97 protein-coding genes (2 of these 97 cut by a window edge) are annotated in these 115,343 nt (G+C 49.8%); 54 read left to right on the forward strand and 43 right to left on the reverse strand.

All coding sequences use genetic code 11. From position 1 onward, the window contains the following. From AC6R10_RS05710 to AC6R10_RS05740, 7 genes are all read left to right on the forward strand, one after another. Positions 1-557, forward strand: the final stretch of a protein-coding gene (locus AC6R10_RS05710; RefSeq protein ID WP_500671733.1) for an anthranilate synthase component 1. It extends 1,006 nt beyond the left edge of the window; only the last 557 of its 1,563 coding nucleotides appear in the window; its start codon lies beyond the left edge, outside the window; its stop codon occupies positions 555-557. A 4-nt stretch (positions 558-561) separates the two neighbouring features. Beyond that, entirely contained in the window at positions 562-1,152 is a 591-nt protein-coding gene (locus tag AC6R10_RS05715; RefSeq protein WP_500671734.1) for an aminodeoxychorismate/anthranilate synthase component II, read from the forward strand. A 16-nt stretch (positions 1,153-1,168) separates the two neighbouring features. After that, positions 1,169-2,167, forward strand: a complete 999-nt coding sequence (trpD, locus tag AC6R10_RS05720) for an anthranilate phosphoribosyltransferase (protein ID WP_334552441.1) — start codon at positions 1,169-1,171, stop codon at positions 2,165-2,167. A gap of 12 nt (positions 2,168-2,179) precedes the next feature. Continuing rightward, a complete protein-coding gene (gene trpCF, locus AC6R10_RS05725; protein ID WP_500671735.1) occupies positions 2,180-3,619 on the forward strand; it encodes a bifunctional indole-3-glycerol-phosphate synthase TrpC/phosphoribosylanthranilate isomerase TrpF in 1,440 nt (479 codons plus the stop codon). Between the two features lie 40 nt (positions 3,620-3,659). Next, positions 3,660-4,850 carry a tryptophan synthase subunit beta gene (trpB, locus tag AC6R10_RS05730; RefSeq protein ID WP_334552443.1) on the forward strand — a complete coding sequence of 397 codons (1,191 nt, stop codon included), beginning with the start codon at positions 3,660-3,662 and terminating at the stop codon, positions 4,848-4,850. Further along, positions 4,850-5,656 (forward strand): tryptophan synthase subunit alpha, encoded by an 807-nt coding sequence (gene trpA, locus AC6R10_RS05735; RefSeq protein WP_500671736.1) that lies wholly within the window; start codon positions 4,850-4,852, stop codon positions 5,654-5,656. Before trpB ends, trpA begins: the two co-directional genes overlap by 1 nt. Before the next feature lie 338 nt (positions 5,657-5,994). After that, on the forward strand, positions 5,995-7,251 hold the full coding sequence (locus tag AC6R10_RS05740) for a dicarboxylate/amino acid:cation symporter (RefSeq protein ID WP_500633786.1): 1,257 nt from the start codon (positions 5,995-5,997) through the stop codon (positions 7,249-7,251). A gap of 53 nt (positions 7,252-7,304) precedes the next feature. Here the strand turns inward: AC6R10_RS05740 and AC6R10_RS05745 are convergent, their stop codons facing one another. The 5 genes from AC6R10_RS05745 to AC6R10_RS05765 all read right to left on the reverse strand — a co-directional run bounded on the left by AC6R10_RS05745 (position 7,305) and on the right by AC6R10_RS05765 (position 16,591). Beyond that, entirely contained in the window at positions 7,305-7,871 is a 567-nt protein-coding gene (locus AC6R10_RS05745; protein WP_500672015.1) for an isochorismatase family protein, read from the reverse strand. A gap of 195 nt (positions 7,872-8,066) precedes the next feature. Then, positions 8,067-10,241: a catalase/peroxidase HPI gene (gene katG, locus AC6R10_RS05750; RefSeq protein WP_500671737.1), complete on the reverse strand. Its 2,175-nt coding sequence runs from the start codon at positions 10,239-10,241 to the stop codon at positions 8,067-8,069. Between the two features lie 327 nt (positions 10,242-10,568). Continuing rightward, positions 10,569-11,051: an outer membrane beta-barrel protein gene (locus AC6R10_RS05755; protein ID WP_487901182.1), complete on the reverse strand. Its 483-nt coding sequence runs from the start codon at positions 11,049-11,051 to the stop codon at positions 10,569-10,571. Positions 11,052-11,198: 147 nt separating this feature from the next. Beyond that, positions 11,199-15,122 (reverse strand): ATP-dependent RNA helicase HrpA, encoded by a 3,924-nt coding sequence (hrpA, locus tag AC6R10_RS05760; protein ID WP_500671738.1) that lies wholly within the window; start codon positions 15,120-15,122, stop codon positions 11,199-11,201. A 125-nt stretch (positions 15,123-15,247) separates the two neighbouring features. Then, a complete protein-coding gene (locus tag AC6R10_RS05765; protein WP_500671739.1) occupies positions 15,248-16,591 on the reverse strand; it encodes a MipA/OmpV family protein in 1,344 nt (447 codons plus the stop codon). Between the two features lie 116 nt (positions 16,592-16,707). Here AC6R10_RS05765 and AC6R10_RS05770 point away from each other — a divergent pair, with 116 nt between their 5' ends. The 3 genes from AC6R10_RS05770 to AC6R10_RS05780 all read left to right on the forward strand — a co-directional run bounded on the left by AC6R10_RS05770 (position 16,708) and on the right by AC6R10_RS05780 (position 19,570). Continuing rightward, positions 16,708-17,091, forward strand: a complete 384-nt coding sequence (locus AC6R10_RS05770) for a VC1380 family protein (RefSeq protein WP_500671740.1) — start codon at positions 16,708-16,710, stop codon at positions 17,089-17,091. Further along, a complete protein-coding gene (locus AC6R10_RS05775; protein WP_500671741.1) occupies positions 17,084-18,988 on the forward strand; it encodes a metallophosphoesterase family protein in 1,905 nt (634 codons plus the stop codon). The genes AC6R10_RS05770 and AC6R10_RS05775 overlap by 8 nt, the downstream gene beginning before the upstream one ends. A gap of 123 nt (positions 18,989-19,111) precedes the next feature. Beyond that, positions 19,112-19,570: a tellurite resistance TerB family protein gene (locus AC6R10_RS05780; RefSeq protein ID WP_500671742.1), complete on the forward strand. Its 459-nt coding sequence runs from the start codon at positions 19,112-19,114 to the stop codon at positions 19,568-19,570. A gap of 15 nt (positions 19,571-19,585) precedes the next feature. Here AC6R10_RS05780 and AC6R10_RS05785 read toward each other — a convergent pair whose 3' ends face one another. Next, a complete protein-coding gene (locus AC6R10_RS05785) occupies positions 19,586-20,995 on the reverse strand; it encodes a sigma-54-dependent transcriptional regulator (RefSeq protein WP_500671743.1) in 1,410 nt (469 codons plus the stop codon). Then, the gene (locus AC6R10_RS05790) at positions 20,992-23,163 is read right to left on the reverse strand and encodes a sensor histidine kinase (RefSeq protein ID WP_500672016.1); all 2,172 of its coding nucleotides are present in this window, start codon (positions 23,161-23,163) and stop codon (positions 20,992-20,994) included. The genes AC6R10_RS05785 and AC6R10_RS05790 overlap by 4 nt, the downstream gene beginning before the upstream one ends. A gap of 175 nt (positions 23,164-23,338) precedes the next feature. Here AC6R10_RS05790 and dctP point away from each other — a divergent pair, with 175 nt between their 5' ends. The 3 genes from dctP to AC6R10_RS05805 all read left to right on the forward strand — a co-directional run bounded on the left by dctP (position 23,339) and on the right by AC6R10_RS05805 (position 26,497). After that, entirely contained in the window at positions 23,339-24,346 is a 1,008-nt protein-coding gene (gene dctP, locus AC6R10_RS05795; RefSeq protein WP_500671744.1) for a TRAP transporter substrate-binding protein DctP, read from the forward strand. Between the two features lie 116 nt (positions 24,347-24,462). After that, positions 24,463-25,077 carry a TRAP transporter small permease subunit gene (locus AC6R10_RS05800; RefSeq protein WP_500671745.1) on the forward strand — a complete coding sequence of 205 codons (615 nt, stop codon included), beginning with the start codon at positions 24,463-24,465 and terminating at the stop codon, positions 25,075-25,077. 10 nt (positions 25,078-25,087) lie between these two features. Next, complete coding sequence (locus tag AC6R10_RS05805; RefSeq protein WP_500671746.1) at positions 25,088-26,497, forward strand: TRAP transporter large permease; 1,410 nt, start codon at positions 25,088-25,090, stop codon at positions 26,495-26,497. Positions 26,498-26,577: 80 nt separating this feature from the next. On the opposite strand, the gene AC6R10_RS05810 is transcribed toward AC6R10_RS05805, so the two are convergent. Beyond that, positions 26,578-27,108 carry a 3'-5' exonuclease gene (locus tag AC6R10_RS05810; protein ID WP_500671747.1) on the reverse strand — a complete coding sequence of 177 codons (531 nt, stop codon included), beginning with the start codon at positions 27,106-27,108 and terminating at the stop codon, positions 26,578-26,580. 349 nt (positions 27,109-27,457) lie between these two features. On the opposite strand from AC6R10_RS05810, the gene AC6R10_RS05815 reads away from it, so the two are divergent. From AC6R10_RS05815 to AC6R10_RS05860, 10 genes are all read left to right on the forward strand, one after another. After that, positions 27,458-28,090, forward strand: a complete 633-nt coding sequence (locus tag AC6R10_RS05815; RefSeq protein ID WP_500671748.1) for a DUF2760 domain-containing protein — start codon at positions 27,458-27,460, stop codon at positions 28,088-28,090. Beyond that, complete coding sequence (locus AC6R10_RS05820) at positions 28,090-29,961, forward strand: Hsp70 family protein (RefSeq protein WP_500671749.1); 1,872 nt, start codon at positions 28,090-28,092, stop codon at positions 29,959-29,961. The genes AC6R10_RS05815 and AC6R10_RS05820 overlap by 1 nt, the downstream gene beginning before the upstream one ends. 74 nt (positions 29,962-30,035) lie before the next feature. Then, a complete protein-coding gene (locus tag AC6R10_RS05825) occupies positions 30,036-32,855 on the forward strand; it encodes an Hsp70 family protein (RefSeq protein WP_500671750.1) in 2,820 nt (939 codons plus the stop codon). 45 nt (positions 32,856-32,900) lie between these two features. Beyond that, positions 32,901-33,587, forward strand: coding sequence for a DNA-3-methyladenine glycosylase I (locus AC6R10_RS05830; protein WP_500671751.1), 687 nt, complete (start codon positions 32,901-32,903; stop codon positions 33,585-33,587). 188 nt (positions 33,588-33,775) lie between these two features. Beyond that, the gene (locus tag AC6R10_RS05835) at positions 33,776-34,003 is read left to right on the forward strand and encodes a hypothetical protein (RefSeq protein WP_334552463.1); all 228 of its coding nucleotides are present in this window, start codon (positions 33,776-33,778) and stop codon (positions 34,001-34,003) included. Positions 34,004-34,090: 87 nt separating this feature from the next. Then, positions 34,091-34,639, forward strand: coding sequence for a septation protein A (locus AC6R10_RS05840; RefSeq protein WP_500626151.1), 549 nt, complete (start codon positions 34,091-34,093; stop codon positions 34,637-34,639). Between the two features lie 95 nt (positions 34,640-34,734). Continuing rightward, positions 34,735-35,130: an acyl-CoA thioester hydrolase YciA gene (yciA, locus tag AC6R10_RS05845; RefSeq protein WP_334552465.1), complete on the forward strand. Its 396-nt coding sequence runs from the start codon at positions 34,735-34,737 to the stop codon at positions 35,128-35,130. A 90-nt stretch (positions 35,131-35,220) separates the two neighbouring features. Next, the gene (locus AC6R10_RS05850; protein WP_500626150.1) at positions 35,221-35,517 is read left to right on the forward strand and encodes a YciI family protein; all 297 of its coding nucleotides are present in this window, start codon (positions 35,221-35,223) and stop codon (positions 35,515-35,517) included. 5 nt (positions 35,518-35,522) lie between these two features. Next, complete coding sequence (locus tag AC6R10_RS05855) at positions 35,523-35,921, forward strand: GspS/AspS pilotin family protein (protein ID WP_500626166.1); 399 nt, start codon at positions 35,523-35,525, stop codon at positions 35,919-35,921. Positions 35,922-36,219: 298 nt separating this feature from the next. Further along, positions 36,220-36,441 (forward strand): hypothetical protein, encoded by a 222-nt coding sequence (locus AC6R10_RS05860; RefSeq protein ID WP_500671752.1) that lies wholly within the window; start codon positions 36,220-36,222, stop codon positions 36,439-36,441. Here the strand turns inward: AC6R10_RS05860 and AC6R10_RS05865 are convergent. Beyond that, positions 36,433-36,681: a DUF1289 domain-containing protein gene (locus tag AC6R10_RS05865; protein ID WP_334552469.1), complete on the reverse strand. Its 249-nt coding sequence runs from the start codon at positions 36,679-36,681 to the stop codon at positions 36,433-36,435. The genes AC6R10_RS05860 and AC6R10_RS05865 overlap by 9 nt on opposite strands. Before the next feature lie 171 nt (positions 36,682-36,852). Between AC6R10_RS05865 and AC6R10_RS05870 the strand changes: the two genes are divergently transcribed. Then, the gene (locus AC6R10_RS05870; protein ID WP_500671753.1) at positions 36,853-37,299 is read left to right on the forward strand and encodes an META domain-containing protein; all 447 of its coding nucleotides are present in this window, start codon (positions 36,853-36,855) and stop codon (positions 37,297-37,299) included. Positions 37,300-37,421: 122 nt separating this feature from the next. On the opposite strand, the gene AC6R10_RS05875 is transcribed toward AC6R10_RS05870, so the two are convergent. Continuing rightward, entirely contained in the window at positions 37,422-38,009 is a 588-nt protein-coding gene (locus tag AC6R10_RS05875; protein WP_487901165.1) for a TfoX/Sxy family DNA transformation protein, read from the reverse strand. Positions 38,010-38,383: 374 nt separating this feature from the next. On the opposite strand from AC6R10_RS05875, the gene AC6R10_RS05880 reads away from it, so the two are divergent. From AC6R10_RS05880 to AC6R10_RS05900, 5 genes are all read left to right on the forward strand, one after another. Next, positions 38,384-39,304 carry an HDOD domain-containing protein gene (locus tag AC6R10_RS05880; RefSeq protein ID WP_500671754.1) on the forward strand — a complete coding sequence of 307 codons (921 nt, stop codon included), beginning with the start codon at positions 38,384-38,386 and terminating at the stop codon, positions 39,302-39,304. A gap of 20 nt (positions 39,305-39,324) precedes the next feature. Further along, complete coding sequence (locus tag AC6R10_RS05885) at positions 39,325-40,230, forward strand: LysO family transporter (RefSeq protein ID WP_487901163.1); 906 nt, start codon at positions 39,325-39,327, stop codon at positions 40,228-40,230. A 153-nt stretch (positions 40,231-40,383) separates the two neighbouring features. Next, positions 40,384-40,896 (forward strand): hypothetical protein, encoded by a 513-nt coding sequence (locus AC6R10_RS05890; protein WP_500671755.1) that lies wholly within the window; start codon positions 40,384-40,386, stop codon positions 40,894-40,896. 160 nt (positions 40,897-41,056) lie between these two features. Beyond that, positions 41,057-42,703, forward strand: coding sequence for a pyridoxal-dependent aspartate 1-decarboxylase PanP (gene panP, locus AC6R10_RS05895; RefSeq protein ID WP_500626144.1), 1,647 nt, complete (start codon positions 41,057-41,059; stop codon positions 42,701-42,703). 282 nt (positions 42,704-42,985) lie between these two features. Next, complete coding sequence (locus AC6R10_RS05900) at positions 42,986-43,840, forward strand: MurR/RpiR family transcriptional regulator (protein WP_334552476.1); 855 nt, start codon at positions 42,986-42,988, stop codon at positions 43,838-43,840. A 52-nt stretch (positions 43,841-43,892) separates the two neighbouring features. On the opposite strand, the gene AC6R10_RS05905 is transcribed toward AC6R10_RS05900, so the two are convergent. Then, on the reverse strand, positions 43,893-45,143 hold the full coding sequence (locus AC6R10_RS05905; RefSeq protein WP_334552477.1) for an iron-containing alcohol dehydrogenase: 1,251 nt from the start codon (positions 45,141-45,143) through the stop codon (positions 43,893-43,895). 264 nt (positions 45,144-45,407) lie between these two features. On the opposite strand from AC6R10_RS05905, the gene AC6R10_RS05910 reads away from it, so the two are divergent. Together AC6R10_RS05910 and AC6R10_RS05915 are read left to right on the forward strand one after the other, a co-directional pair. Beyond that, a complete protein-coding gene (locus AC6R10_RS05910; RefSeq protein WP_334552478.1) occupies positions 45,408-45,674 on the forward strand; it encodes a GrxA family glutaredoxin in 267 nt (88 codons plus the stop codon). A 185-nt stretch (positions 45,675-45,859) separates the two neighbouring features. Further along, a complete protein-coding gene (locus tag AC6R10_RS05915; protein WP_334552479.1) occupies positions 45,860-47,542 on the forward strand; it encodes an aspartate:alanine antiporter in 1,683 nt (560 codons plus the stop codon). A gap of 75 nt (positions 47,543-47,617) precedes the next feature. Here the strand turns inward: AC6R10_RS05915 and AC6R10_RS05920 are convergent, their stop codons facing one another. From AC6R10_RS05920 to AC6R10_RS05935, 4 genes are all read right to left on the reverse strand, one after another. After that, positions 47,618-48,295: an ABC transporter permease gene (locus AC6R10_RS05920; protein ID WP_334552480.1), complete on the reverse strand. Its 678-nt coding sequence runs from the start codon at positions 48,293-48,295 to the stop codon at positions 47,618-47,620. Positions 48,296-48,298: 3 nt separating this feature from the next. Further along, a complete protein-coding gene (locus AC6R10_RS05925) occupies positions 48,299-49,039 on the reverse strand; it encodes an ABC transporter permease (RefSeq protein ID WP_500671756.1) in 741 nt (246 codons plus the stop codon). A 118-nt stretch (positions 49,040-49,157) separates the two neighbouring features. Further along, positions 49,158-49,928, reverse strand: a complete 771-nt coding sequence (locus tag AC6R10_RS05930; RefSeq protein WP_334552482.1) for an ABC transporter substrate-binding protein — start codon at positions 49,926-49,928, stop codon at positions 49,158-49,160. A gap of 77 nt (positions 49,929-50,005) precedes the next feature. After that, on the reverse strand, positions 50,006-50,776 hold the full coding sequence (locus AC6R10_RS05935; RefSeq protein ID WP_500626141.1) for an ABC transporter ATP-binding protein: 771 nt from the start codon (positions 50,774-50,776) through the stop codon (positions 50,006-50,008). A gap of 780 nt (positions 50,777-51,556) precedes the next feature. Here AC6R10_RS05935 and AC6R10_RS05940 point away from each other — a divergent pair. The 3 genes from AC6R10_RS05940 (at position 51,557) to AC6R10_RS05950 (ending at position 56,876) form a co-directional block, all read left to right on the forward strand. Then, the gene (locus AC6R10_RS05940; protein WP_334552484.1) at positions 51,557-53,104 is read left to right on the forward strand and encodes a DUF3360 family protein; all 1,548 of its coding nucleotides are present in this window, start codon (positions 51,557-51,559) and stop codon (positions 53,102-53,104) included. A 313-nt stretch (positions 53,105-53,417) separates the two neighbouring features. Beyond that, positions 53,418-55,694: a formate C-acetyltransferase gene (gene pflB / locus AC6R10_RS05945; RefSeq protein WP_500671757.1), complete on the forward strand. Its 2,277-nt coding sequence runs from the start codon at positions 53,418-53,420 to the stop codon at positions 55,692-55,694. Positions 55,695-55,874: 180 nt separating this feature from the next. Beyond that, entirely contained in the window at positions 55,875-56,876 is a 1,002-nt protein-coding gene (locus tag AC6R10_RS05950) for a lipid A deacylase LpxR family protein (RefSeq protein ID WP_500671758.1), read from the forward strand. A 2-nt stretch (positions 56,877-56,878) separates the two neighbouring features. Here AC6R10_RS05950 and AC6R10_RS05955 read toward each other — a convergent pair whose 3' ends face one another. Further along, on the reverse strand, positions 56,879-58,759 hold the full coding sequence (locus AC6R10_RS05955) for a methyl-accepting chemotaxis protein (protein ID WP_500671759.1): 1,881 nt from the start codon (positions 58,757-58,759) through the stop codon (positions 56,879-56,881). A gap of 225 nt (positions 58,760-58,984) precedes the next feature. On the opposite strand from AC6R10_RS05955, the gene pflA reads away from it, so the two are divergent. The 3 genes from pflA (at position 58,985) to AC6R10_RS05970 (ending at position 61,102) form a co-directional block, all read left to right on the forward strand. Continuing rightward, positions 58,985-59,725: a pyruvate formate lyase 1-activating protein gene (pflA, locus tag AC6R10_RS05960; protein ID WP_487901153.1), complete on the forward strand. Its 741-nt coding sequence runs from the start codon at positions 58,985-58,987 to the stop codon at positions 59,723-59,725. 73 nt (positions 59,726-59,798) lie between these two features. After that, positions 59,799-60,464 carry a hypothetical protein gene (locus AC6R10_RS05965; RefSeq protein ID WP_500671760.1) on the forward strand — a complete coding sequence of 222 codons (666 nt, stop codon included), beginning with the start codon at positions 59,799-59,801 and terminating at the stop codon, positions 60,462-60,464. A gap of 137 nt (positions 60,465-60,601) precedes the next feature. After that, complete coding sequence (locus tag AC6R10_RS05970) at positions 60,602-61,102, forward strand: YfbU family protein (protein WP_334552490.1); 501 nt, start codon at positions 60,602-60,604, stop codon at positions 61,100-61,102. A 110-nt stretch (positions 61,103-61,212) separates the two neighbouring features. Here AC6R10_RS05970 and AC6R10_RS05975 read toward each other — a convergent pair whose 3' ends face one another. Further along, positions 61,213-63,099 carry a methyl-accepting chemotaxis protein gene (locus AC6R10_RS05975; RefSeq protein ID WP_500671761.1) on the reverse strand — a complete coding sequence of 629 codons (1,887 nt, stop codon included), beginning with the start codon at positions 63,097-63,099 and terminating at the stop codon, positions 61,213-61,215. Between the two features lie 461 nt (positions 63,100-63,560). Between AC6R10_RS05975 and AC6R10_RS05980 the strand changes: the two genes are divergently transcribed. From AC6R10_RS05980 to AC6R10_RS05990, 3 genes are all read left to right on the forward strand, one after another. Beyond that, a complete protein-coding gene (locus AC6R10_RS05980) occupies positions 63,561-65,495 on the forward strand; it encodes a PrkA family serine protein kinase (RefSeq protein WP_334552492.1) in 1,935 nt (644 codons plus the stop codon). A 69-nt stretch (positions 65,496-65,564) separates the two neighbouring features. Beyond that, on the forward strand, positions 65,565-66,836 hold the full coding sequence (locus AC6R10_RS05985) for a YeaH/YhbH family protein (RefSeq protein ID WP_487901151.1): 1,272 nt from the start codon (positions 65,565-65,567) through the stop codon (positions 66,834-66,836). A gap of 9 nt (positions 66,837-66,845) precedes the next feature. After that, a complete protein-coding gene (locus AC6R10_RS05990) occupies positions 66,846-68,390 on the forward strand; it encodes a SpoVR family protein (RefSeq protein ID WP_334552494.1) in 1,545 nt (514 codons plus the stop codon). A gap of 119 nt (positions 68,391-68,509) precedes the next feature. On the opposite strand, the gene kdsB is transcribed toward AC6R10_RS05990, so the two are convergent. From kdsB to AC6R10_RS06015, 5 genes are read right to left on the reverse strand one after another with little or no spacing between them, the layout of a single operon-like run. Next, positions 68,510-69,259, reverse strand: a complete 750-nt coding sequence (gene kdsB, locus AC6R10_RS05995) for a 3-deoxy-manno-octulosonate cytidylyltransferase (RefSeq protein WP_500671762.1) — start codon at positions 69,257-69,259, stop codon at positions 68,510-68,512. Beyond that, the gene (locus tag AC6R10_RS06000) at positions 69,259-69,438 is read right to left on the reverse strand and encodes a Trm112 family protein (RefSeq protein ID WP_005474972.1); all 180 of its coding nucleotides are present in this window, start codon (positions 69,436-69,438) and stop codon (positions 69,259-69,261) included. Before AC6R10_RS06000 ends, kdsB begins: the two co-directional genes overlap by 1 nt. After that, positions 69,419-70,426 (reverse strand): tetraacyldisaccharide 4'-kinase, encoded by a 1,008-nt coding sequence (gene lpxK / locus AC6R10_RS06005; RefSeq protein ID WP_500671763.1) that lies wholly within the window; start codon positions 70,424-70,426, stop codon positions 69,419-69,421. Before lpxK ends, AC6R10_RS06000 begins: the two co-directional genes overlap by 20 nt. A gap of 3 nt (positions 70,427-70,429) precedes the next feature. After that, the gene (gene msbA / locus AC6R10_RS06010) at positions 70,430-72,178 is read right to left on the reverse strand and encodes a lipid A ABC transporter ATP-binding protein/permease MsbA (protein ID WP_500671764.1); all 1,749 of its coding nucleotides are present in this window, start codon (positions 72,176-72,178) and stop codon (positions 70,430-70,432) included. A 32-nt stretch (positions 72,179-72,210) separates the two neighbouring features. Next, positions 72,211-74,385, reverse strand: coding sequence for a DNA internalization-related competence protein ComEC/Rec2 (locus tag AC6R10_RS06015; RefSeq protein WP_500671765.1), 2,175 nt, complete (start codon positions 74,383-74,385; stop codon positions 72,211-72,213). A 62-nt stretch (positions 74,386-74,447) separates the two neighbouring features. Between AC6R10_RS06015 and AC6R10_RS06020 the strand changes: the two genes are divergently transcribed. Next, a complete protein-coding gene (locus tag AC6R10_RS06020) occupies positions 74,448-74,978 on the forward strand; it encodes a DUF2062 domain-containing protein (RefSeq protein WP_334552499.1) in 531 nt (176 codons plus the stop codon). A 135-nt stretch (positions 74,979-75,113) separates the two neighbouring features. Here the strand turns inward: AC6R10_RS06020 and lolE are convergent, their stop codons facing one another. Genes lolE through lolC form a run of 3 tightly spaced genes read right to left on the reverse strand, consistent with a single transcriptional unit; the run spans position 75,114 to position 78,246 of the window. Next, positions 75,114-76,358 (reverse strand): lipoprotein-releasing ABC transporter permease subunit LolE, encoded by a 1,245-nt coding sequence (lolE, locus tag AC6R10_RS06025; protein WP_500671766.1) that lies wholly within the window; start codon positions 76,356-76,358, stop codon positions 75,114-75,116. Continuing rightward, positions 76,359-77,045 (reverse strand): lipoprotein-releasing ABC transporter ATP-binding protein LolD, encoded by a 687-nt coding sequence (gene lolD / locus AC6R10_RS06030; protein WP_500671767.1) that lies wholly within the window; start codon positions 77,043-77,045, stop codon positions 76,359-76,361. Beyond that, the gene (lolC, locus tag AC6R10_RS06035; RefSeq protein WP_500671768.1) at positions 77,038-78,246 is read right to left on the reverse strand and encodes a lipoprotein-releasing ABC transporter permease subunit LolC; all 1,209 of its coding nucleotides are present in this window, start codon (positions 78,244-78,246) and stop codon (positions 77,038-77,040) included. The genes lolD and lolC overlap by 8 nt, the downstream gene beginning before the upstream one ends. A 163-nt stretch (positions 78,247-78,409) precedes the next feature. Between lolC and AC6R10_RS06040 the strand changes: the two genes are divergently transcribed. The 5 genes from AC6R10_RS06040 to AC6R10_RS06060 all read left to right on the forward strand — a co-directional run bounded on the left by AC6R10_RS06040 (position 78,410) and on the right by AC6R10_RS06060 (position 84,318). Then, on the forward strand, positions 78,410-78,976 hold the full coding sequence (locus AC6R10_RS06040) for a PilZ domain-containing protein (RefSeq protein WP_500671769.1): 567 nt from the start codon (positions 78,410-78,412) through the stop codon (positions 78,974-78,976). Positions 78,977-78,984: 8 nt separating this feature from the next. Further along, entirely contained in the window at positions 78,985-82,440 is a 3,456-nt protein-coding gene (gene mfd, locus AC6R10_RS06045) for a transcription-repair coupling factor (protein ID WP_500671770.1), read from the forward strand. Positions 82,441-82,539: 99 nt separating this feature from the next. After that, on the forward strand, positions 82,540-83,328 hold the full coding sequence (locus tag AC6R10_RS06050; protein ID WP_500671771.1) for a peptidoglycan binding protein CsiV: 789 nt from the start codon (positions 82,540-82,542) through the stop codon (positions 83,326-83,328). Between the two features lie 33 nt (positions 83,329-83,361). Then, complete coding sequence (locus AC6R10_RS06055; protein WP_500671772.1) at positions 83,362-83,901, forward strand: GNAT family N-acetyltransferase; 540 nt, start codon at positions 83,362-83,364, stop codon at positions 83,899-83,901. 144 nt (positions 83,902-84,045) lie between these two features. Then, positions 84,046-84,318, forward strand: a complete 273-nt coding sequence (locus AC6R10_RS06060) for a DUF4282 domain-containing protein (RefSeq protein WP_500671773.1) — start codon at positions 84,046-84,048, stop codon at positions 84,316-84,318. Positions 84,319-84,383: 65 nt separating this feature from the next. Here AC6R10_RS06060 and AC6R10_RS06065 read toward each other — a convergent pair whose 3' ends face one another. The 7 genes from AC6R10_RS06065 to hinT all read right to left on the reverse strand — a co-directional run bounded on the left by AC6R10_RS06065 (position 84,384) and on the right by hinT (position 90,480). After that, complete coding sequence (locus tag AC6R10_RS06065) at positions 84,384-85,673, reverse strand: NAD(P)/FAD-dependent oxidoreductase (RefSeq protein ID WP_500671774.1); 1,290 nt, start codon at positions 85,671-85,673, stop codon at positions 84,384-84,386. A 391-nt stretch (positions 85,674-86,064) separates the two neighbouring features. Then, positions 86,065-86,604, reverse strand: a complete 540-nt coding sequence (gene ycfP, locus AC6R10_RS06070; protein ID WP_334552509.1) for an alpha/beta hydrolase YcfP — start codon at positions 86,602-86,604, stop codon at positions 86,065-86,067. 106 nt (positions 86,605-86,710) lie between these two features. Next, positions 86,711-87,562: a phosphotransferase gene (locus AC6R10_RS06075; protein WP_500671775.1), complete on the reverse strand. Its 852-nt coding sequence runs from the start codon at positions 87,560-87,562 to the stop codon at positions 86,711-86,713. A gap of 21 nt (positions 87,563-87,583) precedes the next feature. Then, positions 87,584-88,174, reverse strand: a complete 591-nt coding sequence (lpoB, locus tag AC6R10_RS06080; protein ID WP_334552511.1) for a penicillin-binding protein activator LpoB — start codon at positions 88,172-88,174, stop codon at positions 87,584-87,586. 36 nt (positions 88,175-88,210) lie between these two features. Then, positions 88,211-88,600 (reverse strand): YcfL family putative periplasmic lipoprotein, encoded by a 390-nt coding sequence (locus AC6R10_RS06085; protein WP_500671776.1) that lies wholly within the window; start codon positions 88,598-88,600, stop codon positions 88,211-88,213. Then, positions 88,597-89,925, reverse strand: coding sequence for a COG3014 family protein (locus tag AC6R10_RS06090; RefSeq protein WP_500672017.1), 1,329 nt, complete (start codon positions 89,923-89,925; stop codon positions 88,597-88,599). Before AC6R10_RS06090 ends, AC6R10_RS06085 begins: the two co-directional genes overlap by 4 nt. A 204-nt stretch (positions 89,926-90,129) precedes the next feature. Next, positions 90,130-90,480, reverse strand: coding sequence for a purine nucleoside phosphoramidase (gene hinT, locus AC6R10_RS06095; RefSeq protein ID WP_334552513.1), 351 nt, complete (start codon positions 90,478-90,480; stop codon positions 90,130-90,132). Positions 90,481-90,712: 232 nt separating this feature from the next. On the opposite strand from hinT, the gene AC6R10_RS06100 reads away from it, so the two are divergent. Next, positions 90,713-92,704, forward strand: coding sequence for a HAMP domain-containing methyl-accepting chemotaxis protein (locus tag AC6R10_RS06100; protein ID WP_500671777.1), 1,992 nt, complete (start codon positions 90,713-90,715; stop codon positions 92,702-92,704). A gap of 139 nt (positions 92,705-92,843) precedes the next feature. Next, positions 92,844-94,040, forward strand: a complete 1,197-nt coding sequence (locus AC6R10_RS06105; protein WP_500671778.1) for a DUF1887 family protein — start codon at positions 92,844-92,846, stop codon at positions 94,038-94,040. Between the two features lie 78 nt (positions 94,041-94,118). Here the strand turns inward: AC6R10_RS06105 and fadR are convergent, their stop codons facing one another. Further along, positions 94,119-94,958, reverse strand: coding sequence for a fatty acid metabolism transcriptional regulator FadR (gene fadR, locus AC6R10_RS06110; protein WP_334552516.1), 840 nt, complete (start codon positions 94,956-94,958; stop codon positions 94,119-94,121). Positions 94,959-95,632: 674 nt separating this feature from the next. On the opposite strand from fadR, the gene nhaB reads away from it, so the two are divergent. Together nhaB and dsbB are read left to right on the forward strand one after the other, a co-directional pair. After that, entirely contained in the window at positions 95,633-97,222 is a 1,590-nt protein-coding gene (gene nhaB, locus AC6R10_RS06115; protein WP_500627961.1) for a Na(+)/H(+) antiporter NhaB, read from the forward strand. Positions 97,223-97,332: 110 nt separating this feature from the next. Further along, the gene (dsbB, locus tag AC6R10_RS06120) at positions 97,333-97,845 is read left to right on the forward strand and encodes a disulfide bond formation protein DsbB (protein WP_500671779.1); all 513 of its coding nucleotides are present in this window, start codon (positions 97,333-97,335) and stop codon (positions 97,843-97,845) included. Between the two features lie 200 nt (positions 97,846-98,045). Here the strand turns inward: dsbB and AC6R10_RS06125 are convergent, their stop codons facing one another. Together AC6R10_RS06125 and lrp are read right to left on the reverse strand one after the other, a co-directional pair. Continuing rightward, positions 98,046-100,928 carry a DNA translocase FtsK gene (locus AC6R10_RS06125; protein ID WP_500671780.1) on the reverse strand — a complete coding sequence of 961 codons (2,883 nt, stop codon included), beginning with the start codon at positions 100,926-100,928 and terminating at the stop codon, positions 98,046-98,048. A 170-nt stretch (positions 100,929-101,098) separates the two neighbouring features. Beyond that, positions 101,099-101,593, reverse strand: a complete 495-nt coding sequence (gene lrp / locus AC6R10_RS06130) for a leucine-responsive transcriptional regulator Lrp (RefSeq protein WP_284190498.1) — start codon at positions 101,591-101,593, stop codon at positions 101,099-101,101. A 156-nt stretch (positions 101,594-101,749) separates the two neighbouring features. Between lrp and ald the strand changes: the two genes are divergently transcribed. Next, complete coding sequence (gene ald, locus AC6R10_RS06135) at positions 101,750-102,874, forward strand: alanine dehydrogenase (RefSeq protein ID WP_500671781.1); 1,125 nt, start codon at positions 101,750-101,752, stop codon at positions 102,872-102,874. A gap of 114 nt (positions 102,875-102,988) precedes the next feature. On the opposite strand, the gene yfbV is transcribed toward ald, so the two are convergent. Then, positions 102,989-103,441, reverse strand: a complete 453-nt coding sequence (gene yfbV / locus AC6R10_RS06140; RefSeq protein ID WP_500626114.1) for a terminus macrodomain insulation protein YfbV — start codon at positions 103,439-103,441, stop codon at positions 102,989-102,991. 345 nt (positions 103,442-103,786) lie between these two features. Here yfbV and AC6R10_RS06145 point away from each other — a divergent pair, with 345 nt between their 5' ends. Both AC6R10_RS06145 and pta read left to right on the forward strand, forming a co-directional pair. Beyond that, the gene (locus tag AC6R10_RS06145) at positions 103,787-104,983 is read left to right on the forward strand and encodes an acetate kinase (protein ID WP_334552522.1); all 1,197 of its coding nucleotides are present in this window, start codon (positions 103,787-103,789) and stop codon (positions 104,981-104,983) included. Between the two features lie 157 nt (positions 104,984-105,140). Beyond that, positions 105,141-107,285, forward strand: a complete 2,145-nt coding sequence (gene pta, locus AC6R10_RS06150; RefSeq protein ID WP_334552523.1) for a phosphate acetyltransferase — start codon at positions 105,141-105,143, stop codon at positions 107,283-107,285. Positions 107,286-107,347: 62 nt separating this feature from the next. Here pta and AC6R10_RS06155 read toward each other — a convergent pair whose 3' ends face one another. Then, the gene (locus AC6R10_RS06155) at positions 107,348-108,619 is read right to left on the reverse strand and encodes an MgtC/SapB family protein (RefSeq protein WP_500671782.1); all 1,272 of its coding nucleotides are present in this window, start codon (positions 108,617-108,619) and stop codon (positions 107,348-107,350) included. A 101-nt stretch (positions 108,620-108,720) separates the two neighbouring features. Further along, on the reverse strand, positions 108,721-109,671 hold the full coding sequence (locus AC6R10_RS06160; RefSeq protein WP_500671783.1) for a glutathione S-transferase family protein: 951 nt from the start codon (positions 109,669-109,671) through the stop codon (positions 108,721-108,723). 409 nt (positions 109,672-110,080) lie between these two features. Between AC6R10_RS06160 and AC6R10_RS06165 the strand changes: the two genes are divergently transcribed. Then, the gene (locus tag AC6R10_RS06165; protein WP_487901121.1) at positions 110,081-110,866 is read left to right on the forward strand and encodes a hypothetical protein; all 786 of its coding nucleotides are present in this window, start codon (positions 110,081-110,083) and stop codon (positions 110,864-110,866) included. Positions 110,867-110,955: 89 nt separating this feature from the next. Here the strand turns inward: AC6R10_RS06165 and ptsG are convergent, their stop codons facing one another. The 5 genes from ptsG to mltG form a co-directional block, all read right to left on the reverse strand. Next, the gene (gene ptsG, locus AC6R10_RS06170) at positions 110,956-112,386 is read right to left on the reverse strand and encodes a PTS glucose transporter subunit IIBC (RefSeq protein WP_500671784.1); all 1,431 of its coding nucleotides are present in this window, start codon (positions 112,384-112,386) and stop codon (positions 110,956-110,958) included. Positions 112,387-112,830: 444 nt separating this feature from the next. Beyond that, complete coding sequence (locus tag AC6R10_RS06175; protein ID WP_500671785.1) at positions 112,831-113,598, reverse strand: TatD family hydrolase; 768 nt, start codon at positions 113,596-113,598, stop codon at positions 112,831-112,833. Then, a complete protein-coding gene (gene holB, locus AC6R10_RS06180; RefSeq protein WP_500671786.1) occupies positions 113,589-114,551 on the reverse strand; it encodes a DNA polymerase III subunit delta' in 963 nt (320 codons plus the stop codon). The genes AC6R10_RS06175 and holB overlap by 10 nt, the downstream gene beginning before the upstream one ends. A 1-nt stretch (position 114,552) precedes the next feature. Then, on the reverse strand, positions 114,553-115,203 hold the full coding sequence (tmk, locus tag AC6R10_RS06185) for a dTMP kinase (RefSeq protein WP_500671787.1): 651 nt from the start codon (positions 115,201-115,203) through the stop codon (positions 114,553-114,555). Further along, positions 115,200-115,343, reverse strand: partial view of an endolytic transglycosylase MltG gene (mltG, locus tag AC6R10_RS06190; RefSeq protein ID WP_500671788.1) — the 3' portion only. The gene runs 873 nt beyond the window's last position; only the last 144 of its 1,017 coding nucleotides appear in the window; its start codon lies off the right edge, out of view; the stop codon is at positions 115,200-115,202. Before mltG ends, tmk begins: the two co-directional genes overlap by 4 nt.

The following is a 115,343-nucleotide window of genomic DNA, read 5'->3' on the forward strand; positions in this document are numbered from 1 at the left end:
GCGGTAAACGCGCAAGCGGCGAGATTGATTTTGACCTCGATAGCCGAATTGAACTGGAGCTGCGCACAGACAAAAAAGAGAACGCCGAACACATGATGTTGGTGGATCTGGCGCGCAACGATGTCGCTCGCATCAGTGCAGCGGGGACACGCCACGTCGCCGATCTCCTCAAAGTGGACCGTTACAGCCACGTGATGCACCTCGTGTCACGCGTGGTCGGCCAACTGCGCAGCGACCTTGATGCGCTGCATGCCTACCAAGCGTGCATGAACATGGGCACCCTCACTGGCGCGCCTAAAATTCGCGCTATGCAATTGATTCGCGATGTCGAAGGCGCCAGGCGCGGCAGCTATGGCGGTGCCGTCGGCTACCTAACTGGCGAAGGGACGCTCGATACCTGTATCGTTATTCGCTCGGCCTACGTTGAGAATGGTATTGCACAAGTCCAAGCGGGGGCTGGTGTGGTGTTTGATTCTGACCCACAAGCTGAAGCCGACGAAACCCGTGGCAAAGCACAGGCGGTAATTGCCGCTATTCAAGCGGCTCATAAGGAGTAATCTCATGGCGAACATCGTATTTATTGATAACTTCGACTCCTTTACCTACAACTTGGTTGACCAATTTCGTTCACTAGGTCACTCCGTCAAAATTTATCGCAACCACATTGCGGCCGAGGTGATTGAGCAAGCCGTTCATCAACTCGACAACCCAGTGGTGTTGCTGTCACCAGGTCCGGGGGCGCCGTCCGAAGCTGGCTCAATGCCAGAACTGATTACACGCCTAAAAGGCCAAGTACCGATGATCGGCATTTGCCTTGGCCACCAAGCGATTGTTGAAGCCTATGGTGGCGTTGTGGAAGGTGCGGGAGACATCGTTCATGGCAAGGTCTCAATGATGTCACATCAAAAGCACGCGACCTACGCAAACTTACCGTCACCGCTTGCCATCGCTCGTTACCACTCTTTAGTGGCCACCAAGGTGCCTGAGACGTTGACGGTCACGGCAGAAGTGGATGACTTAGTGATGTCGGTGGTTCAAGAAGAGGATAAAGTGTGTGGATTCCAGTTCCACCCAGAGTCGATTATGACGACTTATGGCGCCACACTGCTCGCCAACGCGATTGACTGGGCACTTGAGAAACAACACGGATAAGAATGGGAGAAGCACAATGGAAGCCATCATCAACAAACTGTATGACCAAATCTCACTGACGCAAGCTGAAAGCCAACAACTGTTTGATGTCATTATCCGTGGCGAACTGGATCCGATCTTAATGGCCGCAGCGCTAACAGCGCTAAAAATCAAAGGGGAAACACCCGATGAGATTGCTGGTGCGGCCAAAGCTCTGCTGGCGAACGCCAATCCGTTCCCACGTCCAGACTACGATTTTGCCGACATTGTCGGCACCGGTGGCGACGGTCACGACACCATCAATATTTCGACCACCGCAGCATTCGTCGCCGCTGCGTGTGGACTAAAAGTGGCCAAACACGGCAACCGCAGCGTATCGAGCAAATCTGGCTCATCAGATTTACTCGACTCGTTTGGTATTAATCTCGCGATGAGCGCAGAAGAGACCCGTAAAGCGGTGGATGAACTCGGCGTCGCCTTCCTGTTCGCGCCGCAATATCACGGCGGCGTGCGTCATGCGATGCCGGTGCGCCAAACGATGAAAACTCGCACCATCTTTAATATTTTAGGCCCACTGATTAACCCAGCCCGCCCCAACATCGAATTGATGGGCGTGTACAGTGAAGAACTGGTTCGTCCTATTGCGGAAACCATGTTACAAATGGGAATGAAGCGCGCGGCCGTGGTGCACGGCAGTGGCTTGGATGAAGTGGCCATTCATGGCCCGACAACAGTGGCTGAGATCAAAGAGGGGCAAATCATTGAATACACTCTTACTCCTGCGGATTTTGGCTTAGGTGAACACCCGCTAGAGGCGATTAAAGGTGGCTCGCCACAGGAAAACCAAGCCATCATTACCGATATGCTCACCGGGAAAGGCACAGAGGCGCAACTCGGGGCGGTCGCGGCAAACGTTGCGTTGTTGATGCGCTTATTTGGCCACGACGATCTCAAAGCCAACACTCAACAAGCCATCGAGGCAATGAATTCCGGTAAAGCGTTTGAGCTTGTTCAACGTCTTGCCGCCCATGCTTAAGGAATAGAGACCATGACTGACGTCAACACACCTTCAACGGAGCAACTCTCCGAACACGTCTCACAGCAAGAAGCACAAATGGCGGAAGTGCTGGCTAAGATCGTACGTGATAAGTACCAGTGGGTCGCAGAGCGCAAAGTCGCCGAGCCTCTGAGCACATTTCAGTCAGCACTCGAGCCTTCTGACCGTAGCTTTTATGACGCGTTAAGCAGTGAACAGACGGTGTTCATTACCGAATGCAAAAAGGCATCACCATCGAAAGGGCTGATCCGCGATGATTTCAATCTGGACTACATCGCCTCTGTCTACGACAAGCATGCCAATGCTATCTCGGTACTGACCGATGAGAAATACTTCCAAGGCAGCTTCGATTTTCTGCCTCAAGTGCGCCGCCAAGTGAGACAACCCGTGTTGTGTAAAGACTTTATGGTCGACAGCTACCAAGTCTACTTAGCTCGCCATTACAGCGCAGATGCGGTTCTTCTGATGCTCTCGGTACTTAATGACGAGCAATACAAAACCTTGGAGTCGGCGGCTCATAGCCTCAACATGGGCGTGTTGACCGAGGTGAGCAACGAAGAAGAGTTGAGCCGTGCCGTTCACTTGGGTGCCCGCGTCATTGGCATCAACAACCGTAATTTGCGCGACCTGAGCACCGATCTTAGTCGCACGAAAGCACTGGCGCCGACGCTGCGCGAACTTGCGCCAGACGCCATTATCATCTCGGAATCAGGCATTTATACCCACCAGCAAGTCCGTGATCTGGCCCACTACGCCGATGGCTTTTTGATTGGCAGTTCTTTAATGGCTGAAGAAGATCTTGAGCTGGCGGTGCGCAAAGTCACCCTAGGTGAAAACAAGGTGTGTGGCCTCACTCACCCAGATGATGCCGCTAAAGCGTACCACGCTGGCGCCGTGTTTGGCGGGCTGATTTTTGTCGAAACGTCTCCACGTTATGTCGACCTTGAAACCGCACGCTTAACCATGAGCGGCGCGCCTTTACGCTATGTCGGCGTGTTTCAAAACCAGCCGCTTGATAGCGTTGCTGAGCGCGTACAATCACTCGGTTTAAGCGCGGTGCAGTTACACGGCGATGAAGATGAAGGCTACGTGAGCGAGCTGAAAGCCGCACTGCCAGAAGGGGTTGAGATTTGGAAAGCGTACGGCATTAAAGATTCGCTCCCGACGCTTATCGCACAGGGAGTGGATCGTCATCTGTTGGACACCAAAGTGGGCAGCCAGACAGGCGGCACCGGTCTGGTGTTCAACTGGTCACTGATTAACAACCCTGAGCGCATCATGCTCGCCGGTGGAATCACCCCATTTAACGCCCAAAAAGCGGCCTCACAGGGCTGCCTCGGATTGGATCTCAATTCAGGGGTAGAAAGCGAGCCGGGTAAAAAAGATCAAGAGAAGCTGCAACAAGCGTTTGCAGCCATTAGACATTACTGATTGCGCGAGCAATCGCGACAACATAGATAGGAATTACATCATGGCAAAACTCGACGCCTACTTTGGTGAATATGGCGGTCAATATGTCCCTCAAATCCTAGTCCCTGCACTTGAACAACTTGAGCAAGCCTTTATTGACGCGCAGCAGGATGATGACTTTCGCAGTGAGTTTATGTCTCTGCTGCAAGAGTATGCAGGACGCCCAACCGCACTCACCTTAACGCGCAACCTCACCAAAGGTACCAAGACAAAGCTGTACCTGAAACGTGAAGATTTACTTCACGGCGGCGCGCATAAAACCAACCAAGTGTTGGGTCAAGCTCTGCTCGCCAAACGCATGGGTAAGGACGAGATCATCGCCGAAACAGGCGCGGGTCAACATGGGGTTGCCACCGCGTTAGCTTGCGCACTACTTGGTCTTAAGTGTCGCGTCTACATGGGGGCCAAAGATGTCGAACGTCAAAGCCCGAACGTGTTTCGCATGAAATTGATGGGCGCAGAGGTGATTCCCGTCCATTCTGGTTCATCGACCCTGAAAGATGCGTGTAATGAAGCGCTGCGTGACTGGTCTGGCTCCTACGAAACCGCGCATTACCTCTTGGGTACGGCGGCAGGCCCGCACCCCTTCCCGACCATTGTACGTGAATTCCAGCGCATGATCGGCGAAGAGACCAAAAACCAGATTCTTGCCCGCGAAGGGCGCTTGCCTGATGCCGTGATTGCCTGTGTAGGCGGCGGTTCAAACGCTATCGGCATGTTTGCAGACTTTATTGAAGAAGAGAGCGTTCGCCTTATCGGTGTGGAACCTGCAGGCAAAGGCATCGATACGGACCAACACGGCGCACCGCTCAAACACGGTAAAACCGGCATTTTCTTTGGCATGAAAGCGCCTCTGATGCAAGACGAGCACGGACAAGTCGAAGAGTCCTACTCAGTATCGGCTGGCTTGGATTTCCCATCGGTTGGTCCTCAGCACGCGCACCTCAATGCGATTGGCCGAGCGGAGTACGACAACGTCACTGACGACGAAGCCCTTGACGCTTTCCAAGAACTCGCTCGCCATGAAGGTATCATTCCTGCGCTCGAGTCCTCGCATGCCCTCGCTCATGCGCTGCGAATGGCGCGAGAAAATCCAGAAAAAGAACAGTTGTTGGTCGTCAACCTATCCGGTCGTGGGGATAAAGACATTTTCACTGTGCACGCCCTATTAGAAGAAAAAGGAGTGATCTAATGAGCCGTTATCAAAACATGTTTGCGCGACTCGCTGAACGTAACCAAGGCGCATTTGTCCCCTTCGTCACAGTCTGTGATCCAAACCCTGAGCAATCCCTGCGCATTATGCAGACCCTTGTCGAATCAGGTGCGGATGCGCTAGAGCTTGGCTTTCCGTTTTCAGATCCGCTGGCCGATGGCCCGACCATTCAAGGGGCCAACATTCGTGCCCTTGATGCCGGTGCGACACCCGATCTCTGTTTTGAGCAAATCGGCAAAATTCGCGCGCAATACCCTGAGCTACCGATCGGTCTGTTGATGTATGCCAACCTCGTCTACGCACGCGGTATTGAGCATTTTTACCAACGCTGTGCCCAAGTAGGCATTGATTCGGTATTGATCGCCGACGTTCCCACCAATGAAAGTGCCGAGTTTGTCGCCGCCGCGGAGAAATTTGGTGTACACCCGATTTTCATCGCCCCGCCGACCGCCAGTGACGAAACGTTGAAGCAGGTGGCTAGCCTAGGGGGTGGTTATACCTATTTGCTCTCACGTGCCGGGGTCACCGGTGCAGAAACCAAAGCGAACATGCCCGTTGATCATATGCTGGATAAACTGCGCCAGTTCGATGCGCCACCGGCGTTACTCGGTTTCGGTATTTCGCAGCCTAGTCAGGTCAAACAAGCGCTCGATGCCGGTGCAGCAGGCGCGATCTCAGGGTCGGCCGTGGTAAAAATCATCGAAACAAACCGCGAAGATTGTGAAAAAATGTTAACGGAACTCGCCACTTTCACTCGCGAGATGAAAGCGGCCACACAGCGCTAACCCCTTTCCGTTTTACTTTCTATGAAGTCGGTTTCTCATTTTTGTGAGAAACCGAACATTTCATTAACAAAACAAACAACCCCTCCAATCAATCATTCCAGACCAAGTTATTCGCCAAGTCATTATATTTACCATTAAACCGAAACAAGCAAACGTTTGCTTTGTTGTGAAAACTTGTCGTTTATCAATAAATTTGTATTTTATTCCTCCGATCACTCCCTCCGACTATTGCCAATTGTAAAAATTACGTGTAAAAAACCTCACGATATTATTATCCAAAGATAAGTTTTCACTTAGAGGGTAATTCTAGGATTTTATAATTTATTAGCACAGAGGTTATGGAAGTGTTAAAAGAAAAGAGTTTGCTAAGCAACATCGGCGTGCAAGTCGTGATTGCAATGATCGTTGGTACTGCCGTTGGTGCCATGATGGGTGATGGTGCGACAGTATTTGCGCCTCTTGGTGCCATCTTTATCAACCTAATCAAGATGCTCGTGATCCCATTGGTCGCTGTGGCATTGATCTCAGGGGCTGCGGGTCTGGGCAACAGTTCAAATGCAGGTAAAGTGGGCATCACCACACTGGCCTACTTCGGCCTGACCTCTGCCGCTGCCGTTGCGCTTGCTTTGGTAATGGGTGAAGTCTTCAAACCGGGTTTAGGCATTGATGTCTCTGGTGTTGAAGGCATGTTCTCAGCTGAGTACGCTTCAAAGGGTGAACTTCCAACTTTCTGGGCAACCGTCACTGGTATGATCCCAACCAACGTTTTCCAATCACTCAATGACGCGAACATCCTTCAGATCCTTGTGTTCTGTCTGTTCTTTGGTATTGCGATTTCGAAGCAAGCGAAAGAGCGCCGCGAACCTATCATCAATGGCGTAAACTGCATTGTTGATGCAATGGTTTGGATGATCAACAAAGTGATGATCATCGCTCCTATTGGTGTATTTGGTCTGATGGCTGAAGCGGTCGGTACGTTTGGATTTGGCGCGCTCATGGTGGTATTCAAGCTATTCGTTGTCTACGTTGCCGCGATTCTTATCTTCGGTTTCATTGCCTACCCGCTGATGGTTCACATCTTCACGAAGACATCTGCGAAGAAGTTCCTAGTTGCAATGAAGAAGCCACAAGCGGTAGCACTGTCAACTGCCTCTTCAATGGCGACACTACCCGTCACCATGGACACCGTGGAGCACGAGCTGGGTGTGAAAAACTCAACGGCATCATTCGTACTGCCGCTGGGTGCGACCATCAACATGTCTGGTAACGCCATTTACTACGGCTTGGTGGCCATCTTCTTCGCACAACTGTTCAATATTGACCTATCGATGGGTGCATACATTGCGATCATCGTCACGTCAACCTTAGGTGCAGTGGGCCAAGCGGGCGTACCGGGTCCATCATTCCTTGTGGTTGCTGTTCTGCTTGCGGCGGGTATTCCAATCGAAGGTCTACCACTGCTGTTCGCTTTAGACCGTATTTTTGACATGATTCGTACTGCGCTTAACATCACAGGTGATGCCGCGTGTGCGGTTATCGTTGATGCATTGGTTGAAGAAGAGAAACAGCAAGAGCTGCAAAAGCAAGAAGCTTAATCGCAAGCCACTCGCTATTCATTGTCCAACGGCCTCATTACGAGGCCGTTTTGTTATCTTGAAGATTGCCGGTTGGAGAGCGATTTCACCAGGTTTAATAGCGCTTTAAAGTCAGGATCTCGGCAATCTTTCACCAGTTCATAGAGCGCCATTTCCACACTAGTCAGCGCTATACCGCTTCGCGCTATCTTCTCTACCGCCAACTGCTTGTTGCTCATCGTTCGCGATGATGTGGCGTCCACCACAAGATGAGGTTCCCACCCCAAGCGCTTAAGCCCAAGCACTGTTTGATAGACGCAAATGTGCGTCTCTATGCCACACACTAACCACTGGGTTCGAGCGCTTTGATTGAGAGCCTCCACCACCGCTGGCTCAGCATTGGCGTCAAATGTCCATTTTACCAATGGTTGATGCGGGGTTAAGGCGGCTTGAAGCTCAGGCGTGGTCTTACCCAATTTATCTGGGTGTTGCTCGACCCAGACAATAGGCAGCGCTAGCGTTTTCGCCGCTTCCACTAACGCAAGACAATGCGCTATCAGCGAATCACTCTCTTGTACAAGACGCGCTAACTCACCTTGCACATCGATGATCAGCAACCCCGTGGTCGCCTTGTTCAACATCAGCGGTGGTTGGTTAGTCATGCCTGTTCCTTATCGGTTCGAGTCACTCACATGGCACCACTGTGACCCATTTTGCTCATGATTGGAAACCTCTTTGATCACACTTTTCACTACCCCTCAACCTCTCACAAAAAATCCGCCACAAAAAAACCGCTCCGAAGAGCGGTTTGTGAAACCTAGATTAGATAACAAGAGTTACGCTAAATCAAAACGATCCGCGTTCATAACTTTGGTCCACGCCGCGACGAAATCCTTAACCAATTTCTCTTGGTTATCGTCTTGTGCGTACACCTCAGCGTAAGCGCGCAGGATAGAGTTAGAACCAAAGACTAAGTCAACGCGTGTGGCTGTCCACTTAGTTTCGCCTGTCTTACGGTCATTGATGTGGTACAGGTTGCGACCTTTCGGCTCCCAACTGTAGGCCATATCCGTTAGATTAACGAAGAAGTCGTTGGTCAGTGCTCCGACACGGTCAGTAAACACACCATGCTCAGTACCAGCGTGATTAGTGCCAATAACGCGCAGACCGCCAAGCAGTACTGTCATTTCTGGCGCGGTTAGGCCCATCAACTGAGCTCGGTCGAGCAGCATTTCTTCTGGGTTCACCACGTAGTGTTTCTTCTGCCAGTTACGGAAACCATCCGCCAAAGGCTCCAGCACGTCGAAAGACTCCACATCCGTCATCGCATCAGTCGCATCACCTCGACCCGGTGCAAACGGAACAGGCACATTGAACCCAGCCGCTTTAATCGCTTTTTCTACACCGACATTACCGGCAAGTACGATGGTATCCGCAACACTAGCGCCAAACTGCGCAGCAAGCGGTTCTAGCACCGCCAGTACCTTGGCTAAACGCTCAGGCTCGTTGCCTTCCCAGTTATTTTGTGGAGCAAGGCGGATACGCGCACCGTTTGCACCGCCACGGTTATCCGAACCACGGAAAGTACGAGCGCTATCCCAAGCCGTTGTCACCAATTCACTGACGCTCAGGTTGCTTGCTTCGATCGCCGCTTTCAAACCCGCAACATCGTAGTCGGATTTCCCTGCTGGGATTGGGTCTTGCCAAATTAAATCTTCCGCTGGAACATCAGGGCCAAAGTAACGTGCTTTCGGGCCAAGATCGCGGTGGGTTAACTTGAACCATGCTCTAGCAAATACTTCATCGAAATAGGCAGGATCTTTGTGGAAACGCTCAGAAATCTTACGGTACTCAGGATCCACTTTCAGCGCCATATCAGCGTCTGTCATCATTGGATTGTAACGTTTTGATGAGTCTTCCACATCGACAGGCTTATCTTCTTCTGCGATATCCACCGGCTCCCACTGCCACGCGCCAGCTGGGCTCTTGGTGAGCTGCCACTCGTACTTAAACAGCAAATCAAAGTAGCCGTCGTCCCATTGGGTTGGGTTGGTTGTCCAGGCGCCTTCGATACCACTGGTCACTGTGTTGCGACCGATGCCCCGCGACTTGTGGTTCATCCAGCCCATGCCTTGCTCTTCAAGACCTGCTGCTTCTGGATCTGGACCAAGCTCGCCAGCGTCGCCGTTACCATGCGCTTTACCGACGGTGTGTCCACCTGCCGTCAGTGCCACTGTCTCTTCATCATTCATCGCCATACGAGCAAACGTCACGCGCATATCTTGAGCGGTTTTCAGTGGATCTGGGTTGCCATCGACCCCTTCTGGGTTAACGTAAATAAGGCCCATCATTACCGCAGCCAATGGGTTTTCAAGATCACGCTCACCGGAGTAACGGCTATTCTCTGAGCCAGATGGCGCTAGCCACTCTTGCTCGCTACCCCAATAGATGTCTTTTTCTGGGTGCCAAATGTCTTCACGACCAAAGGCAAAACCAAAGGTCTTAAAGCCCATTGATTCATACGCCATATTACCGGCAAGAATCATCAAATCCGCCCAGCTGATTTTGTTGCCGTATTTGCGTTTGATTGGCCAAAGTAAGCGACGTGCTTTGTCTAGGTTGGCGTTATCTGGCCAAGAGTTGAGTGGTGCAAAGCGCTGGTTACCGGTCGAACCGCCCCCGCGACCGTCCTCGGTACGGTAGCTACCTGCTGAGTGCCACGCCATACGAATCATCAAGCCACCATAGTGTCCCCAGTCTGCAGGCCACCACTCTTGGCTGTTGGTCATCAAAGCTTTTAAATCTTGTTTAAGCGCGTCTACGTCGAGTTTTTTGAGCTCTTCTCGATAGTTGAAATCCGCGCCGAGAGGATTCGTTTTGCTGTCATGTTGATGCAAGATGTCTAGGTTCAACGCCTTTGGCCACCACGCGACATTGGATGAACTGGCATCGGTATGGCTACCGTGCATGACCGGACATTGACCAGCCCCTTGAGTGCTTTGATCTTTCATTGCTTATCCCTTTCTTGCTTTTATGTATTTGTTCCTAAACCACATCTATGTTGGCAGGGGCACTAAAAACCCTATTTGATCTAAATCAAAAACACAGCCTGACGTTGTGTAGGAATTGCTTGAATTGACACAGGAAGCATAGAAAAGATTTGTCTATTTCACGAGGTTATTTCGCCTATATATTCAATCGTCAAAACCTATGGTTTTAAGTTATGCCGTTTTAAGAGTGCGACAAGTCCAAAAGAAAACAGAAAGTATAACAACAAAAAAAAGCGGCCAATTTGGCCGCCTCGATCATTGGGTCATTAAAGACTGGATAAACAAAGATTATAGGAAGTTCAACGACGCCGTTAGAGAGAACACGCCCATGTCTTCTTTATCCATTTTGTAGTTCTCATATTTGGCACCGACAGTGAGCGGGCCAAAGATTTGGTAGTCTGCACCCACACCAAGCATGATGTCGTAGCCATCATCTTCTAGTGCTGCGTTGCTTGAAGATTGCTCCCAAGAGTGCACGCCGGCTTTACCATACACTTGAAGGGGACCAAGATTGATGCTTGGTTTTGCCGCAAAGTAAACGTTGTCTAGTTTGACCTTTGAAGTACCCGTCTCAAACTCACCAAGATTGTTATAGCCCGCCTCAAGGCCAATAAAAGGCAAAATACCCGTACCGACATGAACATTGTACGCCGTTGAACTATCTCCTAAGAAATCCGAGTTACCGACTGAAGCGCCGCCGTAAATCCATGAGTCTGCTGACGCGGTCGCTGATGCCCCAATCAAAGCGAGCGCTAGTAGTGTTTTTTTCATAATTAACCTTCTCTCGTTTAAAAAGGTAATGGAGAGTAGCAAGCGGCAATCCATTACCTGTCAATCGTCAAAATACCGTACCGTGATTAAATCTAAGCAAGTATTATGCCTACCTATTCACTGCTTAATCGTACTCGGTAAGTAACCTTAGATATCATCTATCGCATTCTTCACCCGTTTGTCTGACACCGGGTAAGGCGTACCCAATTGCTGAGCAAAGTAACTGACACGCAGCTCCTCTATCATCCAGCGGATCTCTTTAACGGACTCAGGAATAGCCATCCCTTTAGGGATCTTATTGAGCAGCTCCTTGTAATCATTGGTCACTGACTCAATTTTCAGCATATGCAGCCTATCTTTGTTCGGGTCGATGGGCAGTTTTTCCATCCGTCGTTCAATCGCTTTCATGTAACGCAAGATGTCTGGTAATCGCTTCCAGCCGCATTCGGTCGCAAACCCTTTGAAGATCAACCCCTCGATTTGCGCTTTGATGTCTGATAAGGCGAACGCCATCGTAAAGTCGATTTTGCCTTTGAGCTTTTTGTTGATGCTAAACGCGGTCGTTAATATTGTTTCGACTTGCTTGGCGATATCCACGACCGTGTCGCCAAGCTCGCCGCGTACATGCTCTTTCAGCTGCTCAAACTTCTCGGGCTGCCACACCAAACCGCCCTGCTCTTCAATGAGCTTATCGACGCCACACGCGATGCAGTCGTCAATCAAATCCATCACTTTACCATACGGGTTAAAGTAGAGACCGAGTTTCGATTTGTTGGGCAGATTGGCGTGCAGATACTTAATCGGCGATGGCACATTGAGCAATATCAAACGGCGCTGACCCGCTTGCATTGCTTGAATCTGCTCTTGCTCGGTTTCAAATAGCTTGATTTCTACGCTGTCTTTGCCATCAATGATGGCAGGGTAAGCTTTGACATCATACCCACCCCGCTTCTGCTGGTAGACTTTTGGCAGTTCACCAAAACTCCACGTTTGCAGACCTTGCTGTTCGATATCATCATCGGCCACTTTCGATAACGTCTCTTGCACCTGCTCTTTCAGGCTCTCTTTGAGCGCGTGCAAATCGCTGTTCTCTTTCAGTTTACGGTTGCGATGATCAACCGCGCGGAACGTCACTTTCAAATGATCAGGGAGCTGAGCAAGATTCCAATCTTCACGTAACACTTCCACACCCGTCATGCGACGTAGCTCCTTTTCCAATGCATCGAGCAGTGGCAGCTCCATCGGCGTGACACGGGCAAGAAAGGCATCCGCGTAGTTGGGCGCGGGGACAAAGTTTTTCCGTACCGTTTTGGGCAAGGATTTAATCAGGCTGACAACCAACTCATGGCGCAGGCCAGGAATTTGCCAGTCAAACCCCACGGGTTCCACTTGGTTCAAAATCGGCAGTGGAATGTGCACAGTGACACCGTCACTATTCTCACCGGGCTCGAACTGATAGCTCAATTTGAGTTTGAGACCATTTTGATACCAGAAATTTGGGTAATCGAGCTCAGTCACATGGCTCGCATCACCTTTGAACAGCATCTCTTTTTCGAAATTGAGCAGCTCAGAGTTCTCTTTTGCCGCCGCTTTCCACCAAGTATCGAAATGGCGCCCAGAAACGACGTCCGTCCCCACACGCTGATCGTAAAAATCAAACAGCTCATCATCATCGACCAAAATATCTCGTCGACGAGACTTGTGCTCGAGCTCTTCCACTTCTTGGAGTAGCTTACGGTTTTGCTTGAAGAAAGCGTGTTTGGTTTCCCACTCTCCCTCAACCAATGCGCTGCGAATGAAGATTTCGCGGCTGACCGCAGCATCAATCGTTCCGTAGTTGACTAAGCGCTTGGGTACAATAGGGATGCCATACAGCATCACTTTTTCATACGCCATGACCGCTGCGCGTTTCTTCGACCAATGAGGCTCACTGTGGCTTCGTTTGATTAGGTGCTTCGCTAGAGGTTCCACCCACTCAGGCTGAATCTTGGCAATAATGCGGCCCCAAAGTTTGGATGTTTCCACCAGCTCGGCAGAGACAATCCACTTAGGTTGCTTTTTGAATAGGCCAGAGGCAGGGAAGATATGAAAACGCGCATTACGTGCCCCTTGGTACTCATTCTTCTCCTGATCCTTCATACCGATATGAGACAATAAACCCACTAGCAGTGCACTGTGCACCCCTTGGTAACTCGCAGGCTCATCATTGAGTTTGGCATCCATCTCTCGCATTGACTGATGCAGTTGGAAATAGACATCTTGCCACTCACGAATTCGCAAGTAGTTGAGATAGTCCTCTTTACACTGCTTACGGAACTGGTTGCCCGTCAATTTTTTCTGCTGCTTTTGGATGTAATCCCATAGGTTAACGAAGGTCAGAAAGTCCGACTCTTCATGGAAAAAGCGGCGATGTTTATCATCGGACGATTGCTGTTTGTCGCTTGGGCGCTCCCTCGGATCTTGAATGGAGAGCGCAGAGGCAATCACCATCACCTCTTTGAGTGCGCCATACTTCGGCGCTTCCAACACCATACGCGCCAAACGTGGGTCAATCGGCAAACGGGCCAATTGACGCCCAGTCGGAGTAAGACGTTTTTTCGGATCTTTGGCTTTTTCGTTGATCGCCCCGAGCTCTTCGAGCAAACGCACACCGTCTTGGATGTTGCGCTTATCAGGCGCTTCAACAAATGGGAAAGCTTCGATGTCACCCAGGCCCAGAGCGGTCATCTGCAAAATGACCGACGCTAAGTTGGTGCGTAAGATCTCAGGATCGGTAAACTCCGGGCGAGAGTTAAAATCCTCTTCTGAGTAGAGGCGAATACAGATCCCCTCTTCCACACGTCCACAACGACCCTTACGCTGATTGGCGCTGGCTTGTGAAATGGGCTCAATCGGTAAGCGCTGAACTTTGGTGCGGTAACTATAACGACTGATGCGCGCCGTACCAGGATCAATCACGTATTTGATTCCCGGTACCGTTAGCGAGGTTTCCGCGACGTTGGTCGCGAGCACAATTCGACGCCCTGCGTGAGGTTGGAAAATTTTGTTCTGCTCACCTGCAGACAATCGCGCGTACAAAGGCACAATTTCGGTACTTTTCAGGTTGCGCTTAGCGAGTGCGTCCGCGGTGTCGCGAATTTCACGCTCACCGTTCATGAAGATCAAAATGTCGCCGAGCCCTTCATCGCACAGCTCATCCACCGCATCAAAAATACCTTCAAGCTGATCACGATCGCTTTCGTCTTCACCGCTCAGTGGGCGATAGCGCGTCTCCACTGGGTAGGTTCTACCAGAAACTTCAATGATCGGAGCCTGGTTGAAGTGCTTTGAAAAACGCTCTGGATCGATGGTCGCCGAGGTAATGATGATTTTCAGATCTGGGCGCTTTGGCAACAGCTCTTTCAGATAGCCGAGGATGAAATCAATGTTCAGACTGCGCTCGTGCGCTTCATCGATAATGATGGTGTCGTATTGATTGAGAAAACGATCGTGTTGAATTTCAGCCAGCAAAATACCGTCTGTCATCAACTTGATCTGGGTGTTGTCAGAAATCTGATCGTTAAAACGCACTTTGTAGCCGACAAACTCGCCGAGCGGCGTTCCCATCTCTTCAGCAATACGGTTCGCTACTGAGCGCGCTGCAAGACGACGGGGCTGGGTATGGCCAATCAAGCCATACTGACCACGGCCAAGCTCGGCACAAATTTTAGGCAACTGAGTCGTTTTACCTGAGCCGGTTTCACCGGCCACAATCACGACCTGATGCTCAGCAATCGCCTTCGCGATGTCGTCTTTCTTTTGACTGACCGGCAGCTGCGCTGGGTAGTCGATAGTCGGCGTGTGTTGCCCTCGCAGCTCGGCCTGCATGATAGACTTGGCCATATCGAGTGCGATGTCATCAAACGCGGCATGACGCGCCGCGTCCTTTTTGATTTTACTTGCCCCGCTGATGCGTTTACTGAAACGAAAGCGATCGCGAAGCATACACTGCTCCAGCGCCTTACGTAATTGAGCGGGTGAATTCACTTGCGCGGCTGGCGCGCTCTTTTTATCTGGCTGTGACGAGGTCAAAGCATGTCCTATTTTGTTACTGTCGATAAAACTGCGCGGATTGTATCACAACTGTGTGGCGACGCGCCCGTCGCAAACATGCTGGGCGCGTGATAGGGAAAAGGAGGCGCCAATACGCCGACTTATTAGAACTCGTATTGCAGATACACGGTATTGTAGTTGCTGCCACCTTTAATGCGACCATACTGAGAGGCTTTTTCGAAAATGGCGCTGCGATGATGCAGTGAGTAGCCAAACCAGAGACGTTTCAGGTCGGTATTGCCGAGCAACGACCCCACATTGACATCAAATGAGAAATCAAGATAGTTGAGAAGCTTGCTGGGTTCTCTATCTTTACGCTCCATTTCTGTCCCCTCAATATGGGTGATGCTGTCAATGTACGACATCCCCTCCGCGACGCCAAAGCGCCATTGCGTTGGCCAGTTGAATGTGTAGTAGGCTTTGATCGCCGCGACGTATTCGGTTGACGCTGATTGTACGTCCGATGACCAGTGGTGAACGATCCCTGGTGTCAAATAAATATCCAGCGGTAAGCCAAACAACTCATCCGTTAAGGGATGGCCATAAAACAGCGACGTCAACTGGTTGTTATCAGGATCTTTTTCCGCATCAAATCGGAAAATTTCACCGATATTCGATGGTGTCGCCCAGCCGTGTGCGACGCGAAGATAACGATGGTTATTCAGCTCAGACTTTGGCGCGCGTGCTTGATCATTAAAAAAGCCAAAGCCGAGAAACAGCTCGCCTTGATAGCGGTCTTGGACCATGTTGGCCTGATAGGCATTGTCATCAAGGCGCGTTACACTGGTCTCACCCAAAAGATAGAGATTCGAGATCACATGATAACGGGCACTCATTCCCACATTCACATCAACGCCTGCCCCGACCGTCTCGCCACTAAACTCGGACATCGCGTAGTAGTAGCTGTTGAAGTCAGCGTCTTTGTAGCGCACTTTGGCATACGGTGACCATTGCCAATCCCCCGACTGATACTCCCCTTTAAACGTCAGGTTGGCGTGAAAGCGAAAATCGGAATCCGCCATTAACTCGGTATTCATTCGCCATTCATCATTGATCGTATATTGTGCTTGTAATCCGGCGTCTAGCGTGTCGGTAATTAGCTGGTTTTGCTTTGAGGCAGGGACGTCAACAAATCGCAAGCGCATCAACGCATTAAGTTGCCATTGTTCGCTGTCGTCACGCCAAAGATGCGCCCCGCCTTCAGTGCCATCGATGTAAAAGGTGTCGCCGCTAAAAAACAGCATAGGAATGAAGGTGTTGACCGATTGATCGCCAGTCGTCGTATCAAATGGGATGGACGCAGTACGCACCATGGCTGCAATGCCCCACTGCTGCTCACTTTGCGTAGCCGGTTGAGAGACGTCTGCGTGAGCAGTACTGACGCCGGCTAAAGTGAGCGCTGCGGTGCAGGAAAACGAGCGCCAATGAAGAGATGAGATTGTTGCCATTTTGTATCCAATATTGATTGAACCACACAATTTGTCGCCAATCAGTGTGCTTAGTACTTATGTTTGAGCGCGGTTAGCCGCTAGAATAGCTATATGATCTCTTAAATCGAACCATTGTGAAAGCATCTGAACTAAAGAAACTTCTAAGTGCGTTACCTCAAGGTGACGACCCAGACATCGTCACCGGCGATGAGTGGTTACCCGAGCAACTCCTCGACACTCACGTTGACGGTGATCTGCTGTTTATGCATTTTGATACTGCACCTGATGAATCCTCCGGAGAGGAAGAAGGGCGAGGCTTTGTCGAGCACGAAATTGATCTCATTCGACAACGCTTAGGCTCGTTGCTTAATGAGCCTAGCGATAGCGAAAGCAAAATCGATGCACTGCTGGCTTTGGTCTTGATGGCGCATGAGCAATCCAGTTCAGAAGTGATAGAGCGACTCGAAGGCCCCGAGCTGGCACCCGAGCCATCAAACCCCAAAGAGAGTGATGAGTAAAGAAACGACACTACCCTACCTCATTGCAGGCCCAATCCTGCGCAAAGCGACGCCTGAACATCTAGTGTTTTGGTTGGTCACCTCTGCCCCTTTGCACGGCTCTTTTGAGCTCTACCAGCAAGGGCAACCGCTATTGAAGGATTCACTCAGTCAGTGTTCATCGATTCAGATAGGCGAATACGCGTACGTGACCTTGGCACATTTTCGCGGCCATTTCCCAGCCAACGAAACACTGAGTTACGACTTTGTCACCCCTCACGGTGGCCTGGCTGAACTGGCGCCTTATTTGCTCTATCCCGGTGAGACCCGCTTACACTTTCACCTGTCGACCCAAGCAAACTACGTTGTGCATGGGTCGTGCCGCAACCCACATCACCCCAGCGGTGATGCACTGGTGGCAATGGAAGCGAAAGTGTCTGCCAAATCACCTCAAGAGCGGCCAGATTTGCTGATGATGGCCGGTGACCAAATCTACGCCGATCATGTTGCAGGGCCGACATTAGATGCCATTGATCAAGTTATCGATCTGCTCGGTCTGAGAGGAGAGATGTTTGAAGGGGCCTGTGTTGACAATGACAAAGCGCTGCGCCGACACACTCATCACCTTTATGGCCGAGAGCACATTTTGCCCACCTACCACCCAGACAAGCGCTGGTGGCACGCCTTTTTTAAGCCCTCTGAGCAGCCTGTTTTCAGCGCCACGGGCGCAGAGAACCACCTGATTGCCTGCGCGGAATTTATCGCGATGTATCTATTGGTGTGGTCGCCCGTCTTATGGCGACATGTGGATCGAGAACGCCTCAACAAGCCTAACACTGAGACGGATCTACCGACCATTCCCGAGCAATGGCAAACCACGTTTGAGCAGGAAGCCCACGTCATGGAGGCGTTTGTGGAGGGCTTGCCCAAGGTAGCACGGTTGTTGGCTCATATTCCCACTTACATGATTTTCGACGACCACGATGTCACCGATGATTGGAATTTAACCGTCGGCTGGGAATATCAGGTCTATCAGCACCCCTTTTCCAAACGGATTATTGGCAACGCGCTGATCGGCTACTGGTTGTGTCAGGGGTGGGGCAATGAGCCCGACCATTTTGACGCCGAGTTTATCAGTCTAGCGCAGCGCTATTTTGAAGACCCCGTCCCCCAGCATCACGATGCTTTTATCGCGCATTTGCTCAGTTTTGAGCAGTGGCATTACACCATTGACACCTCGCCTAAGGTGGTGGTGCTCGATACCCGTACCCGCCGCTGGCGCTCGGAATCTAGGATGAACAAACCATCAGGTTTGATGGATTGGGAAGCGTTGATGGAACTGCAACAAGCCTTGCTCCATCAAGAAAAAGTGATCATCGTTTCTCCTGCACCTATGTTTGGCGTTAAATTTATCGAAACGCTGCAACGCATTGTTACCCTATTAGGTAAACCTTTGATGGTGGATGCGGAAAACTGGATGGCGCACCCGGGCAGTGCCAACACCTTACTGAGTATTTTCACTCATACCCAGACGCCGACCAACTTTGTTATTCTCTCTGGCGATGTGCACTACTCTTTCGCTTATGACATAGAGTTGCGCTTTCGTAAAAATAGCCCACACCTTTATCAGTTCACCTGCAGTGGCTTTAAGAGCCAGTTCCCAGAGCCCTTATTGGCGATCTGCGATCACGCGGACAGACTGCTCTATTCACCGCGCTCGCCACTCAACTGGTTTACCAAACGTAAGCGTTTGAAGGTTCGTAAACGTGATCCTGATTGCCAGGGACTGCGCAGACTGATTAATGCCAGCGCGATTGGCGAGCTCCACCTCGATGAAAAAGGTGCCCCCAAATCGATCGAAATTTTGACGTCTGAAGGCAAGCGCATCGCTTTTCCACCCATAAAGCCATCCCGCTAATGACCCGACTTCATCCACTAGGTGCTCTTAGGTGGCGTTAAGTAAGGATTGTGTAAAGAGGCTTGTGATCGCCGTCAATCATCACTATGTATATATCATATCGAATGTATTGAGGTCACAACGATGATGAATGCGCTATCTAAACTCTTTAAGCAATTGGTGGAAGGCAAAGACTTAGGAGAGCAATCAAGCCAAGATCCGCATCTGGCGATCGCCTGTTTGCTGTCCGAAGTGGCCGGTGCCGATCACCAAGTGAGCGAGGAAGAGGCCCAAGCCAAACAGCAATTGCTGTCGCGCCTAGTCGGGGTTGATCACCAACAAGCAACCCACCTCCTCGCCCGAGCAAAAGAGACGACTCAGCACTCTGCCTCGCTGTATGATTTTACTTCCCAACTTCGTTCACTCACCCAAGAGACGCGTTTTGAGTTGATTCAAGCCATGTGGCAAGTCGCACACGCCGATGGCAACATCGACCCACTTGAAGACGCCGTGATCAGAAAAACCGCTGAACTCTTGTATGTGGATCACAGCGAGTTTATCCGCGCCAAATTATCGGTCATCGAGGACAATGACGGCAAATAACCTAGCGGCTCGTTTTTAATCCACAAAGTCACGGCGCTGGATATCGTATTGCGTCATTTTGTTGTTAAGTGTGCGTCGTGGCAGTTCCAATTCGTCCATCACTGCTTGCACGTTACCTTTATGGCGTTTAAACGCTTGAACAATCACCTGCCGTTCAAAGCTGTGCACGCGATCCGCGAGGTTGTTTGAGCTCGGGCTCGGCGTTAGCGGCTCCGTCCCCAGTACGCTGGCCAAATTTACGCCCTGGCCGATACCCAATACATACCGCTCGGCACTGTTTTTCAACTGGCGCACATTGCCGGGCCACTCTTGTTCACACAGTAGCAAACTCTCCTGGTCGCTGAGCGGCTGATAGTCACGTTGGTATTGCATCGCGGCTTTGCGTGCAAAAAATTCGAACAAGAGCGGAATGTCTTCACGGCGATCGGCCAAATCTGGCAAATGCAGTTCCATGACATTGAATCGGTAATAGAGGTCCTCACGAAACTCGCCCCGTTCAGACGCCTGTTTGAGATCGACTTTAGTCGCCGCGATCACCCACAAATCCAATGCGATCTCTTGGTTAGAACCGACTCTTTCCACTTTCCTCTCTTGCAACACACGCAGCAGCTTAATTTGAAAACTGATCGGCATACTCTCTATTTCATCAAGAAACAGCGTCCCTTTGTTCGAGTGCTCAATTTTCCCGATGCGCTTAGACTGAGCGCCGGTAAACGCGCCCTTCTCATGGCCAAACAGCTCACTTTCAAACAAATTGTCCGGTATGGCGCCGCAGTTGACCGCCACAAAGGGATGATCACGCCGTGCGCTCACCTCATGTAAACATCGCGCCACCAGCTCTTTACCGGTCCCGGTCGAGCCATTGATCACTGTATCCACGGGAGTTTGGCCGAGCATTAAGATCTGCTGACGAAGGGCATTCATTACTGGCGACTCGCCAATCATTCTGCTTTCAAGCGTGGGGCGCTGACTGAGTAAGCGCTGCAAGTTCCGGTTTTCCAACACAAGCCGCCGCTTCTCGCCTGCGCGCTGAATTCTGTCAATCAACAAATCTGGCTCTACCGGTTTTTCAATGAAGTCATACACACCACCGCGCATCGCGTCGACCGCCATTTTGACATCCCCATGCGCCGTCACCAGCAGCACCGGAATATCACTGTCGATGGTTTGTACTGCCTTGGCAAACGCTAGGCCATCCATTTTTGGCATTCGGATGTCAGACACCACCACACAATGGCTTTGAGCATCAATGGTGGCCAAGGCGCTCTGCGCATCGGCGAAATCTCGCACGCTCAATCCGGCCAGCTGCAACCACTGTTTGGTCGCTCGGCGGATTGCACTTTCATCATCAACCAAGATGACTTCGGGCGGCAAAGAGTGACCAAGCGCCGCCAACTCGTCTGACGGGGGAAAAGGGTGTGTCATGAGGAACTCCTTAATTCTTCTTCAGGCGATTCGGCGCACTGGAGTTTCAACTGAAATTCGCAGCCCTTATCAGCGGCAATCACCTCCAACTGCCCACCAAACTCTTCGACAATCGTGCGTGAGACGGAGAGCCCTAAACCCACCCCCTTCCCTTCCGGTTTGGTGGTAAAAAATGGCTCAAACAGACTCGCCAAGTGTTCCGCCGCGATGCCGGCGCCATTGTCGGTCACCGAGAGCAACACCTCGCTGCCCTGCTGCCAAGCGCAAATCTGAATCTTACCGAGATCTCGATGCCCGTTTGCGTCGCCTTCTTTTGCGTTGTTGGCGTCTTCAGCAATTGCATCGGCGGCATTGCGCAGCAGATTCACTAACACTTGCTCTAACTTGATCTCCTCCGCGCGCACAAGCAGCGGTGATTCCGGCGGCTGCCAATCGAGTACAATGTGATGTTTGTCTAACCTAGGTTGAACCACCACCAGCGCGTTGCGCACTGACTGCGCGAGATCAACGGGCGATAGCGCGCTGACCGACTTGCTGGCAAAGTGCTTCAAGCGTGAGATGATTTTCGTCACGCGACGTATAAGGTGGTCGATTTCGTCGAGATTCTCTTGCGCCATCTCATAGCCACCGCGCTCAACCAATAATTGGGTACTGGCTAAATAGGTCAACGTGGCTTGCAATGGCTGACTGATTTCGTGCACCAACTCCGCAGACAGTTGACCCAACGCGGCCAATTTTTCTGCCTGAATCAACTCTTCGTTGGTTTGCCGCAAGATGTTTTCCGTACGGATACGCTCTTCGATCTCTCGTTTGAGTTGCGAGTTACTCTGCCTGAGGGCGTTGGTACGCTGCGCCACCCGCCATTCGAGCTGCTGCTGATGGCGAAAGCGGCTCATCAAATAGAGCGCCACCAGCGCTAACACCGTCGTTAGCAAGGCGGAGACGATCATCGCGTTGTATTTGCTTTGGGTAAGGTCTTGCAGATCACTGAGGTAGACCAATCGCCAACCGAGCGCACGAATATCGCGTTGATGGAGAACGTAGCGTGTCGCGACGCCATCCTCGCCGCGAAGATCCAACACCGTTTTTCCTTGTGGTGAGCTGGGCAAAGCCGTATAGCTCAGCGGTTCAATCGGGTGATTGGCGTACTTTTGTGCTTGGCGTAATGCCTCTCGGATTTGGTCAGAAATCGCGCCCAAGGTGCGGTATCGCCAATGCGGCTGACTGGCCAAAAAGATCACACCGTCAGCATCACTGACCCAAACCCCTTCGCCACCTGCGTGCCAACTCGCTTCTAATTGAGACATGTCCACTTTGAGGACAGTGACACCAACAATCTGGTTTTCGACGCGAACAGGACGAGAGAGAAACAGACCCGGTTCACCTGTGGTCACGCCAATGGCAAAAAATCGACCATTGCGGCCCGCCATCGCCTCGGTAAAGTAAGGGCGAAAGTGGTAATCATGGCCGACAAAGCTGCCCTCTTGGTTCCAGTTGCTACTGGCAAGGACTTGCCCTGATTTGTCCATTAGATACAGTGCATCCGCACCCGATTCGCTTTGCCACTGAGCCAGTTTTTGGTTCACTTCGTCAATCAGCCGCGTTTTCTCTGGCGTTGCCAGTAGCTGCTGCACTTCATCATCTTGCGCGGCAATAAACGGAAGATAGTGAAAGCGTTGATACTCAGCCTCAACGGTCGAGGCGTAGAGATTCAGCCTCTCTTCACCGACGGTATCAAGCTGCGCAAAATGTCGTGTCTCGATACTCTCGATCCATAACCGAGCCATAACAATAGCCAGTACCGTTGCAATCACCACGATCCAGACCGTGACTTTTCTACTGCTCTCGAGGTGCAGCGCCCACCACGCCGGTTTACTGACCATGATTTCCCTTATCTGTTGTACGACGACGATTGTGCCTTTCACTGAGCTTGAGCAATTCAAAAAACGCGCCAGCCTGCGCCCTGTGCCGCTTAGCAATAAGCCTGATGGACGCGCGACGGCGCGACTCTTAATAGGTACACAAATAGCACTCGCTGGAATCGGCCAAATTTGGCGCATCCAATCACTCAGCTCCCACAAGGATGAGCCAATTTTGGCCGATTTTCTTGTTGCTGCGTCTAAATTGCGCCGTTCATCACGCCAAGTCGGCTCGCTCAGCCCTTTCATCACCGGGCGGGGCGCAAACAGTTAACATTATCACAACAAGTTGGCAAACCCCTTGCTATACCCAATGGGTCACAACAAAAAACGGAGCGCCATGTTAAGCAGGCTAAACCTGTCGCGCCCACCTTAACCCTACACGACTGGTGACCAGTCAAATCAATACAACAAGGATGAAAGAATGAAAACTCTCAACGCCACGTTAATCACCGCCCTCGCATTAAGTGGGTTTGTCGCAACGGAAGTCAGAGCCGCTACCGAGTGGAACGTCTCTCTGTGGGGCAAACGCCGCGCTTTTACCGAAAACGTCGAAAAGCTGGCTGAGCTGGTCGAGGCGAAAACCAATGGCGAGTTCAAACTTAATATTTCTTACGGTGGATTATCTAAAGCAAGAGAAAATCTCGATGGCATCTCTTTTGGCGCGTTTGAAATGGCGCAGTTTTGTGCCTTCTACCACGCAGACAAAAACCCCACCATCACGGTGGCAGAACTCCCCTTCTCTCAAGATGTATCGCTTGGCCGCGTGAGCGAAATCTACATGGAACTGTTCAAGCATCCGGCCGTGGTTAAGGACCTCGCTCGCTGGAATGCCACGCTCCTTATGCCTACACCAATGCCGCAATACAACATCGTCAGTAAAGGGGATCCGCTAACGTCACTGGAAGACTTTGACGGTCTGCGTGTCCGCGGCCCGGGCGGTATTATGGGTGTGTTGAGTAAACTGGGCGCGATCAAAACCGGTGTTCCGTTTGCCGAAGTTCGTCAGTCCATGGACTCCAATGTTATCGATGCGGCTTCATTTGCGCCGCACGCGCATCTCGCCACCAACTCCTACAAAGTGGCGACGTGGGGCACCACCAACCTCAACTTAGGTTCTGCTAACTGTCCGGTGGTAGTCAACACCGAAGCGCTAGAGATGCTCAAACCCAGTCACCGTGAAGCGCTGCTTGGTTCTGTGGATGAAGCGCTCGATTTCTACGTTCAAAACTACGAACAGAACACCACCGCAAAATACGAAGCCGCGGTTAAAGCGCAAGGTTTGACCATGGTGACGTTCAATGCCGAACAAACCGAGCAGTTGAACACGCTCTCTGAGTCCGTACGTCAAGAGTGGGTGGCGCAGTACAAAGATCAGTTTGACTCTCAAGCGGTCCTTGATTTCACCGCCGGGTTATTCGCACAAAAGTAACTGAACACTAAGCTCGTTGGGCTCAATCTGAGCCCAACGTTTCCTGCTTCACCTTGATTTTATTTTGATGACGTTAATCGCTATTCGATGAATGTCTGAGACAAAAGGAGGCCGAAATGTCGGCTGCTGCGTCCGTACGAGAAGATCACTCTCTGCTTAGTCGAGTGGATCGCTGGTTCTTCCGTTTTGAATCGCTACTGAACTTACTCGGTGGCATCACCATATTTTTATTGGTTTTTCTTGCCACCGTGAACATCTTGGGCCGTTGGCTGTTTAGTGCCCCTATCAGCGGTTATGTGGATTGGGTGGAACAAGCGATGGCGTTTATCGCCTTTCTTGGCATTGCCTACACTCAGCGAATGGGTGGCCACATTCGCATGGACATTGTTGTCGGCCAGTTTCGCGGTCGATGGCTGTGGTTTACTGAACTGCTGACGACCGCGCTGATGCTGTTGGTGACTTTCGTACTGATCTACGGCTCTTACCTGCATTTCTGGCGTGCTTACTCGATTGGCGACTCCTCACTCGACATCAATCTCCCCACGTGGCCAGCCAAATTAGTCGTCACTGTGGCGCTGTCGATTCTCGCCTTGCGTCTCTGTTTACAACTCTGGGGTTATGCACGTGCACTAAGGCAAGGCGGCGACTCGCCAGTAGCCGTGCCTTTGATTGAGTCCGCTGCGGAAGTGGCGGCAAAAGAAGCTGAAAGTGTCAGCGGTCACGACAACTAGGAGCCTTATCTTGTCTGATTTATTTACTACGATGGGCAACATGGACAGTATCGAAATCGGTCTGTGGGTGTCCGGAGCCATGCTCCTGTTTGTTCTTCTCGGTGTGCGCGTCGCCTTTGCCGCTGCGATTGCGGGGTTTTTAGGTCTGGTTTGGATCTTCAGTGCCAAACTGGGTTTTGAGCGCGGTGTTATGGTTGCAATCAAAATGGCTGGCACCATCCCTCACTCTAAAGTGTCATCTCTGGCGCTCTCATTGATCCCAACCTTTATTCTGATCGGTTTTCTCGCGTATCACGCAGGACTCACCAAATCATTGTTTGAGGCGGCGAAGCGCTGGGTGGGGTGGCTCCCCGGCGGTATGGGGGTGGCGACGGTTTTCTCTACCGCAGGTTTTGCCGCGGTGTCGGGAGCGTCTGTAGCCACCTCTGCGGTATTTGCGCGTATCGCGGTCCCTGAAATGCTCAAACTCGGCTACGACAAGCGCTTTGCCGCAGGCGTGGTCGCTGCAGGTGGCACACTCGCTTCCTTGATCCCCCCTTCGGCTATTTTGGTGATTTACGCCATCATTGTTGAGCAAGATGTCGGCGCGCTGCTGATGGCAGGCTTTATTCCCGGATTGGTCTCGGCACTCATCTATGGCGGCTTAGTCATCTTCCTTGCGATGACGCGCAAAAACTTCGGTCCACCAGTGCGCGGCTACACTTGGAAACAGCGCATGGAGTCACTGCCTGCGGCTGCTCCGATCTTCTTTGTCGTCGCCATCATCATGATCTGTATCTATGGTGGTGTCGGAACGCCCACCGAAGCAGGCGCGCTTGGCGCGACCGCCATTCTGTTTGTCGCACTCTATCACGGCAGTCGCTGGCAAGAGCTGAAAAGCTCAATGATGGAGACCGCCAAACTGTCGGCGATGATCTTCGCCATCATTTGGGGCGTGTTGATTTACGTGCGTTTTCTTGGCTTTGCCGATTTACCGAGCGCCTTCTCAGACTGGATTGTCAGCCTTGAACAAAGCCCGATGCTGACACTGCTGCTTATCCTCTGCGCCTACGCCGTCCTTGGCATGTTTATGGACGCCATCGGCATGCTTTTGCTGACGTTACCTGTGGTCTATCCTGCCATTATAGCCTTAAACGGCGGAATGGATGTCGCCGCAGCAGACTCCGCCTTCGGTGTGTCTGGCATTGGCTGCGCAATCTGGTTTGGCATTATCGTGGTGAAAATGGCAGAGCTGTGTCTCATTACTCCACCGATTGGCTTGAACTGCTTTGTGGTGGCTGGCGTGCGCCCCGAGTGCTCAGTACAAGATGTCTTTCGCGGATGTACGCCATTTTTTGTCGCCGATGTCATTACCATCGCGGTCTTGATCGCCTTCCCGAGCATCGTTCTTTGGTTACCGGAGTTGATTGGCTACGCGTAATCAACGCAAACAGGGAGCCTCGGCTCCCTGTTTGTTTCTCTCTATCGAATTGAATCTCGACACACGCTCAATCTCGCTATCTAGAGCATGGTCAACGCCAATTTGGCAAGGTTGTAGGCATCGACATAGCCTGAGTGCTGGCGCCCTTCCCAGTCAATGCCTTGACTTTCTTGCGCCGCGCGATGCCCAATACGTTTGTCTTTCAGGCGATGCTGAATTCGATACAGGGTCGCAAGGTTAATGAACTCTCTGAACGGCATCTCAATGCCTTTCTCTGCGCACTCTTTCTCAAGGATCTGGTCATCTCGCCCCCATGAGGCATAAATCTTATTACTACCGCCAAAGTTTTTAATCATCGACTTGATCACCTCGGCTAACGGACGGCCTTGCTTATCAATTTTGCGCGGTGTAATGCCTGTCAGTTCCGCGCAAAACAGTGAAACTTCATCACGCTCGGGTTTGACATAGTATTGCGCTCGCTTAACCACCTCGCCTTTGGCCAAATCGATTTCCGCCAGACCAATTTCAATGATCTCGCCCGTGGTGCCGACACCATTCTCATTCCAGCAACACATTTCTAAATCGAAACAGACTACTCGGTTGTGGTTCATGACTCGCCTTTAGGTTCGCTATTGTGACAGTAACAAAGCGCCGAATTTTACCCTAACTAGGCGCAAAACTCGACCTCGCGCTGACTAGCATTGCATCGCTTAAACCGATTTGGCGCGATTTTATTTGCCGTTTCTGCGCCCGTTTTCACCATTCATTACGTTGGCATGGTTAAAAAGAGAGCAAATACATCGCCAAATCTGGTGCGAGTTTGCTTTGACACAAGCGGTTTCACTTGAATGTGTTATATTTGCCCCAATTTCATGTCAAATGATTGTGCCGCTGCCAAGGCAGCCAACACAGGCAGCCGTGTTTAGCTCGGCGCAAAATTTAGTTTCCAAGAGAATGATTATGACTTTCGATTTACAAATGATTCCTCAAACCTTCGACATGCTTCATGCCGGATTAACCGCCTCAAGCGTTCTACTGTTACTTGTTGCGGTCTCGCGCAAATCTAAGGTGATTGAGAAAGTGGTTGAAAAACCCGTTGAGAAAATTGTCGAGGTAGAAAAGCCGGTCGAGAAAATCGTCGAAGTTGAAAAAGTCGTTGAAGTTGAAAAGATCGTTGAGAAAGTGGTGGAAGTGGAGTCAAAACTGGCCACGGCGTCAACCGATTCCGCGATGCAGTTGCTTTCATTGTTACAACAAGAAGCGCGTTTAATTGACTTCCTCAAAGAAGACGTCAGTGCGTTTTCTGATGAAGAAGTGGGCGCTGCTGCGCGCGTCATTCACAGCGGCGGGCAAAAAGTACTCGCAGAGTACGTGACCCTTGAGCCGATTCGTCAAGAAGAGGAAGAGAGCCGCATTACTGTGGAAGACGGCTTTGATCCGCAAAAGGTTCGTCTAACGGGCAACGTGACCGGCCAAGCGCCGTTCCATGGCACTTTGGTCCACAAAGGCTGGAAAGCCAGCGCGATGAAGCTGCCTAAATTGGCGGATCACTATGATGCGTCGATCATTGCACCAGCAGAGGTGGAGCTGTAATGGAACAGACAACAAACGCACCAACCTTCAGTGTCGGTATTGACTTAGGCACGACTCACTGTGTCATGTCGTTTGTTGATACGCGCATCGAAGACGCGCGTGTCGAGGTGATGGCCATTCCACAATTGACTGCCCCGGGCACGGTAGAGTCCCATACTCAACTGGGTTCGTTTCTCTATCAGCCCCATGAGCATGAGATGAACCCTGCTGCGCGCGTTCTTCCTTGGTCTTCAGAGCCTAAAGCCTTGGTTGGCGCCATTGCTCGTAATCTCGGTGCCAAAACCCCGATTCGCTTAGTGGCCAGTGCCAAATCTTGGCTTTGTCACGGCGGTGTAAACCGTCGCGACGCGTTTTTGCCCGCAGGTAGCCCGGAAGAGGTCGAGAAAGTCTCGCCTTTGCGTGCGACTGAGCTCTACCTTGAGCACCTCAAAGCGGCGTGGAATCATCGTCATCCTCAGCACCCGCTAGAAGAGCAAGACGTAACCTTAACGGTGCCCGCCTCGTTTGATCCTGCCGCGCGCGATTTAACGGCGGAAGCGGCACGTCATGTGGGCCTCACGCACCTCACACTGCTTGAGGAGCCTCAAGCGGCGCTCTACAACTGGATAGACAACAGCCAAGACGCGTGGCGTGATGAAGTTGAAGTCGGTGATGTGGTTCTGGTGGTCGATATTGGCGGCGGTACCACGGATTTGTCTCTGGTTGAAGTGACCGAAGAAGAGGGTAACCTCGCGCTAAACCGCATCGCGGTGGGCGAGCATATCCTACTGGGCGGTGACAACATGGATCTGGCTCTAGCTTATCGATTAAAGATGAAACTTGCCCAAGAAGGCAAAGAGCTGCAACCTTGGCAAGTTCAAGCCATGACTCACGCCTGTCGTGATGCGAAAGAAGCGTTGCTCAACGATGCGGATCTGGCGAGCGTGCCGATTGTCGTGCCGAGCCGAGGCTCGAAACTATTGGGCGCGACACTCAAAACAGAACTCACTCAACAAGAAGTGCAACAAACACTGGTGGATGGCTTCTTCCCGCAAGTAGGGATTGATGAACACCCGGTTCAACGTGCGCGCGGCGCATTGACCCAAATGGGTCTGCCGTACGCCCAAGATGCGGGTATCACTCGTCACATTGCGGCTTTTCTCGTCAAACAAGCAGGCGCACAAAGTGGCCAACATGAGTCAGAGAGTGCCATGCCATTTGCTGGTATTCCGGGTATGGCCCCTGCTCAGCTCAGCTTTATCAAACCTACGGCGCTGCTGTTCAACGGTGGCGTATTGAAATCGCCTCTTTTGGCTGAACGTCTTGAGAGCACACTCAATACTTGGCTCACTGAGGCCAATGCCCCTGAGGCCAAGCGATTAACGGGTGTTGACCTTGATCTGGCGGTTGCCAGCGGCGCAGCCTACTATGGCGCGGTGCGTCGTGGTCAAGGCGTGCGTATTCGCGGTGGTATCGCCTCAAGCTTTTATGTCGGTATCGAAAGTGCCATGCCTGCTATACCAGGGATGGCGCCGCCGATGGAAGCACTGTGTGTGGCACCTTTTGGTATGGAAGAAGGCTCAAGCGTGGATGTACCTAGCCAAGCCTTTGGTTTGATCATTGGCCAGCCGGTCAACTTCCAGTTCTTCGGTTCGACCGTGCGTCGAGACGATCTGGCCGGTACTCACCTTGACCATTGGGGACCAGATGAGCTCGAAGAGCTGCCGGAGATTCAGGTCACGCTGCCCGTCTCTGAAGGTCGTAGAGAAGGCGAAGTGGTGCCCGTCACCCTCTCTTCACGCGTCACTGAGCTCGGTACTTTGTACCTTGAAGCCATTGCCAATGATAACGGCCAAAAATGGCACGTTGAATTTGACGTACGCGAAGAATAATCCCATAACGGCATCCCTTGGATGCCGTTTTTACTCTGATTTCAACCTATCTGCACATTGAAAAGGTTTTCAACATGACCACGGCTCGTTATTTAGTGGGTATCGATCTTGGCACCACCAATACTGTGGTGGCATATTGTGAGATCACCGCGGATCTTAACGCCTCCCCAGTGGCGCTGTTCGATATAGACCAGTTGATTGGTCCCGGTGAGGTGGTGCGTAAACCGTTGCTGCCCTCTTTTCGCTATCATCCTGCGAAGGGTCAGATTGGCGAGCGCGATTTGACGTTACCATGGGAACATCAGCCCGTCTCTGGCGATATGGATCAGGTCATTATTGGCGAATGGGCGCGTGAGCTTGGCGCGAAAGTGGAAGGTCGCCAAGTGGCCAGCGCTAAAAGCTGGCTCTCTCATCAAGGCGTCGACCGCCGCTCTGACATATTGCCTTGGGCGGGCGCCAGTGACGTCACCAAAGTGTCACCCTTAATTGCCAGCGCCAGTTACCTCAATCATATACGTCAAGCTTGGAATCACCGTCATCCGAGTAACCCGCTTGAAGCGCAAGATGTGGTGATCACCGTACCGGCCTCCTTTGATGAAACTGCGCGGAAATTGACTCTCGAAGCCGCCGAACTCGCAGGGTTAGACAAGGTGGTACTCCTCGAAGAGCCGCAAGCGGTCTGCTATGACTGGTATGCACGTCATCAAGAAAACGCCGCCGATGCGCTATCGAACGTACCTTTGATTCTCGTCTGTGATGTCGGTGGTGGCACCACGGATTTGAGTTTAATCTCCGCACAAGTCAGTGACGACCATGCGCTGACATTAAACCGCATTGGTGTGGGCGAGCACTTGATGCTCGGCGGAGATAACCTCGATCTCGCCCTGGCCCATTTGGCGGAGCAGCGTCTAAACAGCGGTAAAAAACTCAATGCGGCGTCCCTGTCCAAATTAATTCAGCAGACGCGCAGCGCCAAAGAGCAGTTGCTGAGTCGCCAAGCGCCCAACGATGTCAAAATCACCATGCTAGGCAGTGGTTCTAAGCTGCTTGGCGGCACTAAAAGTGTGGCGCTTGGCAAAGATGAAGTACACCAAATTGCGCTGGAAGGTTTTTTCCCACTCAGTGACATCAACGAGGGCCCAGACAAACGCCGCAGCGCTGTCGTCGAGTTCGGTCTGCCCTATGTTTCCGATCCTGCAGTGAGTAAACATATCGCCTCTTTCTTGCAGCAACATCAAAGTGTCGCTCTTGACGCACTCAAACACACATTAAGCACAGCACCAGACAACACGCCGGCCGTCCCGGTTGGCTTGCTACTCAATGGCGGTGTTTTTAACAGTGAACTTATCAGCGAACGATTAGAGACGCTGCTTAGCCAATGGCGAGGCGAGCCTGTCCGACTGCTGGGCAACCCACACCCCGATTGGGCAGTGGCGCTGGGCGCCGTGGCATTTGGTAAAGCGCGCCGCGGTGCACAACTCAAGATCGGTGGCGGAGTCGCACGCTCCTATTTCCTCCATTTACCAGACAAACAACGTTTGGGCCATGCACTGTGTTTATTGGCCAAGGGCTCAGAGGAAGGCCAAGAAATCCGACTCACAGGACGTCGCTTTTCCCTCACTCTCGGCGAGCCGGTACGCTTCAATCTTCTGACCTCAACCCATGATCGCATTCGCGACGATCAAGCGTTGCAAAATGGTGTGATGGTTGACGTTGACCCTGACAAGCTTTCGCCTTTGCCTCCTTATGTCGTGACACTCGACAGTCAAGGGGCGCAGTTGCACGCCAATCAAAAAGAGCGGGTCGAAGTTCAATTGGCGTGCCAACTGACCGAAGTCGGTACATTGAAGATGGAGTGTGTGAGCGTCGCAGACGAGCAGCAACGGTGGGCAGTGGAATTTGAAGTTCGTCATCAAAAAGAAGAACAGAAATCACACAGCCTGCACCCGAACTTACCGCACTGCCAAGCACTGATCAGCAAACTCTACAGCGCGAACAAAAAAAGTGCGGAGGAGGCGGACATTCGCACCTTGAGTAAATCCCTTGAACGTCAACTGGGCAAACGCGATGAGTGGGACTTCACCACGCTTCGGCAACTGTTTGACACTTTGGCTCAAGGAAGAAAGCGTCGCCGCCGCTCCGAAGCACACGAGAAACAGTGGTTACGTTTGGCTGGCTATACGCTACGCCCCGGCTTTGGCGATGTCACCGATGATTGGCGGATCGAGCAAGTGTGGGGGCTCTATTCGCAAGCGATTCAATTTAAAAATCACCAAGGCTGGACGGATTGGTGGGTGTTCTGGCGCCGAGTGGCTGGCGGACTCAATCAAGAGCAGCAAGAGCAACTGCTCGCCGATATTGCTAAGTACCTGCATCCCGGTGCGATGAAAAATTCGCAATCGGCCAAAGCCGCGCAAGAGATGGGGTATGAGTCGATGGTGAGACTGGCCGCCTCTTTGGAACATTTAGAGGTGGAAGATAAGACGCTGCTGGCCAACTGGTTTTTAAGCAAGGCGCTCAATCAAAACCAGTTCAACGATGCCCACTGGTGGGCGCTAGGCCGCCTTGCTTCCCGCACTCCGCTCTATGGCAGTGCGCACAACGTGATTGCTCGGGAGCAGATTCAGCAATGGCTGCCCACCTTGCTTGACCAGCCTTGGCAACAAGACCGAATGGTGGCCTTTGCGGCCGTAATGATGTGCCGTAAAACCGGCGATCGCCAGCTCGATATCTCAGACGAATTTCGCGCCGAGGTCGTCGCGAAACTCAAACAAAGCAAGTTGCCTGAAGCTTGGATAACCCTGGTTGAGCACGTTAGCGAACTGTCAGACACGGAGTCAAAACGCGTGTTTGGTGACGCACTGCCGCACGGGTTAACGCTGATTAAATCGTGATCGCCGAGCGTCATTGGCTCAGCGCTAAACACAAGGAATCATGGTATGACGATTGAAAAATTTACCCAGATTGAGGCGCGAGCAGCAGCGCGAAAAGGCGGCATCGCGCAGTTGGAATCTCTGCTCTCTCACCCGCTTTCTCGTGACGAAATCGCCGCGATACCCAACGATCGCTGGCTTTCCGCCTTTAGCATGAAGGTGTTTCAAAGTGGCATCAGTTGGAAAGTCGTGCGCAATAAGTGGCCAAACTTTGAAGAGGTCTTCTTTGGGTTCAACATCGAACGGCTATTGATGCTAAGTGATGAACATTGGGATGCCAAGTCTGAGGATGCGCGTATCATTCGCCATCACGCGAAAGTCAAATCGATACAAGCCAACGCACAAATGATCTACGAGGCTTCATTGCAACACGGCTCGTTTGGTCAGATGGTCGCGCAGTGGCCAAGTGAGCGTATCACCGAGCTTTGGGGGTACTTAAAAACTCATGGGCAGCGTCTAGGCGGCAACACTGGACCTTACACTCTGCGCCAAATGGGGGTCGACACCTTCATTCTCTCCAGCGATGTAGAAGCCTATTTGCGCCAATGCAAAATCATTGAAGGCGGCAAAGACACTAAGCGCTCGTTACAGGCCGCCAGTGATGCATTCACTCAATGGCAGCAAGAGAGCGGACGTAGCCTCACACAAATCAGTCAGATCATCGCATTCAGCACCGGCGATAACCGAATTTAATCTCAATTTGGTTCGCAATTTGAGACGTGCCAGTTTTATGACATATGCACCCTGGCACTCATCTTATAATTCAAAGAGATAGACCTCATCGACAAGTTGGCACTCTCTATGCTTCGTCTCTACTAGTTCTAGACAAGGTTGAGTGAGGCATGGCCACACTGCGACCACAGTGAAAAACGAGGTCTGTTATGGAACATCATCGCCACACCTATTATCGCTTAATCCACCACGGTATTAAGACCCTAGTTCAAGACCGATTCGGCCACTACAGCGAACTCGAATATCACGAGTACCTTAATGTAATGACCGGTAAATCGAGCTGCTTTGCCATGAGTGACGAGGAGTTGCTGTTTACGGTTGAGAGCCTGCGCGAAGAGGGCTATTTAGAGGACTTCAAACGTCAGCTACCCCACTGAGTTGTTTCAGATTGTCACTAAGCCCTATGTCCGACGCTGGAATTTGGTTAGACTTAGGGCAATTTTATCCAATCATAGAATTTAGATATGAAACAATTGCTCGACTTCATTCCGCTGATTATCTTTTTTGCGCTGTATAAAATGGTCGACATTTACGCCGCCACCGGCGCTTTGATTGTCGCGACCGCTATCCAGATTGCCATTACTTATTTCGTCTACAAAAAAGTCGAGAAAATGCAGTTGATCACCTTTGTGATGGTTGCAGTATTCGGCGGCATGACCATCTTCCTGCACGATGACAATTTTATTAAGTGGAAGGTGACGATTGTCTACGCTGTTTTCGCGATTGGACTCGCGGTGAGCCACGCCATGGGCAAATCAGCGATCAAAGGCATGCTTGGTAAAGAGATCACTCTGCCCGACAGCGTGTGGGCTAAAGTCACATGGGCTTGGGTCGGCTTCTTTGCTTTCTGCGCCGCACTCAATATCTACGTCGCCTATGAGCTGCCGCTTGACGTCTGGGTTAACTTCAAGGTGTTCGGCCTTTTGGCGGCTACCTTTGGCTTTACGCTGCTTACAGGCGTCTACATCTACAAACAAATGCCTAAAGATGAGTCAAACACCAGCAACTCATAAGCTGACTTCACAGCGCAAAGTTTGCTAAACTGTTGACTTTCCAATTTAACAGCGGCCTCCCCGGTCGCTGTTTTGTTTGTCGATGTCCGCAAAATATGAACAATACCTACAATGCCCCAAAGGGCCAACTACTCCTTAGAACGTTAGCTATGCCAGCCGACACCAACGCCAACGGTGATATTTTTGGCGGTTGGATCATGTCTCAACTCGACCTTGCAGGTGGGATCCTCGCAAAAGAGATTTCCAGTGGCCGAATTGTGACTGTCTCGGTCTCTAGCATCACCTTTAAAAAGCCCGTCCGCGTCGGTGACGTGGTCTGCTGCTACGGCGAATGTAAGAAGATTGGCCGCAGTTCGATGAGCATTGATTTGCAAGTGTGGGTCAAACCCGTCAAAGAGCACGGCGTTGAAGACAGATACATGGTCTGTGATGCCACATTCAACTATGTAGCGATTGATAGCGAAGGGCGACCTCGTGCAATAGAGCGATGATTCGCTTCACAAATTGTTAGTGTCGGCGCGTCGTTTTCGCCACACTTAAGGTACATTAATTCCCTATTCCACACGATAAGGATTTTGACTATGTGGTACGTCATTTTTTCTCAAGACGTTGAAGATTCACTCGAAAAACGCTTAAGTGTCCGTCCTGCGCATTTAGAACGTTTGCAAGCGCTGCAAGACGAAGGCCGACTGTTAACCGCCGGTCCTATGCCTGCCATCGATTCAGAGAACCCAGGCGAAGCTGGCTTTACAGGTTCAACCGTCATCGCCGAATTTGACAGTTTAGAGCAAGCGCAATCCTGGGCGGATGCCGACCCTTACGTTGCCGCTGGGGTCTATCAGTCCGTTATCGTTAAACCCTTTAAGAAAGTGTTTTAGTGGTCATGGCGATCCTGCGCCGCTCGGCGGCTTTGCTCGGGCTAGTGGTAATGACGCTCGCGGGCTGTTCATCCAATGCGGAAAAGCAACGTAACCTCGAATTGCTTGCAGAGAACCGCGCGAGCGTGCTTTCTGCCGAACTGCCACTTGAGGCGGGGCCACTCTCCATCTTGCGAGCAAGCGCAAGTGGGACGACGATTGAAATCATGATGGTCTACAATACGGATGCTCGAGGCGCAAAACCCGCTTCACAACTGCTCAACCAAAGTATCAATGTCTACTGCACTAACCCAGACACCAAAGCCAATATGGAAGTCGGACTGAGTTATCGCATCAAGATTCGTAATACTCGCGGTCAGTTAATGATCGATGAATTGATTACATCGCAACGTTGCCAATCCTAACAACAACGCCTATCCAACGCCTTGCTTATCGCAAGGCGTTTTTGATTGCCCCTCACCCAAAAGTTGATTGCGTTAAGCAAAATAAATTATGAACTTTTTATTTCAATCACGGAGACTCAAGCGAGAAACAGAAGGCTAACTATTCCCGATGGTTACCTCATGATGTCTCTCTTTTGACCCACTCTAAAACACATTTTTTTTGAGAAATTTCCTCGATTCATCCCTTCGGCGCATTGACGTTTTTTTAACCAGTAACTAATTTTTCATATTAGTGTCATAACCGTGGAGGATCGCCCAAATGAAACGTGCTAGTAACTCATACCGTCTGCAACTGATTAAAGAAGTCGCAACTCGGCAAGAACGCTTACACAGCGGCGATCCCATGGTGAACCATATTCAGCACATGTTGGATGCAAAACCCAGAGCCGACGCCTCACCTGAGACAAATCGACGCTTTATCGGCTGTCATTTTGACGAACATGCAGGTGGTTGGGTGAGTGACCAGTGGGGATTAAAATAACGGTTGTTGCGGATCGATAGGAGGCTCAGGTGGTGATGCGTCTGAGCCCTGTTTTTTGATTTTTCGCAGGTAGCGCTGACGGCAGAGCTTGATCACATGCAACTGCTGAGCCGGCGACATCGACAACCAGTTGAAACGTTCCTCACGCTTTCTCATGCACCCCTGACAATAGCCACGTTCGTCCACGGTGCACACACCGACGCAAGGACTGGGGACTTGAAAAAACTCGAGCTGCTCCATGGTACGCCTTATTTCACTCTGTCCGCTGCAACTTGGCTTGTTGATCGCAAAGATAGTGAACAACCGCCGCTAAACTATGACTCACTTCTGACATTAACCGCTTGGTTTGCATTATACTTTCGCCAAGCACCGTCGCGTTTTGCGACACGTTTGATTTTTGGAGTTGATATCATGAAGCTTAGTCTAAAAACGCTATTTGCCGCAACCGCACTGCCCTTCGTCGTGACAGCGTGTGCAAGCAGTCAAGACGCCCCTACCCCAATCACAACGCAAGATCTTCAGCACCACAACTGGGAACTGCTCGCTATCGACGGTCAAGCCATCAGCCTTGAAGAAGGTGAATCTACACCGCGTCTTGAAATCGGTGAGAAAATGACAGCGAACGGCCATGCTGGATGTAACAACTTCTTTGGTCAAGGTGAGTTAAAAGACAACCAGTTCCGCATTGAAAAAATGGGGATGACAATGAAGATGTGTGGTGATGACGCCATGCAAGTTGAGCAAGCCTTTTCACAAACACTGTCGGATTGGAGTGAAATGACTCTCACCAACCAAGAACTGGAGTTAAAAGGGGCTGCGCATACGCTCACATTCAAGCTCAATGACTGGAAAAACTGACCGAGTGTCTGTATAGACGCCGTTTGAACACCAGAGACATGAACGCCCCTCCAATTAGGAGGGGCGTTTTGTTTGGCTAATGTCTAAAACTGACTGCTATCCGCTCTTCAAGGCGTCATGCGCTAACGGCAACTCTCCAACAGTTGCTGTTTGCGCGGCTCTTGAATGAGTTTCCAATGAATGCCGTCGATAGCGCCAGCAAACTTCCACAGCAGTTTCACATCCACATCGCTGCCGTACGCTTTCTTCACTTTGGCGTAGACCGTCGGCGCGCCGAGCTTGACGAAAGTATCCACATCATCGATGCCGGCTTTTTTCACCATTCGCTCCAACGTCAATTGCATGTTGGGCAAATCACGCAAGCGTTTATTGGTGGGAGACAATCTCAATTTTCTTGCCGCCAGCGCACCGTCGAGTGAACGATGAATTAATCGGTCAAGCTGAGGGTGCTCGCTCTCGAATAATCCAGTGATGTCGTAATAATTGACCGTCGCGGTGGTTTGCTTTTTCACATGAACGTATTTTTCACAGCCCAATGACATGAGACGTTGGTCAAGTGATGAACCACCACGCAAATAGATGGTGTTATCGCTGATCAGCACGAACATGGCGTCATCTTTAAACAGCCCAACGCCGCCAAACATTGCACGCTTATAGTAGTCGCCAAACTTAGCGATATATTGAATGAACAATTGCTCTGTCATATCCATTGATCCTTAATCTAAAAACCCCGATTAGTAGTGATCACCAGATAGCAGCAGAAGAAAGCGAAAAAAGGAGTGTCAATCAAACGTTAGAGCTATATTTGTATTTGTTCGACTCACGACACTGAATCAAATGATAGTTAACGACGCAAAATAAGTCCGTGCCCAGTTCACATTTTTTAAATGTAACTAGGCGCATAAGCAGTTTTTGAGTGGTCAAAAACTATTCAGAGTGAGGGCAACATCGCTTTTTGTGCAAAATTACTGCGCAGCGAAAACAAACCGCGCTCCCAGTTCAATAGAAAAACGCAGTTCAGTAATTGCTAATCCAGACGCATCAACGGTAAACTGTGACCAGCGAACAAAAATAATGACAACGTATGAACCACTTATCTTTCTATTGGCTTCCAGAAAATAAAGAGCTCCTCATTCAAGGGATTGAGTCTGAGTTTTCTGAGATGATCGAAAAAGCGATCAAATCGCGCAAAATTGCTCTGCCTCCGATCCCAGACGTTGTGCTCAAAATTCAGAAGCTCTGTACGTCAGACACCACAACGGTACTCAATATCGCCGATGCACTACTCGAAGACCCAGGCCTTGCCGCTGTAGTTATCCGCGTGGCGAACTCAGTGATCTTTAATCGGCGTAACATCACGTGCACCGATATTGTTACCGCCGTGTCGCGTTTAGGGATATTCCGCGTTCGCGATATTGTCACAGCACAAGCCATTGAGCAGCTCAAGCACAACGTCAATCTCAGCAAAAACTGCAAGCGCATGTTGGTCAATAGTGCCGCCAACTCCCGTGAGTTAGCCGCGACTATGGTCATGGTCGTCAAAGGCTTTCAGGAATCGGGCGAAAACTACTACGCCCACTTAGAGAGCGACAAAGCGCTTCTGGCCGGTTTGCTTGCAGACATTGGCCTGTTCTGCATCGTGAATGAGTACCATCACTACCTTGAGCAAGGCAACTACCTTGACGAGCAGATCGCATTTCAGATTTTCGACAACCAGTGCGCGAATGCCAGTAAATTGGTGCTCGAGACTTGGGGGTTTGACCACGACTTCCTCGAAGTCTCAGCGAATCATAAAATCGCTCAAGTGACTCATGCCGTGAGTTATCTCGATGTAGCGAGAATGGCCAATCATATATTAATGTTCCGCAGGCAAGATGAAAACCTAGATGAACATGTGGTCGAATTTGATATTACCGGTGCAGATATACTGTACAAGTTGACTAATATGAGTGATAGTGAGTTCAATACTCAAATAGGCGAATTGATGAACGCCAGCGGCTTATAAAGTTCAACACAGGAAGTACCATGTTCTCAGGGATGTTATTTATTTTTACCCCACTTGTTGTGGGGTATTTCATTTCTATTTCTAATCCTGCTCGACTGCAAACCATTAATACCACTACGTCCAATCTGATTTACGTCATATTAAGTCTGATGGGGCTGAGCTTAGCAGCGCTGGATAATTTGGGAACCAATCTACAAATTATCCTGAAATTCACTGCGGTCTTTTTTTGTAGCCTGAGCGCCGCTAATCTTTGCGTGTTGCCATTGATCGATAAACTGATGCCACTAAAAACAGACAGCGCATCGCATAAGGTGCCGCTGCTGCAAATGGCGCTCGAATCCGCAAAGTTGATCCTTGTCGTTGGGGGGGGACTATTAGTTGGATTAGTGGTGTCGATGGATCTCAGCTGGGTGGATACCGCAAGCGAGTGGATCCTCTTTTTGCTGCTGTTTTTCATTGGCATTCAACTGCGCAATAGCGGCTTGACCCTGCGCCAAATCCTGTTGAACAAACACGGCATGTTGATCGCTTGTGCCATCATCTCTAGCTCTATGGTGGGCGGTCTGATTGCCGCTTGGATTCTCGAGATTGATTGGTATCGAGGTCTCGCTATGGCGTCCGGCTTTGGCTGGTACTCTTTAGCCGGCATCTTGATGGGCGACGCCTTTGGCCCCATCTACGGCGGCGCGTCCTTTATGATTGAGTTGCTACGAGAATTGATTGCATTGGTTCTGATCCCCCTCTTTATTCGTACTAAACCTTGTACGGCAATCGGCTATGCGGGTGCAACGGCGATGGACTTCACCTTGCCAGTCATCCAAACCACCGGCGGCGTGCGCTGCGTGCCTGTAGCTATTGTCAGTGGCTTTATTCTTAGCCTATTGGTCCCAGTTATGATGCTGTTCTTTGTCTCACTTGCAGGTTAGATCGCAGGAATGCCAGAAACAATCCACTATATTGTCCCTTTGCTTCGTCCATCCGAGTGAAGGAAATCCGTTCGGCACCTAATGATGACGATGCCGACATGAAAGGCCAATCAAAGAAGTTGGCCCAAAGAATACGTCTTTAAAGGAATGCTTATGAAACGCACCATTGTCGCCCTCGCACTCGCTGCTACCTCCCATTTCGCGCTGGCAGCGGATAATGCTTGCCTAGAAAAAAAATACGACGCTTATATCGATGCGTCTTTGCATTGGTATGAAGATTTGTCTCAACTTACCTCAGAGCAATACCCAGAGTTGACCGGAGTCAGTGAGTGGTTCCTACAAGGGCGCCAGCATCACTTTGAGCTTAATCGCGCTGCGGTGAAATACTATCTAGAGCATGACGCCTCAAAAGTGGCGACTGCGCAGCCAGTAGAAGCGTGGTTGCAGCTTGATCAAAAAGACATCAAGGTACTGACCTCGCGCAGTGACGAGCTAGGCCAATTAGCGAGCGTGACGTTTAATGATCGCCAAGCCAAGCCGCACGAGAAAAACTACGAGCTACGCTCTGCGTTTGCCGATTTACTGAGCCACCCAACCAAAATTGATGCAGCGCTCAAGCGCTACAATCAATCGATTCAAGCGCTTGAATCGATTGATTGTCAGTAAACCGAATCTCGTCTGTACTCACTCGTTAACATTCACGCTATTACCGGCGCCTGTGACTGAGTGATGCAAACTGAGATCCATCAATTAAAACGGGACTTTGTGCCCGTTTTCGTTTAGATTGTCGCGCTTGCAACAAAAAATATTAGAGCAATGTAGCTGTATGGTATCGGAACACAAAACGGCAGATGTGAGTTTCGAAAGCTTACTTCGAATCTTTACAGTACCTGAAGGGCCAGACTCAACACTCACCAAGATAGAAGAGGAACTATCGCGAAACTTGAACAAGTTTTTGCGAGAGCACATCGTTGCGGAAGAAAAACCTCTACTCGACATAGAGAAAGACTTCTCCAACGCCTCTATCCCAGAGCAACCTGAGTTTGTCTCAGACCACACACAGCATTTGCTCGACACGCTCGTCTCTCAATCTGTTCATACATCAGCACCGAGCTTTATTGGTCATATGACCTCTGCTCTGCCCTATTTCCTGATGCCACTCTCCAAGATCATGATTGCGCTCAATCAGAACTTGGTCAAAATCGAGACGTCCAAAGCATTTACGCCCCTTGAGAGGCAAGTGCTCGGCATGCTCCATCGCCTGATTTACCATCGCAGTGACGACTTTTATTCGACTTGGATGCACAGCGCAAACCACTCTCTAGGTGCGTTTTGCTCGGGCGGCACCGTCGCGAACATCACCGCGCTGTGGGTGGCGAGAAACAATGCGCTACGCCCTGACGGTGCCTTCACTGGCGTCGAAAAAGAAGGCCTATTTAAAGCCATGAAGCACTATGGCTATGAAGGGCTCGCAATTTTGGTCTCTGAACGAGGCCACTACTCGTTGAAAAAAGCGGCGGATGTCCTCGGGATTGGTCAAGATGGTTTGGTCTCGGTGAAGACTGGGCCGGATAACAAGATCTGCCCACAAGATTTGAAACATCAAATTGCTGAGCTCAAAGCTAAACGCATCAAGCCATTTGCCGTTGTCGGCGTTGCAGGCACCACAGAAACGGGCAATATCGATCCTCTACGTGAAGTGGCGCTGATCTGCCAAGAAGAAGGCTGTCATTTCCATGTCGATGCCGCTTGGGGCGGTGCGACATTAATGTCGAACAACCATCGTCACCTACTCGATGGTATTGAGTTGGCCGACTCAGTCACCATAGATGCGCATAAACAGCTCTACATTCCAATGGGCGCGGGCATGGTGCTGTTTAAGCAGCCAGATGCGATGAAATCCATCGAGCACCACGCACAGTACATATTGCGTAAGGGATCCAAAGATCTCGGTAGCCATACATTAGAGGGTTCACGCTCAGGTATGGCCATGCTCGTTTATGCGGCTATGCATATTATCAGCCGTCCCGGTTATGAACTGCTGATCGATCAAAGCATCGAAAAAGCGAAATTCTTTGCGGATTTAATTCAGCAGCAACGTGATTTCGAATTAGTCTCTGAACCTGAGCTATGCTTACTCACCTACCGTTATCTACCTGAGAAGGTGCGCGCGGCGCTAGAACAAGCCAATGACGCTCAAACCCATGAGCTGAATAATTTGCTTAACGAGCTCACTAAGTTTATCCAAAAGCGCCAGCGTGAAACCGGCAAATCCTTCGTTTCACGAACACGACTCAATCCTGAGCGTTGGAATCGTGAGCACACCATCGTATTTCGTGTTGTTCTGGCGAACCCGCTCACGCATTGTGATATTCTGAAATCCGTGTTGGAAGAGCAGCGTCATATCGCAACACAAGCGCCAAACTTAATGGCGCAAATCGATGCCCTTGCCGAAAACATTCTCACCAAATGAAATTTTCTTTCTGAAAAGCTGTAATTCATTTATCAACACTCGACCGAAAATGCGATTTTTGGTCGGGGTTTAAGCGTATTTCCGTAGTTTAAACAAAATTTAGTTTGAGGCTTGTCATATTCTCATCATTTGTATGACGGAAACACTGCCTTAAACGTTCGGCTTAGGTTTATACTGAGCTTATGGCGCTGGATTGTCATTACCTTTAGCGAACAAGTTGTTCTCTACACTACAAAAATCAGGTATATCCAGTTAGATGTTCTACATACCCTCGTGAACACTATGAACACATTAGAAAAAATTCAGAAGAACCTGGAAAATTTTAGCAAGTCTGAACGCAAAGTCGCCGAAGTCATCATGGCTTCCCCTCAGACAGCGATTCATTCCAGCATCGCGACGTTGGCCAAAATGGCCGATGTCAGTGAGCCGACCGTCAACCGCTTCTGCCGCCGCCTGGACACCAAAGGTTTCCCCGACTTTAAACTGCACTTGGCTCAGAGCCTTGCGAACGGTACACCTTATGTCAATCGCAACGTCGAAGAAGACGACGGCCCAGATGCCTACACGCACAAAATTTTTGAGTCCACGATGGCCTGTTTGGATGTCGCTAAAAACAGCCTTGACGCTATGCAGGTCAATCGTGCCGTCGACCTTCTGACACAAGCGAAGCGCATCTCTTTCTTTGGTTTAGGGGCATCCTCTGCTGTGGCGAAAGATGCTCAAAACAAATTCATCCGTTTCAACATCCCGATCACCTGCTTTGAAGATATCGTGATGCAACGCATGAGCTGCATCAACTGTACAGACAACGACGTCATCGTGTTGATTTCACACACTGGCCGTACAAAGAGTCAGGTAGAGATCGCCAACCTAGCGCGCGAAAACGGTGCGACGGTCATCGCGATTACCGCGAAAGACTCCCCGCTTGATAAAGCCAGCTCACTCTCTATCACGCTCGACATCCCTGAAGACACCGACGTGTACATGCCAATGGCTAGCCGCGTGGTTCAAATGACTGTGATTGACGTCCTTGCGACTGGCTTTACGCTGCGCCGCGGTACCGGATTTAGAGAAAACCTACGTCGCGTCAAAGACGTATTGAAAGACTCTCGCTACGACAAGCTTTCTCAGTTCTAGAGATCTTCCACTGGCAAGAATCCATAACGGCGCTCAATGAGCGCCGTTATTATTAGGATTTTTGTAGCCGCGATGGTTCTATATCATGACTGGTAAAGACGATAGAAGCCCGCGCGTCCTCGCCCACCGAACTGTGCTCGGTACACTCGCCTTGGCATTGGCACACTTGGCCTAAAATCGCCATCAGTCGCTCTTTGGTCAGTGGTAGCGGATTGCCTTTGATTGACGTTGATTTCAGCGCATCCGCCGCAACCACATCAAACGCTGTCGAGCAAACCCCAAATTGACTCAACTCTGGGATGTTCAATTTTTCGAGCATCATATTGACCCATAAGATCGCGTCTTCTCGATGCGCATTCACTCGTCCCGTCAGCAATTGCGCGACTTTGGTGAACCTTTCGAGTACGTCTGTACGCTGGGATTCCATCGCGGCTTGAATGTTTTCCGCCATCACATAAGGAGCCAAGCGCGCGGTGATCACGCTGTGTGGCGCATCCAGTTTGCCTCCAAGCGCTGACGCCAATCCGTGCGCTGCACCGAGCTTGGCATTGGTACTGGCCATACCGCCGAGCATAGCGGCAAACGAGATGTCGGCCCGCGCTTTATGGTCGTCCTCCAAGCACGCTGGCAGCACAGAGTGGCTCAACCGTCTTAACCCCTCTTCACAGATCATATCGGTGAGCGGGTTAGGCATGCCACAAACATAAGCTTCCATCAGATGCGTGAACGCATCCATTGCACCTCGCCCAGAGCGGTAAGGGTCCATCCCATAGGTTAAAGTCGGATCGACAATCGCGACATCCGCCAGCATGTCGGGGCTGCGTAGACTCACCTTCACTTGTTCTTGACCTGAGCGCAGTACGGCATTACGCGTCACTTCAGAGCCGGTACTCGCTGTGGTTGGGATCGCAATAAAAGGTAAAGGCTTGGTTTTGAGCGGAACGTTTCGGCCCACCACCTCGACATAATCATACACATCGCCTTGATTTGGAATCACCGCCGCCAGCGCTTTGCCGACATCAATCACACTGCCACCGCCCATCGCCACCACCAAGTCAGGTTTAAAACGGCGGCCGACCGTCGCGGTTTCTTCAATCATGGTGATGTTGGGTTCGCCGCTCACAGCAACGTGTTGGTAGCGAAGTTTTTGACTTTTGAGGTGATGCAGTAGCGGCCCGCACCGATTGAGGTTTTTACCGGTGACCAGAAGCACGCTGTAGCCAAACTGGTTGATAAGCGAAAGCGACGACTCAAACGCCCCTTCACCAAACACGATCCGTGTTGAAGTCATAAACTGAAACATTGGCCGACTCCTTGATTCATTCCATTACTGGATACAGAGTGCACCGTCTCCCCAGAAATAACGTTGAGCTAGTGCAAACTTGCTTATTTAACCTTAAATTAACCATGGTTTTCTCGATAAAGACCACACCTTGTACGTCGCAAAAAAGTAAAATGTTTAAAACACAATCAATAGGTCTGCCCTATTAACCCAAGAGGTAAATGCCACTTTATTTCCTATAACGATTCGGGCATAGTGGCACTATTAAAATCAAAGGAGAAAGATATGTTCGTCGTTATTTTTGGTCGCCCAGCTTGCCCATACTGTGTTCGTGCAAAAGAACACGCAGAAACGCTAAAAGCAAAGCGTGACGACTTCAACTACCGCTACGTGGATATTCACGCAGAAGGCATTTCCAAAGCTGACCTAGAGAAAACCGTCGGCAAGCCAGTGGAAACTGTGCCACAGATCTTTATCGATCAAGAGCACATCGGTGGTTGCGATGATTTCGAAGCATACGCAAAAGAGCACTTGGGTTTGTTTGACGCTTAAACGTCACCCACTCACACTGTTGTACGAAAACCGCGAATATCGCGGTTTTTTTGTGCGTGCGTTTTACATTACTTTGTCTAATGTCAACGATGAGTAAACTCTCAAAAAATTCACTTATCTTTTTGAAATATTTCGCTACAATTCGCACACTTAACTTACTCCTCGGTAGCGCACAGATATAGCCCGTGAACATTGACGTCGTACTCTTGTTAGAACAAAACCCTATCTTATTGATTTTCGTCGTATTAGCGATCGGTTTAGCGATTGGTAAAATTCGATTTGGCAACTTCCACCTTGGTAACTCGATTGGCGTTTTGATTACCTCTTTGATCATGGGTCATTTAGGTTTCATGTTTAATGCTGACGCACTGACCATCGGCTTTATGTTGTTTATCTACTGTGTCGGTATTGAGGCAGGCCCCAACTTCTTCGGCATATTCTTTCGCGACGGCAAACACTACTTCATCTTGAGTATGGTGGTGTTGTCAGCCGCGCTCAGTATTACCTATTTTGCTAGCCACTATATGGGCCTCAACTATGGCTTGGCCGCCGGCATGATGGCAGGTGCGTTGACCTCAACACCCGTATTGGTCGGTGCGCAAGATGCGCTCAATTCAGGATTGGCGGAATTGCCCAAAAATATGGATTTCGCCTTGGTGCTAGAAAACCTCTCCGTCGGTTATGCGATGGCCTATTTGATTGGCCTTATCAGCATGATCTTCTTCGCCAAACTCCTGCCGAAACTGCAAAAACAGAACCTATCTGACTCTGCCCAGCAAATCGCACAAGAGCGCGGATTGGGCGGTTCTGGGCAACGAAAAGTTTACCTGCCGATTATTCGCGCCTACCGAGTCGGCCCGGAGCTGATTGATTGGACCGATGGCAAAAACTTGCGTGAGTTGGGTATCTATCGCCAAACGGGTTGTTACATCGAGCGCATTCGTCGCAATGGCATCCTTGCCCACCCTGATGGGGATGCGATTTTGCAAGAGGGCGATGAGATTGCACTGGTTGGCTTTCCCGATAGTCACGCACGTCTTGATCCTAGTTTCCGCCACGGTAAAGAAGTGTTTGATCGTAACTTGCTCGATCTGCGCATCGTTGAAGAGGAGATCGTAGTCAAAAGCGATGCGATTGCGGGGAAACGTCTCTCCGACCTCAATCTTTCTGAGTATGGCTGTTTCCTAAACCGAGTGGTTCGCGCTCAAATTGAGATGCCGATGGATTTGGATATTGTGCTTGCTAAAGGTGACATTATCCAAGTCAGTGGTGAGCGCAGCCGCGTCCAAGGGCTGGCGGAAAAAATCGGCTTTATCTCTATTCATAGCCAAATGGCGGATTTGCTCGCGTTTTGTAGCTTCTTCATTCTTGGCATTATGTTTGGTTTGGTTACCATGACCTTTGGCCAAGTGTCGTTCGGCTTGGGTAATGCCGTTGGCTTGCTGCTTTCGGGGATCACTCTCGGCTTTTTGCGTGCCAACCACCCAACGTTTGGCTACGTTCCGCAAGGCGCACTCAACATGGTCAAAGACTTGGGACTGATGATCTTTATGGTGGGGATTGGCCTCAGTGCCGGTAGTAAAATGTTTGATCACCTCACGCAAGTGGGTCCTCAAGTGCTCGGTTTGGCGTTTTTAGTCAGCGTAGTGCCAGTGGCTCTGGCGTATCTGGTTGGCGCCTATATCTTGAAAATGAACCGTGCGCTGCTGTTTGGCGCCATCATCGGCGCGCGTACCTGTGCGCCAGCGATGGACATCGTGAATGACTACGCCAAATCAACCATCCCTGCATTGGGCTACGCAGGTACCTACGCCATCGCCAATATCTTGATGACGCTGGCCGGTACGGTGCTCATCATTTTGTCTTAGTGCCCAGAGTTCGATTTTGCGTTGAATAGAAAAATGGCTTCCCGATGGAAGCCATTTTTTCTTTCACAAGATAGGTTAACTCAGCGGTCTCAGGTACGCTAAGAAACGTTTTTCTGCCCCTTTGAAAACCCAGAGAATCACGAACGTCAGCGCCATGTAGAACAGGCCAGCCGTGAGGAAGGATTCAAACGGCGCGTAGTAGCGAGAATTCACCAGACGCGCAGCGCCCGTCAAATCTAAGATGGTGACAATACCGGCCACCGCGCTTCCATGCAGCATAAAGATCACTTCGTTACTGTAGGCTGGCAGAGCTCGGCGCAATGCGCTCGGCAGAATGATACGACGGTAAGTCAAAAAGGTGCCCATACCATACGCTTTAGCCGCTTCCACCTCGCCTTTCGGCAGCCCGTTAATTGCACCGCGAATGATTTCAGCGGTGTACGCCGAAGTATTGAGCACAAAGGCAACCAACGCACAAAACCAAGCATTTTCCCATAGAGTATCTTTCACTGGGAAAAACTGATCCATACCGTAATAAATTAGGTAGAGCTGAACCAACAGCGGCGTGCCACGGAAGAAATAAATAAACGCCCAACTTGGCCCTACCAACCAATAATGTTGGCTATTTCGCGCAATACCCAGCGGGATAGCGACACACAAACCAATCACGAGAGCGAGTCCCACCAACCACGTTGTCGTCCACAAACCATCTAGGTAGATAGGCAAGCTATCAATAATCAATGAAAAATCCATGCCCTACCTCGTATGAATACTGAATTTTCGCTCGACGACTTTAAGTAGCCCAGTCGACACACTGGTGAAAAAGAGAAAAATCACCGCGACCGCCATATAAAAAGTGAACGGCATTTTGGTTGAGCCTGCGGCGAGTGAGCTCACGCGCACCATATCTTCCAAGCCGATAATAGAAACCAAGGCTGTGGTTTTAAGTAATACCAGCCAGTTGTTACCAAAGCCCGGTAAAGCGTGGCGTATCATCTGAGGGAGTAAGATCCGGCGAAAGGCGAGCACCGAGCTCATGCCGTATGCTTTTGCCGCTTCCATCTCGCCCTTATCTACCGCCATGATGGCGCCACGAAATGTCTCCGCCATGTAAGCACCGAAGATGAAGCCTATGGTCATCACGCCAGCGATAAACGGGCTCACGTCGATGTAATCAGGTAAGTAAGACGTCCACACGTGGTTTGGATCACTCGCTGCAAACCAACCATTCAAGGTTTCATTGATCGAGTAGAGACTGTTGTTTAATAGAATCTGTCCGCCGAAGAAAATCAGCATCATTAAGACTAAATCGGGAATACCACGGATAACCGTTGTATAGAGAGTGGCGATAGCTCTTGCCCAGCGATAAGGGGCGAGTTTCGCCAAAGCACCCAGCATGCCTAAAATCATGGCAAGAAGCAGTGACAATAAGGCGACCTCAATGGTCACCACGGCCCCTTTCAATATAGAGGCTTCGTATCCTTGTAAATCCAGCATAGGTGAGTTCCTGATCCCTAAACTCAATCTCCTACATCAATAGAATCATTGAGCTGGCTATAGAAAGAGATCGACCGCTGGCTACATCAAGGAACGAGCACCAGCGGTCGAAGGAGAATTACTGACCGTAAACGTCGTAGTTAAAGTACTTAGCCGCAATCTCTTGGTACACACCTTTCTCACGTAGAGACAGGATAGCTGCGTCGAGTTTTTGCGTTAGATCTTTATCTTGTTTACGAACGGCAATGCCCATGCCGTCACCAAACCATTTTGGATCAGTCAAAGAAGGACCAACGAATTCGTAGCCTTCGCCACCCGCTTTGTTCAGAACGCCTTCTTCCAATGCTGAAGCATCACCTAGTACTGCAACGATACGGCCGTTGGCAAGATCAAGGTACGCTTCATCAAATGAACCATAACGCACGATTTCGACTTGGTCACCGTAGTTGTCTGTCAGGTACTTGTCGTGCGTTGTTGCACGCTGAACACCGATTTTAGCGCCGCTTAGGCTATCGAAATCAAGACCTGCGCCTTTCTTAGCGATAAATTTGTTTGGGATTTGTGCGTATTTGCCAGTGAAGTCCACTTTCTTTTTACGCTCTTCTGTAATCGACATCGCAGCGATGATCGCATCGTATTTACGTGCTAGCAGAGATGGGATAATGCCGTCCCAGTCTTGCGGTACGATCTTACACTCAACTTTCATCTCTTCACACAGCGCGTTGGCCATATCAACGTCGAAGCCTTTGAGAGAACCATCAGATTCTGTCCAGCTAAACGGAGGATACGCACCCTCAATACCAAAACGAACGGTTTTCCATTCTTTTGCCTGAGCCACACCAGTTGCTGCTGTCGCAGCCAATGCTGCAACGACTAACCACTTTTTCATTTCCATACTCCTGTGATTTTGTATGTTGTGTTTATTGTTGTGTCCTTATAATAAAGACTGTTTTGATTAAAGAAGCCTTAATAGATAGACGAGATAAACTGCTTTAGACGTTTTGAGTCTGGGTTGGTAAACAGTTTAGCTGGGTCTCCTTGTTCTTCCACCAATCCTTGATGCAAAAACATGACATGATTTGAGACATCGCGAGCAAACGCCATTTCGTGAGTGACAACTAACATGGTGCGCCCTTCTTCTGCCAAATCTCTCATAACCCCGAGAACTTCACCGACAAGCTCAGGATCGAGTGCTGACGTCGGTTCGTCAAATAGCATCACTTCCGGGTCAACGGCCAACGCACGGGCAATCGCCGCACGTTGCTGCTGGCCACCCGACAAGTGACCTGGGTAATAGTCCTTTCGCTCGTAAAGGCCCACTTTCTTTAGCAGCATTTCTGCGTTTTCAATCGCTTGCGCTTTAGGGACGCCTAGGACGTGCACTGGCGCTTCAATCACGTTTTCCAGTACCGTCATATGAGACCACAGATTGAACCCTTGGAAGACCATGGCGAGACGAGATCGAATACGTTGCACTTGCTTTTCGTTGGCGGGAACGGCTTCCCCCTGACGATTGTGCTTCATCTGAATCAGTTCACCATTTACCCATATCTCGCCAGCGGTAGGCGTTTCTAACAGGTTGATACAACGTAGGAAGGTACTCTTTCCTGAACCGGAAGAGCCAATGATGGAAATCACATCCCCTTTGTGTGCCTCAAGCGAAATGCCTTTTAGGACCTCATTTTGTCCAAATGTTTTGTGCAGTTCTTTAATATCCAGCGCGGGTACATCTTTCATGCGCGCAAACTCCCTGTATTCTTTTTCTTGTCCGAATGACGATTCCGAGTCGGCGCTCGCGCAGCTATGGCTCATCTGTGTTGATAAAAACCATTCAGCGACGAAATTGAGAACGACACTTGCCTCTGTGAAAGCAAAAACTGTGCCCCCTAAACGAAAACGTTCACGTCAATCCGGTTGACTGCTCGGGCTATGGCCCACATTCGCTACAAACTAGCACTAGTCCGGACAACATGCAACAAATTATTAACCTGACATTGTGGGATATTAAGTTACAAAATATGACTTTTTATTCAACTTTTAGATTATTCACCTTGTTTATACGCATAAATGAAATATCTCGCCATCGCTATATCCAACCCGACCCTTTAACAATTTTATAAAAAGAAGATCCACTTCAAGTAATTGATAATTTTATCTGAAACATACACGCCGCAAATGGTTGTATATCTAGTAAAAATAGCAATGTGAAATTAATTTTCAGGCGTATGAACAGTAACTTACGTGCATATGCGGCGTTGTGTAGTTTTCTTTCACATTCTTTCTTAAAGTGATCTAAATCAATCACTCTAAAGGGTTAGCACGTTAAACTCGCCTCATCCATAAAAGCCTAATTTGACTGACTTACTGCCTTTTCTTTTGTCTATGCTTAGGCACATAATGTTCGAGCTACAAGGTAAGAGCAGCGCAGCAAGCCAAATTGCAAGATTATGAGCTATCGACAATCATCACTATCGAGTAGCTTTTGGAATTATCAACATTTTGAAATATGAGGAATCTATGTCAGACGCAGTGAACAAACCGCACTCTGATTCGGATATCGAAAACAAGAGCTACCAGGAGCTGCACCGCCCTGCCTCTGAGTTTGCAACCCGTTCAGATTATCTAGACCACGAGCTTCAAATTATGAAGCCTCGTCGTTTTGGTCTTAACCTTCCGGGTCGCGACTTCCGTTTCGAGCTGGAGGACTTAGTCCCTGCACTTGCAGGTACCATCGGCATTATCGCAATGTACTCAGCGGTAATGATGTCATGGGCAGACGGCCTATCCGCCGCATGGGAGCACGTGAATCTCGGTAAAGAGTTCGCCATCGAAGTGGCTCGTGTGGAAATGCTCATCCCAGCCCTGCTGTTCTGTATTATTTCATCCGGTTTCTTAAACCCACGAGCAAACCTTGCGGGTAACCACGGTCCGATGATTCCATTGATCGGCTCAATTGCCCTTGCCGGTGCTCACCCTCTTGCACTTGCGATTCTTTTAGGTGTATTCGGCTTGCTACTCAGCTACTTTAAAGGTGGCTCCAAGCTCGTCAACCTCACTTCAGAAGGCACCGCCGGCGGCTTGCTTATCTTCTTGGGCTTTACCGGTACCATGAGCCAGATCGGTTCCATTCAGTCGTGGGCAACAGGGCTCCAATCTGCTGATGTTGCGGCAGGTAGCATGGGCTATGTGGGTCTGATTGTATTGGGTATCACCATCGGTATTTACGCTTTCCTAGCAAAAATCAACATGCGCTGGTTGGCGATTCCCGTGTGTGCCTTTACCGGGCTTTTGATTGCCCTAGGTCTGGGTGCGGGCTTCGACTTAACCTTCGAAACCGAGATGGGTCTGCCAAACCTTAACCCTGTTTACTGGTGGGGCAGCACTGAGCAAGGTTGGATGCTAGGTCTACCAAATCTTGAACACTTTATCGCGTCTCTACCTTTTGCGATTTTGGCTGTCGCGATGTGGTCGCCTGACTTCCTTGGTCACCGTATCTTCCAAGAGCTGAACTACCCTCGCAAGACAGAAAAAGTCTTAATGGATGTGGACGACACCATGACCATGTGTTCAGTACGCCAAATGGTCGGTACTGCCGTTGGTGGTGGTAACATTACCTCTTCTTGGGGTACCTACATGATCCCAGCAGCGATCGCTAAGCGTCCTATCCCTGCGGGTGCCATCTTGCTTGGTTCACTGTGTATCATCGTTGCGATTCTTGGTTTCCCAATGGACGTCGCGGTGTGGCCACCGGTGATGCGTGTTGCACTATTAGTGGGCGTATTCTTGCCACTTCTTGAAGCAGGCATGCAGATGGTTAAGGACACTAAAGATTCACAAGCAGCCGGTATCTGTATCTTTGCCTCTGTTGTCGCTAACCCTGTGTTGGCATGGGCACTGACTATGTTCCTAGATAACAACGGTCTCATTGGTGATAAAGAGCGCGCGTCTCGTTTGTCGTTCGCAGACAAAATTATTATCCCAGTAGGCGTGTTTGTTATCTGTCTTGTTGCTATGCTAGCAGTAGGTATGTTGGAAGCTCAGTACGGCATCCCAGCCTGGCTATAAAGATTCAACATTTGTGTGGGTGGCTTAAATAGCCACCCCATTTTTATCAACTTTTTTTAGCATTTATTGATTTAGTTTAAGGTTTGTAAGATTTTTTTAAGTTAACCTTGAAACTACAGTAAGAAATAACCATATTAATTTTAGTGACAATAGATATAGTTTTTCCTGTCCTTTGCGTTCCTTTGGTTTAAGACTATACCTATTGTTATTCATTAGAGTGTACTGCCTCAGTAATGAGGATGCTAAATGGTCAACACGTTGACTATAAATTCAGCACAGTACGTGTTTTTACTACTAAAAAGGTAGGTATGTCATGGCAGAGCAATTTGCTAAAGCTTGGGAAGGTTTTGCAGCGGGTGACTGGCAAAACGAAGTAAACGTTCGTGATTTCATTCAGAAAAACTATGCCCCATACGAAGGCGACGAATCTTTCCTAGTTTCTGAAGGTACTGAAGCGACAAACAAGCTTTGGGCTAAAGTAATGGAAGGTATCAAGATCGAAAACTCAACGCACGCTCCTGTTGATTTCGATACTGACGTTATCTCTACCATCACTGCTCACGACGCAGGCTACATCGAAAAAGATCTTGAAACTATCGTTGGTCTTCAAACTGACGCTCCTCTTAAGCGCGCTATCATCCCTAACGGTGGTATCCGCATGGTTGAAGGTTCTTGTAAAGTTTACGGTCGTGAACTCGATCCAGCAATCTCAAAAATCTACACTGAATACCGTAAAACACACAACGCAGGTGTTTTCGATATCTACACGCCTGACATCCTAAAATGTCGTAAATCAGGTGTTCTGACTGGTCTTCCAGACGCATACGGCCGTGGTCGTATCATCGGTGACTACCGCCGCGTTGCGCTATACGGTATCGACTTCCTAATGAAAGACAAGCTAGCTCAATTTGCTTCTCTACAAGAGAAGTTCGAGAATGGCGAAGATCTTCAAATGACAATGCAGCTTCGCGAAGAGATCGCAGAGCAACACCGTGCACTTGGCCAAATGAAAGAAATGGCTGCTAAGTACGGTTACGATATCTCTCGCCCAGCAGAAACTGCACAAGAAGCGGTACAGTGGACTTACTTCGGCTACCTAGCAGCAGTTAAGTCTCAAAACGGCGCAGCGATGTCTCTAGGTCGTACTTCGACGTTCCTAGACATCTTCATCGAGCGTGATATTGCTGCAGGTAAGATCACTGAAGAACAAGCTCAGGAAATGATCGACCACTTCGTAATGAAACTACGTATGGTTCGTTTCCTACGTACTCCTGAGTACGATGACCTATTCTCTGGCGACCCAATCTGGGCAACAGAATCTATGGGTGGTATGGGTCTTGACGGCCGTACGCTAGTAACACGTACGAACTTCCGTTTCCTTAACTCTCTATACACTATGGGTCCTTCTCCAGAGCCAAACATCACGGTTCTTTGGTCTGAGCAGCTACCTGAAGGCTTCAAGAAGTTCTGTGCGAAAGTGTCTATCGATACGTCTTCAATCCAGTACGAAAACGACGACCTAATGCGTCCAGACATGGAATCAGATGACTACGCAATCGCATGTTGTGTATCTCCAATGGTTGTTGGTAAGCAAATGCAGTTCTTCGGCGCTCGTGCAAACCTTGCAAAAACCATGCTTTACGCAATCAACGGTGGTGTTGATGAGAAGCTGAAAATGCAAGTTGGCCCAGTTATGCCTAAGATCACTTCAGAAGTCCTAAGCTTCGACGAAGTGTGGAACAGCCTAGACCACTTCATGGATTGGCTAGCTAAGCAGTACGTAGCTGCACTTAACGCAATCCACTTCATGCACGACAAGTACTCTTACGAGTCTGCACTGATGGCTCTACACGATCGTGACGTGTACCGTACTATGGCTTGTGGTATCGCGGGTCTATCTATCGCGGCTGACTCACTATCTGCAATCAAGTACGCGAAAGTGAAACCAATCCGTGACGAAGATGGCGTAGCGATCGACTTCGAAATCGAAGGCGACTACCCTAAATTCGGTAACAACGATTCACGCGTTGATGACATCGCTTGTGAGCTTGTTGAAGTATTCATGAACAAGATCCGTAAGCTTAAGACTTACCGTGATGCCGTTCCTACTCAGTCTATCCTTACTATCACTTCTAACGTTGTGTACGGTAAGAAGACAGGTAACACACCAGATGGTCGTCGCGCAGGTGCTCCGTTTGCTCCAGGTGCAAACCCAATGCACGGTCGTGATGAGAAAGGTGCGGTTGCATCTCTAACATCTGTAGGTAAACTGCCGTTTGCTCACGCGAAAGATGGTATCTCTTACACCTTCTCTATCGTGCCTAACGCATTAGGTAAAGACGAAGGTTCACAGCGCGCTAACCTTGCAGGCCTAATGGATGGTTACTTCCACCATGAAGCGGGCATCGAGGGTGGTCAGCACTTGAACGTGAACGTTCTTAACCGTGAAACTCTAGAAGATGCGGTTAAGCACCCTGAGAAATACCCTCAGCTAACTATCCGTGTTTCTGGTTACGCAGTACGCTTTAACTCTCTAACTGCAGAGCAACAAGCTGACGTAATCGCACGTACATTTACAGAATCTCTATAAGAGACACTGTTGAATGATTGATGCAGCCCCGCCTAGTGCGGGGCTGCATTTTTTGTGCTTATCGTTCCTCGGTAAGCTTTAGAGTTTGCGCACATTTCGCCACATCAATCCGTGAATTCCTATAGTGACCTTAGCGAATTGCGGTACTATCATCCGCACTATTCGTCAAAACAGAACACTATGGCTCGCTCTTCCTATCTCCCTTTTTCGTTGCTTCTTCTCTCCACCACTGCTCTGGCTTCAGAGCAGTCAACCCTCGCCTTTTCACTCGACAACGACGGGGTATTTGGTGTTGATCAAGACTATACCAATGGCATTTTCCTCACTTACACCTCCGCAGGGATTCGCCCACTTTCGTGGGTTGGGCCGCTAAGTTTGTCTTTTTGGGGCGCCGCCTCTTTGGACAAATGGGAAGTTACCCTGGCTCACAAAATGTATACGCCATCGGATATTGAAGCCGTGGAGCCCCTGCAAAACGATCGCCCTTATGCGGGTTATCTTCACACTGAGTTCAATTACATCAGTCTCCATCCAATGCAAGCTCAGCGCTTTAACCTGACCTTGGGCACCGTGGGTGAAAACTCACTGTCGGAAGAGGCACAAAAATTCGTCCACAGCATCACGGGCTCTGATGATCCTAATGGTTGGGCAAACCAAGTGGATGAAGGGTTTGCTGGGAGTGTCGGTTACCTAACCCACATCAACCTATGGCGCGAGCCGATGTTGGCGAATACCGAGTGGGAAGTGTCGAGCGTTTCAGAAGCCAACGTCGGTAATTTTCGTAGTGATGTGTCAACCGGTGTCATGCTGCGTTGGGGACAAGATCTATCGGGCAGCTTAGGGGCTGCCAATATTGACAATGAGAATCCATTTCGCGCTGGTATGCTGGGTGGGTCAAAGCAGGGCTGGTTTGTTTTTGCCGGCATTGAAGCTCGCTACCGCTTCAATGACATCACCATTGAAGGGGATAGACCAGGCATCCGTAATAATCCCGATGTTAGCGATCCATCGGTATACGATGTCACCTTAGACAAGGTGCAAGCGACCGCCGTTGCTGGCGTTGCCTGGTATAATCAGAGCTTTGGCGCGACCTTAGCGACCACCGTCAAAACCCCCGATTATAAAGAAGCCCCCGATTCCATCTACGGCGCCGGGGGCATCAATCTCTACGCGTTTTTCTAGCGTCAGACGGTAAAGCGTTGGCAGTCTTGGTTTAGGCTGCTGGCGCGCTCTTCTACCACCTGACTGACGGATTTGAGCTGGGCGTTATTTTCTTCTAACTCTTTCATCGCCGAAGAGATTTGCGTCATGCTGTCGGCCATCGATTGACTGGTGGTTGCCAACTCTTTGATGGATGAGAAAATCACCTCTGTTTGATGCGATGCTTCGTCGGCTTTTTCGGTAATAGTACGTAGTGCTGTCATCGCTTCATGACCTCGCTGCTGGCCCGACTGCATCGTCACTTCCGATTTCCCTATGTATTGAATCACCTCTGCGCTCTCTTTTTTCATCGTATCGATGGTTTCCGAGATCTCACCCACCGCGTCCACGGTGCGCACAGCTAAGCTCCGTACTTCATCGGCAACCACCGCAAAGCCGCGACCTTGCTCGCCCGCTCGAGCCGCCTCTATCGCTGCATTAAGCGCCAAGAGGTTAGTTTGCTCCGCGATACCGTTAATGATCACCATTACAGAGTCAACTTTCGAGGAGGCTTCCTCAAGTTGTTTAATATGGCTGGCCGCCGAGGTCAAAATGCCGCCGACTTCCTCTAGGGACCCAATCGCGGCTCGAATGACCTGCGCCCCCTCTTCGGCCGCTTGATTGGACTGACGACTTAAATCCGAGACAAACTCCAATGAATTGGACACTTCGTGGGTCGTCACGCTCACTTCTTCCGTCGCAGAGGCGAGCAGCTGCGTCTGGCCCAATACTTCGCTTTGGTGGTGAGCGAGTAAATCCAAGCCCTGGTTCAACTCAGCAGCGTTACCGGATAACGCATCGCTGTTACTTTGCACTGCCTTCACCAACGAGCCGAGATTTTCACAACTTTCATTGATACTGCTCGCCAGTTGGTTGAATTCATCTTTTGGGTTATTCGTGAGTGCCATTCGACTCGACAAATCCCCTTTAGAAAGCTTGCGCAAAATCTTCTGTGTCGTATTCACCAAGCGAGATTGCGACGAGCTCTGCAAGACAAAGATAAGAATGGTAAATAACGCCAATACCACGCACGCCGCCATAATCGACCACAGGGTTTGGTCAGAGGTTTTTTCCGCGCTGCTTTGATACCTCATACTCACTCCGCCAAGTTGCGAGGTAATGGCGGCAATCAAGTCAGCGAGGCGTTCTTTTGTGGTCAGCAACTGCTGCTCAATTGCACCGGCTTGCTGGGATAGCTCGGCGACACGAATAAAGGTCTCTTTATATTGGTCAATCTCTTTTTCATACAAGTCCAACATCGCATAAACGTTCGACATACTTTCAAAGCTGCCCATCGCGCGATTGAACAGCTTTAAGTTCTCTTCATTGGGTTGCAGCAAATAGTTCTGCTGCGATTTGATCATCGCCTGAAAGTCCGAGTTGAGCGTCACCATACCTGTCTCGGCGATTTTTTGTTCTATGATGGTGGCCAATTGCCCAAGCTCACCCAATTTGCCTTCATCAATAGTGAAGCCCAGCTCTTGTTTGATGGTCAACCAAGGCGTGACGGCCGCTTCAAAATCGGCAATGTCCTGCTCAAGCTGTTGGCTCTCTTGGCGAAAACCGAGGGATTGAAGAAAGCCAATGTTGGCCTCCACATCCTGAACGATGGTCTGAATATCCCCTTTCACGCTGTCGACTTGAGCACCGCTCAAATTGTCTAAGTTGCTACTCAGCGTCAATATTTTTGCTTGAGTTTGATAAATCGAAAGCGAGCCAACCGCAATATCCCCACTGGAGTGGTATTGGCGGCTCATTTCGCTCAACCTGGAAGAAGTAAAGAGTGCCAGTGCAACAAATCCAATCGTCAACACCGCAAGAAAGAGAACCCCTTTCTGTTTTTGTGATAGTGCAAGCCTGTCCATAAAAAGTCCTTTAACATCAGGTGAATGTGTAGAGCACTGACCTGTTGAATTCCACTACTTATTTTGATTTTATTATCATTATTTACTTTTTTATAACATACATTTTAGACGAAAAAAGCACAATTTCGCTATTTATAAAAACTCTCTATTAAATGGCTAATTCACTATATAAACCCTACCATTTGTAATAAAATAACGAACAAATCACTTATAAGAGATGAGCTCATGTCTACAACTGGTCGAATTCATTCTTTCGAATCATGTGGTACTGTTGATGGTCCCGGTATTCGTTTCATTGTGTTTATGCAAGGCTGCCTAATGCGCTGCATGTATTGCCACAACCGAGATACTTGGGATACCCATGATGGGAAAGAAGTGACCGTTGAAGAGATCATCAAAGAAGCGAAAAGTTATCGTCACTTTATGAATGCATCGGGTGGTGGCGTCACCTGTTCAGGTGGTGAAGCCATGCTTCAGCCTGAGTTTGTGCGCGATTTCTTCCGTGCCGCACAAGCCGAAGGCATTCATACCTGCCTGGATACCAATGGTTACATCCGCAAGCACACTGAGGTGGTTGATGAGGTGCTCGAAGCGACCGATTTGGTGATGCTCGATCTAAAACACATGAAAGATGAAATTCACCATGATTTCATCGGTGTCTCCAACAAGCGTACCCTCGACTTTGCTCGTTACCTACACCAAATCGGCCAGAAAACTTGGATTCGTTACGTGATTGTCCCGGGTTATACCGATGATGAAGAAGCCGCACACATGCTCGGTGACTTTATCAAGGATATGGACAACATCGAGAAGGTCGAACTACTGCCATACCACAAACTTGGCGCGCACAAATGGGAAGCGCTCGGTCTTGATTACCCCCTTGAAGGCGTCAACCCGCCATCAAAGGAAACCATGGATAAGATTGTTGGCATCCTTGAGCAATATCACTCAAATGTAAAATATTAGTTTTATTTGTTTCCCAATTCAGAAAAAATACCAACCATAGCGCAGGCATGGTTGGTATTTTTTTGGGGATAATGTGGCACTCAGTGAACTCTATCTTTGGTTTATCGCTCTCGCCAGTTTCGGGCTGATATGGCGAGATGTTCGCACTGTACTGCTGCCCAAACTGCGCAATGAATCAGGCTTCCAACACTTTACCTTTGCGGTGGTCGCCGCGCTGGCCTTGCTGTGGTCTGCGCAAGCAGGCGTTAAAGCAGGTCTCTCCATTCACTTTCTGGGCTTAACCACATTATCGCTACTCTACGGATGGCGAAGTGCTTACGCCATCGGCCTGTTCGCCGCCCTTGCCGTGACTCTGTTTGGCGAATTACCCCTCACGATGCTCCCTAGCTATTTGCTCTTCTCGGTATTGTGTCCAATCGTGATAAGCCACGGGGTGTTTTTAGTCAGTTATCGCTTTTTGCCACGTAATATCTTTGTCTTTATTTTCGTTGCTGGCTTTCTAAACGGCGCCGTCACAGGCAGCGCTCACCTACTCATCAACGCCGTACATCATTGGTGGCTTGGCCCTCACGATTGGCCTACCATCGTCGAACACTATTTGGTCTTCCTACCTCTCCTCGCTTTTCCAGAAGGGCTATTAAACGGTATGGCCGCGGCAATGTTCGCGGTATTCAAACCTGAGTGGCTACGTGTGTTCTCCGATAGAGACTACATTTATAACCACTACCACAAAAAGTAATCGGTAAAAAAGCCCCGTTTTTGTTTAAATCTGATCATTTTTCATCACAAACCTGTGTTGAGATCATGTTTCATCCTGTAATGAACGGATAACCTAAGCACATTAAAAATGTATTAGATTCTTTAAGTGAGGCCAGCATGGAAATGACAAACGCTCAACGTTTGATTCTTTCAAACCAATACTACTTGATGTCACAAATGGACCCAGAAAACGCCGCGAAATACCAGCGTTTGCAGGTGATCGTTGAACGTGGCTACGAGCTACAAATGAACGAGCTGAACAAGAACTTTGGCTGTTTGAGCGAAGCACACTGTCGTGAGATTATCGACATCATGGAAATGTACCATGCCATGCAGGAATCCTACCGCATGCTAGAGACGCAAGAGCAAAAAGATGTCGACCAACGCCGTCTTACATTCCTAGGCTTTGACATCGCTTCAGAAGCGCAGCTCGTCAACTATGTGCGTTTCCTAACGGACTCTGAAGGTCTCTACCCACAGTTTGATAAAGGTGATCACTACTTTAATGCGCAGATGCCGATGCTAGAGAAATATCGCCGCATGTTGACCACTTGGCGCAACTGTCCTCGTCAGTACCATCTCTGCGCTAACGAGCTAAAACAGATCTTCCGCGCGTAAGACAAACGCGATACTGCTCTCGCGCAGCTTGCGACTAGAGCATAGCGAGACATAGAGACATAGAGAAACAGAAAAGGGGCGTGTACGCCCCTTTTTAGTTGGTTAGCCGATTAGCTCAGCTTAAACATGGCCACTTTCGAGGTGAGCGCTTCCGCATTGGCTTTCACCTGATACGCCTCTTTCGAGCTGGTATCCGCACCTGCCACTAACTGATCCGCCACGTTCTTGATGGAGGTGATATTTTGCGTAATCTCACTCGTCACATGCGTTTGCTCTTCTGCCGCTGTGGCGATTTGCGTCGCCATATCACTGATGAGTGCACCCGCGGTTTTGATTTCTTCCAACGCACTCGCAGCGCGATCCGCGTCTTGTACCGAGTGAGCGGCGAGCGCTGCGCTGCTCTTCATAATCGAAACCGCTTTATTCGTTGTACCTTGCAGTACATCGATGGTGTGTTTGATCTCTTCAGTCGAGGAGTGTGTGCGTTGAGACAACACACGTACTTCATCGGCAACAACGGCAAACCCGCGACCTTGTTCACCTGCACGCGCCGCTTCAATCGCCGCGTTCAACGCAAGTAAGTTGGTCTGCTCAGCGATGCCCTGAATGGTTTGCAACACAGTGGAAATCTCTTGTGCGTGTCTATCCAATTCACTGACAACCAATCCTGCACTATCGAGCTCCGCCGCCAGTTTGTTGATTGAACCTTTGGTATCCGCCACCAGCGCATAACCGTTATCGGTACTTTGCGTCGATTCATGAGCTGCCTGAGCGGTTTGCTCTGCATGAGACGCAATTTCATGGGTCGCACTGGCGAGCTGGGTGACCGCAGTGGCCACCATGGTGATCTCTTGCTGTTGCAGGTGAATGTCTTTCACTGCATCTTGACCACGTAACGCACTCTGCTCTGATTGATCTTTGAGCTGGTGTGACTGTTCACGGATGTGGCCAATAAGCGACTGCAAGCTACCAACAAAGGTATTAAAGTTATGTGCTAAGCGACCCACCTCGTCTTGTGACTCAACCTTGATACGCTGGGTGAGGTCACCACTCCCGTTCGCAATTTGCTCGAGTGCGTTTGAAACATTATTAAGAGGGCGGAATAAGATGTTGCACAACCAGTTAAACAACGCAATACAGACAATCACGACCACTAAGGTCACCAATAGCTGCCCCCAGACTGCGCTAGTCAGTGGCGCAACAAGGGAATCATAATTGAGCACGACTACCGTCGACAACTCAGTGCCTTGAATATTGCGCGCAAACAAGACCGATTCTTGACCGTTGATGACTTGTATCGAGACTTGGCTACGTTGCGCTGCTTGCTTAACCGCATCGATATTAAGGCCTAGCTGAGAAATAGGTTTATTGAGCAGTTTGGTATCGGCGTGGACAAAGACGTTGCCTTGCGCGTTGGCAATAAACATGTAGCCTTCACCCGGCAAAATGACATGCTCCATACTGGTGAGGATATCGGTGATTTCAACATCCGCGCCCAACACCACTTGTTCGCCATGCAGCGTCAACGCTTTACCTAGCGACACCACGTTAGCGCCCGTTGCCGCAGCGACGGTAGGATTATCCATAAACACTTTCGATGGCTGCTTTACTGCGTTCTGGTACCAGCCCCATTTGCGCGGGTCATTGTTACCCGGCGGCAGTACCACCCCATTGGCGTTGTCTTGCGAGCCATCGGCGTAGGCGAGAAAAACGTTGTCAAACGCCGCTGAGTCACGCAACTGCTTGAGATGGGTCACAATGGCGCCCTTCTCCGACTCTTGAGATAAAGACGTCAGGGCTCGCCCCTTCGACCCTATCCAGTCTGTCACGTACTGATTGTAAGATGAGACGGTACTCTCTAGGCGCTGCTCAACCTCAAAATCCAACCGTTCCAATGAGGAACGAAAAGAGATCGCTTCCACCAAGAGCCCCCCGACTACAATGGCAACACTCGCTGAAATCGCGAGTTTATTTTTTAACGAAATTTTATTGAACATATAGCAGTTACTTTCATTCTAATGTGATTGCGATGGGATCATCGCAATCATTATATTTTGTGCATAGAAATAAATCATGACGCACGTCGAAAGCCTTGAAAAAAGTGTTTTGTTTGTGGAAGCGAGCGCACTCTTTTTTGTTTTAATTTGCCGTCTTCATCACAAGGGTGACACTCAAGAGCGGCTAACGCTCTGTTTAGATGGTGAGTTTTACCACCGCTTTTCCTAATGCATTCTTCTCATAGATAGGTCGTAAATATTATTGATTCACGCCTTGATTATTTCACTACTTTGGACTTGTCGGAAAAGAGCGCGGCTGAATCTGCCCAAAATCACAATTTGCAATTAAACACATATTTTTTAAGCAGAATTCCAAATACGGGCTAGTCTTATAGGAAGAGAGGAAACGCTTTTCAATGCGGGTTTAATGTCATTTTGACAGGTTCAGAGGGGATTTCATTATGAGTATTTTCGACCATTTCCAAGCACGCTACGAAGCCTCCAAGGATGAGGAGTTATCACTGCAAGAATTCCTTAGCCTGTGTAAGGACGACAAAAGTGCTTACGCAAACGCGGCTGAACGTCTATTGATGGCCATTGGTGAGCCACAAGTAATCGATACAGCGAAAGACCCCCGTCTCAGCCGTATCTTCTCCAACCGGATGATTTCTCGTTACGAAACATTCAAAGATTTTTACGGTATGGAGGAAGCCATCGAGCAAATCGTCTCCTACCTTAAGCATGCGGCGCAAGGTCTAGAAGAGCGCAAACAAATTCTTTACCTACTCGGCCCTGTGGGCGGTGGTAAATCGTCACTCGCGGAAAAACTTAAAGCCTTGATGCAACAGATGCCCATTTACGTGCTCTCTGCCAACGGTGTCCGTAGCCCAGTCAACGACCATCCATTCTGTCTGTTTGACGTCAATGAAGATGGTGAGCTTCTGAAAAAAGAGTATGGCATCGAAAACCGCTACCTACGCTCCATCATGTCGCCTTGGGCAGCCAAGCGCCTACATGAATTCGGCGGTGACATCTCCAAATTTAAAGTTGTGAAAGTGCGCCCATCCATTTTGGACCAACGTGCGATTGCCAAAACTGAGCCCGGCGATGAAAACAACCAAGACATTTCATCACTGGTCGGTAAAGTCGATATTCGTCAGTTAGAACACTTCTCCCAAGACGATCCCGATGCATATAGCTATTCCGGTGCCTTGTGTCGTGCAAACCAAGGCTTAATGGAATTCGTTGAGATGTTTAAAGCGCCAATCAAAGTGCTTCACCCGCTGCTTACCGCAACGCAAGAAGGCAACTATAACGGTACTGAGGGGCTCTCTGCGCTGCCGTTTGATGGCATGATTCTCGCTCACTCCAACGAATCCGAGTGGCAGACCTTCCGCAATAACAAAAACAATGAGGCGTTCCTAGACCGTGTGTACATTGTCAAAGTCCCTTACTGTCTGCGCGTGTCTGAAGAAGTGAAAATTTACCAGAAACTGCTTGATCACTCCGAGCTTGCCAAAGCGCCGTGCTCACCCAGCACGCTCGAATTGCTGTCACAGTTCAGTATTCTATCTCGCCTCAAAGAGCCAGAGAACTCGTCTATTTTCTCAAAAATGCGCGTCTACGACGGGGAAACCCTTAAAGACACCGATCCGAAAGCAAAAAGCTATCAGGAATACCGTGACTTCGCCGGTGTTGATGAGGGGATGTCTGGTCTCTCGACCCGTTTTGCGTTCAAGATCCTCTCGCGCGTGTTCAACTTCGACAGCGCGGAAGTCGCTGCGAACCCTGTTCACCTCTTCTATGTGATTGAGCAGCAAATTGAGCGTGAGCAGTTCCCTCAAGAGACCGCTGAGCGATACCTTGAGTTCTTGAAAGGTTACTTAGTACCACGCTACGTCGAGTTTATCGGCAAAGAGATCCAGACCGCCTATCTCGAGTCTTACTCGGAGTACGGTCAAAACATCTTTGATCGCTACGTGACCTATGCTGATTTCTGGATTCAAGACCAAGAGTACCGCGACCCTGAAACCGGCCAATTGTTTGACCGCTCAGCGCTCAATAACGAACTGGAGAAAATTGAGAAGACGGCAGGTATTAGCAATCCGAAAGACTTCCGTAATGAGATCGTGAACTTCGTGCTCCGCGCTCGCGCCAACAACGAAGGTAAAAATCCGGTCTGGACAAGCTATGAGAAACTTCGCACCGTTATCGAGAAGAAAATGTTCTCTAACACCGAAGAGTTGCTCCCGGTCATTTCGTTTAACGCTAAAACCTCTTCTGAAGATCAGAAGAAACACGACGACTTTGTCGCTCGTATGATGGAAAAAGGCTATACCGAACGCCAAGTTCGTTTGCTTTCTGAGTGGTATCTACGCGTACGTAAATCGTCTTAAACACATCGCCCCTTGCTTATTCAATCCAAGGGGCGTATTGACGACGTTAACGCAATTGAGGGGGAACTCATGGCGCAATTTATTGACCGACGACTGAACGGTAAGAATAAAAGCGCGGTAAACCGCCAGCGCTTTATTCGCCGTCATAAAGAGCAGATCAAAGAGTCCGTAGCAGATGCCGTGAATCGACGTTCTATTACGAATACGGACTCTGGTGAAGACGTCTCTATTCCACACAAAGACATCAGCGAACCTGTTTTTCATCAAGGTAAAGGGGGATTGAAAGAACGCGTTCACCCAGGTAACGATCAATTTATCACCGGCGATAAAATCGAGCGCCCGAAAGGGGGGGGTCAAGGCGGTGGTTCAGGAGAAGGTGAAGCCAGTCCCGACGGCGAAGGCCAAGACGATTTTGTGTTTCAAATCTCCAAAGATGAGTATCTTGATATTCTGTTTGAGGATTTGGAACTACCAAACCTTGAAAAAAACCAAATCAACAAAATCACCGAATGGAAAACCCATCGCGCAGGCTACCAAACCGCTGGTGTTCCCGCCAACATCGCGATTGTGAAATCTTTGCAGCAATCCCTTGCTCGCCGCACAGCCATGACCGCGGGCAAACGTCGCATGCTAAGAGAGCTCGAAGCGGCGCTCGATGAAGTCAAGATGAGTGAGCCTGCCCAACTGCTTGAAGAGAAGCGCCTGCAGGACGAAATCGCGGCACTGCGTAAAAAAATCGACACCGTGCCCTTTATCGATACCTTTGATCTTCGCTTCAAAAATTACGAACGACGCCCGATTCCATCTAGCCAAGCGGTGATGTTCTGTTTGATGGATGTGTCAGGCTCTATGGACCAAGCCACCAAAGACATTGCCAAACGCTTTTATGTGCTGCTCTACCTGTTCTTGACTCGCACCTATGAAAACGTCGAAGTGGTCTTTATCCGTCACCACACCCAAGCCAAAGAAGTGGATGAACACGAGTTTTTCTATTCGCAAGAGACCGGCGGCACCATCGTGTCTAGTGCGTTGAAACTGATGGACGAGATCATCAAAGACAGATTTCCAACCGCTGAATGGAACATTTATGCCGCGCAAGCATCGGATGGCGATAACTGGGCAGACGACTCACCTCGCTGTCGAGAATTGCTCACCAAACAGTTATTACCTGAGTGTCAGTACTATTCGTACATTGAAATAACTCGCCGTTCACACCAAACGCTTTGGCACGAATATGAGAAGCTGGAAAACAGCTTTGACAACTTTGCGATGAAGAACATTCGCAGCGTCGAAGATATCTTCCCGGTGTTTAGAGAGTTGTTTCGCAAAGAGCATGCATAGGGAGGCGCTATGACGACGAAAACAAAAAAGTCTGCCAAATCAAACGCAAATAGACTGCCCGATGGTCCTGATTGGACATTCGATCTCATTGAACGTTATCACATGGAGATCAAACGCGTCGCCGAGCATTATCGACTCGACACCTACCCCAATCAGATTGAAGTGATCACCTCCGAGCAGATGATGGACGCCTATTCGAGTATTGGTATGCCCATCAATTACAACCACTGGTCGTTTGGTAAAAAGTTCATTCAAACCGAGCAAGGCTATAAACACGGTCAAATGGGGCTGGCGTACGAAATCGTGATCAACTCTGACCCATGTATCGCCTACCTGATGGAGGAAAATACCGTTACCATGCAAGCCCTAGTGATGGCGCACGCCTGCTACGGACACAACTCCTTTTTTAAAGGCAACTATCTGTTCCAAACTTGGACCGATGCCAGTTCAATCATTGACTATTTGCTGTTTGCGAAAAACTACATTGCCGAATGCGAACAAAAGTATGGCGTCAAAGAAGTCGAAGAGTTGCTCGACTCGTGCCACGCCTTGATGAATTTTGGCGTAGATCGTTACAAGCGTCCGGAAAAGATCTCGATTGCCGAAGAAAAAATGCGCCAAGAGGAGCGTGAAGCGTATCTGCAATCTCAAGTCAATGACCTGTGGCGCACAGTACCCAAAAACAAGGTGGAGCAAGAGAAAAGCAAACTGCTCTTCCCGTCGGAGCCACAAGAGAACATTCTCTATTTCATTGAAAAGCACGCCCCGCTGCTAGAGCCATGGCAACGTGAGATCGTCCGCATCGTGCGTAAAATTAGCCAATACTTCTACCCGCAAAAGCAAACCCAAGTGATGAACGAAGGCTGGGCAACCTTCTGGCACTACACCATTCTCAACCACATGTACGATGAAGGTTTGGTCAGCGAACGCTTTATCTTAGAGTTTCTTCATAGCCACACCAGTGTGGTGGCTCAGCCGCCCTATAACAGCCCCTATTTTAGTGGTATCAATCCCTACGCACTCGGCTTTGCGATGTTTAGGGATATACGTCGCATTTGTGAAGAGCCTACGGATGAGGACAAAGAGTGGTTCCCAGAGTTAGCGGGCAGCGATTGGCTAGAAGCGGTGCACTTTGCGATGCACAACTTTAAAGACGAAAGTTTCATCAGCCAGTACCTATCACCGAAAGTGATCCGCGACTTTAAGCTGTTCTCCATCACCGATGACGATAGAAAAAACTTTATTGAAGTCACCGCGATTCACAACGACATTGGCTACCGTGCCATTCGTGAAAAGCTCGCGGCGCAATACAACTTGAGCAACCTTGAACCCAACATCCAAGTGTATAACGTTGACGTACGTGGGGACCGCTCATTAACCCTGCAATACGTGCCTCATGACCGTATTCCACTCGATGAGAGCTACGAGGAAGTGCTCAAACATGTCTACCGTCTATGGGGATTCGATGTGGTACTTGAAGAGGTGAAGGAGACTGGGCGACGTGAGATTCTCGGCACCTGCCCTAAGCGCAACGACTACGACACGAAAATCTAAACGCTGTGCGCTGACATCCTGTTACGTATAAAAGCAACCCGCCACGCATAAAAACAAAAGGCCCAGAAACCTGTCCGTTTCTGGGCCTTTATATTCTATGACTTTAGGGGTTTGCGCACTTAAGCACTAAAATGACGTCTGACGACATCAAGATCGTGTGGTGTATCCACTCCAGCGGCCGGCGCTTCTTTGGCAACATCGACATGGATTTTTTCTCCATACCAGAGCACACGAAGCTGCTCTAAGCACTCAATACGCTCTAGTGGCGTAGGCTGCCAATTGACATAGGTATTGATGAATCCCGCACGATAGGCATAAATACCGATATGACGCAGTAGAGGCTGTTTGGCATCGGCATTACCGCTAGCAAAGTGGTCACGATCCCAAGGAATCGTCGCCCGGCTAAAGTAAAGGGCAAAACCTTGCTGGTCTACCACCACTTTCACCGCATTGGGATTGAACACTTCCTCTTCATCACGGATCTCTACCGCCAACGTGGCCATTGGCGCGTTGCAACGGGCAAGGTTATCGGCCACTTGAGAAATGATCGATGGCGGTATCAAAGGCTCATCACCTTGAACATTGACGATAATGTGATCGTCAGCAATGCCCATCTGTTCAACCACTTCCGCTAAGCGCTCGGTGCCTGATTCGTGCTTGTCTGACGTCATGCACACTTCACCACCAAAGGCTCGCACGGCTTGCTCAACCCGTTCATCATCGGTCGCAACGATCACTCGCTCGGCACCCGCTTGAATGGCTTGCTCGTAAACGCGTTGCACCATTGGCTTACCAGCGATATCGGCAAGAGGCTTACCCGGTAAGCGGCTCGATTGATAGCGCGCAGGTATAACGACAGTAAAAGCCATTAGCGCCCCTCATCCATGCTCATTTGGCGAGCTTCAGGTTCGAGCAAGACAGGGATGCCCTCTTTAATTGGGTAAGCAAGTCGATCCAATTTACAAATCAGCTCTTGTTTATCTTTGTCGAATGTCAGCTTTCCCTTGCACACTGGGCAAGCAACGATTTCAAGAAGACGATGGTCCATACTGCTCTTTCACCTCTTTAATTTTATTGATGATGTACGCGGCATCCTGTGGCTCAAATTTGGCAGACACGGGCAAATACCACCAGTTGTCCTGCGCAAATTGCGTACATTTTACGGCATCTTTTTCTGTCATGATCAAAACGTCGCCTTTTGCAGCCAACGCGATTAATTCATCGGCGGAGAAATCTTTGTGATCGGCAAAGCCTTGGCTCATGGTCACTTGCGCACCGAGCTGGGCTAAGGTATTGAAAAATCTTGGTGGATGACCAATTCCGGCCATCGCGATTAAGCGCCCAAGCTCGCCGACTGCGCGACGCTCTCCGGTTGTTAGGTTGACGGCAAGGTCTGGCACCAATTGCATCGATGCTTCACCCGGGTGAGCATTGCCCCCGTTGGTAATGATGGCATCAACACTTTGCAATCGAGCGGTCGATTCGCGCAGCGGCCCTAACGGCAACAGTTGTTCGTTACCAAAACGGCGAGCACCATCCACAACCACCAACTCTATGTCTCTTTGCAAGGCGTAATGCTGTAACCCATCGTCGGTAATGATGATATCCACGCCTTGTGGTAATAAGGCTTGTACTGCCTCAGACCGTACCGGTGACACGGCAACCGGCGCTCCGGTGCGCTGATAAATAAGCTTAGGTTCATCACCACAATGCTGAGTTAGCGTTGAAGCGTCCACCATCAACGGATAAGACGGCGCTTTCGCGCCGTAGCCCCGTGACACCACACCCGGCGTGTAACCGAGCGCTTGTAAGGTCTCAACCAGCCAGATCACGACCGGTGTTTTGCCATTGCCACCGGCGGTGATATTACCCACCACCACTACAGGCACTGGCGCTCGATAGCTCTGTTTAACGCCAGACTCGAACTGCTGACGTCGGCGCTGACTGATAAACGCAAACAAACGACTTAGCGGCCATAGAAGCGGCCAGGCTAACCAACGAAGGGGGTGTTGACCAAACCAAATCTGCTCAATCACCGATTAGGCACCAAATTGAATACGGTGAAGCTGCGCATACGCACCGTCTTGGGACAACAGCTCAGCGTGTGAGCCACGCTCAACAATTTCACCCTCATCAACAACCAGGATTTCATCCGCATTTTCAATGGTCGACAGTCGGTGCGCAATCACCAACACCGTTTTGTTTTTCTGCAGTTCATCGAGTGCGGACTGGATTGCCTTCTCAGACTCAGTATCTAGCGCCGATGTGGCCTCATCCAAGATCAGTACAGGGGCATCACGCAGTAACGCTCGCGCAATCGCGATACGTTGACGTTGACCGCCTGACAAGCTCGTTCCGTTTTCACCAATCACAGTATCTAATCCGTCATCCATGCCTTCAATGAAATCCATCGCGTACGCCAAACGCGCGGCTTCTTCGATTTGCTCGCGGCTGTATTTGTCTTTCGCCGCATAAGCAATGTTGTTGGCAATGGTGTCATTGAACAAGTGCACATTTTGCGACACAAGGGCAAAGTGACTGCGCAGATTGCTTAGGCTGTAATCGCGGATGTCGTGTTCATCAAGCAAGATGGTACCTGAATCAACGTCGTAAAAACGGGTAAAGAGATTGGCAATGGTACTTTTGCCTGAACCCGAGCGACCCACCAGCGCCACCGTCTTACCCTGCGGGATAGAAAAGCTCACTTGGCTGAGTGCCGGTTTCTCTTTGCCACCGTAGGTGAAGGTGACGTCTTTCACTTCAATATCACCACGGACTTTGTCCATGCTGTATTGACCGGTATCTTTCTCAGTCTCAAGATCCATCAGGCCAAACAAGGTTTGGCTTGCCGCCATACCGCGCTGAAACTCTGAGGTGACGTTAGTGAGAGATTTCAGAGGGCGCATCAAGCCAAACATGGCAGAGAAGATGACCGTAAAGGTGCCCGGCGTCAGGTCTGCACGAATCGAATCGACGCTGGCCAAAAACAGCACCACCACCAATGCCATCGACGCGATCACTTGAATCACCGGGTTGGCGATCGCTTGAGCAGCGACAAGCTTCATCGTCTGTTGGCGCATGCGATTACTCACTTCGTCAAAACGCTTGGTTTCCACATCCTGACCGCCGTAACTCAATACGACTTTGTGGCCTTTCAGCATCTGCTCCGCCGAAGAGGTAACGTTGCCCATCGCATCTTGCATATTTTTTGAAATACGGCGAAAACGTTTGGAGACCACGCCAATCCCCCATGCCACAACGGGAGCGACGACAAACAAGACTAAAGATAACTGCCAACTGTTCCAAAACATTAGGACAAGTAAGCCAATAATACTCGCGCCTTCACGCACGATACTGACTAACGCACGGCTGGTTGCACCTGCCACCTGCTCGGAGTCATAGGTAATACGAGACAGTAAACCACCGGTCGACTCTTTATCAAAAAACGACACCGGCATATGCATAAACTGAGCAAAGATACGGCGACGCATCAACATCACAACATTGCCCGATACCCAACTCAAACAGTAGGTTGAGACGAATCCACTCAAGCCCCTAAGCACCATCATCCCCAAAATGATAAACGGTAGCGTGCGCAAAAAGTTGGAGTCTGCATCACCAAACCCTTCATCGAGCAAAGGCTTGAGCAAGGAGATCATGTAGGTGTCCGCAAAGGCGTTAATGACAAGCGCAATGATCGCGACCACGAGACCCGCTTTGTACAGGCGAATGTATGTCCACAATCGTTTAAATGTGGTCCAGGTGGTTTCATCTTGGTGTTGTGACATAGAAAGGCTTTATTTTTCTTACAATATTGCGGTCATTCTACTCCGTTACGCAGCATCTGCCTATACCATGCCCGGCCTTTGACCTCTCGAATCCCACGGACAAACCACTCGTTTGGATAAAATTTCACCGTCAACTGGCCAAAGGTACCGGTATCACGCCAATCAATACCACGAATTTGATAGCGCTCCACCACCAATGGGTGTGGCAGTGTCCAGCGCCCTCGATACGCTGACGACGCTAAAGCCAACCTCGGTGAAACGGCGTCGATAAACGCTGGCAAAGACGAGGTCCGGCTGCCATGATGAGGCACTAAGAGGATGTCGGCCTTCAGATGTTGCGGCTCTCGGAGCAATAGCCATTCAGCAATGGCATCAATGTCTCCGGTCAGTAATACCGACGCCTCTGGCGAGCTCACTCGAACAACACAAGAGTGCGGATTGAACGCTCGAGAGACCTTTGTTGGCGGCCATAAGACCTCAAGCGTCAAACGCTGCCACTGTAGGGCTTGACCTTGACGACAGGGCACATCGCCTACGCCATGTTGACTGCTGATGAGTGTCGGTTGCCACTCTGCCACTAATGGCTGCCAACCGCCGGCATGATCCCAGTCCATATGGCTGAGAATAAGATAGTCAACACGACGAATCCCCCGCTTGTACAGCAGTGGCGTGATGATCTGCTCCGTATAGCTCGAGTCTTGCCAAGCGCTGCCCGTGTCATAAACCAGCGCGCTATCGCCTTGTCGAATCACAACAGCGAGACCGTGCCCGACATCGAGCATCCACATTTCCCATAAGGGCTTGGGATCAAATTCTATCCGCCCCATCGCCGTCACAGCAAAAATCAGCAACAACACCCGCTTGCGCACCCAGACAGAAGCCAGCGCTAGCAGAGCGCTCACTCCGAACAGCATTGCCCAATCATCTGCGACCCACCACCACGAGTCCCAATGACCCAAAGCATCCGACACCCATTGTAACGCCCCATTGATTAACGGCCAAAGTAACGAAAAGTCGAATAGCAACTGGGCCAGCAACGCGATCAGAGTGAGAGGAATGATAATGAACGAAAACAGCGGCACACAGACCAGATTAGTGAGAAACGCGATGCGACTGACGCCATCGAAAAACAGTATCGTCAGCGGTGTCATGAAAAGCAGAAAGAAAACCTGTAAGCGCAGCATACTGCTAAGCGCGCCGGTTTGTGCGTAGCGGCTGGAAACAAACACGAAGATGATCGCCACCGCCAGAATCGACATCCAAAAGCTGAGAGACAAAGGCGCGAAAGGGTCAAAGAGTAACAAGATCGCAGTCACCAAACACCACTTGAGTCGCAGCGGCCAATAGCGCTTGACCAGCAGCAACCCCACGGTCAACAAGCACGCCAGTAACGCGCGCTGAGTGGGTAGCGTTAAACCTGCAAGCCAAGCATAGCAAGTGGCGACGATAAGCCCCAAAATGAGCGGTGCCACGTTTGCCCGAGGCCATAGCATGAACACACCCCACCCCAACCACCACCCTAGTCCAAACGCGATGCCGATATGCAGACCAGAAATGGCAATCAGATGCCCAAGTCCACTGCGCGCCAACTGAGCAGAATGCACCGTACTTAAATGATGCCGAGCGCCAAAGGTTAACGCTTCAATCAAGCCGCGCTGCGAGTATGGCGCTATGGCACGCTCGAGAAGAAGATAGTAATGCGCACGAAGAGTGGGCAGGCTGCGCACGATAAAATGCGCCTTCGAAGGCGCTACCGCGGTGGCTAACCATCGGCGTGACAACGCCTGCTTTTCAGCATCGAATCCCACCTCATTGAGTAAGCCGACGACAGGCTCTAAGCGCACTTTAACGTCGATTTCATCGCCCGGCAGCAGAGCAATTGGCGATATAAACTGAACTTTCAGTGACATCAAACTGCGCAATGTTTGGCCATTGATTGATCTAACTACAATTTCGCCTCTAAAGCCGTGACTTATTTGTTTAAAAAAGCTGTCAGCTTTCGCGTTTATGGTAATATCTGGCCCTGCACGGAAGAGCGTTTCTATTTGCTGGTGAATTAAGTGACCATGAAGCATCACTAACAACAGACCGGCATTGATTCCCCACCCGATTCGAAGCACACGAATCCAAATAGAGACCACGAGGAGGCCGACATTAAGGCCACCCCAAATCCAATCTGGCATAGCTGGCCAAATTGCGGCGCTCATGACGGTCGCCGAAAAAGAAGCAAGAGTCCAACAACTGATTAGATAGTGAGCCATAGTCCCCTATGCCAAGAAAATTCATCAAACGCTTTATGCCTGACCATGAGTTAATCAAGCGTCAAAAGGCACTAAAGGTTTTTGGCAACGTGTTGTACAACCCGAATTTGTGGTGTTTGAATCGCCGTTCAGCGGCAGGTGCTTTCGCCGTGGGATTGTTTATGGCTTTTGTCCCACTGCCTAGTCAGATGATCATGTCTGCTGGGTTAGCGATTGCTTGCGGCGTTAACCTGCCACTCTCCGTTGCGCTTGTCTGGATCAGCAACCCAATCACCATGCCGGTGATGTTTTACTTCGCTTACAAAGTGGGCACTTGGGTCATGCATACCCCACCGCAGCGCTTTCACTTTGAACTCTCTTGGGAGTTCATCTTGCAACAGATGAGCACCATTGGCCCACCATTCCTGCTCGGCTGCTTGATCTGCGGGATTGTCTCCGCCATGTTGGGCTATTTTGGCATCAAAGCGCTGTGGCGCTACTCGGTTGTCCGTAGTTGGCAAAAACGAAAGTTCAGAATACCGAGAATGCTGAAAAAATAGCAGATAGAGACCAACGCCTACCCACCCTATTCACACATTTTGATGCAAGGCGTGTTGAATCAAGATGAAAAAAGGACCCGCGGGTCCTTTTTCTGTTCTCACTGTTCGCTGTGCACGACAAACGCAACACCATCGCTACTTCGCACTGAGAACGCTCGCAGGGTGCAGTTTGACCGCCCGAGAAGCGGGATACCAAGTGGCGAGCAAGCTTAGGGTAATAGCGGTCAAAGAGACCAAAGCCACATCAAAGCCATGAAGTTCAGAGGGAAGGAAATCGACAAAGTAAATGTCGCCAGAAAGAAATTGGTGCCCCGTCAGTGACTCCAGCCCCTGGATCAGAGAGGTCAAATTCCACGCCACGAGTACGCCAAAAATACTGCCAATCACACTGCCAAGCACGCCTGAGAAGACACCTTGCCAGACAAAGATCCGACGAACCAATCCATCGGTGGCTCCCATGGTACGTAAAATCGCGATCTCGGCTGCGCGATCTTTAACGGCCATCATCAGGGTCGAGACGATATTAAAGCTCGCCACACCAATCACCAGCACCATCACCAAATACATAATGGTGCGCACCAATTGAATATCTCGGTACAAAAAGCCGTATTTTTGCTGCCAACTGCGCAAGTAAACATACACATCTAGCGTATTTCCCACTTCACGCACAATCGCCGTTGCGTCTAGGACATCGCTCACTTTGAGCGCTACCCCAGTCACGGCATTATCTAAACGGCCATATTCCTGCGCATCCTGAAGCGGAACTAAAATCAGACTGTGGTCAATTTGACCATTCAGTTGCAGCATCCCTGTGATACTCACTCGTACTCGACGTGGGGTCTGTACCTGTCGACTCGCACCGCCCGTAGGAATCATCAGTGTGATGGCATCACCCGTCTTTGCGCCAAGCGCATCCGCCACACCTTGACCAATAATGGCTTGCTGTTGCCCAGGTTTAAACTCTGCCCAGACTTGCGGGTCAATAAATTCCGCCAAACTGGAAATCCGCGCTTCCGCTTCGGGATCGATGCCTCGCACCTCGAGAGCTTTTAATGCACTGCCGTTTTCCGCCAGCGCTGTCATTTTGACAAACGGCGCAGCCGCTTCCACTTTCGGGTGTCGTTGAGCGCGTTCAATCACCTTTGGCCACTCGTTGAGTGGGCCGCGCACGCCTTCGAACTCGCCGTGAGAAATCACCGACAAGACGCGATTTTTTAGCTCGCGTTCAAAACCATTCATTGCAGACAAACCAATGATGATCACCGCAACGCCAACGGCAATACCAATGGTCGAGGAGATGGAAATAAACGACACCATTTTGTTGCGCTGTTTTGCGCGACTGAATCGACCACCGATAAACAGTGACAAAGAAGACAACACTTACGACTCCTTAATATCGATCAGCAGACCATCTTGCATATGCAGTTGACGATCCATTTTTGCCGCCAGCTCACCATCGTGGGTCACGACCAGAAAAGCGGTGCCCGATTCACGATTGAGCTCGCGCATTAAATCGTAAATCGCCAGCGCCGTTTTATGGTCAAGGTTACCCGTCGGTTCATCCGCCAAGACCAAATCGGGGCTATTGACCAAGGCGCGCGCAATCGCCACCCGCTGGCGTTCACCACCGGATAACTCCGATGGACGATGGTCAATGCGATGGGTCAAACCCACTTTGTCCAGCAACGCGGCCGCTTTCTGTTTGGCTTCTGACACGGGCATGCCGCCAATCAGCAGTGGCATAGCGACATTTTCTAATGCGCTGAAATCGGCCAAAAGATGATGAAATTGGTAAACAAACCCTAAATGCTGGTTGCGTAATTTCGCTTGCTTGTTAGAGCTCAGCTCAGCGAGCGGCTGATCCAAAAATGTCACATGGCCTTCGCTAGCATCATCGAGCGCGCCCAAAATGTGCAGCAAAGTACTTTTCCCCGAGCCCGATGTGCCAATGATTGACACCAATTCACCGCGCTCAATATCGAAGCTGACCCCGTTTAACACCTGCGTACTTAACTCGCCCTCTTGGTAAGTTTTACACACATGTTCACAACGTAAGAGATTACTCATATCTTAATGCCTCAGCAGGTTTGACCGAGGATGCTCGGTAAGAAGGATACAAGGTCGCCGTTAGGCTAAGCGCAATCGCAAGCAGAACCACTAAGAGAATTTGCGGCCAGGAGATAACGATCGGCAGCTCGCCGCCGACCGCAAATAACGCGATACCCGCTGCATCAAGCAACGCATTTAAATTCGTCGCCAGCAGCACACCAAGGCCACCACCAATGAATGCGCCAATGATGCCGCTGCTTGCACCTTGCACCATGAAAACAGCCAAAATGTGATGATTTTGCATGCCTTGCGTTTTTAAGATGGCCACTTCCGACTGTTTTTCCATCACCACCATGATAAGGGCGGAAATAATGTTAAATGCTGCTACACCAACGATTAGGCCCAGCATCAGCCCCATCATGTTTTTTTCCATTCGTACCGCTTGGAACAGTTCCCCACGCTGATCACGCCAATCTTGCCACTGCCACGGCTCTGGCAGAGACTTTTGCCCAAGTTCACTGACGATAAATGGGTCATCGAAATAGAGTCGCCAGCCTGACATCTCATCACTTTTCATGCGCAGCAGTTTGGCGGCATCGTCAATGTGCACCATCATCAGTTGGCCATCGATATCTGATCCTGTGTTAAAGATCCCTGCCACCGTAAATAGACGCTGGCTAGGAATACGGCCAAGCGGCGTAAACTGACTGGCGCCAGTGACCATCAGACGCACTTTGTCACCCACCGAGACATCCAACCCTCGCGCCAAGGTTTGACCAATCAGGATGCGGTAAGTCCCGGTTTGCAGCTCCCCTGCCGAACCCGCATACAAATGCGTGGCAATCGAGCGGTCAAGATTCGGGTCGATGCCTACCATCAAGCCCGCACTCAAACTTTCTGCACTTTGAATCACCGCCTCACTCTGAACGATCGGCGTCGGCGTAGAAGACGTAGAAAGCGCACGAACAAACTCAGGCGGAGTATCAGAACGAACAGTATGACCATCACTATTCGAGACGATGGCTTGCGGCAGAACACCAAGGATGCGACTTTTAAGCTGCGACTCAAAACCGTTCATCACCGACAACACCGTCACCAGCGACATCACGCCAATAGTGATGCCCGCGGTCGACATATAAGAGACGAAGCGACTGAACCGGTCACCCGATCGTCCACGTAAATAACGAAGCCCAATAAAGGTCGAGACTGGATGAAACATAAAACCAACCATCAATGTTTGATGGCGTTTACTCTACCCATTAATCTACGTGGGTTGTAGTGTTTAATTGCAAAATGGCGGTGAAAATGTGGAATAAACAAAGGCATACCTTGATAAACGCTCTGGTATGACGATAATCAGAAAAAACTCGCAAGGAAAACGCATGTCAGAACAAGAATATTTCACCGTCAATCACGCGCTCGCCATCAATGTCGAGGCTCTAGAGGCAGGTGCTGACTTTCCTTGCTTTGACCAGTTTGAGCGCGAAATTCCCGCCCCCTTTTTAGTGGCGAGTGAATTTAGCCATCTGGATTTACTCAACGATCACGCGCGCAGTGAGCTAAAAAACAGCGATTTCAAACATGTCATTGAACTGCTCGACACGCAGAACTCAAAGCTCAACCTACTGTTGACCTTTATGCTCTCTCAGCAAGATGAGCAAGCCCTGCGTTTTCACACCAGCGCATTTGGTGCCAGCCAGTTGACCTATCAAGCCCAAACCGCGCTTGCGCTCAACAGCAAGTTACGCCTGAAACTCTTTTTAGATAGCCCAGCGGCGGCCATCTACTGCTATGGGCACGTCACTCAATGCGAGGCAGACAATGATGGCTACCTCATTACGGTCAAATACGACTTATTGCGTGATAGCGACCAAGACCTGCTGATTAAAGCCGCCTTGTTGCAGCAACAAAAGCTGCTGCGCCAACGCTCCATCAATCGAGAAAAATAACGACTGCTATGCCACAACTATCTTTATTGAACTTAGCATCAGCACAAGGTGCTGGGGACAAGAAACGGATTGGTAACCTCAAGGGCGCCAGCTTACCACTTGCGATTGCTGAGTTGGCGAATCAACACTCAGGCCATACACTGTTAGCCGTGCCTGATCCACAAACGGCGCTGAGACTGCTGCAAGAAATCGAGCAGTTTACTCGCGAGTCGGTCGCCCTCTTCCCCGATTGGGAAACCTTGCCTTACGACAGCTTCTCGCCCCATCAAGAAATCATCTCGGACCGCATAGCGCACCTGTATCAAATGCCAACGCTGAACGCGGGCATCACCATAGTGCCGGTGAACACCTTGCTGCAGCGCCAATCGCCGCGTGAGTTTTTGCTTGCCCACACCTTGATGGTCAAAACTGGAGACTTGTACTCACTCGACAAGCTGCGCCTGCAACTCGAGAAGTCCGGCTATCGCCACGTTGAGCAAGTGTTTGGCCCCGGCGAATACGCCAGTCGTGGTTCGATTTTAGACCTCTTCCCAATGGGCTCAAGCGATCCTTACCGAATTGATTTCTTTGATGATGAAATCGACACCATCCGCACCTTCGATCCAGAGAACCAACGCTCGATTGAAGAGCGCAAAGAGATCCGCCTGCTACCAGCACATGAGTTCCCCACTACCGAAGCCGCGATTGAAGATTTTCGCATCCGATGGCGTCAGCGCTTTGAAGCGCGCCGCGAGCCCGAGTCTGTCTACATGCAAGTCTCTAAAGGTACTTGGCCAGCGGGGATAGAGTATTGGCAGCCACTCTTTTTCGATCACACCGAAACCCTGTTTGACTACCTACCAGAGGGTAGCCAACTGTTGACGGTGGGCAATATTGAGCAAGCCATCGATACCTTCTTAACCGATGTCGACTACCGCTATGATCAGCGCAAAGTCGATCCTTTGCGCCCGTTATTGCCACCACAAGAGTTGTGGCTGAAAAAAGACGAACTGTTTAGCCAATTTAAGCCCCTTGCCCAAGTCGAGCTTTCTGTCGAGCCCATCACCGCCAAGCAAGGCCGAGCCAATGTTGACATTGAACCTTTACCCGATCTCTTTGTGCAGCATCAGCACAAAGAACCTTTAGCCGCATTGAGGCATTTCGTCGAACACTATCGCGGTAAGATTGTCTTTTCGGTGGAGTCAGAAGGTCGCCGCGAGGCACTGCTTGAGTTATTGCAACGTATCAAGTTGCGCCCTGAACTTAAGCACAGTTTTTCCGACGCGCTAGAGAGTAAGGACAAACACACCTTAGTCATCGGCGCCTCTGAACATGGCTTTTTGTTTGGCGATGAGCAAGTCGCTCTCGTCTGTGAAAGCGACTTATTGGGCGATCGCGTCATACAGCGCCGCCGCAAAGATCGCAAAGCCACCAACAGCGATGCGGTCATTCGCAACCTAGCCGAATTGAAAGAGGGTCAACCTGTGGTACACATCGACCACGGGATCGGCCGCTACATCGGTCTGCAAACCCTTGAAGCAGGTGGGATGGTCACTGAATACGTGACGCTTGAGTACCAAAACGAAGCCAAACTTTACGTCCCTGTTGCCTCGCTTAACCTTATCAGCCGCTACTCTGGCGGTGCCGAGGATGGGGCGCCTCTGCATAAACTCGGTGGCGATGCTTGGAGCAAAGCACGGCGTAAAGCCGCAGAGAAAGTGCGTGATGTTGCCGCCGAATTGCTGGATGTTTATGCCAAGCGCGAGCTCAAACCCGGGCATAAATTTGCCCTTGACCGTGAACAATATGCAACGTTTAAAGCGGGCTTCCCATTTGAGGAAACCGACGATCAAGCGATGGCGATTAACGCGGTACTGTCTGACATGTGCCAAGCCAAAGCGATGGATCGTTTGGTCTGTGGTGACGTTGGCTTTGGTAAAACCGAAGTCGCCATGCGTGCGGCGTTTGTTGCCACGGACAACGCCAAGCAAGTTGCGGTGCTCGTACCCACCACCCTACTGGCGCAGCAGCATTTTGAAAACTTCCGTGACCGCTTTGCCAACCTGCCGATTCGCGTTGAAGTGCTGTCGCGCTTTAAAACCGCCAAAGAGCAAAAGCAAGTGCTACAAGATGTCAAAGATGGCAAAGTGGACATTGTGGTCGGCACGCACAAATTGCTCTCAAATGATATTGTCTTCAACGATTTAGGCCTATTGATTGTCGATGAAGAGCACCGCTTTGGTGTGCGTCAAAAAGAGAAAATGAAAGCGATGCGTGCGGATGTCGACATCCTAACGCTGACCGCAACGCCTATCCCTCGAACTTTGAACATGGCGATGAGTGGCATGCGCGATCTGTCAATCATTGCCACGCCACCCGCTAGACGCTTAGCCATTAAAACCTTCGTCCGTCAAAGCGACGATGCGACGATTCGAGAGGCTGTGCTGCGTGAAATCATGCGTGGTGGTCAGGTGTACTTCTTGCACAACCAAGTCGAGACCATCGACAAAGTGGCGGCGGATCTTGAAAAGCTCATCCCAGAAGCGCGTATTACTACAGCACACGGTCAAATGCGTGAGCGCGAGCTTGAGCGCATCATGAATGACTTCTACCATCAGCGCTTCAACGTCTTAGTCTGTACCACCATCATTGAAACTGGTATCGACGTGCCGACAGCCAACACCATCATCATGGACCGCGCGGACAACCTAGGTCTTGCGCAGTTGCACCAATTACGCGGCCGCGTCGGACGTTCGCATCACCAAGCGTACGCCTACTTGCTGACCCCTCATCCAAAAGCCATGACCAAGGACGCCGTCAAACGTCTTGAAGCCATCGCCTCGCTGGAGGATTTGGGCGCAGGCTTCACCCTTGCCACCCATGACTTAGAGATCCGCGGTGCAGGTGAATTGCTGGGTGATGAGCAAAGTGGCCAAATTCAATCGGTTGGCTTTACTCTCTACATGGAAATGCTCGAACAAGCGGTCGAGGCACTCAAGGAGGGCAAAGAGCCTTCGTTGGATGATCTACTGCGCGAGCAAACCGAAGTGGAAATGCGTCTACCCGCCTTGCTGCCGGATGACTACTTGCCTGACGTTAATACGCGCCTGTCGATGTACAAACAGATCGCCAGCGTCAGCAGTCAAGATGAATTGGATGAGCTAAAAGTCGAGCTAATAGATCGTTTTGGTCCACTGCCCGATGCCACCAAAAACCTGCTTTCGGTAGCCGCGTTAAAAATTGAAGCAGCGCAGCTCAAAGTGAAGAAGATCGAAGCGCATGAAAAAGGCGGTTTTATCGAGTTCTATCCGGATGCTGACATTAACCCCATCTATCTGGTTAAACTACTGCAATCACAACCGCAAAAATTCGCAATGGATGGCCCAACCAAATTCAAGTTTACGCTACCATTAGTCGACAGACGCAAGCGAATTCAGTTTGTTAGTGATATGCTAGGCGAATTCAAGCAAAATCGACTGCCCTAAGCATTCGGCATCAGGGCTTGAATTAAGAAACAGCAATGCGCGCCGCTTGCGGACTATGAACAATTTTGAGGTACACGCTACCTCTTCAATGGAGTTGGAATGAAAAAGCTGATTACCCTGCTGCTTTTTTTCGTCGCGATGCCTTCTTGGGCCGAGCGTCAATTTGATATTGAAGTGATCATCTTTAAACGTGCCGTCAACCCAGAAATGACTGCGGAATCTTGGCCGAATAACCCGCCAGAGATCAGTCTTGAGCGCGCGGGCAAATTTTCTGATGCCAGTTTCAGAGCCAGTAAGCAGGTCACTTTACTGCCTTACTCACAGTATGAACTTGGTGAGCAAGTGCAAAAGCTGAAACGTCACGCGGGCTTTGATGTGCTGATGCACACCGCTTGGCGTCAAGGCGACCAAGGCCGTTTCGGTGCGCCGGTGTTTCATATTCAAGCAGGAAAAGATTATTCCAATCAGTTTAATGTTGATGGTTCACCTGCGGGCAGTAATGCTACCTCCAGTGTCATTGATGGGGTAACCGAAGAGAGTATTCCAGCGCCGCTGTTTGAACTCGACGGTACGTTTCAAGTGTATGTTGAGCATTACCTTTACGCCGATGTCGAGCTGGATTTAAAAGCGCCAAGCGTACGTGAAGTGGTTCTCGATGCACCGATCCGAGCCAACGTTGGCACACAAGACGCCACACAAGATAGTATGCAAGATAATGCTGTGGTCCAAGCGGGCTTGATGGAAGACATCACGCCAACCGTCGAAACCCAGTCTTTCTTGAAGTCTTACCGTTTCGACCAAAAGCGCCGCATGCGCAGTACCGAAACACACTACTTAGATCACCCTCTCATGGGCGTGATTATCCAAGTTCGCCGCGTCGCGCAGTAATCTTGTCAGCCCTCCTCGTGAGGGCTGTTGTTTATGTCACCCGATTACCAAATCATCACCCCGAACCTGCGACTTGGCTTGATTGATGCTGAGCATGCTGAGATTTTTCAGCGTCTGATTGTGCACTCTGCAAGCCTGCACCAATGGATTGACTGGTGCCACCCCGAGTTCTCCCTTGAGGACGCAGAAGCTTTCTTGTTGCAAACTCGACTCAACTGGGTGAAATCTCAAGCCTACGGTTTTGGCGTATTCCAACGCGCAACCGGCGCTTTGGTGGGCATGGTCGCCATCAATGAGCTCTACCACACCTTCAACATGGCGAGTATCGGTTATTGGATAGCCGATGAGTTCCAAGGCAAGGGCACCGGCCAAGAAGCGCTCAATGCGCTGGTGGAGTTCTGCTTCGCCCAACTCAAACTGACCCGTGTCGAAATCGTCTGCGACCCAGACAACCTCCCCAGTCAACACCTCGCCATTAAATGCGGCGCAACACTGGAAGCTCGGGCGAAGAATCGCTTTGTCTTTCAAGGCCAGCCTAAAGAGGGGTTGGTGTTTTCAATGATTCCAGATTGAGTTTAACCTCACCATAAAAGCAGTTAATTACTGATTAGCCAATAACTTACGCCAAATTCGTGTTAGGCGTCAGACTCTTTGTCCTAGGTTGAGCCATAAACTGTGGCATGATTATTTCCTTTATCTATGAAAGGAAATCTAAGAATGGAATCGATATTTTCGTTTAAATCTATGCTCACTCCAAAGCTAGTCACCGGACTTTACTGGTTGCTGCTTCTCATTGCGATCATCTCTGGCATTGGAACCATGTTTAGTGGATACGGCGGTGTGACGTTTCAAACCTTTATGCTGGGATTGCTAACGATGATTGGCGGTGCGATTGGGGCTCGTATTTGGTGTGAATTGATGATTGTTATCTTCAAGATCAACGAAAATTTGCAGGCACTAAAAGAGGCAAAAGAAAAATCAAACGTCTAACACTGATTCGTTGAGTTCAAAACCGTATAAGAGAAGAGCGCCAATCGGCGCTCTTCTTGTTTTGATCAATGAAGCTTAAGGTTGGGTCTCAACACGCGGTTGATGCCGCCCATGAGGATGATGAGCGCGGTTTTGAACATCCCGTGTAGTGCCATTTGGTGTAGGCGGTAGAGCGAAATGTAAACTACGCGAGCGATACGGCCTTCCACCATCATTGAGCCTTTGGTGAGGTTGCCCATTAGGCTACCAACGGTCGAGAAGCGGCTGAGAGAGACCAGTGAACCTTTGTCTTTGTAGACATAAGGCTTGAGTTCTCGGCCGTTCATCTTCGCTACAATATTGGAAAACGCGCAGCTTGCCATTTGGTGTGCAGCCTGGGCACGAGGTGGCACAAACGAGCCGTCTTCTTGCGTGCATTGCGCGAGATCGCCAATCACGAAAATGTCATCGTCACGCGTCGTTTGCAAGGTGCTTTTCACCACCAATTGGTTGATGCGGTTAGTCTCTAAGCCTGCAATGTCTTTAATGAAATCTGGCGCTTTGATGCCCGCAGCCCAAACCATGATTTGCGCTGGGATTTTGTCGCCCTCTTTGGTCACTAGGCCATCTTTTTCCGCTTTGGTCACCATAGTCGCGGTGCGCACGTTGACGCCAAGCTTGGTCAACTCTTGATGGGCAGCACTTGAAATGCGTGGCGGCAGAGCTGGAAGAATACGCTCACCCGCTTCAACAAGGTTGACGTTGAGCTTGCTTGAGTCCAAGTCACCAAAACCATAAGTGCGCAACTCTTTCACTGCATTGTGCAGCTCCGCAGAAAGTTCAACACCGGTTGCACCCGCGCCTACGATCGCGATATCCACGGTGCCTTGACCATTTTTCGCGTGCAGCTTTAAGAATTCATTGTTCATTTCGGTGCGGAAACGGTGCGCTTGCTCTGGGCTATCGAGGAAGATGCAGTTGTCACGCACGCCCGGCGTGTTGAAGTCATTGGAGGTAGAACCAATGGCCATCACCAGAAGATCGTACTCAAGCTCACGCGTTGGCATCAGCAGTTCGCCATGCTCATCTTTCAGCTCGTGCAGTGTGATCACTTTACGCTCACGGTCAATGTGTTTGAGCGCACCCATTTGGAAATCAAAGTGGTGATTTTTGGCGTGCGCACGGTAGCTTAGCGCGTCCACACCTTCATCCAGTGAACCTGTCGCAACTTCATGCAGCAAGGGTTTCCACAAGTGGCTTGCCTTACGGTCAACCAAGGTGACTTGCGCACGGCCTTTACGGCCCAATGTACGACCCAGTTTGGTAGCAAGCTCCAGGCCGCCTGCACCACCGCCTACAACGATAATTCGTGTCACAATAACGTTCCTCTAAATATAAATAATCATGATTCGAGCCGATTACTCAGCTCGAGAAAATTCTCTTTTGCCATGCGGTTACTCACCCTAACCGGTGCGTGATTCGCACTCTGGCATGACGTTTTCGGATATGAGGCTTGTTATTGGCGTTCAATAGCGGGCATTTTTGCCGCTCAACTCGTTTTTTTGGGGCAAGTTTTTTACTTGCTCTCAATTTTTTTTGATATTTATCAAAAAATTTATAGTGAAGTCATTATATAGGGCAAAATCCGCCACGCAACAGGAGAATGTGATTATCTCACTTAACTTTGTAGGGATTAATGACAAGTGGTGACAAAAAGAGCGACAGGCATAAACCCTGTCGCTCTTGATGGTTAAGTGTTCGCGATGATTAGCGTTGTTTGAACGCTTTCATCGTCTGAAGGTGTTGAGAGATCTTTTTGAATTTGTGGCTCTGGGTGTCGTCCCAAATGATTTCGTAATACGGCGCTAACGCCTCGGCGGTTTGACTGTTGTCGTGAATTTCATCCTCTTTAGAGAGGATCACCAAACACTGGCCCGCATTTTTACTGCGAAACTCTGACACACATTTGGTCGCAATGTCTTCATACTCTTCAGGGCGGTCGATCCGGCCCTGCATGGTGCGCTCAGGATGAAGATTAGGATTAAACATCACCTGCTTGATGCCACACAAAAATCCAATACGCTCTGACCAATAGGCACCTAGACCCACACCGCAGATCAGTGGAGAGGTATCCCCCGACTGTTCAATCACTTTGTGCACTTCTTTAAGTAGATGCTGCATATCGTGTTTCGGGTGCAATGTGCTGTAGTTAATGAAACGAACATCGTCATCAATAAACTGCAACTGTAAGACTTTTTCGTGGTTACCTGGGCTTGTGGAGTCAAAGCCATGCAAATAAATAATCATTCTAATTCCCTCGAACCTAATACTTCCAACTCTACCACGACCAAATCTACCAGAAATAGTAGGGTTAACTTTTACTTTATCGTTGCAAAACCACTAAACAGTGATCTTAGCTACAAAATAGGCCTTCAAGCCGAGTCGCCTCGGTCAAATATTGCTCTTCCCCCCACAACTGGTATGCGAGAAGATACCAAAGCATCGCCATCATTTTTGCTCTGGGTTGCCAAGCCATGACGCCTTCGACCCAATCATCAATACCGTCTACCCCTCGTTTTTGACAGTATCGAAAAACCGCGTCTTGAGGGTCGTGCTGACACACGTCGATACTGAGTGTCAGATCCAGCCTAGGATCAGCGATGCATGCGTATTCCCAATCGATCACCGTGATGCCTTGTGTGGTGCGTACCATGTTGTACCCAGCCAAATCAAAATGACACAGCACGTGGCCGACATCCGCCAAACTGGGCGCACCGCGCCACGTTTCGTACACACCACGAATCGAGTCCGATTTGAGCGTGTCGTCAATCAATATCCAGTAATGATCAACTCGTGCCGTATAGTTAAACGGCGCGACGGGAATACGTTGTGTGTTGGCTTGATGAACACTCACCATGGTATCGAGCAGATCATCAAACGGCAGGCCGTCTCTCAGCGGAATGCCCTCGATCCAATCCACCAACAGCCCTTGTTCACAAATGTAATGCGGCTTAGGCGCGATGGGATTGTGTTCGAGTGCAGAGAGGATTTGATACTCTTGAAAGCGCGAGATGGAAAACGCTTTGGTGATGGGCGTACTTGGGCGCCATACGTAGGCGCCGCGATGAGTGACCACTTTCCAACAACGGTTGGTCAACCCGCCTGTCAACGTTTGAGCGTATTGGGCGGGCTCAGGGAAGAACGGATTGAGCGCAGTCAAAGAGCGATCAAGTTGACACGCTTCATGCCAAGACATCCTGGCCATAGATCACCTCTTCCCTTGTCATTACATACCTAGAAAGCTTTTTGACTCTTGTTTGCGGATCTCAGTCTCGTCTGCCCACTCGATCAAACCCGTTTCAAGATCCATCAGGCGCATGGTCATTTTGTAGTAGACGTCTTTATCACTACCGGCATTTTTGGCGATGCTCGATAGGTTGCCGTACAGCATGTATTGCGCCCCAACCATTTTACCGAACTGGATGGCGGTACTTTGGTTAACGAGTTCGTCGTTGTTTTGGAAGTTCAACTGTTCACGCACCGATTCCACGCGATCCATATCCACAAAGCGGAATTTGCCTGAGTTGAGCATCTTAGTGCTGATGGTGTCGGTAATGGATTCAGTATCGATGTGCTCACTGGTTTTGTTTTTGATGCGCTCAACAAAAACAATAGGACGCGCATCACGTGTGATGGCCGCCACCGAGCCTGACATCATCATGCTGTCGACCATTTCACCGGCAATTTTTTGCAAGTCAGTGGAACCAAAATCAATCGTGGTGGTTTCAACCGCTTGCGCGTCACCATAACTCACTTTGTTCGAACAGCCGCCGAGAATCACAGCCAAGCCAAGTAATGCTATTACACTTTTCTTCATTTCTTGGTTCCTCATAAACCTTGAATTGTCATTAATTTATTGATTATTTTCACGAATTTGTAAACGGAAATGTTTGCCATTCGGGTTCACCGACACCTCAGACAAGGCCACCGTTTCCGTCCCGCGTAAGATGGATTGACGCCAAGGGCTAAGCTTAGTGTTGACCTCCAAGCCATTGTCGTCATACCAATAAAAGCGATACAGCACATTGAGGTCACCTTTCGACTGGTTGGTCATGCGCACAACCCCACGCGCATGCCCTTCTACCTCTGTTGTTGCGATGTCTTCAATTTTTAGATTGCCGGCTAAGACGTTATCGCCAAAGAGCACTTTGTGTGTCTCTCCATCGACTCTAAGACCTGCTGTGTTGTCTGCGCATCCGATCAGCGCCGTGGCCGCGAGGGCCGCTATAAGCCATTTTTTCATCGTATACTTCCTAGTTGTTTATGCCATATTGTAGCATTGTCTCCCTGACGAGAGATCCACACCAGTGCGGTGCGCCCCGCCGCGACATCAAACGGGTAGTCTTGGTTATTCACCCGAATACTCTGCGTTCCGGGCTCGACCACACGACTGCTGCTCGCAACATGACCCGGTAACGTCAACCAACTGCGGGTATCGGGTTGCTCGGTGAGCGTGTTCCAAATATTAAATACGAGATTGCCGACGTCATCGCCTTGTGTGGCCTCTTTTCGCAATTGATCTTTTGCCCAAACCCGCAATGCTTGACGGATCACCATCGCAGTTATACGTTCCGATAAATCACGTTGGGCCATCGCATTGACATCGGTCAAGCGCGATTCCATGAGCGGCGCTTGATTCAATGTAAGCGGTGTAAATCGCTCTGGCGAAGCAGGCGGGTAATACGGCAGAGCGATAGTATAGAAGGCCACATTGTTGCGACTGTCATACAAAGGCAAAGATTGCTTCCAACCTTGCAACGCCGTCACTATGCCTTGTTCATCGAGCACGATGACGCGCGCTTTGTCGCTCTCTAACAAACTGGCTTTACCGTATCGCTGCTCTAATTTAATCAGGTCTTCTTTCATGCTAAGGCGCGTCGCAACGCGCATGGTGCCATCTATGATTTGCTGATTGTCTGGCGCCACCGCGAGCGCGCGTCGATAATCCACATAGGCGGCATTGAGGTCATTGTCTGCTTCATAAAGCAGTGCCGACAGATACAACAAATAGGCATTTTGCACCGCCGCCAAGGTTTTTCCCGCATCAGGGTAGTTCGACAGCACGCTGCCTAAATTGGGAGATAAACCCTGCGCTTGCATATTACTTTGCGCTTTCGCTAGCTCTTTTTCACGCTCTTGCTTGGCACGCTCTTGGACTTGATTGGCGCGGCGCATCTCAATCAATGCCCCTTCCAGTTGGTTTTGCTGTAGATAATTGAGACCAAGATAGAGGTGAAGAAAGCCCAACTCATAATCTGCGGGCTGATATTCGTTGAGATTGTCGTTCACCGCGAGTGAACTGACGCTGGTCAGAGTTTCACTGACCGACACCGTAGCTCTATCTTGCTGAGCGCGAACGGCTTGGTCACTCAACTCAAACGCTGCTTTACTATCGCTGTAGGTTTGATTGAGAAAGTGCACGCGCCCCTTTTCAAGGTTATCGAGAATATCGCCCGCCACAGAGTCAGGCAGCGCTTCTTGTGCGCGCTGATAATCCCCTCGCTGCACCGCTTGGTACACATCAGCATTTTGTGCGCTGTAATGGCTAAACAGGTTGCCAGCCGACATATTGGCACACGCCGTGATAACAAGGGTACTGGCGAGTAATGCACGACGTTGAATGTGGATGGTGAGTTGATTCGTAAAACGCACTCCAAGCCTCAAATCAGAATTTCAGATACCGATCTCACCGACATCAATATCAGTGAGACCTGCTCTCTGACACAAAGTGACGCAAAAAGTTCGCTTTGTGTCATGACTGTATCGCGTCGATTAACTCATCAACATCGGGCCAAGTGGACGGCCGCCGACTAAGTGCATGTGAATGTGGTAGACCTCTTGGCCGCCGTGCGCGTTACAGTTAACGATCAGGCGGTAACCCTCTTCATCAATCCCCTCTTCTTTGGCTAACTTGCGAGCCACAGTAAATAGGCGCCCCATGACCGCTTCATCGGCCTCTGTGACATCATTCACCGTTGGGATAAGAGTATTAGGAATGATCAAAATATGGCTCGGCGCGCGAGGGTTGATATCACGAAACGCGGTAACCAAATCATCTTGATAAACCACATCGGCCGGGATCTCTTTGCGAATGATTTTACTGAAAATGGTTTCTTCAGCCATGAAACTCTCCAGAAGGTATCGTTGAATTTTCAATGCCATCGAGTATGCGTCAAGCAAATCGAGATCACAATAAAAACAGTGTTCACATCATGTTGTGAGCATTTTATTGATACACATTTTCATTTTTGTATTGTGCGTCATAAAATGTGTGTCTCACTCTCCATACAATCAAACTCTTTTTGCTATTTATAGCGTTATAGTTTGAATTTTTGCCATAGTTAGGGAGAGATCTATGAAAGGCTCAGTGATAAGAAGAATGTACGCTGGCTTTGCACTGATCATTGTGATGTTCATCGTATCCACCATGATGACGTTGAACGGAATGCAGCAAATCCAATCCAATTTCGAGAGTGTCTCCAACACCTCTCTACCTCTTGTTTCCAAAGCCAACGAAACCAGTGTCTCTCTGCTTTCTGCGGATAAGCTTTTCAAAGATTTTCTGACCACTCAGAGCTTTGAGCGCATGGAACAAATCGAAAGCCAATTCGATCAAGCACGTGTTGAATACAATCAAACCTTAGCTGCCCTTGAAAAGGCCAGTGCAAGCAAGCCAGAATTGGTCGCCAGCATGGCGGATCTTAAAGAGAAAGAGAGCAGTTACTTCGGAGAAGCCAAGCAAGCGATGGAAAACTATCGCTCGATGTTTGAGTCTCAAGCGCAAGTACAACAATCTTCTCGCCGTTTCCAACGCTTGCACTCTGAGTTGAGCGTCGGGATGAAAGAGTACGTCGATGACCAAAGCAGCATTTCCGTCAAAGTGATGGCGAAAAGCTACTTCATTAAGCTGAAAGACGCCGAAGTGATCACCTCTGACGCGCTGGCAAGTTCAGACACCGCGTTTGTAGCAGAAGCCGTTGCGAAAAACAAAAAAGCCGTAACGCACTTGAACTACGCCTACAACGGCCTATCCAATCAAATGCCTGAGTTGAAAAAAGCCTTTGATGAGTCGGTCAAGCAGTTCACGCTCGACATCGGTCAAAAAGGCGGTGTCCTTGATCAACACAGCAATTACCTTGTGGCAAAAGACGCGCTCTACGCCAACATTGCGAGCCTGACTGAGCAAGTGGATGCGACCATGGCGCTGCTGGCTACCTACAGCGAAGCGGCCCAAGCGGGTCTCAATGCCTCACTGATTGAAGCAGAGCAAGTCTACAATCAAGGAAAGATTCGTTCACTGTTGATTGGTGCCATCGTAATTGCACTGGCATTGGGCATCGGTTACCACATCGCCCACAGTGTCCGCGAGCCACTCACCCGTATTCTTAGCACCTTGGAATACCTCACCAAAGGCGACATGACACACCGTATCGAAATCCGTTACAACAATGAGTTCAGCCGCGTCAGCGGTCACATCAACTCGTTGGCGGACAACCTGCACAATATCTTGGTGAAGCTCAATGATGCCTCGGATAACTTAACCAATACCGCTCGCACCAACCAAGAGACCTCTTCTCAAGCGCAATCGCAGCTTAATCAGCAGCGTGAACAAACGGCCAACGTCGCCACCGCGATGACGGAAATGGCCCATTCCGTTCAGGAAGTGGCCCAAAGTGCGCAAAGCTCGCAGAAGATGGTTGAGCAAGTGGAGTCGGCGTCGGAATCTGGTCGTCAAATCATGGGCACTAACATCACCACCATCAATCAGCTTGAGACACGTCTAACGGAATCCGTTGATGCGGTCAAAGATCTGCAAACCATGAGTAGCCAGATTGGCAGCATTTTGGATGTGATTCGCAACATTGCTGAGCAAACCAACTTACTTGCGCTCAACGCGGCGATTGAAGCGGCGCGTGCGGGCGACCAAGGCCGAGGCTTTGCGGTGGTGGCGGACGAGGTTCGCGTGCTTGCGCAGCGCACTACTGAATCCACCAGCGAAATTGAAAACATGATCAGTAACTTGCAATCGAGTTCTGCTTCAGCCAACCAAGTCATCCAAAGCTGCATGGACGATATGGAGCTGTCGGTTGAACAAGCGTCCAACGCCAACAGTGCAATGGAAGAAATTCAGGGCTTGATCATGGAGATCAGCCAGATGAGTGGACACATTTCTCAAGCCGCAGCAGAGCAAAGTGAAACCACCTCAGACATTGCAAGAAACATTGAAGAGATTAACCTTATCGCCGACACCAGCTATCAGGCGATGGCGCAAATCGCTCAAACCAGTCATGACTTAAGTCAGCTTGCTGGTCAGCAAGGCGAACTGGTGCATCGATTCAAGCTGTAACGTAAAGATACGGTAAATTATTGACAGAGGGCGACCAATTATAACGGTTGCCCTTGTTTTTTCGGCAGATTGTCATTATATCGTGATTAGGCCTCACCCTTTTACTCTCCTTTTTGTGGGCCTGACATGAGGAATAACTATGACAATTCATGTTGGCATCATCGACCAAGACCCGATTCGCTTGGTCACCCCCCTATTAGATAACCGCAGCATCAGTAACCACATCATCTTTATTGGCGTCAATGCCCAGCGCACCCTATTCGACAGACTGAGTCGTGTCTTGGCTAAGCGTGAGATTCACTCAGAGTTCTATGAAATTCCTGACGTTACTAATCCTTCTGAGATAAAGAAAACCGTTGCGGAACTGGCAGAGCGCCTTAAGCAAAGTGGTGAAGATGTGCGCCTTAACGCCAGTTGTGGTCTGCGTCATCGACTCCTGTCGGTTTACGAAGTGTTTCGCACCTTTCATTGGCCAATTTTTGTGGTTGAGCCCAACAGTGATCGCGTCTGCTGGCTCTACCCTGATGGCGTAGAAGACACGCAACTGCAAGATTGGATCACCATTGACGATTACCTTACGGTATTTGGCGCGCGCGGCGAATTTAGCCAACAAACGTTGCCGCCTCAGTTAGACCAAAAACTCTATGAGTTGGGTGAGCGCTGGGCGAGTAACGCCTTAGAACTTGGCCCAGGCCTTGCGACACTCAACTATCTCGCCACGACATGCCGCAAAGAACAGATCCTCAGTGTAGAGTTGTCGGAGAAGCAGCAAGGCTATCGTGAGCTCAAGATGCTGATCGAGGATTTGGTGGATGCCAACATCGCGACGTATGAGAATGGTGTGCTTACCTTTGCCAATGAAGATGCAAGACGCTTCTCCAACGGGGAGTGGCTAGAAACCCTAGTCCACAGCACGGTGCGCCAGATTCAACACAGCATGCCAACGATTCAAGATCACTCACTTAATGTGCAGGTGTATCGTGAGCTCGGTGAGCGTGAAGTGCGCAATGAGCTGGATGTCGCCTGCGTCGTCAACAACAAGCTCCATATCATCGAGTGTAAGACCAAAGGTATGCGTGATGATGGCGATGACACCTTATACAAACTCGAATCGTTAAGAGACTTGCTCGGCGGCTTACAGGCACGCGCCATGCTCGTCAGCTTTAGACCGCTGCGCTACAACGACATCACCCGAGCAGAAGACTTGGGCCTCGCGTTAATCGGCCCTGATGAGCTCAAAGACTTGAAAACCCATCTTACGACATGGTTTCAAGCCGCTGGAGGCATTGACGGACTCGATCTTAAGACAGGAGTAAACAGCCCAGCGGCTCGTTAAGCACGATTCTTGATACCAATGACACAAAAGCCGCGATGACAATCGCGGCTTTTTGCTTACTTAAGGTCGGCAGCGAGATTAGCTGTCGTCTTCGGTAAAATTGGTCGGTAGAGTTTGCTTCATCTGATTCCAGATCTGCGCGCTCTCCATCCCGTAATGACGCACAACCACCAAAATTTGTTCGCGGTTGCCCGTTTCGCATACCTCCAACAAATCACGGTAGAACTTGAGCGCTAAACCGCGCGCCTGAGCACTTGAGAAGTAGTAGCTACCCACACGATCGTAAAGCTTCTTCAATCCATTAAAGATCAAGCCGTAAATCTGGTTACCTGAGTGGAAAGCGAGACGCTGGAAAAGCATGTAATCGTAGTAATTAAACGTTTTCGCAATCAACGTCGCTTGGCGTTTCTGCTCATCTTTTTCACCATCGTCTTTCACGTGTTGCAGAATCTTGTCTGAATACGGCGAGGAGGCAATAAAAGCATCCCAAGAGTCGGCCGCGAGCAAGGCTTCACAAGAGTCGATCACATTGTGAATGGTACGCTCTGAACTCTCTTTATTTACTTTGAACGCATAGCGCATGAAGATAGGTGAGATGTTTGTACGTGCCGCAAGCAAATCTTCTACGATAGAGGTTGCGTTTTCAGCATCGAGCGTCATCAATGTATCAAGAATGTGTAACCCGGACGTTTCCATAAACTGGTTTACTTTAGTCGGCTTACCATGCTGAATGGTTAACCAACCATCACGAGCCAATCTTTGTAAGACCTCACGCAACGTCGTACGTGTTACACCAATGAGTTCAGAGAGCTCTCGTTCGGCTGGGAGAATCGAACCCGGAGGGAAGCGCCCTTTCCAAATACTTTCGATAATGTATTTCTCTGCAAATCCTGCGGGACTCTTTGCCTTGATGACCATTAATTACTGTTCCAATTTTATATTTATCTGGGTCGAATGGAACTCATCATACCACTAGTTTTTGCCTAGCGAAAACAAACCACCAGTAAACGTGGCATGGATGCCATATAGAGCATTAACTCTAATTTGTTTTGGCGGTTTTAAGTGGTGTGGGGATTGTCAAAACCAATAAATTTTAACTTTACCTAACCTCACTTTCTCTGAGGCCTTATGAGTACTGCATTAATCACACAATATGAGTTTTTATTTTTGAAACTAACATTGTTATTTTGATGCAATATAATCCCATATTGTTGCTTATCAGTTCAACTAAATGGCTAACTGCCATCAATTGCTGATTTTCACAACTATTATGCAAGCGTTACGTAACTTTGATCGCGTTTTTGAATAAAAGTGGACTGATACATTTATCAGATATCACTTAATCATTGACTAACAAGTTATCAACGGTAGAGTGGCGACCGAAGTAAGGAGTGCTTGTCTTTCTCAGGGAGTGACTTGGCAAGACCACATATTGATACTCAGGATGTTGTTTTTCTAAGTCGCTGTTGATATGGCGTTACACGGCTGGACTATCTGCGCATGAGCCATCTGCGCATGACCCGCTGCGACGCCTACATTGAATTCGGGCACGTCTGTGTTAATTCAGTACAACAATAAAGAGTATTAATGTCATGCCGATGTCACTCGGAAACGCCTTCATCAAGAACTTTCTTGGTAAGGCACCGGATTGGTACAAAGTTGCCATCATAGCCTTCCTCATCATCAACCCGCTTGTGTTCTTTTTCATCGATCCTTTTGTCGCAGGCTGGTTGTTGGTCGCAGAGTTTATTTTCACCCTTGCGATGGCACTGAAGTGTTACCCGCTGCAACCCGGTGGTTTATTGGCCATTGAAGCCATCGCCATTGGCATGACCAGTGCGGATCAAGTCAAGCATGAGCTTGTCGCGAATATCGAAGTGTTGCTACTGCTGGTCTTTATGGTCGCAGGTATCTACTTCATGAAGCAGCTTTTGCTGTTTATCTTTACCAAGATTCTGCTCGGTATTCAGTCTAAAAGCATGTTATCGCTGGCGTTCTGTTTTGCCGCGGCGTTCTTGTCTGCTTTCTTAGATGCATTAACGGTGATCGCTGTTGTCATCAGTGTCGCAGTTGGCTTTTACGCGATTTACCACAAAGTCGCCTCCGGTCAGGGTGGTCACGCGACTCATGACCATACGTCAGATGATCATCTTAACGATCTTACGCGTGATGACTTAGAGAACTACCGCGCCTTCTTGCGTTCGCTGCTCATGCACGCAGGGGTGGGTACGGCACTCGGTGGCGTGATGACCATGGTGGGTGAGCCGCAAAACTTGATCATTGCTGATCAGGCTGGCTGGCAGTTTGGTGAGTTTATTGTTCGCATGTTGCCCGTTACTCTACCGGTGTTGATTTGTGGTCTCGCAACGTGTGTGCTCGTCGAAAAAATGAAAGTCTTCGGCTATGGCGCCCGCCTGCCTGACACGGTGCGTCAGATTCTGGTTGATTACGATAACGAAGAGCGTAAAAAGCGCACCAAACAAGATGTGGCTAAGCTTTGGGTTCAGGGTGTTATCGCGGTATGGCTGATTGTCGGCCTTGCGCTCCACCTCGCGGCAGTCGGCCTCATCGGCTTGTCTGTCATCATTCTGGCTACTGCGTTTACGGGCGTGATTGAAGAGCACTCGCTAGGCAAAGCCTTCGAAGAGGCCCTGCCCTTTACCGCGCTTTTGACGGTGTTCTTCTCAATTGTTGCCGTTATCATCGACCAAGAGCTATTCAAGCCGGTGATTGATGCGGTATTGCACGTCGAAGATAAAGGCACCCAACTGGCGCTCTTCTATGTCGCTAACGGACTGCTTTCGATGGTGTCTGATAATGTATTCGTCGGCACGGTCTACATTACCGAAGTGGGTACGGCGTTGATGGAAGGCGTGATCAATCGTGACCAATTTGACTTGCTCGCAGTAGCGATCAATACGGGCACCAACTTGCCATCGGTTGCCACCCCGAACGGTCAAGCTGCCTTCTTGTTCTTGTTGACCTCAACGCTGGCACCTTTGATTCGTTTGTCCTACGGTCGCATGGTCATCATGGCACTGCCCTACACGATTGTGCTGGCGTTAGTTGGCTTTGCCGGTATTGTCTTCCTGCTTGAGCCAATGACCGCGTGGTTCTATGAAGCAGGCTGGATCACGCATCACTCAGCAGAAATTATGCATGCGGTGACCAAAGGTCACTAATCAGCATCACGTTTGAATAATTTTTTATTGCGATAGAAACTTTTACACGCTAAAAAGCTCTGATTAGTCAGAGCTTTTTTCTTTTCTTTGTTAGGGATATTTCATTACTTATGCTTTCTTCGATTAAACAGTTTTCTCAGGGACGATTTGCTTGGCTACTGCTGTTTGGCTTGATTGTCGCACTAGAGTTGTGTGCACTGTTCTTCCAGCACGGAATGGGCTTGGCGCCGTGTGTGATGTGTATTTATGAACGCATCGCCATGCTTGGCGTCGCGGCCGCAGCGCTGATTGGTGCCATCAATCCACGTGTTGCTGTATTGCGTTGGTTAGGGCTCGCAGCGTGGGGCGGCAGTGCTTATAAAGGACTCATGCTGTCACTAGAACACGTGGATTACCAGTTTAACCCTTCGCCGTTCTACACCTGTGATCTGTTTGTTCAATTCCCTGACTGGGCACCGCTCAATCAATGGGCGCCTTGGATGTTTGAAGCTTATGGGGATTGCAGCAAAATCGTATGGCAGTTTTTGACGCTCTCCATGCCACAGTGGCTCGTGGTTATCTTTGCTGCAAACCTGCTCGCGCTTGGTGTCATTGTTCTCTCTCAATTTGCCAAAGATAAATAACACCCATCACTCACTCTGAGTACACGAGTAAAAAAATGGCTTCCAAACGGAAGCCATTTTTTATGAGTCGCCTTTGTCGGTGCGACGCTGACTATGTCTCGAGAAACAGTATGCAGAGTTACCATATGTAGAGTAACTATATGTAGAGTAACTATATGTAAAGTGACCCTATGTTAAGTAACGACGCATATTGCCCGCTATCAGTTCATCTCTCGACCCGGCTCTGGCGCCAAGACCTCTCGGTTACCGTTATGGCCTGGCGCGCTGACAATCCCTTGAGCCTCAAGCTGCTCGACAATTCGCGCCGCACGGTTGTAACCGATTTTAAATCGACGCTGAACGCCAGAGACTGAACCACGACGAGATTGCACTACGTGCTCGACCACTTGATCAAACAGAGGGTCCATCTCTTCATCACCTTCGGGCTTCTCGCCCGGTAGCAGCGCTTCTGGCCCTTGGTCACCGTTGGTGATCTCATCGATATAGTTTGGCTTGCCGCGTGCCTTCCAGTTGTTGACCACCGCATGCACATCATCATCTGAAGCAAATGCCCCATGGACGCGAATGGTGTGACTCGATCCGGAAGGAAGATACAACATATCACCCATACCCAGCAGTGACTCTGCACCACCTTGATCGAGAATGGTTCGAGAGTCCGTTTTGGTTGAAACGGTAAATGCAACCCGCGTAGGAATGTTCGCTTTGATCAAACCGGTAATAACGTCTACTGAAGGTCGCTGCGTCGCCAAAATGAGGTGGATACCCGCGGCGCGCGCTTTTTGCGCTAAACGCGCGATCAACTCTTCGACTTTCTTCCCGACCACCATCATCAGATCGGCAAATTCATCCACGATCACTACGATATAAGGCAGCTTTTCGAGCAGCGGTGGATGCTCATCCATACTGTCACCCGGTTGCCAGAGCGGATCGTGGATTGGGTGGCCCGCATCTGCCGCCATTTTCAGCTTGTCGTTGAATCCTTTGATGTTCCTAACGCCCAGTGCAGACATCAGCTTATAACGCCGCTCCATCTCGCCAACACACCAACGCAATGCATTGGACGCATCCTTCATGTCGGTCACCACTTCGGACAACAAGTGAGGAATACCTTCATAGACCGACAACTCAAGCATTTTCGGGTCAATCATGATAAAGCGGACGTCTTCTGGGGTCGCTTTATAGAGGATACTCAAGATCATGACGTTCACCCCGACCGATTTACCTGAGCCTGTGGTACCCGCCACCAGCACGTGAGGCATTTTCGACAGGTCCGCCACCACGGCTTCGCCTGCAATATCTTGACCAAGGACGACGGTCGTCGGTGATTTAGCGTTAACAAATGCTTGGCTGCCGACCACATCGGAGAAATAGACCGTCTGGCGACTCATATTCGGCAGTTCAAGGCCAACATAAGGCTTACCAGGGATCACCTCCACCACACGCACCGCCATCGCTGAGAGTGAGCGTGCTAAGTCCATCGATAAACTTGAGATGCGGCTTACTTTCACCCCTGGTGCCAAATCCAATTCAAAACGAGTAATCACCGGTCCTGGGAATATATCCACCACCGAGGCGGTGATTTTATAGTCCGCTAACTTAGATTCCACCAGACGAGCAATCTCCTCTAACGCATCGCGATCAATAAAGTTTTCTCGCTTCTCTGGGTGGTACAAAAGCTCGAGCGTTGGCATAGGCTCGGTCGGTTTCGGCAAGTTTTGATCTTGCTGAACCAAAAACGGGTTCTGAGACGCGACCACTTTGGCTTGCGCTTCCGCAACTAAGTTTTGCAGCGCGGCCGCATCTTCGTCTTGTGCTACATCGACGTCGCCCTCGTCATCATCTGTTGAGCCGCCCTGTTCATCAATAAACGCTTCGTCGGGTTCTTGTGGCGTAAAGCTTGGCTCAGGGTCGTCTTCGACCACATCAAAGCTGGAGATACGAGGTTGCTCATCCTCTTCAATATCAGGGAGTGGCGAATCATCACGATCGTGGAAAACAGGCTCATCTTGCCAAGGCGTAGTAAGCTCTTGCTCTTGCTCGCGCTCTTGCGACGGCAACTCGCTGGACGCTTGAGTCAAAATCGGTTCAGGGGCGTAATCGTTGGCACTATTGGCCGCCGCATCGAGCTCCTCTATAGTGGCACCAAGCTGCTTAACACGCAGGTTACTCTGCTCGTCATCCTCTTGCTCGTCGTAGTGATAAAGCGGCGTCTCTGGCGCAGAGGTGGACGCTTGAGTGGCACTATTGTCCGGCATATGAATGTTGTAGCGACGTGTCGCGGACTGAGGAGATACTGCCTCGCTGACTGGCTCCTCACGCTCTGAATGCGCTTGGATGGCAGGCGACGTGTCCATACCTTCTCGCGGCTCATGCTGTAATGAGTCAGGTTGCGTCGCATCCGGTTCGGTCAAGGTCGGCGCAAACACCTGATCCTTCTCACCGCGCAGCTTATTGATCACCCAAGTGATGGCACCAATCGCCTGCTCGCCAATCCAATCCACGATCGTTAGCCAAGAAATCCCGGTCAACAGCGTAAAACCCGCGCCCCACAAAAACAGCAGCACTAGCGTGGTGCCTAGCACGTTAAGTGTCGGCAGAGCGAGACTGGTCAGCACATCACCGATAACGCCGCCAGATGAAAAGTACCAGATATCGTCGAAGTTGATGTCGGCAAGACCGCAACTGGTGAGAATCAATATAGTTAAGCCGAGTAAGCGTGTGCCCCAAAGCATAAAATCGAGCGGCTCATCTTCGCCTCGTTTACGAAACAGAACCCATGCGGTCAGTGCGATGACCACTGGAATAGTGTACGCCAGTGAGCCAAACGTAAAAAACAGTGTGTCCGCGAGCCAAGCCCCGACAATACCACCGGCATTTTCAATCTCCATACCCCAGGCGGTTTGCGACCATGATGGATCGGCCGCGCTGAAGGTCAGCAGGGCAACAGACAGTAAAATAGCGGCGAGGAAAACCACGATTAGGCTGCATTCTTGTAAACGCTCGGAACCGGAAAGGCGCGTCTTTTGACGATGGTCCCCAGTGTCGACGATGGTTTCGACTTTGTTTTTGGTTTCTCGGAACATAACCACTCTAACATACTGAAAAAAATAGCCCGAACAGCCAAGCTGCACGGACTATTGATTTAACCACATCGGCCTACAAAACCCAATTATGAAAAGTCAGAATATCGAAAGGGATTCTCACTTTGTCTCGCCTTCGCCCTGCATAGTCACTCCCATACTGGGCTTAGGGATTAACGAGTTTTGATCACCAATTGATTGGTTTGTTTCACTTCTTCCATAACCACGTAAGTACGTGTGTCATTAACACCGGGTAGACGAAGTAGTGTATCCCCTAGCAGTTTACGATAAGCACTCATATCCGAAACGCGTGTTTTCAAAAGATAGTCGAAATCACCAGAAACAAGATGACACTCTTGTATGTCGTCAAGCTTCTGTACGGCTGCATTAAACTGTTCAAACACGTCTGGAGCACCACGGTTTAGCGTGATCTCCACAAACACCAATAGAGACGCGTCTAGGTACTGAGGGTTGAGCAACGCTGTGTACCCAGTGATGTATCCCTGACGCTCTAAGCGTCTTACGCGCTCTAAACACGGAGTGGGCGAAAGACCGACTCGTTTAGACAATTCTACATTCGAAATTCGACCATCTTTTTGCAACTCATTCAGAATATTGCGATCGATACGGTCTAGATCCTTGGACGGCTTCTTATTGTTGTCTGCCATTTTTTATTCCACCTTATTACTTCCTTGCAAAAATTTATACTACAACTTCTTAATATACGGTATCAAATTTTATTACATCCTAACTATACTAGGCATTAATTCGACAGAATTACCCTAAGTACAGTTGATACAACCATTTATCGATAAGGAGTCAGGATGATCATTGGCGTACCAAAGGAAATTAAAAACCACGAATACCGTGTGGGCATGATCCCAGCCAGCGTCCGCGAGTTAGTCTCACAAGGCCACCAAGTGTTTGTTGAAACCAATGCCGGCGCAGGCATAGGTTTTTCAGACGATGATTACATCGCTGTAGGCGCATCCATTCTTCCTACTGCTGCCGACGTATTTGCGAAGGCAGAGATGATTGTAAAGGTTAAAGAACCTCAAGCTGTCGAGCGAGCCATGCTCCGCGAAGGGCAAATTTTATTTACTTATTTACACCTCGCACCAGATTTTCCACAAACTGAAGAGCTAATCAAGAGCAAAGCCGTCTGTATAGCCTACGAGACTGTAACAGATAATATGGGTCGCTTGCCACTATTAGCGCCAATGTCTGAGGTTGCGGGTCGAATGTCTATCCAAGCCGGTGCGCAAACCTTGGAAAAATCGCACGGCGGACGTGGTCTGCTGCTAGGCGGCGTACCGGGTGTTGAGCCTGCAAAAGTGGTGGTCATCGGTGGTGGTGTGGTCGGTGCAAACGCGGCACGCATGGCCGTTGGTCTGCGCGCAGATGTGACTATCCTTGACCGAAATGTCGACACTTTGCGCCGCTTGGACGAAGAGTTCCAAGGCCGTGCAAAAGTCGTCTACTCAACCAAAGATGCCATTGAAAAACACGTACTTGAAGCGGATTTAGTCATCGGTGCGGTATTGATCCCTGGTGCAGCGGCGCCGAAGTTGGTCACTAAAGAGCACATAGCCAAGATGAAACCGGGCGCGGCGGTAGTGGATGTTGCTATCGACCAAGGCGGCTGTTTTGAAACCTCTCACGCGACCACGCACGCCGATCCGACCTACATTGTCGATGACGTTGTCCACTACTGTGTAGCGAACATGCCGGGTGCGGTTGCGCGCACGTCAACCTTCGCTCTTAACAACGCGACCTTGCCGTACATTGTCACACTGGCCAATAAAGGCTATCGCCAAGCGCTACTCGAAGACAAAGGCTTCCTGGAAGGATTGAACGTGATTCACGGTAAAGTAACTTGCCAAGAAGTGGCGGAAAGCTTTGACCTTGAGTACGTCGATCCAGAACAAGCGATCGCGATGTTCAACTAAGCTTTAACAGCAACAACAAACAAAAGCGCTTGTGCCGAAACACAAGCGCTTTCTTTATTCTATTGATTCTAAGAAGTGGCTCTGGCCAAGCCGTACGGGTCAATACGAGAACGCTTAAAACCAACGCTCTAATGAAGCGCGATCTAGCTGTTTAAACGCGCGGTTAAGTAGACGCGCCAACTCTTTATAACGCGGACGAGATTTCATCGGCTCTAGCGCGCCTCCACTGTCGACAATTTTCTGATGGATTTCTCGATACCAGCCTGCCAACGCAGGAGGAAGTACAGTGTTCGAACGATTGCCAAGCCACCACATGCCTTGAATGGGCATACTGATGGCAAACAAGGCGATGATCACCGCCTGCGGCATAGCCTGATAGTTGTTGAACGCCATTTGAGTCAGCACACTGATGGCCGCAATCGCAGGCATGACCTTCACACCAAACCGAGTCGCCTTAATGATGCGTTGCTCTGGAAACAGCATGTTAAGCTCTTTGCGCATCGGCCAGATTTCCATGTATTTTTGACCGTCACGTAGGCTATGAATCAAACCGACTTTATTACTCATACGACTCTCTCACTGGTTTAGGCGACCAAATTAAAATTTAGTTGAAAAATTAAACTTTCTAAGTAAAAAATTGATAAAAGTTAATATTCTTTCAAAATTTTTTGTTATTATTCTCTATTATCGTTATCCTTCGCGGACCCACAATCTCATTGTTGCTGTTATTTACAATTTACGCAACTCTATGGGACCTATCTGCAAGGATGCAATGGTAACGTTCGGGAGACGTTACTGTCTCTTTATACGGAATTCGACGTTTTTTTGACCAAGATTAGTACGCAGCGAACCTCGTATCGTCTATTCTTGTGATTAATTTTTATCCTAACTGATTATTACAGGTAGTCACTCATGTCAAAGCTAGTTTTAGTTTTAAACTGCGGTAGTTCTTCTCTTAAGTTCGCTATTGTTGATGCAGCAAACGGCGACGAGCACCTAACCGGTCTTGCTGAATGTCTTCATCTTCCAGAAGCGCGTATCAAATGGAAGCTAGATGGCAAACACGAAGCACAACTTGGTGAAGGCGCTGCGCACGATGAAGCTCTTTCTTTCATCGTTGAAACTATTCTTGCTTCTAAGCCAGAACTTGCACAGCAACTGAAAGCGATCGGTCACCGTGTGGTACACGGCGGCGAGAAATTCACGCAATCTGCGCTTATCACTGACGACGTACTGAAAGGTATCGAAGACTGTGCAACGTTGGCGCCTCTTCACAACCCAGCAGCGATCATTGGTATTAAAGCGGCTCAAAAAGCGTTCCCTGGCCTACCAATGTCTGCGGTATTTGATACGGCTTTCCACCAGTCTATGCCTGAAGAAGCGTACCTATACGCACTGCCATACAACCTGTACAAAGAGCACGGTATCCGTCGCTACGGCATGCACGGCACATCACACCTATTCATCGCTCGCGAAGCAGCTGAGCGTCTAGGTAAACCGGCTGACGAGTTGAACATCATCAACTGTCACCTAGGTAACGGCGCATCTGTGTGTGCAATCAAGAACGGTAAATCAGTAGACACCTCCATGGGTCTGACACCGCTTGAAGGTTTGGTGATGGGTACACGCTGTGGTGATATCGACCCTGCTATCATCTTCCACCTACACGACGCACTAGGTTACTCTGTTGAGCAAATCAACACCATGCTAACTAAAGAGTCTGGCCTACAAGGTCTAACTGAAGTGACGTCTGACTGTCGTTTCGTTGAAGACAACTACGGTCAAAAAGAAGAAGCAACGCGTGCGATGGACGTATTCTGTCACCGCCTAGCGAAATACGTAGCGGGTTACACTGCGACACTGGAAGGCCGTCTAGACGCGATCGTCTTTACTGGCGGTATCGGTGAAAACTCTGGCCCAATCCGTGAGATGGTATTGAACCGTCTAGGCGTATTCGGTATCGAAGTAGATGGTGAAGCAAACCTGAAAGCACGTTTTGGTGGTGAAGGCACCATCACAACTGCAGACAGCCGCATCCCAGCAATGGTGATTTCGACCAACGAAGAGCTTGTCATTGCCGAAGACACTGCTCGCCTAGCAGGTCTTTAATCAGATTCACCGGCTAGCCAAGTGCTAGCCGGTTTTCTAACTGAAGTCGGTCAATTACAGCTAACTGTGATGACCAAGGGGCACAACTGGCATTCTCCCTCTCTATCGTTTATGTCACTGTGCTTAACTCCCCCTAATAGCTAAAGGTACTCTACGAATGTCTCGTACTATTATGCTTATCCCTACCAGTGCTGGCGTCGGTCTGACCAGCGTGAGTATGGGTGTTCTTCGCGCTATGGAGCGCAAAGGCGTTAAAGTTTCTTTCTACAAGCCAATCTGTCAACCTCGTAGCGGTGGCGATCAACCGGATCTCACCTCGACGATTGTGGGCCGTAACAGCGATGTGAAAATCGGCCAGCCAATGCCGATGTCTGTCGCGGAAAGCTTGATCGGTAACGACAACATGGACGAGTTGCTAGAAACCGTCGTTGAACGTTACAACCAGATCAACAAAGATGCAGACGTAACCCTGATCGAAGGTCTTGTGCCAACGCGTAAGCACCCATTTGCCAACCAAGTGAACGCGGAAATCGCGGCCACATTGGGCGCAGAAATCGTGCTTGTCGCCACACCGGGTACCGATAACCCTGCGCAACTGAAAGAGCGTATTGAAGTTGCGTGTTCAAACTTTGGTGGCACTAAGAACAAAAACATCTCTGGCGTGATCATCAACAAGCTCAACGCACCGGTTGACGAAGCGGGTCGTACTCGCCCTGATCTGTCTGAGATCTTTGATGACGCCGACAGCGCGAAGCAAAACGAGCTAAAAGTGATGGAGATCTTCAACACATCTCCTATCCGTGTACTGGGTTGTGTGCCTTGGAGCATCGATCTCATCGCGACACGCGCTATCGACATGGCAGAGCACCTAAAAGCAGACATCATTAACGCCGGTGACATCAACACTCGCCGCATTAAGAGCATCACTTTCTGTGCGCGCTCTTTGCCAAACATGATCGAACACTTCAAACCGGGTTCACTGCTTGTGACGTCAGCAGACCGTCCTGACGTTATCGTTGCCGCATCACTGGCGGCAATGAACGGCGTCGACATCGGTGCTATTTTGCTGACCGGCGGCTACGACATTCCTAAGGAAATCGCAGGTCTCTGTCAGCCAGCGTTTGACACTGGTCTACCTATCTTTAAAGCACAAGGTAACACGTGGCAAACCTCATTGAACCTGCAAAGCTTCAGCATCGAAGTTCCCGCAGATGATAAAGAGCGTATCGAGTTCATCAATGAACACGTTGCTGGCCACATCGACGGTAACTGGATTGAGTCTATGACTGAAGGCACGCAAAAATCACGTCGCCTAAGTCCACCCGCGTTCCGTTACCAGTTGACTGAACTGGCGCGTAAAGCAGGCAAGCGTATCGTACTTCCAGAAGGCGACGAACCACGTACAGTGAAAGCGGCTGCCATCTGTGCAGAACGCGGCATTGCTGAGTGTGTGCTGCTAGGTAACCCAGCTGAAATCCGCCGCGTTGCAGAGCAGCAAGGTGTTGAGCTTGGCGCTGGTGTACAGATCATCGACTCAGATGCTATCCGTGAAAACTACGTTGCTCGTCTAGTTGAGCTTCGTGGTGCAAAAGGCATGACTGAAGTGGTTGCACGTGAGAAGCTGGAAGACTCCGTATTCCTTGGCACCATGATGCTAGAAAACAACGAAGTCGATGGCCTAGTTTCAGGTGCGGTTCACACTACGGCGAACACCATCGTTCCTCCGTTCCAAATCATTAAGACTGCGCCGAATGCGTCTATCGTTTCGTCTGTATTCTTCATGCTACTGCCAGACCAAGTACTGGTTTACGGTGACTGTGCGATCAACCCAGATCCAACGGCGGAACAATTGGCGGAAATCGCGATTCAATCTGCCGACTCTGCTGCAGCCTTTGGTATTGATCCTCGTGTTGCGATGATCTCTTACTCTACCGGTGAGTCTGGTAAAGGTGCAGACGTCGATAAAGTGCGTGAAGCAACACGCATTGCTAAGGAAAAACGTCCTGATCTAGTGATTGACGGTCCGCTACAGTACGACGCGGCGATCATGGAGAATGTGGCAGCGTCTAAAGCACCGAACTCACCTGTTGCAGGTAAAGCGACGGTATTTGTCTTCCCAGACTTAAACACAGGTAACACGACGTACAAAGCGGTACAGCGTAGTGCTGACCTTGTTTCTATCGGTCCAATGCTGCAAGGTATGCGCAAGCCGGTGAACGACCTATCTCGTGGTGCCTTGGTTGATGACATCGTCTACACCATCGCGCTGACAGCGATTCAAGCAGACCAAGAGCAGAAGTAATCACCGCTCTTGCGAGACTCTTTTAAGCCCTCCGACTACTGGAGGGCTTTTTTATTTCCCTATTATTGCAAGCCATACATAACGGCGCCGAGCATAACGGCGGAGCTCATAACCGGCACCACTTTGTGCCATAGCACCCGGCCACCAATGATGGCCACCATCGACATTTTTACTAACGTATTCACCGCCGCCGCAATTAAGATCGCCAGCGATGCCACCTCTACGCTTAATATGGTCACGCTTTGTCTGCCCAGCGCGAGAGAAATTGCATCGACATCTGTCATGCCAGAGATCCCCGCCAGGATCAGCACACCCGACTCACCAAACCACTCAGTCAAGGCATGCGAAAGTAAAATGATCCCCGCGAGCACCAAACCAAACAGCAAGGCCGATTGCAACGCAAGTGGGTTACTTTGCTTGCTATTGGGTTCGACAGGCTCGATATGACAGCCGCGCCAAATCCACCATGCGGGCAGATAGAGTGCTGCCATCGTCCCTAACGCTGGGTATGCGATTTGCTCGACCAGTAAGGGGTTAATCACGCTTAGCACAATCAGTAAACGCGGAAACATGGTGCCACAACTGACTAATATGCCCGTAGCGAGTAAACCGCTCAAATGCGGCTGTTCCCGTGATAGATGAGAAAATTGCAATGTCAGCGCCGTCGATGAGCTCAATCCAGCAAATAGCGAAGTGAACAAGATACCCCGTTTGGTACCGCCAATTTTGATCGCAAAATAGCCCACAAAAGAGATGCCTGCGATCAACACCACCATCCACCAAATTTCATATGGATTGAGCGCATTCCAAGGCCCAAAGGTTTGATTTGGTAGCAATGGCAATAAGACGATGGAGATCATCAATAGCCGCAGTGCCGCGTCCAATTCGTACTCTTGTAGACGTTGCAGCGCTTGGTGCAGTTCGCGTTTGTTATCAAGCACCACTGCCGTAATCACCGCCGCTGACGCAGCCAAGACAGCGTACCCCGAGACCGTGAGCGCGCCGAGAACAAAGGTCATCAGCAAGCTGACCACACCGGTAATACTGATGCTGGTGCTGTTTTTTTGCTGCGCGACAAACGCCACACAAGCAAGAATCACCAAGGCGACAAAAGCAAAACCCAGCAGCAAAGGGGAATAGACTTTGGCTAAAATCGCGACCAGCGCGCCGAGTACCGCTACGAGAGAGAAGGTTCGGATCCCTGCAACGCGCGTGCCTTCCGCATTATTGCGCATCACCCAGCCACGCTGTGTCCCAACAATCGCCCCAAGCATCAACGCAATCAAAAGATGCCAAAAGAGCTGCTCATCGCTGACGAGATGTTGTAACTCCATACGCCCTCCCACTTGCTAACTGTTCAATGTTAAGTGTAGGAACTAACGCAGATAATTCTGTGATAGGGCATAAAAAACCCCGCGAAGTGCGGGGGATTAAGTTAAGCGCTGATGGCCTCTCGTCCGTGGGGAGAATCGAGGTCTAATTCTGGTCCTTTAGGTACCACTTGTGTGGGGTTGATCCCGGTATGACTGAAATAGTAATGGCGCTTAATATGATAAAAATCTGTGGTCTCTTTGACCCCTTCCACTTGGTACAACTCTTTTAGATAACCGTGCAAGTTTGGGTAATCTTCAATACGCTGCTTATTGCATTTAAAGTGGCCCACATACACCGCATCAAAACGAATCAAGGTGGTAAACAAACGCCAATCGGCCTCCGTTACCTGACCGCCCGCTAGGTAGCGATGACTCGCGAGATGAGTATCAAGCGTATCCAACGCAGAGAACAGCTTATCGTATGCTTCTTCGTACGCTTCTTGCGTCGTCGCAAAACCGCAGCGGTAGACACCATTATTGACGTTGGGGTAGATAAAATCGTTCCACTCATCAATCATTTCGCGGAGGTGGTCTGGATAGTAATCGAGAGTATTGCCCGTCAAGTCGTTGAACGCATGATTAAACATACGGATGATTTCTGACGACTCATTGCTGACAATGGTGTTGTGCTTTTTATCCCACAAGACAGGCACCGTAACGCGCCCTGTGTAGTCGGACTTAGCCTGAGTGTAGATTTGGTGCAATCGCGTATGACCAAACAGCGGCTCAGGCAGCCCCATTTGCCAGCCTTCACTCATCATATCTGGGCAGACCACAGTGACATCAATATGAGGCTCCAGCCCTTTTAGGCGGCGAAAAATTAGAGTTCGGTGAGCCCAAGGACACGCGAGCGAGACATAAAGATGATAGCGCCCGGATTCCGGCGCAAAGCGCGCGCCCTCTTTATTGACGACCCAATCACGAAACCCGGCGTCTTCGCGCACAAATTGACCGCCGTTTGATTTAGTGTCGTACCACACATCGTGCCACACGCCTTCAACTAGCTTGCCCATAATTCACCTTCGTTATTCTCGTTCACTGTAAAAACCTTGCTTTTACTATAGCGAGTTGATTCAAAATGGCAGTAAGGGAAATTAGACGAACTTGGTCAACATATTTGAATAACTGCCAGCAAACTTACTCATAACCGGTAGAGATAAATGAAAGCAATCCTTTGACTCATCTATTCCTAGCCTCTCCACTATGAGCGCTGAAACTTGATATACCTTCCAGTAAATTGCAACAATTTCCATACCTCTTGCTAACGTCACGGAGAACATCACATTTCAATCAAGACATACATCTTCGATTGTTATGTGTTTAATAACCCCCTCTCTATGTTTCTCATTTTTTGATCTCATTAGGATACGTCGTAAGCGCCCTCTCCCTTCGCTGGCGCACAACAACGAAAAAGGTATAACGATGAAAAACACCACGATTTGTGCAGTGGCTCTGGCCCTCGCTTCTAGCCCAATTTTTGCTGCGGACTCGGATGAGTTGCACGCGTTCGATCCACGAAATACCCAATCTCGCATTGGTACTATGGTCAATACAGACAGCGGTGAGCTAAAGCTGTTTGCCGGCTATGGCGCTGCCAACCTTTACGATGCGGGACCAGAAGGTAAAACTCAAACCGTGCTCTTTGGTGAATACTTTACGGATACAGATAACATGCGTGCACGCATGGCGCATTTTGACAGTCGTGTGGGCGGGGTTTATATCGACTTGTATGGCACTAAGCTGGCAGACTCCTACACCGCAGGCTACATGCTGCCTCTGGAAGCCGCCAATGGCACCACAAAGTTCTTCCCTTCAGTGAATTACACTTATGTGGATGTCGACCTCAATAAAGCGGCAGGCCGCATCGCCAAAAACAGTGGCGGTAGCGTTGATGAGATTCAATCTGTGCTGCACTCTGTGGGGGCGAAAGATGCCCACTTAGCATCGGTCAACCTTTACGCCTTGCAGCCTTGGAATGACACCCACTACACCGTCATTCAAGCGATGGCTGGACAAGCTGTCGATGGTATTGATGACCTCAACTTTGTCGATTTGATGTGGGTTCAAGGTATGCAAGCGTATGTGAATGGTCAGAACATCAATATCTTTGTGGAAGGCCGCTATCACAATATTGAGACCGAAGTTCTAGGCCCGAAAAAGCGTAGCGAAGATGCGAAAATTTCATTGGGGATCGATTGGCGTTTCTGAGTGCCAGCCGTGCACATTTAATAACGCTAAGCCATAAAAAATGCCAGTCACTTGACTGGCATTTTTCTATCTATCGATGAGGGTAGGGATTATCCGTTGTTACGAATCCACTCATCCATATCTGTTTTAAGGTTGTCAGACTTAGTACCGAAGATAGCTTGAACACCACCTGCGACGACTACAACGCCTGCTGCACCCAATTTCTTAAGTTTGTCTTGGTCAACCACTTCTGTGTCCGCAACCGCAACACGTAGACGAGTGATACACGCGTCAAGACCTGTAATGTTTGCTTTACCGCCGAACGCTGCAACAAGTTCACCAGCCATATCTGAACCAGACGCCGCCGCTTCAGCTTGAGTTTCGTCTTCACGACCAGGAGTTTTTAGGTCCATCGCTTTGATCACTGCACGGAATACTACGTAGTAGATTGCTGCGTAAACAAGACCAGTCGCGATCATGATACCCATCTTCTGAGCGTTGCCAGAAAGTACTAGGAAGTCGATCAAGCCGTGAGAGAATGATGTACCGTGTACGAAGCCGATAGTGTTAGCAACAACGTATGCAGAACCAGCAAGTAGAGCGTGGATTCCGTAAAGTAGTGGCGCAACGAATAGGAATGAGAATTCGATTGGCTCAGTAATACCTGTTAGGAATGAAGTCAACGCTGCTGACGCCATGATACCCATAACTTTAACGCGGTTCTCTGGCTTAGCAGAGTGTGCAATTGCGATAGCCGCTGCTGGTAGACCGAACATCTTGAACATGTAGCCACCTGCAAGCTGACCGAAGCCATTACCTGCTGCGCGAGACGCTTCATCTGCCACTAGGTAACATGTCAGTACGCCGTTTTGAGTTTGACCTGCTGCGTTCACACATTGACCTGCTTCGAAGAAGAAAGGTACGTTCCACACGTGGTGTAGACCGAATGGGATCAATGAACGCTCAACGATACCGTAGATACCGAAGGCAAGTTGTGGGTTTTGCTCTGCAGCCCAGTGAGAGAACGCACCGATCGCTGAACCAATTGGTGGCCAGATGATAGACAGTACGATACCCAGTGCGATAGCTGCAAAACCAGTGATGATTGGCACAGCACGCTTACCAGCGAAGAAGCCAAGGTACTCAGGCAGTTGAATGCGGAAGAAGCGGTTAAACGCCCACGCAGCCACACCACCGACTAGGATACCACCGAGAACACCCGTATCGATTTTCTCAACGCCCATCACGCCAGCCATAACGCTTAGTGTTGCCGTCATGATGCCGTAACCAACGATAGCAGCAAGACCCGCTACACCGTCGTTGTTAGTGAAGCCTAGAGCGACACCCACTGCAAATAGCAGTGCCATCTGGCCAAATACTGAACCACCCGCTTGTTCCATTAGGTTTGATACAATCTCTGGAATGAAACCAAGGTTGGCAGCACCAACACCAAGTAGGATACCTGCAACAGGCAATACTGATACTGGTAGCATCAGTGATTTACCTACTTTTTGCAGGTTAGCAAAAAGATTCTTAAACATGTTTATGCTCCTGAAAAGTTATAAGAATTATCGGGCACTAACGGCACACCCCCGCAGCCTTAAATGTTAGCACCCAAAGAAAATGTAACCACATATGACAGTATATTTTCTGCCTCTAAATATATCTTGATGGTGAACAAACTTTCTAGCGCGTTACGAAAATAAGTTTCAAACTACTAGATAGATCACAATAACGAAGCGCCAAACAAGGCCCTTATACCAACTTATCCCCATGAAAAATATGAACTTTTTATTGCACAACATTAATTTTGTGGCGTAAATAAAATAGAATAGATTGTTATTTTATGTAACAAAATTACATTTGAACAAATTTTGGCTCGCATCTTCAACAGATTTGGTGAACACTGGTTTGATGAGTCAGATCCGTGACGTTTGTAACAAAAAAAAAGGGCGCGCGCCCCTTTTTTATACCGCCATTAATTTCTATCTTAAAAAAAGTTTTTTGAAGTTCGTCGTTGTGGCTGTGGCCACCTCATGCAGGCCGCATGACTTAAGCTTCGCGATGTATGCCGCTACTTCAACCACATAGGCAGGTTCATTTTGTTGGCCACGATGAGGAACCGGGGCCAAATAGGGTGAATCGGTCTCAATCAACAAGCGATCAAGTGGCAACACTTTGACCACGTCTTTCAACTCCGTTGCTTGTCGAAACGTCACGATACCAGAGATGGAAATGTAAAAGCCTAACTCCATCGCTTGCTTAGCAAAGGTAAGATCTTCCGTAAAACAGTGTATGACACCACCGCATTTCTCTGCATGCCCTGCTCTTAAAATAGCCAGAGTATCTTCTCGTGCGTTGCGTGTATGGATGATCAGCGGCTTATTCACATTGACCGCGAGTTCAACCTGCTGCTCAAAGCGCAGTTTTTGCAGATCAGCGGTTTCCGGCTGATAGTGATAATCCAGCCCCGTTTCACCAATCGCGACCACTTTCGGATGACGAGCGTATTCATGTAAGCGATCAAGGGCAAAGTCACTTTCGACGTCTAATGGATGAACCCCACACGACGCGTGTACGTTGTCATAAGGCTCAATCATAGCCAACATATCGGGAAACGAATCAAGCGTTACCCCTACCGAAAGCAATTCGGTGACGTTAGCAGCGTTGGCTTTCTTTATGACATCAGCCACATCATTATGTCGCTCTTGGTAATCAAGCTTATCCAGATGACAGTGCGAATCTACAAACATAATTCCTCTTTTAATGAGAACAACCAACTCATGATCAGTAACTCTGCGTTGAGCCCTGGGTGGTCACTCAGTTGATTAATAAGTTTAGTCAGTGATTGTGTATGTTGGTAGAGCTGCGCGTAAGACACTGTCTCTGCTAAACGCTGACAACCAGGTGTCATCGCCTCATCCCTCACTGAAAAATGAACTTTTTGTGCGTCGGTCAGCAAGGTCCATAACCAGGGGAGAGACTCATCGGGCGCTTTCGCCAATTCCTTAGCAAGCTTCACCCCATCGTCTTGGCTGACCAAAAACGCAAGCAAGGCGGACTCTAGCTGCTGATACTGAGCTTCCCCCCCCTGCTCAATAAACGCCAACGTGTCGAGCGGGGAGTTCGCATGAATATGGGCGGCAAAGGCTGGCACCGCCTTTTGTGTGTGATGTGACAACCACTCTGCGACGTCGGCGGCACTCGGCGTATTGAGATACCATTGCTGGCAACGACTGGTGATGGTGGCAAGCAGATGATTCTGACGGTGCGTCACCAAAAGGAACAGACAGTTTTCCCCTGGCTCTTCCAAGGTTTTGAGCAAAGCGTTCGAGGCGGACGTGTTCATTGCCTCAGCCGGCTCAATCACAAACAGTCGATAGCCACCAAGTTGGGAAGATTCTTGTGCTAACCGGTTGCACTGCCGCACCTGTTCAACCGTGATCGCTTTGCCCTCTTTTTCAGGGACCACTCGATGAAAATCGGGATGGCTTTGCGATTGCATCAACTGGCAACCATGACAAAACCCACACGGCTCAGAGTTGTCGTGTTGGCACATCACTGCTCTGGAGAGTCTGTCCACCAACTGCTCTGCCCCCATGCCACTCTGTGCAATCAACATCGAGGCGTTGGCAAAACGCTGGTGTTCGAGGCTCGATTTCCACTCCGCCCAAAGCGGCGTTAACCAAGGGTACAGCTCGTTCATACTAGGCGACGCCTTGCTCAGTCTGAGCCTCTAGCCAGCCTTTCAACGCCGCAGAGATATCAGCAGCCACTTGATCTATGGATTGCTCAGCGTTGATGATCAGAACCGTTGCATCATGGCGCGCGATCTCAAGATAGCGTGCGCGAGTACGATCGAAAAAGCTCATGTCCATTTTTTCAATTCTGTCGAGTTCACCCCGACCACGCGCTCGCTCAAGACCTACTCGTGGGTCGATGTCTAAGTACAAGGTCAAGTCGGGCTTAAAGTCGCCTAGTGTCGTCTGTTTAAGTGTTGACATCGTCTCAGCGGCAATCTGTCGGCCGCCACCCTGATAGGCTTGCGAGGACATATCATGACGATCGCCCACCACCCACTCACCTTTTTCCAAGGCCGGCTTGATGACATTTTCCACCAGTTGGACACGCGCGGCATACATCAACAGCAGCTCCGTCATGTCTTGCAGCACTTCACCCTCATGCTCTTGCTTGACCAAGTCACGTAACTTTTCAGCCAACGTGGTGCCACCGGGTTCGCGTGTTTGTTGAATCGAAGTGATGCCCGTCGCTTGTAACGTGGTCAATACGGCTTGAATCGCAGTGCTTTTACCCGCGCCTTCTAATCCTTCGATAACAATAAATTTTGCTTGTGTCATTGTTTACTTCTTAACTGTTTTAAATAGGCTCGGACCGCGCGGTTGTGCTCAGCCAATGTTTTTGAAAACACATGACCGCCGGTTCCACTGGCGACAAAGTAATAGTAATCCCCATTCTCAGGGTTGGTCGCCGCTGCAAT

Source organism: Vibrio sp. R12-SG2-ISO1, from assembly GCF_059834045.1.

Bases quoted from the DNA above. Each gene is read 5' to 3' on its own strand.
- AC6R10_RS05715 (WP_500671734.1), top strand. From the start codon at position 562: ATGGCGAACATCGTATTTATTGATAACTTCGACTCCTTTACCTACAAC.
- trpD (WP_334552441.1), top strand. From the start codon at position 1,169: ATGGAAGCCATCATCAACAAACTGTATGACCAAATCTCACTGACGCAA.
- trpCF (WP_500671735.1), top strand. From the start codon at position 2,180: ATGACTGACGTCAACACACCTTCAACGGAGCAACTCTCCGAACACGTC.
- trpB (WP_334552443.1), top strand. From the start codon at position 3,660: ATGGCAAAACTCGACGCCTACTTTGGTGAATATGGCGGTCAATATGTC.
- trpA (WP_500671736.1), top strand. From the start codon at position 4,850: ATGAGCCGTTATCAAAACATGTTTGCGCGACTCGCTGAACGTAACCAA.
- AC6R10_RS05740 (WP_500633786.1), top strand. From the start codon at position 5,995: ATGGAAGTGTTAAAAGAAAAGAGTTTGCTAAGCAACATCGGCGTGCAA.
- AC6R10_RS05745 (WP_500672015.1), bottom strand. From the start codon at position 7,871: ATGTTGAACAAGGCGACCACGGGGTTGCTGATCATCGATGTGCAAGGT.
- katG (WP_500671737.1), bottom strand. From the start codon at position 10,241: ATGAAAGATCAAAGCACTCAAGGGGCTGGTCAATGTCCGGTCATGCAC.
- AC6R10_RS05755 (WP_487901182.1), bottom strand. From the start codon at position 11,051: ATGAAAAAAACACTACTAGCGCTCGCTTTGATTGGGGCATCAGCGACC.
- AC6R10_RS05765 (WP_500671739.1), bottom strand. From the start codon at position 16,591: ATGGCAACAATCTCATCTCTTCATTGGCGCTCGTTTTCCTGCACCGCA.
- AC6R10_RS05775 (WP_500671741.1), top strand. From the start codon at position 17,084: ATGAGTAAAGAAACGACACTACCCTACCTCATTGCAGGCCCAATCCTG.
- AC6R10_RS05780 (WP_500671742.1), top strand. From the start codon at position 19,112: ATGATGAATGCGCTATCTAAACTCTTTAAGCAATTGGTGGAAGGCAAA.
- AC6R10_RS05785 (WP_500671743.1), bottom strand. From the start codon at position 20,995: ATGACACACCCTTTTCCCCCGTCAGACGAGTTGGCGGCGCTTGGTCAC.
- AC6R10_RS05790 (WP_500672016.1), bottom strand. From the start codon at position 23,163: ATGAAAGGGCTGAGCGAGCCGACTTGGCGTGATGAACGGCGCAATTTA.
- dctP (WP_500671744.1), top strand. From the start codon at position 23,339: ATGAAAACTCTCAACGCCACGTTAATCACCGCCCTCGCATTAAGTGGG.
- AC6R10_RS05800 (WP_500671745.1), top strand. From the start codon at position 24,463: ATGTCGGCTGCTGCGTCCGTACGAGAAGATCACTCTCTGCTTAGTCGA.
- AC6R10_RS05810 (WP_500671747.1), bottom strand. From the start codon at position 27,108: ATGAACCACAACCGAGTAGTCTGTTTCGATTTAGAAATGTGTTGCTGG.
- AC6R10_RS05815 (WP_500671748.1), top strand. From the start codon at position 27,458: ATGACTTTCGATTTACAAATGATTCCTCAAACCTTCGACATGCTTCAT.
- AC6R10_RS05820 (WP_500671749.1), top strand. From the start codon at position 28,090: ATGGAACAGACAACAAACGCACCAACCTTCAGTGTCGGTATTGACTTA.
- AC6R10_RS05825 (WP_500671750.1), top strand. From the start codon at position 30,036: ATGACCACGGCTCGTTATTTAGTGGGTATCGATCTTGGCACCACCAAT.
- AC6R10_RS05830 (WP_500671751.1), top strand. From the start codon at position 32,901: ATGACGATTGAAAAATTTACCCAGATTGAGGCGCGAGCAGCAGCGCGA.
- AC6R10_RS05835 (WP_334552463.1), top strand. From the start codon at position 33,776: ATGGAACATCATCGCCACACCTATTATCGCTTAATCCACCACGGTATT.
- AC6R10_RS05840 (WP_500626151.1), top strand. From the start codon at position 34,091: ATGAAACAATTGCTCGACTTCATTCCGCTGATTATCTTTTTTGCGCTG.
- yciA (WP_334552465.1), top strand. From the start codon at position 34,735: ATGAACAATACCTACAATGCCCCAAAGGGCCAACTACTCCTTAGAACG.
- AC6R10_RS05850 (WP_500626150.1), top strand. From the start codon at position 35,221: ATGTGGTACGTCATTTTTTCTCAAGACGTTGAAGATTCACTCGAAAAA.
- AC6R10_RS05855 (WP_500626166.1), top strand. From the start codon at position 35,523: ATGGCGATCCTGCGCCGCTCGGCGGCTTTGCTCGGGCTAGTGGTAATG.
- AC6R10_RS05860 (WP_500671752.1), top strand. From the start codon at position 36,220: ATGAAACGTGCTAGTAACTCATACCGTCTGCAACTGATTAAAGAAGTC.
- AC6R10_RS05865 (WP_334552469.1), bottom strand. From the start codon at position 36,681: ATGGAGCAGCTCGAGTTTTTTCAAGTCCCCAGTCCTTGCGTCGGTGTG.
- AC6R10_RS05870 (WP_500671753.1), top strand. From the start codon at position 36,853: ATGAAGCTTAGTCTAAAAACGCTATTTGCCGCAACCGCACTGCCCTTC.
- AC6R10_RS05875 (WP_487901165.1), bottom strand. From the start codon at position 38,009: ATGGATATGACAGAGCAATTGTTCATTCAATATATCGCTAAGTTTGGC.
- AC6R10_RS05880 (WP_500671754.1), top strand. From the start codon at position 38,384: ATGAACCACTTATCTTTCTATTGGCTTCCAGAAAATAAAGAGCTCCTC.
- AC6R10_RS05885 (WP_487901163.1), top strand. From the start codon at position 39,325: ATGTTCTCAGGGATGTTATTTATTTTTACCCCACTTGTTGTGGGGTAT.
- AC6R10_RS05890 (WP_500671755.1), top strand. From the start codon at position 40,384: ATGAAACGCACCATTGTCGCCCTCGCACTCGCTGCTACCTCCCATTTC.
- panP (WP_500626144.1), top strand. From the start codon at position 41,057: ATGGTATCGGAACACAAAACGGCAGATGTGAGTTTCGAAAGCTTACTT.
- AC6R10_RS05900 (WP_334552476.1), top strand. From the start codon at position 42,986: ATGAACACATTAGAAAAAATTCAGAAGAACCTGGAAAATTTTAGCAAG.
- AC6R10_RS05905 (WP_334552477.1), bottom strand. From the start codon at position 45,143: ATGTTTCAGTTTATGACTTCAACACGGATCGTGTTTGGTGAAGGGGCG.
- AC6R10_RS05910 (WP_334552478.1), top strand. From the start codon at position 45,408: ATGTTCGTCGTTATTTTTGGTCGCCCAGCTTGCCCATACTGTGTTCGT.
- AC6R10_RS05920 (WP_334552480.1), bottom strand. From the start codon at position 48,295: ATGGATTTTTCATTGATTATTGATAGCTTGCCTATCTACCTAGATGGT.
- AC6R10_RS05925 (WP_500671756.1), bottom strand. From the start codon at position 49,039: ATGCTGGATTTACAAGGATACGAAGCCTCTATATTGAAAGGGGCCGTG.
- AC6R10_RS05930 (WP_334552482.1), bottom strand. From the start codon at position 49,928: ATGAAAAAGTGGTTAGTCGTTGCAGCATTGGCTGCGACAGCAGCAACT.
- AC6R10_RS05935 (WP_500626141.1), bottom strand. From the start codon at position 50,776: ATGAAAGATGTACCCGCGCTGGATATTAAAGAACTGCACAAAACATTT.
- AC6R10_RS05940 (WP_334552484.1), top strand. From the start codon at position 51,557: ATGTCAGACGCAGTGAACAAACCGCACTCTGATTCGGATATCGAAAAC.
- pflB (WP_500671757.1), top strand. From the start codon at position 53,418: ATGGCAGAGCAATTTGCTAAAGCTTGGGAAGGTTTTGCAGCGGGTGAC.
- AC6R10_RS05950 (WP_500671758.1), top strand. From the start codon at position 55,875: ATGGCTCGCTCTTCCTATCTCCCTTTTTCGTTGCTTCTTCTCTCCACC.
- AC6R10_RS05955 (WP_500671759.1), bottom strand. From the start codon at position 58,759: ATGGACAGGCTTGCACTATCACAAAAACAGAAAGGGGTTCTCTTTCTT.
- pflA (WP_487901153.1), top strand. From the start codon at position 58,985: ATGTCTACAACTGGTCGAATTCATTCTTTCGAATCATGTGGTACTGTT.
- AC6R10_RS05970 (WP_334552490.1), top strand. From the start codon at position 60,602: ATGGAAATGACAAACGCTCAACGTTTGATTCTTTCAAACCAATACTAC.
- AC6R10_RS05975 (WP_500671761.1), bottom strand. From the start codon at position 63,099: ATGTTCAATAAAATTTCGTTAAAAAATAAACTCGCGATTTCAGCGAGT.
- AC6R10_RS05980 (WP_334552492.1), top strand. From the start codon at position 63,561: ATGAGTATTTTCGACCATTTCCAAGCACGCTACGAAGCCTCCAAGGAT.
- AC6R10_RS05985 (WP_487901151.1), top strand. From the start codon at position 65,565: ATGGCGCAATTTATTGACCGACGACTGAACGGTAAGAATAAAAGCGCG.
- AC6R10_RS05990 (WP_334552494.1), top strand. From the start codon at position 66,846: ATGACGACGAAAACAAAAAAGTCTGCCAAATCAAACGCAAATAGACTG.
- kdsB (WP_500671762.1), bottom strand. From the start codon at position 69,259: ATGGCTTTTACTGTCGTTATACCTGCGCGCTATCAATCGAGCCGCTTA.
- AC6R10_RS06000 (WP_005474972.1), bottom strand. From the start codon at position 69,438: ATGGACCATCGTCTTCTTGAAATCGTTGCTTGCCCAGTGTGCAAGGGA.
- msbA (WP_500671764.1), bottom strand. From the start codon at position 72,178: ATGTCACAACACCAAGATGAAACCACCTGGACCACATTTAAACGATTG.
- AC6R10_RS06015 (WP_500671765.1), bottom strand. From the start codon at position 74,385: ATGAGCGCCGCAATTTGGCCAGCTATGCCAGATTGGATTTGGGGTGGC.
- AC6R10_RS06020 (WP_334552499.1), top strand. From the start codon at position 74,448: ATGCCAAGAAAATTCATCAAACGCTTTATGCCTGACCATGAGTTAATC.
- lolD (WP_500671767.1), bottom strand. From the start codon at position 77,045: ATGAGTAATCTCTTACGTTGTGAACATGTGTGTAAAACTTACCAAGAG.
- lolC (WP_500671768.1), bottom strand. From the start codon at position 78,246: ATGTTTCATCCAGTCTCGACCTTTATTGGGCTTCGTTATTTACGTGGA.
- AC6R10_RS06040 (WP_500671769.1), top strand. From the start codon at position 78,410: ATGTCAGAACAAGAATATTTCACCGTCAATCACGCGCTCGCCATCAAT.
- mfd (WP_500671770.1), top strand. From the start codon at position 78,985: ATGCCACAACTATCTTTATTGAACTTAGCATCAGCACAAGGTGCTGGG.
- AC6R10_RS06050 (WP_500671771.1), top strand. From the start codon at position 82,540: ATGAAAAAGCTGATTACCCTGCTGCTTTTTTTCGTCGCGATGCCTTCT.
- AC6R10_RS06055 (WP_500671772.1), top strand. From the start codon at position 83,362: ATGTCACCCGATTACCAAATCATCACCCCGAACCTGCGACTTGGCTTG.
- AC6R10_RS06060 (WP_500671773.1), top strand. From the start codon at position 84,046: ATGGAATCGATATTTTCGTTTAAATCTATGCTCACTCCAAAGCTAGTC.
- ycfP (WP_334552509.1), bottom strand. From the start codon at position 86,604: ATGATTATTTATTTGCATGGCTTTGACTCCACAAGCCCAGGTAACCAC.
- AC6R10_RS06075 (WP_500671775.1), bottom strand. From the start codon at position 87,562: ATGGCCAGGATGTCTTGGCATGAAGCGTGTCAACTTGATCGCTCTTTG.
- lpoB (WP_334552511.1), bottom strand. From the start codon at position 88,174: ATGAAGAAAAGTGTAATAGCATTACTTGGCTTGGCTGTGATTCTCGGC.
- AC6R10_RS06085 (WP_500671776.1), bottom strand. From the start codon at position 88,600: ATGAAAAAATGGCTTATAGCGGCCCTCGCGGCCACGGCGCTGATCGGA.
- AC6R10_RS06090 (WP_500672017.1), bottom strand. From the start codon at position 89,925: ATGTCGGCTGGCAACCTGTTTAGCCATTACAGCGCACAAAATGCTGAT.
- hinT (WP_334552513.1), bottom strand. From the start codon at position 90,480: ATGGCTGAAGAAACCATTTTCAGTAAAATCATTCGCAAAGAGATCCCG.
- AC6R10_RS06100 (WP_500671777.1), top strand. From the start codon at position 90,713: ATGAAAGGCTCAGTGATAAGAAGAATGTACGCTGGCTTTGCACTGATC.
- AC6R10_RS06105 (WP_500671778.1), top strand. From the start codon at position 92,844: ATGACAATTCATGTTGGCATCATCGACCAAGACCCGATTCGCTTGGTC.
- fadR (WP_334552516.1), bottom strand. From the start codon at position 94,958: ATGGTCATCAAGGCAAAGAGTCCCGCAGGATTTGCAGAGAAATACATT.
- nhaB (WP_500627961.1), top strand. From the start codon at position 95,633: ATGCCGATGTCACTCGGAAACGCCTTCATCAAGAACTTTCTTGGTAAG.
- dsbB (WP_500671779.1), top strand. From the start codon at position 97,333: ATGCTTTCTTCGATTAAACAGTTTTCTCAGGGACGATTTGCTTGGCTA.
- AC6R10_RS06125 (WP_500671780.1), bottom strand. From the start codon at position 100,928: ATGTTCCGAGAAACCAAAAACAAAGTCGAAACCATCGTCGACACTGGG.
- lrp (WP_284190498.1), bottom strand. From the start codon at position 101,593: ATGGCAGACAACAATAAGAAGCCGTCCAAGGATCTAGACCGTATCGAT.
- ald (WP_500671781.1), top strand. From the start codon at position 101,750: ATGATCATTGGCGTACCAAAGGAAATTAAAAACCACGAATACCGTGTG.
- yfbV (WP_500626114.1), bottom strand. From the start codon at position 103,441: ATGAGTAATAAAGTCGGTTTGATTCATAGCCTACGTGACGGTCAAAAA.
- AC6R10_RS06145 (WP_334552522.1), top strand. From the start codon at position 103,787: ATGTCAAAGCTAGTTTTAGTTTTAAACTGCGGTAGTTCTTCTCTTAAG.
- pta (WP_334552523.1), top strand. From the start codon at position 105,141: ATGTCTCGTACTATTATGCTTATCCCTACCAGTGCTGGCGTCGGTCTG.
- AC6R10_RS06155 (WP_500671782.1), bottom strand. From the start codon at position 108,619: ATGGAGTTACAACATCTCGTCAGCGATGAGCAGCTCTTTTGGCATCTT.
- AC6R10_RS06160 (WP_500671783.1), bottom strand. From the start codon at position 109,671: ATGGGCAAGCTAGTTGAAGGCGTGTGGCACGATGTGTGGTACGACACT.
- AC6R10_RS06165 (WP_487901121.1), top strand. From the start codon at position 110,081: ATGAAAAACACCACGATTTGTGCAGTGGCTCTGGCCCTCGCTTCTAGC.
- ptsG (WP_500671784.1), bottom strand. From the start codon at position 112,386: ATGTTTAAGAATCTTTTTGCTAACCTGCAAAAAGTAGGTAAATCACTG.
- AC6R10_RS06175 (WP_500671785.1), bottom strand. From the start codon at position 113,598: ATGTTTGTAGATTCGCACTGTCATCTGGATAAGCTTGATTACCAAGAG.
- holB (WP_500671786.1), bottom strand. From the start codon at position 114,551: ATGAACGAGCTGTACCCTTGGTTAACGCCGCTTTGGGCGGAGTGGAAA.
- tmk (WP_500671787.1), bottom strand. From the start codon at position 115,203: ATGACACAAGCAAAATTTATTGTTATCGAAGGATTAGAAGGCGCGGGT.